The sequence below is a fragment of the Acuticoccus sp. MNP-M23 genome, from assembly GCF_031195445.1.
Lineage (GTDB): Bacteria > Pseudomonadota > Alphaproteobacteria > Rhizobiales > Amorphaceae > Acuticoccus.
The window spans coordinates 1,140,824-1,252,644 of the sequence record NZ_CP133480.1 but is presented as its reverse complement, the minus strand read 5'-3'; the positions used below and the strand labels follow the sequence as shown (position 1 = coordinate 1,252,644).

Below are 111,821 nucleotides of genomic sequence, written 5' to 3'. Positions count from 1 at the left end.
TTGTCACGCCGGATGAACTCGTGGCGCTGGCGCGATCCATCGAGACCGCCCCCGGCCTCATCTTCGAAGGGGTGATGACCTATCCGCCGCGGGGCAAGACTGCGGAGGTCAACGCCGCGCTGGGCGATGCGGTGGCGGCGCTGACCGCTGCCGGCCTGCCGCCGCGGCGCGTGTCCAACGGCGGCTCGCCTGATTATTACCACGCCGCTGACGTGACCAACGCGACCGAGCATCGCCCGGGCACCTACATCTACTCGGACCGGATGCAGGTGGCGCTTGGCCACGGCACGCTTGAAGATTGCGCACTCACAGTTCTTGCCACCGTGGTCAGCCATCCGGTGCCGGGCCGGATCGTGCTGGACACCGGCTCCAAGGCGCTGGCCGCCGATCTCGCGCCGGTCCCCGGCCACGGCCACCTGGTGGAATATCCCGACGCCATCGTCACCAGCCTCAGCGAAGAGCACGCGGTGGTGAACGTTTCGGCATGCAGCGCGGTGCCGGAGATCGGCCAGCGGGTGCGCGTGATCCCGAACCACGTCTGCGTGGTGTCGAACCTGTTCGACGCGGTGCACCTCGTCTCCGGCGACCATGTCGAAGCTGTCCCCGTCGCAGCGCGCGGCCGGCTCGGCTGAGCCGCGACTGACAGTGGCCGCAGCGGGCGCGTTGCGGTGCGCCGGCTGCGGTTTTGCCCTGAAAGGTCGGCGCGGCGGGCGCGCGCTGTCACGCGTTCCCGCCGCGCAACGGGCCGGAAAGGTCCGGCCCGTTGCAAGCGCGATCAGGCGCCGATCTTGCCGCCGTTCTTCTTCGTGATCGCCACCACGGACGGACGCACCGGAAGCGCGTCGTTGAAGTCCGGCCAGCGGGTCGAAAGATCCTCGTAGTAGGAGTTGCGGCCGAAGCCCTCCCAGTCTTCGCCGCCATCGCCGGGGTGCTGGACGGCGACGAAGAAGGTGGCAAGGTCCGGTGTCGGCCGCGGACCGCACATCTCGGCGCCGACCGGCACACGGTAGAACAGCTTCGACGTGCCGCGCGCCGCGCCATCGGTATCGACCGCCCAGAGGCCGTCGGTGCGTCCGGTCTTCTTCGGCGAGTTGCCGTCGGTCGACACCCAGAGCCGGCCGTCGCTGTCGACCGCGCAGTTGTCGGGCATCCCGAACCAGCCATTCTCGGTGGTCGCGGTGGAGAATGTGGCGCCCACTTCGGCAATGGACGGGTCGCCGCACTTGAGGAGAATTTCCCAGGTGCCTTTCGTTGCCGCGAAGTCGCCGCCTTCTTCCGAAATCTCGACGATATGGCCGAACGCGTTGTCGACGCGCGGGTTGGCGGCGTTCGGGTCCTGCCGCTTGGTGTTGTTGGTCAGCATCACGTAGACGCGGCCATTGTCTCCGTTCGGCTCGATGTCCTCGGGGCGGTCCATGGGCGTGGCGCCGAGAAGGTCGGCAGCGCGGCGCGTCTCGATCAGAACGTCGGCCTGGCTCGCAAAGCCGTTCTCGCTGTTGAGCGGACCTTCGCCGTGGGCGAGGGGCATCCAGGTCACCGCACCGTCTTCGTCAAAACGGGCAACGTAGAGCGTGCCGTCGTCGAGAAGGTCGAGGTTCGCTGCGCGGTCGTCCGGGTTGTAGCGGCCCGCGGTCACGAACTTGTAGACATAGTCGAAGCGCTCGTCGTCGCCGAGGTAGAAGACAACCTGTCCGCCGGGCGCGAGGATCGATTCGGCGCCTTCATGCTTGAAGCGGCCAAGGGCCGTGCGCTTCTTCGGCGTCGACGTCGGGTCATCGACATCGACTTCCACCACCCAGCCGAAGCGGTTGGGCTCGTTGGGTTCCTTCGAAACGTCGAAGCGGTCGTAAAAATTGCCCCATTCGTAGCTGCCCTGCGGCACGCCGTAGCGCTCATAATTGGCGGCCTCGGGATGGCCTTCCGGCAGTTCGCCGAGGAAGTAGCCGTGGAAATTCTCCTCGGCCATCACGTAGGTGCCCCAGGGCGTGACGCCGCCGGCGCAGTTGTTGAGGGTGCCGATGACGGCGCGGCCGGACGGATCGGCGTTGGTGGCAAGGCGGGCATGACCGGCAGCGGGGCCGCTGAGCGCCATCGGGGTGGCCGAGGTGATACGTCGGTTCTTGGCGCCGTCCAGCACCGGCGTCCAGCGCCCGTCCTTTTTCTCGATCTCGATGATTGTGCCGCCGTGCGCGGCCATCTCGATGTCGACGCGTGCCTGATCGGCCGGTGCGACGGTGAGCTTGTCATCCGCGCCCACGGTGACGATGCCGGGGAACATCAGGTGCTCATTGGTGTATTCGTGGTTCACGACCAGAATGCCGTGGTCGGACGAGCCATCCATCGGGATATAGCCGACGAAGTCGTTGTTGTAGCCGAACTGGCGCTCCTGCGCGGCCCGCGACTGGGCGTTCGGGTCGAACTCGGGCGCGTCGGCAAACACCTTGTCGCCCCAGCGCAGCAGAACGTCGGCGTTGTAGCCCTCGGCAACATGGTGATCGGCGTCGACGCCGGCCGTCACTTCTTCGAAGTTGAATGAGGAGGCTGCCGTTTCCGCGCTTGCCCGGTCGGCGGCAAGGAGTGCCATCGGGCTGACCGTGGCGGTGATTGCCGTCGCCGCGAGGGACCCGCGCAGGAAGCCGCGGCGGGAAAACCGAGCGGCGATGATCTCGCCCATGGTCCGGTTTGCGGTGGAGTTGTGCCCCGGTCCGTCGGCTTCCTCAAGGAGGCTGGTCTTGAATATCTGCGTCATCGGTTTCGCTCTCTGGCATCAGGGCAGCCGCCACCAATCGCCTGCGACACGCGTGGACGTGACCGAGCGGTTGCGGTGGCACACTGCCATTGGAACGATCCCAATCTAGGTGTGATTTTGTAACGTGGTGATGACATCCCGCCGCCCATTATTGCCCCGGCCGCTGACCACCGCCGCGCACGCCAACGCGGGCAGTGCGGTCGATGCCGCCTCTGCGCCAGAACGCTTTTCGAGGGATCTTGCGCCTCTGGACGCAGCGCCGCCCGGCGCGTTCATGCTAATCGGCAACGGTAGAAAAGGCGCCATAGGCCGGGGCCTGCACGCAGACACCGACGACATTCTAGAAATCAGCGCCGCTTGCCGGGTCGCGCTGGCAAGGGGCACGAAATGAGCGACACGCTGTCTGATAAACGGCCCATCGTTGCGGCGCACTGGGGCACGTACCGGGCCGAGATGAAGGATGGCCGCGCCGTCGCGCTCCACCCGTTCGAGGCGGACCCGGACCCGTCCGGCATCGGCGGCGCCATGCTGGAAACGCTCGCCGATCCCACGCGGATCGGTCAACCGATGGTGCGCCGCGGCTGGCTCGCCGGTGAGGCCGACCGCAGCCTGCGCGGCCGCGACGAATTTGTTGCCGTGCCGTGGGACGAAGCGCTGGACCTTGCCGGCGGCGCTCTTTCGGACGCGCGGGCTGCCCACGGCAACGAGGCGATCTATGCCGGCTCCTACGGCTGGGCGAGCGCGGGGCGGTTCCACCATGCGCAGAGCCAGCTGCGCCGGTTCATGGGTCTGTTCGGCGGCTACACAAGCCGGCGCAACAGCTACAGCTTTGCCGCCGCCGAGGTGGTCCTGCCGCACGTTATGGGCTCCATGCACAAGCTGTTGCAGGAGCACACCGGCTGGGACGAGGTCGGCAAGGCGGGCGCGCTGGTGGTGGCGTTCGGCGGCATCGCGCTGCGCAACGCGCAGGTGAACGGCGGCGGCGTCGCCCGCCACACGCAGCGCGGCGACATGGCGGCGGCGCTGGCTGCCGGTGCGCGGATCGTCAACATCAACCCCTCCGCGCTCGACCTTTCACCGGACGTGGCCGAGTGGATGCCGATCCGACCCTGCACCGATACCGCGCTCATGCTCGGCCTTGCCCACACCCTCCTCACCGAAAAACTGTGCGACCACGCCTTCCTCGCCAGCCACTGCGAGGGCTTCGAGCTTTTCGCCCCCTACCTCACCGGCACCGCCGACGGGACGCCGAAGGATGCCGCCTGGGCTGCCGCCATCACCGGCCTCGCACCGGACGCGATCACGGCGCTTGCCCGGCGGATGGCAGCGGGGCCGACGCTGGTCAACTTCAGCTGGTCGCTCACCCGGCAGGAAAACGGCGAGTCCGCGGTGTGGATGGCGGTCGTGCTCGCCGCGATGCTGGGCCGGATCGGCAAGCCCGGTGAGGGGCTGGCGCTGGGCCTCGGCGCGATCAACAGCGTCGGAGCCACGCGCGGGCCACTGCCGGTGGCCGCCTTCCCCGGCGTGCCGAACAAGGTGCAGCGCTTCATCCCCGTCGCCCGCATTGCCGACATGCTGCTCGCTCCCGGCGACACGGTGGATTATGACGGACAGACGCTGACCTATCCGGACATACGCCTCATCTACTGGGCCGGCGGCAACCCGTTCCACCACCATCAGGACCTCAACCGCCTGCGCACCGCATGGCAAAAGGCCGAAACCGTCATCGTGCATGAACCGCACTGGACGCCGCTTGCCCGCTTTGCCGACATCGTGTTCCCGGCAACCCTCTCGGCCGAGCGGGACGACGTCTCCGCCTCCTCGACGGACACGCACCTGTTCGCGACCCGTGCCGTCGCCCGGCCTTTTGGCGAGTCGCGCAGCGACCATGCGATTTTCGCCGGCCTCGCCGAGCGGCTGACGCCCCCCGGCGGCAACGGCACCCTCGCGGACGCATTCACCGAAGGTCGTGATGAGGCCGGCTGGATTGAGGAGATCTACGCGCGCACCGCCGCCGCCATGGCAAAGATCGGCCAGCCCCTGCCTGACTACGAGACATTTCGCACCAGAGGCTTCGTGGCAGCAGCGACCGCGCCGCAACCCTCGTTCGTCGAGCGGTTCAGCGCCGATCCTGCGGCCGCACCGTTGCCGACACCGTCCGGCCGGATCGAGATTTACAGCGCCGCAATCGCATCGTTCGGGCACCCCGGCCTGCCGGGGCATCCGGCGTGGCACGCACCTGCCGAATGGCTGGGCGCGGAAGGGGCAATGGGCCAGCTTCACCTCGTCACCCACCAGCCCGCACGGCGCCTGCACTCCCAGCTCGACCAGAGCGCCTACAGCCGCGCCGGCAAGATTGCGGGGCGGACGCCATGCGTCTTGCACCCTGCCGAGGCGGATCGGCACGGCATAAAAGCTGGCGATCTGGTGGAGGTTTTCAACGCGCGGGGCCGCACCATTGCCGCGGCTGCGCTGGACGAAAACGTGATTGAGGGCGTGCTGCTGATGGCAACCGGCGCCTGGTACGACCCGGACTGGGATGGCGATCCGGCGCTGTGCAAGCACGGCAATCCCAATGTTCTGACGGCCGACACCGGCACCACACCGCTGGCGCAGGGCCCGTCGGCGCTGAGCTGCCTCGTCCGCATTCGCAGATGGGAGGGGCCGGTGCCGCCGGTCACCGCCTTCGTGCCGCCGCGGATCGTGCCGCGGGCCTGGCCCTGATCATGCGATTTGAAGCCCGCTTCGGCGGATGTCTGGAGCCAGATCCATGGCCCGTCGGGCTCGCGGATGGAGCGACGCAAGGATGGGAATAGCGGTGCCACTGGATGCACAGAAAATGCGAAGGTGGAAGCCTTCTTCGCGGAACTCCATGATGAGTGCGAGAGTGCCGATGAGCCCTTTTGATCGCAGAGATGAGAGACCCCATGCCTGATCCGTTCGAAGCCCCCGCCGGCACGTGCGTCGGCCATGTCCACCTCAAGGTGTCCAATCTCGACCGGGCGATTGCCTTTTATCGCGACGTTCTGGGATTCCCGTTGAACCTCAGATGGCGAGACAAGGCGGCATTTCTGGGTGCTGGCGGCTACCACCACCACATCGGCCTGAATGTCTGGGACAGCGAAGGTGCCGCCCCGCCTCCGCCCGGCCGCACCGGGCTTTACCACACCGCCTTCCTCTACCCGGACCGCGCCTCCCTCGTTGCTGTCATCAAGCAGGTAAAGGCCGCCGGCATTCCCTTCGATGGGGCGGCGCACCACGGCGTCAGCACAGCCGTCTACCTGCGTGATCCTGACGATAACGGCGTGGAGCTTTACGTGGACATGCCGCGCTCCGAGTGGCCGGAAGACGAAGACGGCCACCTCCTGATGCGCAACGAGCGGTTCTCGATCGATGCCTACATCGCCGAGACCGAAGCGATGATCTGACCCGCCGGCGCTGACGATAATTGTGGCTGCGCGGGCCCGACGTTCATTGACGTATGCGATGGGTGCCGACTAACATGTTGCGCAGATCACAGCAGTGGACATACCGTGGCACGACATATTTTTGGACTTTCCGCCGCGATGGTGACGCCTTTTGCCGCCGACGGAACCGTGGATCTGCCGCGGCTCGTGAAGCATGCGCACTGGGCTCTCGCCAACGGCACCGACAGCGTCACCCTTTTCGGAACGACGGGTGAAGGCTTCTCGATCGGATTTCGCGAACGCGCCGCGATGCTGGGCGCGCTCGCCGGCAACGGCATCGATTTCGGACAGAAACTTTACGCCACCGTCGGCGCCAGCGTGGTGGCCGATGCGGTTGACCAGGCGAGGCTGGCACTCGGCATGGGCGCGCGCGGGCTGTTGTTCACGCCGCCCTACTACCTCAAGGCCCTCGACGAGGACGGCCTGTTCGCCTGGTTCTCCAATGCATTCGACGCCATTGGCGGGGACCTGCGCGGGGTCATCCTCTACCACATTCCGGGGCAGACCGCGGTGCCGCTCTCGGTGGCGCTGGTGGACCGGCTGCGCAAGGCGTTTCCGGGCGTCATCGCCGGCATCAAGGACTCCTCCGGCGATTGGGACACGGCAAACGCCTACCTCGATGCCCACGGCGATCTCGCGATCCTCGTTGGCGACGAGCGGCTGTTGCCGCGGGCAATGGCGCGCGGTGCACAAGGCTCCATCTGCGGTCTCGCCAACATCGAGCCGGCCCTCCTGCGCAGCGTCATCCACGACGGTGCGGACGATCCGCGGCTGAAGGCAGCGGTCGACCTCATCGTCAGCCACCCGGTGATGCCGGCGGTGAAGGCAATGGTTGCGCATCGCCATGGCGACAGTGGCTACGCCCGCACCCGCCCCCCGCTGGTGGACCTTGCGCCCGAACAGGCAAAAAGCCTCATCGCGCGGTTCGACGACATTGTCGCAAAGGAACCAGTCGGATGACGACGCGCCTGAAGCGGCCCGGACGCGACGTCGCGCCGGTGAAGCTCCGGGAACAGGCCTATGAAGGCTACACACGCAGCCTCCTCAGCCGGGAGATTGCGCCAGGGCAGTTCGTCACCCAGCGCGAGCTGGTGAACATCACCGGCTTTCCCCTCGGCGCCATCCGCGAACTGGTGCCACGGCTGGAAGCGGAAGGGCTGATCCGCACCGTGCCCCACCGCGGCATGCAAGTCCCGCAGGTGGACCTCAACCTGGTGCGCAACGCCTTCCAGTTCCGCCTCTTCATGGAAGAGGCGGCGGTCCGCCTTTACGCCACCGAGGCCGATCCGGCGGCGGTTGCAGTGCTGCGGGCCAGCCACGAACGCATTCTCGCCCGGCACGAAGCGGGCGAAGAAGAGGGGCTGATGGAAGACGCCGAATTCGTCGACCTCAGCCTCCACGAAGCGATCATCGACCACCTTGGCAACGCCATCGTCAGCAACGCGTACCGGGTCAACTGGATCAAGATCAAGCTGATCCGCCTGTCCGAGACACGGCTTTACGTGCCGATGATTCCGTCGGTGATCGGCGAGCATTTCCGCATCATCGAAGCGATCGAACGGCGCGACCCGGACGCCGCCGCGGAAGCGATGGCAGCGCACGTCGACACTGCCCGCCGCCGCGCCGTGAAGCTGTAGACGACCCCGGCGCGCCCCGCGGGCCGGCCAACAAGAAACAATAAAACGGAGGAAACCTCATGACAGTCAAAACCACACGCCGCACCTTCCTGGCCGGCACCGCCGTCCTCGGCGCCGCGACCCTTGCCGCTCCCGGCATTCTGCGCGCGCAGGAAACCGTGATCCGCTGGGGCGAAATGCTGGCCCCGTCGCACCCCCAAGTGCAGATGATCGACCGGATCGCCGCCGCCGCCAAAGAAGCGTCAGATGGCCGGATCGACGTGCAGAGCTTTCCAAATGGCCAGCTCGGCTCCGGCAAGGACATGATGGACATGGTGGTCTCCGGCGCCCTTGCCATGACCACAGATGGCGCGGCGGCCCTCGGCTCGCTCCTGCCGCCGCTTTCCGTTCTCGAAGCGCCTTATCTGTGGACAGACCCGGCGCAGCTGGCCAAGGTGCCGGGCTCGGACGTGTTCAAGACGCTGAACGACCAGATGGTCTCCCAGCGCGGCATGCGCATGCTCGCCGTCACCTACTACGGCAAGCGCCACGTGACGACCGGCAACAAGGCCGTTCACACGGCCGCCGACATGCAGGGTCTCAAACTGCGGGTGCCGCCGGTCGACACGTTCATTGCCATGGTGGAGGCATGGGGCGGGCAGGCAACGCCCATCAACTTCAACGAGCTTTATCTGGCGCTGAGCCAGGGTGCGGTGGACGGGCAGGAAAACCCGCTGCCGACCATTGCAAGCGCCAAGCTCAACGAGGTGCAGAAATACCTCATCCTCACCGGGCATATCATCACCCCGCGCATCGTGATCGCCAACGAGGCCTGGCTCTCCAGCCTCGACAAGGCGGATCGGGAGATCCTGATGGCCGCCATCGACGAAGCCGTGCCGTGGCAGAACCAGCAGATCCTAGACTCCGAAGCCGCGCTCCAGACCACACTTGCCGACGCCGGGATGACCGTCATCGAGCCGGACGTGGAAAGCTTCCGCAAGCCTGTGCTGGAACAGCTCCCGCCCAAGTTCGAAAGCGTCTGGGGCAAGGGCACCTGGGAAGCGCTCGCCGCCCTTTGATCGCGCGCCGCCGGCCACAGAGCCGGCGGCCTTCTCCCGTTTGGAGTGATGAAATGCTCGCCGGTCTTGCAAGGCTCAGCGACCGTCTTCTGGCGGTGGCGGCCGTGCTGCTCGTTCTCGCCATGCTTGGCGCCGTCTTTCTCGGCGTCGTGTTCCGGTTCCTCAACCAGCCGCTGTCGTGGACCGACGAGCTTGGCCAGTACCTGCTGGTCTGGACAGGGTTCGTCGGGCTGATCATCGCCGGCAACCGCGGCAGCCACATCCGCGTGACGGTGCTCCTCAACCGCCTCAGCGGGCGGGCCCGGCAGGCGGCCGGCATTGCGATCCATCTTGCAGTCGCCGCCTTCGGCGCGGTGCTTCTGTTGCGCAGCCAGGGCCTCATCACCCGCAACCTCGACGTGACGTGGGTGACGCTGCCGCTCTCCGTCGCGCTGGTCTACATCCCCATTCCCATTGCAGGGTTTGCGATCATCGTGCAGTCGCTCGTCGCTATTTTGCGAGACCTCGGTCTGGTGGCACCCGCAGCCGAGACCGCGCCATGACCACGCTGATGTTCGAAATCCTCGCCGCCTGGCTGGTGGCGATCCTGGTCGGCGTGCCGATCTACGCCGCGCTCGGCCTTGCCGCTGTCGCATTCGTGGCGCTTGCCGGCATGCCGCCCGACATCGTGCCGCAAAAGCTTGCCCAGTCGATCAACTCGTTCCCGCTGCTGGCCGCGCCGCTGTTCATCCTGATGGGCAACATCATGAACTCGTCCGGCATCACGGACCGGATCTTCGGTTTCGCGACGGCATGCGTCGGCTGGGTGCGCGGCGGCCTTTGCCACGCGAACATCCTCGCCAGCGTCATCTTCGCCGGCATGTCGGGCTCCGCCGTGGCGGACGCGGGCGGTGTCGGCGCGCTCGAAATCCGCGCGATGAAAAAAGCCGGGTACGACGCCGAAACCGCCGCCGCCATCACTGCGGCGTCGGCGACAATCGGGCCGATCATTCCGCCCTCCCTGCCGATGGTGATCTACGGCGTCAGCGCGGACGTTTCCATCGGCGGGCTGTTCCTCGCCGGCATCGTGCCCGGCCTTCTGATGGCTGGCGCGCTTGCGGCCATGGCAACCGTCGTGGCGCGCCGCAAAGGCATGCCGCGGCATGGTTTCCCCGGCGCGCGCGAATTGTGGACCGCCTACAAGCGGGCGCACTGGGCGCTGATGACGCCGGTGATCCTGTTTGGCGGGATGATGGGCGGGATCATGACGCCGACTGAGGCGGCGGCCGTTGCCACCGTCTATGCGCTGTTTCTGGGCCTCGTCATCTACCGCGAGTTCGACATTCGCCATCTTCCGCGCCTGATCGTGGACACGGTGGAGACCACGGGCATGGTGCTCGCCCTGGTGATGGCGGCGGCGGCGCTGGCGTGGTGCCTTTCCATCGCGCGTGTGCCGCAGACGCTTGCGCCCTTCATCGTGGACAATATCGGCAACCCGCTCCTCTTCCTCCTCGCGGTCAACGTCCTGTTGCTGCTGGTCGGCTGCTTCATGGAAGCGCTGGCGGCGATGCTGATCCTGATCCCGATCCTCACCCCGGTCGCGGCGCAGCTCGGCATCGACCCGATCCAGTTCGGCGTGATCTTCGTGCTCAACCTCATGGTCGGCACCATCACGCCGCCCGTCGGCGTGGTGCTCTTCATCACCTCGCGCATTGCGAACATCAGCTTCGAGGCAATGTCGCGGGCCATCGTGCCGTGGCTGCTGCCACTGATGGCCGTCCTTGTGGGGCTCTCGCTGTGGCCGAAACTCACCACCTGGCTTCCGCGCGACGTCTTCGGCTTCTGACTGCCGGGATGCTCCTCAACGCGCACGACTTTCGCGCGCGGGCGCGGCGGCGGCTGCCACGCGGCGTGTTCGAGTACATCGACCGCGGCACCGAGGACGAGCGCGCGCTCGGCAACCTCAGAAGCGCGCTCGATGCCATAACGCTGGAGCCGCGCGTTCTGAATGGCCCCGGCATCGTGCCGTTGGCGACGCAATTGTTCGGCCGCAAGGTTGCGGCACCTCTGGTCATTGCGCCGACCGCAATGGCCGGCCTCGTCTGCTATGACGGCGAGGCCAGGCTGGCGCGTGCCGCCGCGAGGGTCGGCGTGCCGTTCTGCGTTGCCACACAATCGATCACGCCGATCGAGACGATCCGCGAGGCGGCGCCGGACGCTGACCTGTGGTTCCAGCTCTACCTGTGGCGCGACCGCGGCCTCGCAAGCGCGCTTCTGGCGCGGGCTGCCGCCTGCGGGTGCCGCACGCTGGTGGTGACGGTGGACAATCAGGTGGCGCCCAACCGCGAATACAACGAACGCAACGGCTTCGGCGTGCCGGTCAGGCCGACGGTGCGCAACGCGCTCGACGTAGCGTGCCATCCGGGCTGGGCGCTCGGTGTGCTGGCGCGTTACATTCTGGCCGGCGGCATGCCGACCTATGCGCACTATCCGCCGGCGTTTCGCAGCGCGATCACGCGCCCGGCGCTGGCCGAAGCGGTTCGCATCGAACCGGCGCTCTCGTTTGCGGACATTGCGTGGATCCGCGAAAACTGGCCGGGCCGGGTGGTGCTGAAGGGCGTCCTCTCCGTCGCGGATGCCAGGCGGTGCATGGACGCCGGCGTGGAGGCCATCGTTGTCTCGGCCCATGGCGGCCGCAATCTCGATGTGGCGCCGACGCCGGCGTCCTGCCTTGCCGGCATCGCCGCGTCCGCCGAAGGGCGGATGAATGTGCTGGCCGACAGTGGCGTGCGCCGCGGCACGGATGTTCTGAAATATCTGGCGCTGGGAGCCGAAGCCGTGATGCTTGGACGGCTGCCGCTCTATGGGCTTGCGGCAGGCGGCGAGGCTGGCGCCGAAGCGGTGCTGCGGATGATCATGCGCGAAATGGAAATCGCGCTCGGCTATCTCGGCGCATCTGCGCTGCGGGACCTGACCATCGCGCCGGATTGACCGGCCACAGGGTCGCCCCGCTCGGTTCGATCCGAGCGAGGCGTTCTTGCGTTAGCTGTTGTTGGCGTTGTCGATGGCGGAAAGCAGCGAGTCGACCATCGCGTCGCCGACATTCTCGCGCACCATCTCCTGGATAGGCACGGTCTTTTCCTTGAACAGCGCGATCTCTTCGTCGGTGAGGTCGATCACTTCCATGTTCGCCTCGATGTCGGCGCGCTGGCCGGCCTGCATGTCGTCCTGCAGCTGCCACTGGAACGCGTCGGCGGTGACCAGCGCATCGTCGACAACCTTCTGCAGATCCTCAGGAAGGCTGTCGTACCATTCCTTGTTGATGAGGTTCACGTTGGCCAGGAGGATGTGGCTGGTGGTTGAGAGATATTTCTGCACCTCGTAGAATTTCTGCGACAGGATGTGGCCGAACGGGTTTTCCTGGCCGTCGACGACGCCCTGCTGCAGCGCGCCATAAAGTTCCGGGAACGCGATGGGCGTCGGCGCGGCGCCGATCGCCTTCCAGATCGCCACCGGATACGGGTTCTCGATCACGCGGATGCGCAGGTTGTTGGACGAAATGTCGTCCGGCGTGCGCACGGGCACCGACGAGGTGGTGAGCTGACGGAAGCCGCCATTGTAGAACCGGCCGAACTTCAGGCCCTTGTCGGCAAGCGCCTCTTCCAGGTCCGCCGTGAAGCTGGACTCGTTGAGGATGCCGCGCAGCACTGCCGTATCGGTCGGGAACACGTACGGGATCTCGAAGACGGCGAACTCGGGCACGAACTGCACGGCGCCGGAGGTGGAAATCGGCACGAACTGCACGTCACCCAGGAGCAGCGATTCCATCAGCTCGCGGTCACCGCCCAGCGCAGCGCCCGGCTGGTGCTGGACCTCGATGCGCCCGTCGCTGTTGGTCTCGATCTCGCTCTTGATCTTCTCGAATGCCTTGTAGAGCGGGTGCGCGGAGTCCGACAGCGTGTGGCCGAGGATCATGGTGTAGTCCGCGGCCATGGCGGGTAGTGCACCGCCCAGCGCGATGGCGCCGGCGAGAGAAGCTTTCAGCAAGAATTTCATTGTTTTCCTCCGTTGGATTTTTTGGCGCGCAGGCCCTGTCAGTTGCCCAGAGACGGCAGCCACAGGGTCAGCGCGGGGATGTAGGTGACGGCGAGCAGGCCGATGAGAAGCAGCGCCAGGGGCACGATGAGACCTTTGCAGATCTCCACCACGCTAAGCCCGGTGATGCCGCTCGCGACGTAGATGTTGACCCCCACCGGCGGCGTCACGAAGCCGATGGCAAGGTTGACCACCATGATCAGCCCGAAATGGACCGGGTCGACGCCATAGGGCGCCAGCACGGGCAGCAGGATCGGCGTCAGCACGATGATGGCCGACAGCGTTTCCATGAACATGCCCACGATGAGCAGGATCGCGTTGATGAGAAGGAGCAGCGTCAGCCGCTCGTCGATCGCGCCGCCCAGAAAGACGCCGATCTGCGCCGGCACCTGCAGCAGCGTGAGAACGCGGCCGAGCGCGGCGCCCGTTCCCGCAATGATGAGGATCGGCGCGATGACCAGCGCCGTCGACACCAGCGTCTCGAAGAAGCCCTTGATGGACATTTCGCGGAACACGACCATCGACACGAATGCGCCGTAGACGACCGCGATGGCGGCCGCTTCCGTCGGGGTGAAGACACCGGCGTAGATCCCGCCCAGCACCATCACCGGCGCGACCAGAGCCCAGAAACTCTGCCGGAACGCTGCGGCGACAGAGACCGCTCCGGCATCGGTGATGATGGTGGCGCGGTTCCGGCGGCCGTAAATGTAGGCGTAGAGCATTAGCAGCGAGCCGATCACCACCGCCGGGATGATGCCGCCGATGAACAGCGCGCTGACCGATGTGCTTGCCGCCATGCCGTAGATGATCATCGGGATCGACGGCGGCACGATGACGCCGAGCGTCCCCGCAGCGGTGACCAGCGAGGTGGAAAAGCGTTCGCCGTAGCCCTTTGTGACCAGAAGCGGGATCGCCATGGAGCCGATGGCTGCGACCGTGGCAGGCGACGAGCCGGAGATGGCGCCGAACATCATGCAGGCCGCCACGCTCGACATGGCAAGTCCGCCATGAAAGCGGCCGAGCAGCGCATCGGCGAAGGAGAACAGGCGCCGCGCGAGGCCGCCTTTGGTCATGATCTCGCCGGCCAGAATGAACAGCGGCACGGCCAGCAGCGGGAAGCTGTCCAGCGCGGTGACGATGGAGCGGATCACCTGGCTCGGCGAGGTCGGCGCACCGAGCCACCCCGGCAGCAAGGCGCCGAAGCCGAGCGAGAACGCCACCGGCACCGAAAGCAGCATCACGCACAAGAAGAGGATGAGAGCAGAAATGGCGTACACGGTTCAGATCGCCTCGCTCTTGTGGGTGGGCCCGGAGCGACCGCTGACGAGCAGCCAGATGGCCTGGACCGCGCGCAGGGCCGCGAGCGAGAAGCCCACGGGCGCGGCCGCGTAGATGGTCCACATCTGGATGTTGAGGCCGGGCGAGCGCTGGCCGATCTTGGCGATGCGCTGCGTCAGCGGGATCGAGTACCAGACGATGATGACGAAGAAGATCAGCGAGCCGGCAAGCGCCAGCAAGGTGAATGCCTTGATGCTCTTCGGGCCGAAGATTGTCGGCAGCAGGTCGACCGAGATGTTCCGCCCCTCGCGCACCGCAAGGCTGACGCCGATGAACGTGCACCAGATCAGGAGGTAACGCGCCAGCTCTTCGGACCACACCAGCGGCGCGCCGACCACATAGCGCGCGAACACCTGCATCGCCAGAATGACGACGAGCGCCAGAAGGATGGCTGCCAGAAGATAGCGCTCAAGATTGGCTTCGATGAACCGCAGCGCTTTCATGAGCGGCTCTCGCCGGTGGCCGGCATGTCGAAGACCTTGCCGGGGTTCATGATGTTGCCGGGGTCGAGCGCGCGCTTGATCGTCCGCATCAGCGCCAGTTCCGGCTCGGACCGGGAATAGGAGAGATAATTCTTCTTGGTGAGGCCGATGCCGTGCTCTGCGGAGACCGAGCCGCCATACTCCCGCACCAGGCCGTAGATGACATCGTAGACTTCGGTGTCCGGCTGCTTCGGCGCGCCGGGGACCCAGGCGATGATGTGCATGTTGCCGTCCGCGATATGGCCGTAGAACATTGCCTGGCAGCCGTCGATCCGCGCCGCGAGCCGGTCGCGGCAGGCCGCGGCATAGGCGTCCATGTCGCCGACCGAGAGCGAGATGTCGAACGACAGGTGCGGCCCCAGCACCTGGATGAATTCGGATGCGGCATCGCGCGAGCCCCAGAAGGCCGCAACGTCGGCGAGGGACTGCGACAGCGCTGCGTCCGTCACGGTGCCGGCCTCGAACTCCGCCTCGATCCAGGACTGAAAGCGCTGGCCGTCGATGTCCTCGTCCGATCCCTGCAACTCGACGAGGACGTGGAACGGGTGATCGCCTTCCAGAGGGTCGCGCACGTTGGGCACCCGCCGCGCGGCAACCTCCCAGTAGTCCGCCCACATCACCTCGAACGCCGAGAGAGACGGCCCCAGCCGCTTGCGCGCGCCTGCAAGGAGCGCAAGGACGCGGCCATAGTCCGCCACGCCGCACACGGCCGCCAGCGTGCTCACCGGCTGCGGGAAGAGCCGCAGCACGAGGCGGGTGACGACGCCGAGCGTGCCCTCCGCGCCAACAAAGATCTGGCGCAGGTCGTACCCGGTGTTGTTCTTCAGCATCTTGTTGAGATTGGTGAGCACCGTGCCGTCCGGCAGCACCACTTCCATGCCGAGCACCAGGTCGCGGGTCATGCCGTAGCGGATGACGCGGTTGCCGCCGGCGTTGGTGGAAACGTTGCCGCCGATGGCGCAGGAGCCGCGGGCGCCAAGGTCGAGCGGAAAGTACAGGCCGCGCTCGGCTGCCGCCTTCTGCACCACCTCAAGCGGCGTTCCGGCGCGCACGGTCATGGTCGACGCGGCTTCGTCGATGTTCTCGACCCCGACGAAGCGCTCCATCGAGAGTGCGACGCACCCGGCCACCGGACGCGCACCGCCGCTGACGCCGGTGAGCCCGCCCTGCGGCACCACCGGCATCCCGGCCTCGCTGCAGATCCGCAAAACATGTGCGACGTCTTCCGTCGAGGTCGGCCGGACGAGGATCGCGGGCGGCTGCGGCGAAAGTGAGCTCCAATCGGCGTTGTTGCGCGCCGGGATTGCGTCGCCGCGCATCACGGCAGTTGTTCCGATCGCCGCCTCAAGCGCCGCGCAAAAATTCTCCAGATCCACCCGACGCCTCCAAACCAAAGGTCAGCCGCCAGGTAGCCCGTCCAGTCAGATAGTGTCAACAGACTAACATGTTACACCTCAACCATGCGGTGCATCGCACATACAACCATTGGTCTGAAGTGCCGTGTTCGGGACCGCATCCGGGCAAATTCCGCGCTGCGCAACGGCCGGTGTTCTTCGGGGTTGGCTCTTTAAGAGCTTCGTGCCGCCAACGAATGCAATTTTGCGCAGAAGCGGCCGAATGCTGGTTGGCCGCCTCACAACGCTCAGGTTCGGTCCTTGCCTGGACTGGCGCACCTCAGCAAAACAGGGCATCGATGGCGGTGAAGACGGTTCAGGTCTTCTCCAGCTCAAATCTGAGCCAGAAAGCATTTGCCTGATCGTCGCTTGCGCAATTGAGCCGAAGTCGCTGACGCGAAAACCGTTGCGTATACATGCCGAGGAGAATGCCATGTCCGGACGGTTTCGCTGGGTTGTAGTTGCGCTTCTGTTCCTTATTACCATCATCAATTACATCGACCGTTCGGCAATCGCATTTGCGATCCACGAAATTGAAGCTGAATTTCAATTAAGCTCGGCTTCGGTCGGTCTGATTCTTGGTGCCTTCGGGATCGGTTATATTCTGACGACTTTGATCGGCGGCATCGTCGCCGATCGCTTTGGCGCCAAGATCACGCTCGGTGTTGTTGCGGTGGTGTGGTCGCTGTCCATGGGGTTCATGGGTTTGGCGACCGGGTTCGTCATGTTGTACGCGGCGCGAATTGCACTGGGCGCAGCCGAAGGGCCGAGCTTTCCGGCTTTGAACAAAGCTGTCCATGGCTGGCTCCCGGCGCAGGAGCGCGGGACCGCACTTGCCGGCGCGCTGGTGGCTGTTCCCCTCGCGCTTGCGGCCGGCGCGCCGATCGTGTCGAGCCTCATTGGATGGCTCGGCTGGCGCGGCATGTTCGTTGTCCTGGGCGTCCTCGTTCTGATCTGGCTCCCGCTCTGGCTCATCCTCTTCAAGGACGATCCCGCGGCCTCCTTGCATGTCTCGCCGAAGGAACGCGACCTGATCGCATCAGCCGGTGCGGAGGGCGCAACGACGGAAACAGCCGAGCGAAAAGGCTGGATGGTTCTCCTCACCACGCCCACGCTGCTTGCCAACTATTTCGCCTACTTCGTATTCGGGTATTTCCTGTTCTTTTTCATGACCTGGCTGCCGTCCTACCTGCGCAAATCCTACGGGCTGGATCTTTCGCAGGTCGGGCTCGTTGCCGTTTTGCCCTGGCTGACGGCGGCCGTCGCGCTCGTGATCGGCGGTCGCATTTCGGACAGGACGCTCGCGCGGACTGGAAACTACCGCCGGTCACGCACCTACCAGATTGCGCTCACACAGGCCGTCGCGGCATTGGCTGTCATTCCGGTCGCGCTGACCGGGGACGTCACCATTGCGGTGGCAGGCATTACCGTCGCGGTCGCGGCCGCACTCGCCCCCAACGCTGCGTTCTACGCCGTGGTGGTGGATGTGGTGCCACGCTACGCCGCGACGGCAATGGGGGTGATGACGGTATGGTTCGCGGCGGCCGGGTTCCTGGCGCCTGTCATTACGGGAGCGCTTCTCCAGTTCACCGGCGACTTTCGATACGCGTTTCTTCTGATGGCGGTTCTGGCGACCCTCTCGGTGCTCGGGCTGCTTGTCTTCCACCGGCCTGACGTTGACCGGAAACGTCTTGCGGGCCTGTGACAGCCTCGGGCCTGCCGCGCACATGCTGGCGAGGTTGCCGCTCAACGGCAATCCAGCCCAAACTTCTTTTGGGCCCGTCATCAGAGCACGGAAATGAAGCGCAATCACCCTCGGGTCACGCCCCGGCGGGGCCATCCGGCGAAAGCGCGAAACCGCCCATCATCTTGACGATGCCGCGATATGCACGATATTAACATCGCATCGCGAAAATCGCGCGGGGAGGGCTTCGATGGTTGACGTCAGATATGCCGATCTCACCGGCAGCGACCTGGAGCGCATCCCGTCCGATGTGGCGGCCAAGCTTGGCCTGCCCAGCGCCGATACCGTCCACGGCGGCACCCGCGTCGGCCTTGCCGTGTTCAAGGGGTCGGGGCGCGAATCCAGCGTCCTTGCCCGCGTCATCACCCGCCTGGCCGATCTTGTGCCGACCACCTTGCGCGAGCGGGACGAAACGCGGCTCGACCGTCTGGTCGATTTTTACGCCGAGGGCGAACCCCGCACCGGGCTCGACGAGGACGTGCTTGCGCAAAACGCCCGCCTGCGCACCGCGTTCCTGGAGGAGGTGCCGACCTTCACTGCGGCCGATATTCGCAAGATTGCCGGCAGCCGCAGCCGCAACCCCAGCGAGCCTGCATCCAGGTGGAAGCGAGAGGGAAAGGTGCTTGCCGTCCCGCTCCACGGCGCCGACCGCTACCCCGCCTTCCAGTTCGATGCTGACGGCCAGCCCCGCCGCCTCATCGCCGAGGTGCTCGCCTTGCTGCCGCAGGAGATGACACCCTGGCAGCGCGCCTTCTGGTTCGCCTCGGCCAACGGCTGGCTGGACGGCGCCTATCCTGCCAACATGCTTGACAATCCGCACCGCGTTCTCGCTGCGGCAAGAGCCCTCGGTGCCCCGGCCGCCGGCTGACCCCTGGTGCTGTCGCCGCCGCCGGTCCCGCTGCCGCGGCCCAATGCGTGCCGCCTTGCAAGCGGCCACCGGCTTCACCGCGTGCATCTGGCCGAGTTCACCGGAACCGCGTTCAACCCCTGCCGCGGCGCCCCCACCCGCTTTGCGCCGATCCTCGACAGGAACGGCGCCTGCGTCCCCTCGCTGTACGCAGGCTCGACCGTCGAGGCGGCCATCTTCGAGACGCTGTTTCACGATATCCCGCCAACCGACCGCCGCAAGACCTATCCGCGCAGCCTGCTTGCCAAGCGGTGCCATAGCGTCATCGTGCTTCGCCGGGACCTCACGCTCGCCGAACTCCGCGCGCCAGACCTCAGGCTGTGGCACGTGGCGCGGACCGACCTTGTCGCATCGTCACCGTCGCAATATGGCGAGACCGCGCGGTGGGCCGAAGCCCTGCACCACGCCCACCCCGATTTTGATGGCATGATCTGGACCTCCAACCAGTGCGATCCGGCCGACGCTGTCGTCTTGTTCGGAGACCGGATCGAAAAGGCCGATCTTGTCCTCGTCGGCACCCAGGCTGGCACCGAACGGGCGTTCGAATCCGAAGTGCAGCGGGCCGCAATGCGAGCCGGCATCACCCTGACGCTGTAACACTCCGGCAATCGTCTGCCGCCATATGCAATTGACACGGACCACAAGGCAGCGCCGGCTCACGCACTGGCCCGGCACTCTTTCATGCTGATGACGACGGTGTCGTTACCGTTCGCAATAAGGGTCTCCACTCTGGAGAACACGAGCCTGCGCAGGCCGTCGACCTTGTGCCATCGCTGGATGGAGGCGACCGGATCAACGGCGGCGAGGACACCGGCGCACCAACGCTGGTGCGCGTGCGTCCCGGCACCTGGCTGACGTTGCCGCAGAGGCGTCAGCGCTCCTCGGTGAGCCAGGTGAGGAGGTTCACCCACAGCGTCTTGTAGCCCTCCCAGTCGCAGAATTCCTTGGACAGCCAGTGTGGCCCGATGTCGGACGTCCACGCGGCGGAGCGGCCCTTGCCGTGCTCGCCGAGGACCAGAAGCGGATGTCCGCCTTCCGATTGCGGCAGCCGTGCAAGGACCGTCGCCCCGTCCTTCGGCTCCACCTCGTTGATGCCGAGGAGCGGCGGCCACGCGCCGGAAAGGCCTTCCAGCACGGGGTGCTCGGCGAGGAGGTCTGGTGTCACGCCCTCGGGAATCTCGATCCGGTCGTCCCACGGCAGGCAGGTGACGGGGAGGGCCTCCTCCACCGGGGTGCGGCGCCACCGGGCGCGCCCGTCGATCCCCTGGAAGGAGAGGTAGCCGCCAATCATCATCAGCCCGCCGCCATCGGCCGTCCAGTCGCGGATCAGCTTCAGCCGGTTGGGCATGGTCCGGCTTTCGAGGAACACCGCCGGCGGCAGGAGAATGGTGTTGGCCCCAATGTCCGAAATGATGATGGCGTCGAACTTCGCCAGACCTTCGCGGTCGAACGGCAGGTCGTTCGCGGCCTCGTGCGCGGGCATGTAGGTGAGGTCGAACGCCGTGCCCTTCAGCGCAGCCACCAGCGGCTCTGCGCCCAGATGGAAGGAGACGGAGCCAAACTGGTCGAAGCCCTTGTAGTGGGTGGAGGAGCTGACCCAGCTCTCGCCGACGAGGAGGACGGACTTTTGTGCCATGACGGGCCTTCAGTTGCGAAATGCGACGTAGTTGCGGCGAATACGCTCCACCGAGAGCCGTGCGGCAGTCGGCAGCGGCCAGTGGTAATAATGCGAGGCCGCCGCCTTCGCCACATCCCCCGCCGTGGAGCGCTTCAAGATCTGATCCATCGATATTATGGTGGCTTGTAACCCGGTTTAGTAAAGCGCTTTATTTGATCCGCAAAGCACGTTTGCGCAGCAAATGCCCCGGCGAACCAGGCCCCGCGCCCAGCCGCTCTGCGGAAGTGGCTGGCCGTTGTCCTGTGCAATATTCGGTCAGCGTCGAAATCGGATAACCTTTTCAAATTTATGGCCGTTGACAGAAATTTCCTGCTCGGATCAGACTGTGTGCAATCGCTTCTCTAATATGACCCATTCATGCAAGTATAGAGGGTTCGAACATGCTTCCTTCCAGACGTCTTGCCTATCACGCTGCCGCGGTTTCTCTGGCGATGGGGCTCGGCGCCGCATCCGCCCATGCTGAAACATTCGCTCTGGTGACGATCAATCAGCAGGCGTTGTTCTTCAACCAGATCAACGATGGCGCGCAGGCAGCGGCCGACGCTGCCGGTGCCGATCTCGTAATTTTTGACGCCAACAATGTTCCCTCCGCGCAGAACACGGCAATCGAAAACTACATCACCCAGAAGGTGGACGGCATCATCCTCGTCGCCATCGACGTGAACGGCGTGAAACCAGCCATCACCGAGGCGAAGGAGGCCGGCATTCCCGTCGTCGCGATCGACGCGCAGATCCCGGACGGCGACAACGTCTCCTTCATCGGCGTCGACAACACCGCAGCCGGCGAGGAGATCGGCAAGTTCTACGCTGACTATGTGGCCTCCGAGATGGACGGCGAGGCAACCGTCGGCGTTGTCGGCGCGCTCAACTCCTTCATCCAGAACCAGCGGCTCGACGGTTTCAAGGCTGCTGCAAAAGCCGGCGACGCCGAGGTGACGTTCCTCGACACCGTCGACGGCCGCAACATTCAGGACGTTGCGCTGGGCGCCGCGGAAAACCTGATGACCGCCAACCCCACCATGAAGACGCTCTACGCCACCGGCGAGCCCGCGCTGATCGGCGCCGTCTCCGCCGTGGAAAGCCAGGGCCGCCAGGACGACATCAAGGTGTTCGGCTGGGACCTGACCGAGCAGGCGGTGAAGGGGATCGACGAAGGCTGGGTGGTTGCCGTCGTCCAGCAGGACCCGGCTGCAGAGGGCAAGGCCGCCGTCGAGGCACTCATGACCCTTTCGGGGGGCGGTTCGGTGGAGCCGATCATCAACATCCCGGTCACCATCGTCACCAAGGACAATGTCGACGACTTCCGCGGCATGTTCCAGTAACCAGCAAGGCACAACCGGCGATGACGAGCCCCGACCGCGTGCGCATGAGCGGCATCGCCAAGCGCTACGGCCCGATCCTGTCGCTCGACGACGTGTCGCTCCGGGTCGCGCCCGGCGAGGTGCTCGGCCTCGTCGGCGACAACGGGGCCGGCAAGTCGACCCTCTCCAAGATCCTGTCCGGCGCAGAAGTGCCGGACAGGGGCACCGTCGAGATCGATGGGGCGCCCGTCCGGTTCGCCTCGCCGATGGATGCGCGGGCGGCGCAGGTGGAGATGGTCTACCAGGACCTCTCGCTGTGCGACACGATCGACGTTGCCGGCAACATCTTCCTCGGCCGCGAGCTGCAACGGCGCGTTGCCGCCTTTCCCTTCCTCGCCAAGCGCGCCATGCACGCCGAGGCCAAGGCGATGCTCGATGCGCTCGGCATCGTCATCCCCGATACGCGGCAGAAGGTGGAGAACCTGTCCGGCGGGCAGCGCCAGTCGGTCGCCATCGCGCGCGCCGTCTCGTTCGACCCCAAGGTCCTCATCATGGACGAGCCGACGGCAGCGCTTGCCGTTGCCGAGGTGGAGGCGGTGCTCGACCTCATCCGCACCGTGTCGGCGCGGGGCGTCAGCGTCATCCTCATCACCCACCGGCTGCAGGACCTCTTCCTGGTGTGCGACCGCATCCAGGTGATGTACGAGGGCCGCAACGTCGCAGAGCGGCGCATTGCAGACACCGACATCGAGGAGGTGGTCAACCTCATCGTCGGCCGGAAGTTCGATGCCCGCTCCGCCCGCCACGACAAGAGCCCCGCAGCATGAGCGACAACGACGCCCTTCACAGCGCAGGCAGCGCCCCGCGTGTGCGCAAGGTGCGGCTGGCGGACCGTCTGCGCGAAGCGGGCGGCACGGCCTCCATTGCGGTGTTCTTCGTCGCCATCGTCATCATCTTCAGCCTGTCGACGGATGTGTTCCTGTCGTCCGCCAACGCGCTCAACGTGCTTAGGCAGGCAGCGCCGCTCCTGATTGTCGCCGCTGCGATGACGTTCGTCATCACCACCGGCGGGATCGACCTTTCGGTCGGCTCCGTGCTCGCGCTCGTGTGCGCGCTGTCGGCCGCCATGCTGCAGGCGGACATCCCCTGGCCGGTCACGATTGTCGCGATGCTTGCGCTCGGCGCCCTCATCGGCGCGGCGCAGGGGTTTCTCATCGCCTACGAGGGTATTCCGGCGTTCATCGTCACGCTTGCGGGTCTCTCGATCTTCCGCGGCCTCGCGCTGCTGATTACAGGCGGCTACTCGATCCCCATTTCGCCGGATACGGCGTTCGTGTTTCTGGGGCGCGGCTGGGCGCTGGGCGTGCCGGTGCCCGCGTGGATCGCGCTTGGCTGCCTGATCGTCGCGTTTCTCATCTATGGCGGGACGCGGTTCGGGCGCTACGTCACCGGCATCGGCGCCAACGCGGAAGCGGTGCGGCGGGCCGGCGTCAATGTCGCGCGGATGCGGCTTTCGGTCTACGCCATCTCCGGCGCTGCGGCGGCGCTGGCCGGCATCATCCTCGCCGGCCGGCTCGGCTCCGGCTCGTCCAACGCGGGGCAGGGCTTCGAGCTTGAGGTGATTGCCGCCGTGGTGCTCGGCGGCACGTCTCTCTTCGGCGGACGCGGGTCGATCCTCGGCACGGTGCTGGGCGCGCTCACGGTGTCGGTGATCGCCAACGGGCTCATCCTCCTCCACATGTCCCCGTTCCTGACCCCGATCGTCACCGGGTGCATCATCCTCATCGCGATCTGGCTTAATTTCCGCCTGTTCCGCACCGCCGGGAGCAAGACATGACCGACATCGGCGTCCACTCCGGCACGGTGATGACCGTGACCGGCCCCGTCCCGGTGGACGCCCTCGGCGTCACCCTGATGCACGAGCACATCCTCCTCGACGGGGACCGCGCATGGCGCCCCACCCCCGGCCTCGACCCGGCGCTGACCGACAGCCCCGTCAGCCTCGAAATCTACGGCGAATTGCGGATGAACCCGTACATGAACCGCGACAACGTCTCGCTGCGCAGCGAGGACGACGCGGTCGCCGAACTTGGCCAGTTCCGCGATCTGGGCGGCCGCACCGTGGTGGACCCGACCAACATCGGCATCGGCCGCAACGGCCCGGCGCTTCGCCGCATTTCCGAAGCGACGGGCCTGAAGATCGTGATGGGCAGCGGTTTTTATCTGGAATTCAGCCACCCCGAATGGTTCGCGGCAATGGACGTGGAGGCGCTTGCCGATCTTATCGTTGCCGATTGCGGCGGCGGCCCCGAGGCGCCCGAGGTCACGGCAGGGCTGATCGGCGAAATCGGCGTGTCCAAGGATTTCACGCCGGCCGAGCGCAAGTCGCTGACGGCGGCGGCGCGGGCGTCTGCGCGCACCGGCGTGCCTTTGATGGTGCACCTGCCGGGCTGGGAGCGGCTGGCCCATCAGGTGCTGGACGTTGCCGAAGGGGAGGGGGTGGACCTGCGCCATCTGGTCCTGTGCCACATGAACCCCAGCCACAGCGACCTCGCTTACCAGACCAGCCTTGCCGATCGCGGCGCCTACCTCGAATACGACATGATCGGCATGGATTATTATTATGCCGACCAGGACGCCCAGTCCCCGTCAGACGAGGAGAATGCACGCGCCATCCGAACGCTGGTGGACGCCGGCCATGCGGACCGGGTGCTCCTGTCGCAGGATATCTTCCTCAAGATGATGCTGAGCCGTTATGGCGGCTTCGGCTACGGCTATATCCTGCGCCACTTCGTGCCGCGCCTGATGCGCCACGGCGTGGACAAGGCGGTGATCGACGCGATGCTGACGGACAATCCGCGCCGGGTGTTCGGCGGCTGAGCGGCATGGCGGTCCACGTCGTCGGCAACATCTGTATCGACTGGCGCTTTGCCCTGCCGCACCTGCCGCGTGCGGGTGAGACCGCCAACGCCGATGCCCTGTCGTTCGACCTTGGCGGCAAGGGCGCGCTCCAGGCGATTGCCACCGCCCGCACCGGCGCGTCCGTCCACCTCTGGGCCGCTGTGGGCGAAGACGCCGAAGCCGCCACCATTCGAAGCCTGCTGGAGGGCGCCGGGCTTTCCGCCGATCGCCTGACCGCCGTGGACGCTGCGACCGACCGCTCGGTCATCCTGGTGGAGGCGGGCGGGGAGAATGCCATTGTGTCCGCCGTGGCGGCGGCGCGCGCGTTCCGTCCCGCGATGGCCGCCTTGCTGATGGTGGCCGAGCCGGGCGACTTTCTTCTGATGCAAAACAACCTCGCGCCGGCGGTGACAGAGGCCGCAATGGCAGCTGCGCGCGCGCGAGGCCTCAAAACGGTGTGGAACCCGAGCCCGGTGAATGCGGGCGCTGCGCGGTTGAACGTGGACCTTGCCATCGTCAACCGCGGCGAAGGCGAGGCGCTGACGGGCGCAACCGACCCCGCCGCAATGCTGCCGGGCCTGTGCGAGCGCGGGGCAGGGGCTGCCATCGTCACCCTCGGGTCCGGCGGTGCGGCCGTGCTGGCGGCGGCGGACAGGGCGCCGGTAATGGTGCCGGTGGCGCCGGTTGCGGCGGTCGACACCAGCGGCGCGGGCGATGTGTTCTGCGGCGTGGTGGTCGGCGCGCTCCATGCCGGGCGTTCCCTCGAAGACGCAGCGCGGATCGCCACCGCCGCAGCGCGCCTGTGTGTGACCCGCCCCGGCACCGCCGCGTCGATCCCGACCGCGGCGGAGATTGCCGCGCTCACCGTCAAGTGACCGCCGCTACCACCCCCGCGTGCCCGGCGCGCCTTTGAAAGGCCCGGCGATGCGCGACGTGATCCAGCCGCCGTAAAAATCGCCTGTCTGCGGCAGGACGGCTTCCTCGCCCACCCACGCCTCGTCGACACGGGAGGCGTAGAACGCAATGTGGCCCGCAATTGCCCGGAAATTTGCCGTGGGGTCGGTGTAGAACCAGCCCGCGCGTTCGGAGTGGCGGCCGTTCACGTCGAGCCCGATATAGGACGCGACGCCCTTGAACTCGCAGAAGGATTGCCCCGGCTCGGCGATGACGAACGCTATCCGGATGTCATCGCGCGGGAGGTAGTAGACCGGCGGGTGGCTCGTCTCCAACACGCGGAAGGCGTGGGCGGTATCGGCAATGGTCTCACCGGCGAAGCGCACGACAACGCGCTCGGTGACAGGCTCCAGCCGCGGTGGCCGGGGGTAGTCCCATACCGATTCCTGTCCGGGGCCAGGCGTTGCGGGATCGGGGTGCCGGATCATCGCAAAACCTCCCACCGGCGCACGGCGCCCTGCAAGCGCGGCCTGATGCCCAGAAACCGGAGATAAACCCATTCGAGAGCGCGCAAGACTGCCGGGTTGCGGGCCGCAAGCCCCAGTGGCCGCAGGAGCGGAATTGCCCGCCACATGGCTGCAAATGCCGCGGCGCCTGACAGCAGCCGGCCGTCCTCCTCGGCGTGAAAGCGGGCCAGCAACGCCGCCCGGTCCACCGGACAGGCCGCGCCCTGATCCGACACGTCGACCATCGCAATCGCGCCGCGACGGTCGAGCCGCCGCATCAGAGCAATTTCCCGCCGGCAAAGCGGGCAACCGCCATCGAACCACACCGTCAGCTTCGTCATGCCACTCGAAATAGCGCACCGAGCGGGGCAGGCGCAGCGACACTTGCGCACGCCAACCGGCTGGGACAACCAGCGGTGCCGGTGCCGGCCAAGATGCGTCCGGCAGGTTGTGGCACGGTCTGTCGGATGTCGCGATGGCGCCGGGAGCCACAGGGCAGAAGAATCAGGCCGGGCTTGGCACCGCGCCGCTTGTGGCAGTGCAGGCCGTGCAACTGTCGCCGAGGATGAGTTCGGGCGAATAGACCACGCGGCGCGCCTCGATCGGGGCCTTGGCGTCGATCCGCTCCATCAGAAAACGCAGCGCCTGGTCGATCATCTCGCCCATTGGATGCTCCGTGCGGGTAAGGCGCGGGCGCAGCCCCGTGACGCCGGGGAGGCTGTCGGTCGACGCGATGGAGATGTCGCGCGGGCAGGTCATCGACAGGTCGTCGAGCGCGCGCATGGCACCGAGCGCCATCAACCCGTTGGCGGCGTAGATCGCGCTGGGGCGATCCTTCTGCCGCAGCATGTCGAGCGCGGCGGAATAGGCGACCTCTTCGCGAAACTCGCCGCTGCGGATGTGCGACGGGTCCGGCTTCAGCCCGCGCTCGGCCATGGCGTCGACCATGCCCTGAAGGCGGCCTGCTGCGGTGGAGAGGTAGAGCGGGCCGGTCATCGAGCCGATCCGGGTGTGGCCAAGGTCGAGGAGATAGTTGGTGACGCGGCGGGCGGCGGCGGCATTGTCGAGCGTTACAAGGTCGAACGGCTGGCCGTGGATGGCGCGGCCGAACAGGACAACCGGCGCGCCGCCAACATCCCGGTTGAGGTTCGCGTAGCGCTCCGGCGCGCCGATGGGGGAGAAGATCACGCCATCGCATGAGAGCGAGCGGATGCGGGCCAGCACGCGGCGCTCGTTGTCCGGCTTCTCATCCGAATTGAAGACGACGAGGTTGTAGCCCCACGCCGCGACCGCCGCCTCTGCGGCGCAGACGACGCGGGCAAAGAACGGGTTCTGCAGGTCCGCCACCACGAGCGCGATCAGCTGGCTGCGGCCACGTTTCAGATTACGGGCTGCGCTGGAGGGGGCGTAGTCGAGCTTGTCGATGGCCGCCAGCACACGCGCCCTGAGGGTCGGGCTCACATAGGCGGTATCATTCAGCACCGCCGAAACGGTCGCCACCGATACCTCCGCCGCCTTGGCGACGTCCTTGATGCTGGCCACCGGCCCCTCCAACGAAACGGTTCGCCAGCTATTTGTGCCGACGCTCCTTCATAAGCACACCATTACTGCGTCAGGACCATATATTTTAGCAACCGCGATCTTGCTTTAATCGCAGAAACGCGCAAATTGGCCGAAACGGTTTGCTGGCGTTCGCCAGCCGCTCGAATAATCAAGGGAGGGGACAACCCCATGAGAATCATCGCCGTTGCGGCCATTGCCGCGACCGTTGCCGCCACCGGCGCACACGCGCAGGATGGCGAAAAGCTCCTCGGCATCGTCTCCATCGCGGCGACCGAGGCCAACAACATGCGCTACATCTCCGGCGCCGAAGCCGCCGCCAAGGAGCTCGGCTGGACCGTGTCCGTGGTGGATGCGGCCGGCAGCGCAGACCAGGCCAACTCCGCGATCCAGAACTTCGTCGGCCGCGGCGCCGATGCGGTGATCGACATGGTGTTCCCTTATTCGTCCATCGGCGCCGGCCTTCGCGCGGCTGCGGATGCGGGCATCCCGGTCGTCACCTGGGGCGGCGGGCTTGGCAGCACGGTCGCCTCCACCAACGGCTCCGGTGCACCCATTGCAGCGCCGGTGATCGAAAAGATGCTGGCAGACCTCGGCGGGACCGGCAGCATTCTGGCGCTCACCTACCGCACCGGCGAAGTCTGCCGCGACCGCGAAACGCTGCTCGACGAACAGCTCGAAAACCACCCGGACATCACCGTCACCAAGAACGAGGTCCGCATTCCGGGCTACTTCGAGGACGGTGCGCAGTACGCGAACGCATGGCTCGCCTCCCACCCTCCGGGCGATGAGAAGCTCGCCATCTGGGGCTGCTGGGACGACCCCGCCATCGGCGCCATCGGATCGCTGCGCCAGCAGGGCCGGACCGACGTGATGGTCTACGGCGTCAACGGCAACGCGCAGGCGCTGGAGAACATCAAGCGCGGCCACATGACCGCAACCGCCTGGGAAGACAGCTACGCCGAGGGCAGCGACATGGTGAAACGCCTCGACGAGATCATCGCAGCGGGCGATTCCTGGGAGCCCAAGGCGGCCGAAGTTCCGGCGGTGCTGGTGACGCAGGACAATATCGACGCGTTCCTGAAAGAGCATCCGGACGCCTACGGGAACTGATCCGATGCAGCGAGACGCAGCGGCTGCGGCCGCCACGAATGAGGGAAGGGGCGCCGGGGAACGGCGCCTTTTCTTGGTCGCGGAGGGGGTCGCCAAGGCTTATGGCGGCGTCCAGGCCCTGAAGGGCGTTTCGCTCGGGGTGCGGGCGGGCGAGGTCCATGGCCTCGTCGGTGCCAACGGGGCCGGCAAGTCCACCCTCATCAAGATTCTGGCCGGTCTCACCGCGGCCGATGCCGGGCGGATCAGTGTGGATGGCAAGGCGGTTTCCATCGACACGCCGCACGACGCGAGCGCGCTGGGGATGAGCTTCATCCACCAGGAACTCGCCTTCATTCCCGAGATGAGCGTGATCGAGAACATCATGCTCGGCATCCCCAAGCCCTCGCGGCTGGGCGTGATCGACTGGCGCGCCATCGAGCGCGACGTCGCGCCGGTTGCCGAACGGGTAGGCCTCAAGGTGCCGCTCCGCGCCAAGGCACGCACGCTGTCCACGGCCGAGGCGTGGCTCGTCAACATCTGCCGCGCGCTGGTGAAGAAGTGCCGCCTTCTGGTGATGGACGAGCCGACGGCCTCCCTCTCCGCGCGCGAGGCGGAGCGCCTTCTGGAAATCGTCGAGGACCTGTCGCGCTCCGGCGTCGCGGTCCTCTACGTCTCCCACCGGCTCGACGAGATCCTGCGCCTTTGCCACACCGTCACCGCCTTTCGCGACGGCGAATCGGTCGCGGCACTCTCCGGCGACGACCTCACCCGCGAAGCGCTGATGGACGCCATTGTCGGCGGCAGCGCCCCGACGATGCCGGCCGAAGCGCGCGTCAACCATGAGCGCGCCACCGTGGCGCTGGACGTCCGCGGCCTTGCGCGCGCACCGATGGTGAAGGGTGTCGACCTCAGGCTCCACGATGGCGAGGTGCTGGGCATCGGCGGCCTGGTCGGCGCCGGCCGGAGCGAGCTGGCGCGCCTCATCTACGGCGTCGACCGGCCGCACGAAGGCGTCATGACCCTGCGCGGCGAGCCTTATGCGCCGGCAAGCCCCACCCAGGCTGTGCGTGCGGGCCTCGGGTTCGTGCCGGAGGAGCGGCGCTCCGAAGGGCTGATCCTCACCAAAAGCGTCGCGTTCAACATGCAGCTCGCCAACCTTGCGAATATCGTGAGGAGTCCCGTGCCGCTGATCGACTATGGCAAGCGGCGCTCGCAGACCGAGGAGATCGTCCGCAGCCTCGCGGTGAAGACGCCGGACATCGAAACCCACGTCGGACGCCTCTCGGGCGGCAACCAGCAGAAGGTGGTCATCGGCCGCTGGCTCCTGCGCCGCCCCGAGGTGCTGATCCTCGACGAACCCACCCGCGGCGTCGATGTCGGCGCCAGAGGCGAAATCCACCGCCTGATCCGCGCCATCGCCGCCGATGGCATGGCCGTCATCGTCATCTCTTCCGAACCGGACGAACTCCCCGACCTTTGCGACCGTGTGCTCGTGATGGTCGAGGGCCGCATCGTGCAGGAACTTTCCGGGGAAGAGATGACCCGCAACGCCATCATCAGCGCCAGCTACGCGTCAGCCACCTGAGGCCTTCATGACCGACCTATCCGTTTCCCGCCGCAGGCTGTCGCCCCGCCAGAAAGCGGGCCTCGCCTTTTTCGCCCGCTACGCGACCATCCTCGGGCTGATCGCGATGATCGCGGCATTCTCGATCCTGTCGCCCCGCGCATTCCCGACGCTCCTCAACTTCACCAACGTCCTCAACCAGGCGTCGCTCGCGATCATCATCGCCAGCGGGCTGACCATGGCGGTGATTGTCGGCGAGCTCGATCTGTCCATCGGCTTTGCGGCAAGCCTCCACGGCATTCTGGTCACCGGGCTCATTGTCGCGAGCGGGCTGCCGATCCCGGTCGCGATCGTCATCGTGCTGGCGGCGGGGGCATTCATCGGCCTCGTCAACGGGCTGGTCGTCACCAAGCTCAAGGTCAACTCCGTCATCGCGACGCTCGGCGTCGGCACCATCCTCACGGGCCTTGCGTTCGCCTACTCGTCCGGCGTGCCGATCGTGTCAGGCGTGCCGGAGGCCTTCCTCGAAATCTCGCTCGGGCGCTGGCTCTGGGGCATTCCCAACAACATCATCATCATGGCGGTGGTCGTCATCGTGCTTTGGGTTGTGGTGGAGCGGACCTCCATCGGGCAGGAGATCCAGGCGGTGGGCGGCAATCCGGCCGCAGCGCGCCTTGCCGGCATCTCGGTCGACCGCATCAAGATCCTGGGCTTCGTCATCTCCGGCATGTGCGCGGCGCTCACCGGCATCCTGCTGGCCTCCCGCCTCGGCTCCGGCACCGCCAGCGCTGCCGACGGCTACCTCCTCACTGCGTTTGCCGCCGTCTTCCTTGGCTCGGCCACCCTGCGCGACGGCGAGTTCCACATTTTGGGCACCGTCATCGGGGCGCTGGTGATCGCGTTCGGCTTCAACGGGCTCAACATCTTTGGTGCGCCGACGTTCTCGCAGTACATGCTGCAGGGCGGCATTCTGATTGTTGCCGTGGGGCTTTCGAGCCTCGGCCGCTCCATCGCCGAACGCTAGGGGACCCGCGATGACCGACACCGTGTGGGACGTCCACGTCCTCGAATATGCCCGCTCCAAGGACCAGCTTGTGGCCGGCATCGTCCACGGCGCCCACGACGGCGGCGTGGTCGACCTCCCCTTCGCCTTCGTGCTGGCCCGCAGCGGCGACCGTGTCGTCCTCATCGACACCGGCTTCCTGAAAGACGGCCCCGGCGGCGAATTCGCCGAAAAGTTCGGCATCCCGTTCTGGGTCTCGCCGGTGCGGATGCTGGCCGAACTGGGGGTCAAGCCGGACGACGTGACCGACATCGTCCTCTCCCACGCCCACTTCGATCACATGGGCGGGATCTCCGCGTTCCCCACCGCACAGCTCCACATCCAGAAGCGGGAATATCTCTCCTGGATGGAGATGCTTGCCCTGCCGCGCCAGTTCGGCGTCCTGACCGAGATCATCAACCCGGCCGACATGCGCAGCGCCTACGACGCCTCCATCGAGCACCGGCTCAACCTCGTCGACGGCGACCGGGATGATTTTTTTCCCGGCCTCTCCCTGCGCTTCGGTCCCGGCCACACGCTGGGCCAGCAATTCGTGGTTCTGAACACCCATCGCGGCGAGATCGTGGTCGCGGGCGACTGCGTCTATTCCAAGCGCAACCTGTGCGGTCACCATGACAGTGGCGTCTACGCCCCGCTCGCCAACGCGGCGGGCAGCACCTGGGACCAGCTGGTCACCATGGACCGGATCAACGACAAGATCGGCGGCGACCTCACCCGCCTCATCATCCTGCACGACAGCGACCGCTGGCCCCACCTCACGCCGGTGGCCGAAGTGGACGGCTTCTCGATCCTGAAGGTCTGAAGCCGTTTGCGCCTCCCTGTCGGGGCGGCGGGTGACGACGTCGCTGCCGGATCTGACCGGCCGCTGAAGATTCGTCTGGCGGCGACTGTCCTTTGGGTGGGTCGATGCATCGCTCGGCGTGGCGTGAGCGATTGGCGTTGCTAGCGCAAGGTCTGACCCCGTGACGGGCATGATCGATGTCGAAGCGCAGCCTCTAGCCGCACAGGCGGTGCGCAGCTCTCTTTCACTCCTGCGTCAGCTGGTCGCGCAAGAATCTTGTAAATGCAACGGATTTGCAATTTTTAGTCTTGATCAACGGTTTTTTCCATTAAAAATAGTATTTCTTGGGCGCATATCGACCTGTTTTGGGGATATGATAGTGGTTCTGCAGAATCTTTTACTCGAACATTGCCTTTGTATCCGTCCAGATCGTGGCTTTCTTCAGCGAAGAAGCATATAATCCGATAAATAAGCTATTTCGTGGATGGTGGAATGTGCAATTTTTACATCCGCCCTGGTTTTACCCTGGTGCCGAAGCAATCGGCGTTTGATCCGAGCAACGGCAAATTCTCGCTGGGCGATCTCGGCTTTGACATTGCGGACGGTCAGTCTTTCGACAGCGGGCTGATTGCGGTTGCCGGCATGCAGGGCACGGTCCCCACTTATACGACAATCTCCGCCAAGGAGCTGCGGCTGGGGGCCGGAAGCGCTCCTCGCCTTCCAGAACGCGGCGGCTCTGGTCGCAGCCTTTCCGCAGCATCAATGGAATGCCATAGAGCCGGGTCCCGATTTCTCACGTTCCACGCTTGAGCTGTTTGCGCTGAAATTCCTCGGGAAAGGCTGGACGGCTGGCACAAATCGCAAGACCAACTACGGCTGGGAGACCGAGCAGTGGACCGGGCCCATCAATCAAACGGTGAGGAAGGTCGTGAAACTCGGCCAAACCCCCGTCCAGCTTGCCGCATCGTTCGACTAATCCGTTGAGCAAAACAATCTGTTCGGCGCTGAGGACGCAATCACCTTCAAGGTGACGCCAACTGTTCCGAATTTCATCCTGAACGCAATCCGCAATCCGCAATCCTCGCGCCGAGCGCTAGGCTGGTATTGAAATGAATAAGATCGTTCTTTCGGTACTTATTACCATCACCGCTTGCGGGGCGAACGCACAGGAGCCGGCGTCACGCACGCTGACCACGAACGTGAACGTTTTCGACGGCGTCAACGACAGCCTCATCGAGAATGCCAGCGTCCTCATCGAAGGCAATCTCATCGCAGCTGTCGCGACCGAGCCGGTCGAGGCCGAGGGCGCCACAATGATCGACGGGGCCGGCCGCACGATGATCCCCGGCCTCATCGATGCGCACTGGCATACGCTTTATTGCTGCAACCCGCAGAGCGTCGTCGTGACGGGTGATATACTGGAAGTCGCGATCCGTGGCGCCAAGGGGGCCGAAGGGACGCTGATGCGCGGCTTCACGAGCGTGCGAGACGTCGGCGGCAACTCCTTCGCCATCAAGCGGATGATCGACGCCGGCGAAATTCCGGGGCCGCGGATCCTCCCATCGGGTCCGCCAGTGACCCAGACGGGCGGTCACTTCGACTACCGGCCCTATCAGGCGGTGCCGACCGATCCGGCGGAGCCCCTGTGGTACTGGTACGCCGTAGGGCTGATGGCGCAGGCCGATGGCGTGCCGGAGGTCATCAAGCGGTCGCGCGAGATCATGCGGATGGGCGCAGGCCAGCTCAAGATTTCAACCGGGGGCGGGGTGTCTTCGACCTACGACCCGCTTGACGTGCGTCAGTACACCTGCGCGGAGATCGAAGCCTTCGTCGAAGTGGCCGACACCTACAACACCTATGTCGCCTCACACATCTTCACCGACGATGCCGCGCGGATCGCGGTCGAGGCCGGCGTGAAATCCATCGAACACGGTTTTCTGATGAGCCGCGAGACGATGGAGCTGATGCGGGACAACGACGTCTGGCTGTCCCTTCAGCCGCTTCTGGACGACGAAGACGGCTTCACGTTCAGCGAGCCCGAGAGCCAGCGCAAATGGATCGAGGTCACGAACGGCACAGACCGGACGTACACGATGGCCAAGGAGGTCGGCGTCAAGGTCGCCTTCGGCACAGACATCCTGTTCGACCCGGCACTGGCGGAGCGGCAGGGCGCATTTCTCGCCAAGCTTCAGCGCTGGTACACGCCGTTCGAAGTGCTGGAGATGGCAACATCGATCAATGCTGAGCTTCTGGCGCTCGCTGGCCCTCGCAACCCCTACCAGGAGGGCAAACTCGGCGTGATCGCCGAAGGCGCCTATGCGGATCTGATTCTGGTCGATGGCAATCCGCTGGAAGACATCGATCTGGTGGCCGATCCGCACGGGACGTTCGATCTCATCATGAAAGACGGGGTGATCTTCAAGAACACAACGGGCGAATAGCAATGTCAGCTGTCGGCCTGAGGAGGCGCGCCGGTGCCAGCCGGATCAGACTTGCGATTGTGACGGTGGTGGCCCTCGGCCGGGAATGAAGGTCAAGTTTCGCTTCGAGGTGAAGGGAGACTGAGGGGACGGACAACGGCTTCACGCGCACCGGCCCTCGCCAAAAGTTGAAAACAGAAGGACAAGAAATGTCGCTCATCTGGGGGCTTTTCCATCGTTGCCCTTGCGGCCCCCCGGAGCGGCACAGGACGATCCGGGCGCTCTGATCAAGGGCGCCCGGATTTTCGACGGGGTCGGTCCCGATCTCATCGAGGGACAAGACGTTCTGATTGCGGACGGCATGATCGATGCCATCGCGCCGGTCGCAAGCGCCACCGCGCCAGCCTGCAGGAGGACCAGCTGGACGAGAACCGCGATGAGCGGCAAGACGGTACTGCGGTCGCGCAGGAGGAGGCGGAGCGAGCGCATCAGCGTTCCGTTAGCATGGCGAATTTGCTGCGGCCCATGTGAACGACGATCGCAAGGACTCGATTACCCTCTTTTCACCGGCCGGCGCTGCGGGCGGGCATTGTCGCCGAAACTGATCAGCCCGGTTGCTTGCATGCTGGCGAATGATGCACCGTTCTGGCGATCCGTTCGATGGAGCCGCCTTTATGAAAATTCTCGGCATTGCCTGCGTCCTATCCGCCGCCATGACCGCCTCACTCGCGGCGACGCACGCCATTGCGCAATCAGATGCGGCCGAGGCGGTCCCCGCAGGCGAAGTGGAGGCTGCCGCTGATGCCATGCGCGCCGCCACCGAAGCGTTTGCCGAAGCGCAGAGCGCTGCGCAGGAGGGCGTCGCGGTGGACGACGCCAGCGAGATGCGCGCCAGAATTACCCGCATCGAGAATGCGTTCGCACAGGTCATCGACACTGCGGAGGTGCTCAACGATCTCGATCCCGCCGAGCAGGAACGGGTTGCGCTCGAGACCGTCGATCTCGTCATCCCGGCTGACGTCGGCGCCGGATCCTATGCCTGTGTCGCCGATCGCGCCGTCGCCATCCGCCACGAGGATGATGGCACACCGGTGAGCGGTGCCGTCCCGCCGCCGGAGACGCGATTTGCTCTCACCATCGCGCCTGCCGATGCGGACGATAATTTCATGAACTGCATGGCCATCACCGGGGCGGACGGCGACGAGATCCAGGATTTCTGCCGTGACACCAGTGCGCGAATTTTCCAGACCAGTTTCGAGGGCAGGGATACGCCGTGGTTCGGCTCGCTCTTCAGCTGGGCGAACCGCATCGAAACCGGCGGAAACGTCAGTTTCATGAACGGCCCCTCGTCGCTCATTTTCTCTTCGGTCAGCGGGGCCTTCCGCTACACGCTCTCCTACTCCGAACCGGTGGACGTTCCGGGCGGCTTCACGTTCGACTACGTTGTGGAGCAGGGTCGGTGCCTCGCCGCAGACTGAAGCGGCGCAGCATGAAAAAGACCGCCAAGTTCGAAAAGTTCGATTTCATCTGCCAGAACGCGTCGGCCCAGGCATAGCTTGAGCGGGCCGCCCTTGATGCGGTGTCATTCTGCCCCGTGCGAGACGGTGGGCGTCAATTCCGCGCCCGGCTTGCGGCCGCTTTGGAAGGGCGCATGATGAATGTCAGGGGTCGGCGCCGCTTCAGGACCGTGTTGGCTCTTCTTGTCGTGCTTGTGCCGCTCGCAACTGCGGCATTGATCTACCTCGCCATTCTCTCGGAGCCGGATCTGCGCTTGCGACTGCCGTTTCCGCCCTTCGGCACCCCGAACGGGGTGATGGCGACAGCGCCGGGCTCGCCCTTCGCCGCGGGGGACGAGATTGTTGCGGTGCGCAAGGACGGGCGTACCCTGATCGACGGGATGGCCATCGTGCGGTTGCGCATCGATTCCGGCAACTACCAGCGGGCGCGTCGCATCGAAACGCGTGAGGCGTAGCGGGAGCTTCGCGCCGCGCTAAGCGCTCCGGAACCCGTGGCGTTCGAGCTCGGTGATGGACGCATGATCGAGTTCGACGCCGGGCGAACGCGCGAACCCGACACGATCTCGGCTCTGTTCTGGCTCGTGATTGCCGACACGCTGGTGATCGCGCTCGTTTGCGCGGTTTGCACATGGACGGCGCGTTCGTTGCTTCTGGGATGCATGTTCGCGCTGCTGGGGATCGCCACCGCGCTCGGCGGACAGGTCCATATCTACATGCGCGAAGCGCAACTTGTTGCACTCGCGCTCGACCCCATGCACGCCAGCCACGCCATCACCTCGCTCGGCGTCGGATCGGTGGCGGCGCTTCTCGTCATCGCGCTGCGCCATCCCGCGCCCCTCGTCTCGGAGCGGACCGCTACTCTGATGCTGGGCGGCACGGGGGTTTTCCTGGCCCTTGGGTGGACGGCCGGGCCGCTCACCGAGCCGCTCGCCAACAATTCGGCCGTCATGGCGGGCGCCGGGCTTGTCGTGGCGGCGGTGGGCGTTCAGATCGCCCGCGCGCGATCAGCCTCTACCGCTCAAGCGTCGCTGACCTGAATCGCGCTCGGCTTCTCGGCCACGGCCGCCGTCCTGGCGGTGGCGTTCGTCTTCCTGCCACGCCTCTTCGGGTTCGAGATCCTGTTCAGTTCGTCGTTCACCTACATCCTGATCCCGTCCATCATCGTCGGTCAGGCGCTTTCGCTGAACGCCGCGCGCCATCTGGCCCTCTCGCAACCCTCGGGACCTTGAGCAGGCTCTCGGCGGTGTGTCCCGCATGCTGGCCGGCAACACGGCCGAGGACTACACCGAGGAGCTTGCAGAAATCCTCGCGACGACCTTCGATGCGATGGGCGTGGTGCCAGTCAATCCCGACGGCGGGCTGCCTCCCGTGCTTGAACGAAGCACCGCAATCGCGATTGCCGAAGAGGACCGGTTCTCGCTGCGAGTGCCCCCTGTGCTCGAAGGCGAGGCGCCGTTTCTGGTGATCGGCAAGGGGCGCGGAAGACATCTTTTCACGTCCGCCGACCGGGTGATCGTGCAGCAGCTGCACGCCATGCCGCTGTGGCAGCAGACGCTGGACGAGGCCCTGCCGGGACGGGCGTCCATCGTCATCGAAACACGGGACGGCGAGGATTTCGATGTCGACCGGACAGCGGTCGCGGCGATGTCGCATGTTCTTTCGGAATACGCGTCCAACGTCACCAGGCACGGCGACCCCGGGCAGGCGCGCATCAGTGTCGAGCCATCCGCTTCGGGGGCGACGTTCCGGTTTCTCAACCCCCTTGCAGGACCGGAGCGGGAGGGTTTTCCGCTTCACTCGTCGGGTCGTGGTCTTCGAGGTTTGCGGGACCGGGTCGAGGAGTTGGGCGGCCGTCTCGATACGGTCGCGGAGGGCGATGCATTCCGCATGGAGGTGCTTTTGCCTGCGAAAACCGCCTAGGGCCCGCGAGACCGGCCGCCTCGCTCAACCGGAGGCGCGGGCGGCCAGCATCCCGAGTTCGGCGCGGGTCGAGATTTCCAGCTTGTGGTAGATGCTGCGCGTGTGGGTGGCGACGGTGTGGTGCGAGATGCCGAAGCGCTGTGCGAGCGCGTTGCGGCTGGCCCCTGCGGTAAGTCCGTCGAAGATTTCGCGCTCCCGCCTGGACAGGCTTTCCAGGGGCGAGAATGGCCGGGTGGCACTGCGTGCTTCGGCCATGTAGGCCAGCATGGCCGTGGCGATGTCAGGCGAGAGCGGCGGAATGCCGGCCTTCAGCCGGTGAAGCTCGTCCGCCAGCTGCTCGGGAAGGTTCTGCTTGAGCAGGTAGCCGTCGATGCCGCGACGCAGGATCTCGCGCACCTTCCGCTGCGAACCCTCGATGCTCAGAATGACGATGCGCCCGTCCGGGTGGTGCTGCCGGATCTCGTCGATAAGCTACGGGCCTTCACCGTCCGGCAGCCCGACATCCAGAAGAACGAGCGGACGGTGGAGTTGCCTCAGTGTCCGGCGGGCGTCCTCCAGCGATCCCGACACCTCCACGCGCCCATCGGGAAAAACCGTGCATGCCGTATCGCGGATGAACTGCGCGACCACCGGTTCGTCCTCGACGATGAGCACGTCCGCGATCGGCGGGTTGTCCGTTGCCTCTCCCTCCATCGAGTGTTCGGCTCCTCCATCGTGCGGCCGGCTCGGCGTATCGGCTTCGAGTTTCCTTGCGGAACAGCATTAGCGGATGCGCAACAGGCAAAGTCCAGCTCCCCCAACCGGGTGATGGCGGTCTGTATCGTCTGCCGAATACCTCTGAGCCGAACACTCGATCGGACCAGACGACATGACCTTACGCGACACGTCTCCACGCCTTGCCATCGCGCTGTGCGCCATTGTGGCGGCGAGTTGCGCCGAGGCGGGCGAGGCCGGGAATGCGGGCGTGATCGAGCGCGGTGCGCTCGCATCGGTGAACGACGTGGCAACGGGCACGCTGGTGATGCAGCTCTTCGCGCCTTCGGACGATGCGGCCGGAACGGGCCTGATGACGATTATCGAAGGAGCGTGCGCGGCCGGGCCGGCTCCACTTTGCCCCCTTACGGGCGAGACGGCCGAAGCGATTTTCGCCGCGGGCGCGGATGGTGCACGCACGGTCGCAGCCACAATCGGCGGGACCGTGTTGCGTCTCGCGCTTGCGCCCAGGGCGGACGAGCCGATCCTCGAAGGCACGCTTTCTGTCGGCGACGCGATGCATCCCGTCACCACCATGTTCGGCCGCTTCGAGATCAGCGCCGGGAGCTTTCGCAGTCAATAGCGCGCCAACAGAGCTTGGGAGGAAGCGGATGATCGACAGGATGATGAGGGCTCTGGCGCGGACTGCGGTTTTTGCCCGCCGAGGCGGCATCGCCCTTGCGCTGACCGTCTGCCTGCCTGCCTTGGCGTTCGCCGAAGGCCATTTCAGCGGCAAGACCATGGTCAGCACGGCAGGGGGCGGTCCCCCGGCGCTGTTGCTCGATCTGTTCGATGATGGTTCGCGCATTTCCGGCTCGGGCATGGCGATGGCGGACTTGCTGATCGACGACGGCAACGGCTTTTTCGTGAGCGGCACGCTGATTGTGGGCGGCGCCAACCTCGATGTGCAGGTGGCCGTGTCCGGGGCCGCACCTGACCGCGCTCCGGACGATGAGATCGCGGCGATGGAATGCGACCGAATGTATCGCGTTCTGGAACGGGTCGAGGACGCGCTGTTGACGCGCGTTGCGGCGAACGACGTGCTGAACGTGCGCGTGGAGCCCTTCGCAGATGCGCGCAAGATCGGCGAGCTGCCGCACGATGCCACCGACATCGTGATACTGCGCGGCTGCCGCCCCTCCATCAAGGCCCTGGCCTGGACCGAGATGAACCGGCGCCAGCGGATGAGAACACTTGGCCGCGGCTGGTGCCATGTTGGCTGGCAAGGCGTCGAGGGTTGGGTTTCGGGCACCTATCTGCGTCCGCACATGCAGTAGCGCAGCAATCCCCCATCCGTGCGATGGCGCATTGGCTTGGGGCTTGGTCAAACGTCCGTCTGTAATCGTTTGACCAGAGGTATTCATGACGAAGCGCTTTCCATCGCGCGCGGTCCGCGCCATCGCTGGCGCTTTCGCGCTTCTGGTTCCGCTCGCTGTCAGCGCCATGCTGGCGCAGGCGCGAGAGCCGGTGGAAAGCATCGCAGGCTTCATCAGTGTCGCCGATCCCGCGCAGGGGCGGTTCGATCTCCTCGACTTCGATACGGGTTCGACCCTTGATCTGACCTCGGGCGAGCTGACGCTGATCCAGGCCGCAGAGGGGGGCCCCGATACCGTGCATGCCACGCTTTGCGATGCGATGGCCGGCGCGATGGAAGGCGTCCTCAAGACCACGCTGGAGAACCGCGCCGAGGCCTCCGGCCGCCTCTATGCCACAGTGCAGGCGGGCGGAAACACCTACACGCTTACCCGCTTCGAGACAGGCGACGGGCCGATCCTAGACTGACGTTGCCCCAGAAGTGTCCCCGCTCATAGCTGGACTCTGTTCGTGTTGTGGTCCCATCGGGACCGGGTTGCAAACTCGTTCGGGGTGAGGCCGCCCAGGCTGGTGTGCGGCCTGTCGTGGTTGTAGTCGGTGCGCCATTCCTCAATGATGCGGCGAGCGCCCGGAAGGCTGCGGAAGAGATGCTCGTTGAGGCACTCATCGCGGAAGCGACCGTTCAGGCTCTCTACGAAGCCGTTCTGCATCGGCTTGCCGGGCGCGATGTAGTGCCAATTGACGCGGCGGTCCTCCTGCCATTCGAGGATGGCATGGGAGGTCAGCTCGGTGCCGTTGTCGCTGACGATCGTGAGCGGCTTGCCGCGACTGACGATCAGGCGGTCGAGTTCCCGTGCCACGCGAGCCCCCGACAGTGATGTGTCGACAACGAGCGTCAGGCACTGGCGGGTGAAGTCGTCGAGCACCACCAGCACACGGAAGCGGCGCCCGTCGCTGAGCTGGTCGGAGACAAAGTCGAGGCTCCAGCGCTGGTTTGGTCCTCGCGGCAAGGTCATTGGCGCCCGCGTTCCGATGGCACGTTTTCGGCCGCCGCGCCGTCGTACACTCAGCCTCTCCTCGCGGTATAGGCGGAACAGCTTCTTGTGGTTCACCTCGATACCCTCGCGCCGCAAAAGGATATGCAGCCGCCGATAGCCGAACCGGCGCCGTTCGTTCGCCAGCGTTTTCAGGCGTTGGCGCACCGTCGCATCGTCCGGCCGCTGCGACCGGTAGCGGTAAGTCCTTGGATGCATCCCGATCAGGGCACAGGCGCGCCGCTGGGAATACCCCTTCTTTTCAATCGCCCAACTCACGAAGCCTCTCCGTGCGCTGGGCGTCAGAAGTTTTTTCCCAGAGCGTCCCGCAGCGTCGCCACATCGAGCATCTGTTCGGCGAGAAGCTTCTTCAGGCGGCCGTTCTCATCTTCCAGCGCCTTCAGCCGCCTGGCTTCAGACACTTCCATTCCGCCGTAGCGCTTGCGCCACGTGTAGAACGTCGCGTCGCTGATCCCGTGCTTGCGGCACAGCTCCGACACACCGATCCCCGCGGCATGCTCCTTCAGGACCGCGATGATCTGCTCTTCGCTGAAGCGGCTCTTCTTCATCTCCGTCTCCTTCTGACGGAGTCCAGTTCAGACCGAGGACATTCCAAGGGGCAACGTCAGTTGTTAAAATCAATCTATCTGCCGATAGACGCCCCAGCATGACTGACGGTCTCATATGCCCGGAGGTAGACCTCCTTGTATTTGACCATTTTTGAGGGATAGCCGTTGCGCACCGATGAGTGGTCGCTTCGGATGCTGCAACGACGGTCGTCCGATCCACCTGCATTTTGCGATATTCAATAAGAAACGGCATCACCTCCGCCTCGTTTCTTTGCCATGTATAGCGCCTGATCTGCGCAGTGCACCAGAGTTTCTGTATTATTGGCATCTCTGGGAATAAGACTAACTCCCGCGCTGGCGCCGATTGTTATGGATTTTTCATTTATTTCAAATGGCAATGACATTGCTTCGACCAGAGATTGCGCGAATGTGAGAGGGTCTGAAGTTGTGCTGTCCATTGATCGAATGATCGTAAATTCATCCCCCCCCATGCGGTAAAGGTCCATTCCCGGCTCAAGGAGCGTCGACAGGCGAGCAACAGCCATCCGTAAAATCTCGTCACCTGTATGATGGCCGTACGTATCATTGACGGGTTTAAACTGATCCAGATCAATTGATATTATGCAGACAGGACATGTCTTGCTCGCGCGGCGCGCAGCAGTTTGAATGTCCTGATTGAAGGATAAGCGGTTCTTGGCTCCGGTAAGAGCATCATGATGGGCAAAGTAGCTTACTCTTGCCTCAGCTCGTTTGCGCTTCGTAATATTTATCAATATCAATATTATCTCATTTTGAACATACCCCCGATATGCCTCGGCTCCGATGGAGGCGAACTTGACAATCGCATATTTCAATTCGTTATTTATGCTCCAGTTTATTTCTATTTCTTTGCTATTGACCGAAAGGGCTTCGGTAAATTCACTGAATGTTCTATATTTTTTTCCATTTGCCGAAATGTCTAACAACTTTGAGTAAATTAGATCTATGTCCGAGAGTTGAAAAATTGTTAAAAACGCTCTATTGTAAAATGTTATTGAGTTTGATTGACTTATTTGGCATATTCCTACTGGCGCGTTATTTGCAAGTATCTCGAAACGTCTGGCTTCGCGGTCAGCCTCATCCCGCAAGCTGTAGTAATCCGTTACATCAATTGCAATTCCAATGTTTGCGCCGCTCTTCGTTCTTGTTTTCGTTACCCGCCGCCAATGATCATTTGGGTACTTCCGATCTGAGGGTTGGCCATCCGCTGCCCTGTGAAGAGACAGGCGCTTTTGAAGTTCTCTCTCGAGATCCTCTTCATTTTCAAAATTCAGCTGCAATGATGTGTGAACAAGGTCGACATAGGCCGCTCCCGGTTTGAATATCTCCGGGGGCACATCAAGTACCTCCCGGTAACGCTCATTGCCCATCACAAGACGATCCCGTGAATCGTAAACGGCTATCGCTGCATTTGTTGTATCCAGCGCTTCCTGAACCAGGCTCAGCCGCGAGCGCATTGCCAAGACGACGACGGTGGCCGCAACGATCGCAATGAACGAAACGCCGAGCAGCGCGACCGAGGCCAAGCCGGGTAATGCCGGGGCGGGGGTCGCATTGACCAATACGATGATGACCACAGCAGCGAGCAAGCCGATCAAGACCAGCGCAACTCGCTCGAGCCACCTGCCATAAAAGCTGTTCATCGCAGTCTTCTTTCCGATTGGCGCGGTTGACTAAGTCGCAACTGTGAAATGCCCACCTTTCGAATTGATCCTGCTGTTGCAATCTGCGAGGCAGCAGGCGGGATCCTGCCAGTCTATGGGATGCACTCTACCTTGCAAATGATCCTATTTGCAGCTCGGAAAATATATCAAAAAGCACTTGTTTCTGAGAGTTTGCGGGGCGGCCTCGGTATTCAGCTGGTGAGCAAAGATTTTGGTGAGTTCAGAATTTTGAGACTATATTCTGTGGTATAAATCTTAAATATCTCGCGCCTGATTAAGTAGCGAAGGAGTTGTAATGCTTGTCCGCTATGCTCTTGGCCCGACTAGATTTAGAAGCCTGCGCTTGCGCTCGATGCGCTCGATGCGCTGAAGGCCGGAGGCTGCGCGTGTGGTGTCGCTTCCACCGACGAGGATCACGACGACCTGATGCACGAGGCAGTCGAATGAAATGACGCGTTGAGCCTCCCAGTCGGCAGCCACTGTCGACAGAAGGTCGTCGCGCGGTGTCTCGAGGCGATCCCCCAACGCGCCCCCAACATACGCGACGAGCTCCGATCCGGCGGCCGCGCTCCACTGGTCGCTGAGCAAGCTTCGCCGTAGAGCTGGCGCGAATGGATCGGCCAAGCGCGACCCTGCCCGGCGCGATGTTCAGGGTTCACGCGCAGCCGCCGCCGTTCCCGAAGTGTGATCCCGGCGGCATTCGTGCCGCGATGTCGCCTCGGCGCGAATGATTAATGCGGGCGGGCGGTCACGCCGTCGTCCTGAGACGGGTCATCGACCAGGAAGGAGGGCAGGGTGAGCGTGAAGCGGGCGCCGCCGCCGGGGGCATCGCCGATCTCCAGCGTTCCCTCATGGGCTTCGGCAAGGCTTTTGGCAATCGCCAGGCCGAGACCCGAGCCGCCGGTGGACCTGTTGCGCGAGGTCTCGAGGCGCACGAACGGCTCCACCAGCATGGCCCGGTCGCGTGGATCGATCCCCGGCCCCTCGTCATCGACCGTCACCGCAAGGCAGCCGGACGCTGGCGCGGTGACCGCCACGTGGGCGGCGTGGCCATACTTGATGGCGTTGTCGATCAGGTTGGCGACGATCCGCCGAATGGCGAGGCGGTCACCCAGAACGGTGAGGTCGGCCGCAGCCGGCGCCACCGTGCACGTCGCGGTAGCGCCGTGGTGCGCGCGATCCGTCACTTCTTCCTCCACGATCTCGGCGAGCACCATGAGCTCCTCGGCAAGCTCGCCCATGCCGGCGCGCGTCGCAACGAGAGCGTCGTCGAGCATCCTCACGATGTCGATCACGTCGCGCACGGCCCGCTCTCGGGTCTCGCTCTCCGGCAATAATTCGAGCCTCAGCCGCAGCTTGGTGGCAAAGGTGCGCACGTCGTGGGAGATGCCGGCCACCATGACCATCCGCGCTGCCAAAAGCGTCGCCAGACGCTCCTGAAGGCGGTTGAACGCGGCCACGAGGGAGCGGATTTCCGGCGCGGACGAGCGCGATTGCGGCAGCGGCGGCGAGCGGCCGGACAGGTCCAGCCGGTCGGCCGCCTCGGCAAGGCGGCGCAGCGGCGCCATCTCGCGGTGCATCACAATGAGCGCCACCACCGCGATGAAGGTGCCGATCAGCCCCGCACCGATCCCGACCGGAAGCTGCGCCCCGTTGAGGAATTCGGACGAGCGCGTGGTGAGGACGAGAATGGTGCCGCCGGACAGGGGGATGCGGTAGATGTGGCCATCGTGCGTTTTCGTCAGGCGCGGGAGGAGGCCGCTGTGCGGCGGGATCGTCTCGCGGTTTGCGGCGCGGCCGTCCGGCAGAGTCAGCGCCTCGATCGGCCCGGCGGCGGGTCTCGCAACCTCCCGCAACTCGACTTTGAGCGAATCCGTTGTCAGCGCGGCGGCAAGCCTCTCGCGCGGTTCCGTCTCGAACAGGGCGACAATCGCCGCGAGGCGCGCCGGCGCCAGCTGTGAGGGATCCTCGGCCGGGAGGTTCGCCTTGTAGTAGACGGCGAGGGCGGCCATCCACACGCCGATCGTCGCCGCAAAGACGATGAGCGCGACACGGCTTGCGACGCTGAAGGTCGGTGTCAGCATAGGGCGGTCCTTTGCGATCCGCACATGTGTGCGGCGCGGGCCGGCTGAGGCGCGGTCGGGCTCAAGGGACGACACGCACCTGGGCGGTGAACAGGTAGCCGCCGTTGCGCACGGTTCCGACGAGCGCCGAGCCGGGGCTTGCGGCATCGAGCTTGCGGCGCAGGCGGGAGACCAGCATGTCCACCGTGCGGTCGAACGGGTCGGCGCCACGGCCCCGGATCTTGTCGAGGATAACGTCGCGGGTCAGCACTCGCCGCGGCGCGAGCACGAAGCAGGCGAGAAGGTCGAACTCGCCGGTCGTGAGGGCGATTTCCTCGCCGTCCCCGCTCTCGTCAGAGGTGGCGAGGCTGCGCGCGTCGATGTCTATGACGAACCGGTCGAACTGGTAGCGCCTTGTCGGCGGGGCGATGCTGTGCTCGTTCGCGCGCCTCAGCCGCGCCTTCACCCGGGCCAGCAGCTCGCGCGGGCCGAACGGCTTCACCACGTAGTCGTCGGCGCCCATCTCCAGGCCGAGAACCCGGTCGATCTCGTCGCTCTTTGCCGTCAGCATCAGGATCGGCACAGGGTGGCGCGCCCGGATGCGCCGGCAGATCGACAGGCCGTCCTCCCCCGGCAGCATCACGTCCAGGATCAGAAGATCGGGCCGCACGCGGGCCATCAAGGCGTCGAGCGCGGCCCCGTCCGGCGCCCATTCGACCGTGTAGCCGTCCGCCCGCAAGAGCCCGGCAACAAGCTCGGCGATCTCCTCGTCGTCCTCGACAACGATAACAGTTGCTGGTCTGTCTGACATTAGCCTTAGATATCATGTGGTTTATCTGATGGGAATTATTCGGTGGCGAACGATACAAACTGTTACACAGCACTACATATTACGACAAAACGATGCCTCATGGGGATTTTAGTGCAACAATAACTCACTATTCTTTATCCTGTCAGCGGCGAGATGGTTCGTCCGAGACTAAAATTCAGGAGTTGCGTAAAATGATCAAGCTTCTCACCGGAACGGCACTCGCAGTCATGGTGATGGCTGGCGCTGCGACCGACGCCGATGCCTTCGAGCGCAAGCGCGTCACCACCGGGACGTACGGCAACCAGTCCACCTTCAATTCCAGTGCCGGCTGCGCAGGCGGCACCTGCTCGCGCAGTGCGACGCGCACCGGCCCTGCCGGCAATGCTGTCGTGCACGGTGGCTCGGTCAACTGCGCCAATGGCGTCTGTAACACGTCACGCTCCACGAAGGGCACGCGCGGTCGCAGCGTCAGCAGCTCCGGCTCGATCACGCGCTGATCCGGGCCCCTCACATCCTTTAAACCACATGGCCGCGCGGCGACGCCCGCGCGGCTGGGAAAATGCCTGTCTGACAGCCCCCCACGGGGCGTGTCGCGACGAAAGGGAGGGCTCATGGCCTTGTCATTCCACCCGCCGGCGGCCGCGTTTCTGCTGGCGATGCTCGCCACTCACCCGGCGTCCGCAGAAACGGCACTGCCGGACATCACCCGCTTCGAAGCGATGCAGCTGAAGAACGCCTGCTCGGCCGACATCGCGCGCTTCTGCGCCAAGGTGAAGCCCGGCGAAGGCCGGATTGCCCGATGCATGCTGCCCCACAAGGCCGAGATTTCCGGGCCCTGCCGGGCCAAGGTGAAGGAGGTGATGGAGAAATGAGCATCACCGTCCGCGAGCCCGGGTGCAGGGCCGCGCCCGTCGCGGACGCATCGTCCCGCATGGCGGCGCACGCGCCCAACGCGCTGGGGCTGATCCCGCCGCGGCCGCCCGCACGGCCGCGGCGGCGGAGCGCGGCGCTCGCGGCGATCGTCGCTATCGCGCTCACCGCGGGGGGCCTCGCGATGCGATTTGCGTTGCCCCATTCCGTGGAGCAGGTGCCTGTCCTGCCACAGACCTTCAGCGCGGAAGTTCTCGCCCCGGCGACCTTGGAGGCAGAGCGCCGTGCCAACATCGCCATGGAGCGGACAGGCCGCATCGCGGCGCTGGGCGCTGCGGAGGGTGACGTCGTGGCAAAGGGCGACGTGATCGCACGGCTTGAAGCAGAAGACCTCGCCGCCGAGCTTGAAGCAGCCGAGGCCACCGAGCAGGCCGCCCAGCTCGGCGTGACGATGGCCGAGGCGGAGAAGGCGCGTGCCGACGCCACCTTGTCGCGTGTCACCGGCGAGGAGGCCCGCAAGCGCACGCTCGTCACGCGCGGTGTCGTTTCCACGGCCGGCCACGAGGTGGCGCGCGCGGCCCTCGACGAGGCCGCGGCGGACCAGACCCGCGCCGAAGCCGCGCTCGCCCGTGCGCGCTCCGATGCCGATGCCGCCGCCGCGCGCACAAGAGTCCGGCGCGCCCAACTGTCCGACACCGTGATCCGCGCCCCGATCGGCGGCGTCCTGGTGGAGCAGCCGGCGAATGTCGGCGACACGCTCAGCCAGGGGGCCCCGATCGCCACCATCGTCGATCCGAAAACGCTCGTGTTCACCGCGATGCTGGATGAGAGCGCCGTGCAGCATGTCGACGTGGGGCAGACGGCCCGGATCGCCCCCGCCGGTTCCGGCGCGCCCATCGCAGCGCGCGTCGTGCGCATCGGCCGGACGGTGGAGGAGGGGACGCGCGAGTTCGCCGTCGACCTTGCGCCCGAACGGGTGCCGGCGCGATGGGCAATGGGTGAGCGCGCCCGCGCCACGGTGTCGACCGGAACGCGAAGCGGCGTGCTTGCCGCCCCCTCCGGCGCACTCGCGCCGCGGGACGGGGTGCAAGGCGTCTGGATCGCCAACCAGGGGCGGCTCAGCTGGCGGCCGGTGACGCTCGGTGACGTGACCGCCGGCGCGGTCGAGATCCGCGAAGGGATTGCGCCCGGCGAAGTGGTCGCCCTCACCGACCGCGCCTTCGAGCGCATGCGCGTGGTGCCTGCCGACGGCCCGGTTGCCGGGAGGGACGGGTGAACCTTGCCCTCAAGGACATTCTTCATGCCCCGGCCCGGTTCGCGCTGACGGTGGCGTGCGTCGCCTTCCTGATCACCGCGGCAAGCGGCATGGTCGGCCTTTATCGCGGCATCGTCGCCGACGCGCTTCTCATCGTAGAGCGAGTCGGGGCGGACCTCTGGATCGTGCAGAAGGACAAGGCCGGTCCGTTCTCGGAGCGCTCGGTGATCCCCGCCAGCCTCGAAAGGCGGGTTGCCGGTCTCGCGGGCGTTTCGAACGCGCGCCGTTTCGTGCAGCTCAGCCAGCAGTTCGCGCATGAGGGTCACCCGCTGCGCGCCGCAATTGTCGGCGTTGACGTTTCGGCCGACGACGGGGACTGGATTGCGCTCTCCCGCGGCCGGATGATCCGCCGGGGCCGCTTCGAGGCGGTCGCCGACCGCTCCGTCGGCCTGTCACTCGGCGACCGGGTCACCATCGCCGGGGAGGATTACGCGATTGTGGGCCTTGCCGAGGGGATGGTGGACCTTGCCGGCGACGGGATGATGTTTCTTGCCATCAACGATGTGCTGGCGATCGCGGGGCACCGGACGGCGGCAGAGATCCGCGCAAGCGGGCACCATGCAGGCAGCGCGGCTTCGAAAGGTGGCGACCCTGAGGTGGCCGCAATCCTCGCCACGCTGGAACCTGGCGCAGACGCCGCCGCGGTGATTGCGGCCATGGAGGCGTGGGGCGACGTTTCGGTGCTGACGCGCGACGACCAGCGCCGTCTGCTCCTCGATCAGCGCCTCTGGCGGCTCAGGGTCCAGATCCTCGCCTTCACCCTGGTGCTTCTGGCGGTCACGACAATTGTCGTCTCGCTCATCGTCTACACGATGACGATGGAGAAGCTTCACACCATCGCCATGCTGAAGCTGATGGGGGCAAGACGGCGCGTCATCGCGGCGATGATCCTGCAGCAGGCCGCGCTGATCGGCGTGATGGGTTTCGCTGCCGGCCTGGCGCTCGCGGCGGCGGTGTTTCCCCACTTCCCGCGCCGTGTGCTGATCGAGCCGATGGATGCGGCCGTCCTCTTCGCGGCGGTCGCGGTCCTCGCGATCACGGCCGGGCTTGTGGGCATTCGCCGGGCAACGCGCGTGCGCGCGCAGGATGTCCTGGCGTGAGGGCGGCCTTGGACGGCATGGCATCGGCGGCCGCGCAGGACCGGGAGGCGCCGGTTCTTTCGGTGCGCGGCGTCGCCAAGGTCTTCGGCAGCGGCGACACGCGGGTCGCAGCCCTCGCTGGCGTCTCGCTTGAGGCGCACGCCGGGGAGCTCGTCGGCGTGGTGGGCGAATCGGGCTCCGGCAAGAGCACGATGCTTCTCATCGCCGGCCTTCTGGAGCCGCCGAGCGAGGGCGAGATCTGGCTCTCGGGCACCAGGGTCTCCACGCCGCAAGCCGATCTCGACGCGCTGCGCGACCTCCGCCGCACCGCGATCGGCTTCGTGTTCCAGAAGGCCAACCTCATCCCGTTCCTGACAGCCGGCGAAAACGTCGCCCTGGCGCTCACCATCGACGACGTGCCGCTCGCCTCCGCTCTCCCCCACGCCGAGACGATGCTGACGCAGCTTGGCCTCGGCCATCGCCTCGGCGCGCGGCCGACCAAGCTGTCGGGCGGCGAGCAGAGCCGTGTCGCGATTGCCCGTGCGCTTGCCACCGACCCTGCGCTGATCCTAGCCGACGAGCCCACCGCCGCGCTGGATTCGGTTCGTGGCCGTCAGGTAATGGAGCTCCTGCGCACAATTGCCGACCATCGCCGCGCAGCGGTCGTAGTCGTGACGCACGACCAGCGTTCGCTGGACCTCTTCGACCGGACTTACGTCTTCAGCGATGGCAAGGTTGTGGAGTGTCACCGGCCCCGCGGCTGAATCCGGCGTTCATGCAAGGCCGGGAAATTCCCTCTGTTACAAACGCTGACAAACCAACATGCGCCATCAATACCATTCGCCACCCAGCGAAATTATCTGTTCTTCTACGAGATTTGTCTCGGAATTCACTTTGTAAAGAAGGGTAGATTCGATGAGTGATCATGGCGGCAATGATGCAACGATGACGATGCTGGAAACGATCTTCGGTACGGGTGCGGCAGAAGAGCTGATCGGAACCTCCCAACCAGACAAGATCTTTGCCTTCGGCGGCGACGACACCGTCTTCGGCGCCGCTGACGACGACCGGATTTTCGGCGGCGGCGGCCAAGACAGCCTGGCGGGCGGCGAAGGTGACGACCGGCTCGTCGGGGGCGGCGGCAACGACAGCGTGGCGGGCGGTGAAGGCGACGACCGCATTGACGGCGGTCGCGGCCACGACAGTCTGGTCGGCGGTGAAGGTGACGACCTCGTGCGGGGCGGCGGCGGCAACGACACCATCTACGGCAACTACGGCGACGACACGCTTCTTGGCGGGGGCGGGGACGACGTCATCTACGGCGAGGAGCTTTATGAAACGCCGAGCTTCGGGCGCGATCTCATCCGCGGGGGCCGGGGCGACGACACCATTTATGGCGGTTCGTTCGAGGATACGATCTATGGCGGCGCGGGTGACGACGTGATCACGGCGGGCAACTTCAACGGCGGCGACTCGCTGGCGAGCCGGTTGAACGGCGGCGGCGGCAACGATCAGATCACCGGCAGTGGCTACGGCGATGTGATCAAGGGCGGCGGCGGCACTGACGTGATCACCTCGGGGGACGGCGAGGACCAGATCATCTTCAAGGTCGGCGGCGGTGCCGACACGATCACCGACTTCAACGCGCTGGACGACACACTCAAGGTGCGCGGCGCCGGCCTCGGTGCGCAGGAGCTCGTGGATCTCGCCGAACAGATCGGCACCGACACCGTGCTCGACTTCGGCGGCGGCGACACGGTCACGCTGGAAAACTTCAACGCCAACCTTCTTTCGGTCGACAATTTCTTCTGACCTTTGCCGTGGCGCCCTGACATGTCGTCGGTCTGAAGCGGACCCCGCCATGTGAGCGCCGCGGCTTCTCCCGCCCCACCGCTGGCTGCTGGCCACCGAGCCCCATGTCCCCTCCCGGAGCACCGAGCGGAGTTATCGAAGCAGCTTAGCGGCAAATTAACGTGCTCTACGCCTCGAGGCGGAAATGATTGCACCCGTCCGGGCCGACCACGAATAATGCGGGTCGCGCCGGCGCACCCGGGCGTACACTGACAGCATCGCCAGGAGGCCCCCGTTCGGACCCAAAATCGCAGGCCGGGTGAGCGGACGCACGAACCGCACATTTTCACGCGCGAGGCGCGATTGCAGCGCGGCTCGGAATGATGGGGCGAGGGGCGCCGCGGGGGAGATGGAGGCGATTGCCGCCACGGTCTCCAGGCAGTGTACGATCCACATCTCGTCAAGTTCTGTTTCGCTTGCGCTGCGCCACTGCGCATGAGCGGAGCCGGCCCAGATCCGTTTTTTGTAAAGCGCGCGGGGGACACGAACGATCGCGCCTTGCGCTGCCATCCGGGCGACCCAGAGTGTGTCCGCGCCGAAGTCGGCGAGCGCCCATGTCGGCACCAGATGGCGCGGTGCTGCCTTACGGCGGAACACGCCGCGCCACGCGATTGCGGGGAAGTGGTGGCGCAGGATGCCCTCCAGCCGCGCGCGCCGGTTGCCAGTTTCGCCGGGTTCGCTCACGATCCGGTCGGCGTTGAGAAAAGACATGTCGCAGAAGGCGAGAACGGCGGCGGAATTGTTGTCCAGCGCCGTCATCAAGGTGTGAAGATAGCCTGGCAGCAGAATGTCGTCATGCGGCAGGATCATCGCCCGCGGCTCCGTTGCGAGACGCAGCGCCGCGTTGGTGTTGCGGACCCAGCCGAAACGGTGCGGCTGGACCACGAGGCGCAGGCGCTCCCCCGCAAGACAATCGCGCGCAATTTCTTCCGTCCGGTCCGGCGGCGCCCCTTCGCTCGGCCCGTCGACAGAGACGACGAATTCGCGCTCGAAATCACCCTCTTGTGCAACGGCCGCACGCAGGGTCTCTTCCAAAAAGGCTTCGGCCCGAAACGCCGGAATACAGATCGAGATGGCAGGCGTTGGGTTCACTCCGGCTCGTTGCTCAGCCTTGCGGTGCACTGGCGGCGGGCCTCACGCCATCACCATTGCGGCAGTCCGCGAGGCAAACAGGGGCGCCATCGTCAGCTTGCCGGTATCGACGCTGAAATAGCCGGGCTCCAGCATCTGCGGGCCGATTTCGAAGCGGTGGTGCAGTTCGGTTTCGCGCTGGTCAACATCGCCCGCGCCCCACGAGGTGATGACGCCCGGTGTCAGGGTGGGTGCTTCGGCACCAGCCAGCACGGCAGTGAGCCCCGGCACGATCGCACCGAGGCGCGTCGCAGCATCTTCGAACAGGCACTCCTCTTCACGCGCGCCCAGCGGTTGGCGCCAGTCATCCGGTGGGGCAATCGCATCGGTCCGGGCGATACAGCCGGAGGGATACCAGGACAGGTAAAGCCGGCCGCCGCCATAATTGACGACGTCACCAAACGCACCGAGCACCAGTGTGGCGCTTTCCACGGCGGGCCGATCGGCCGGCACGCGCACCACCATGCCGACCTTGCGCCGGTGCAGGACCGGCCGCCGGGTCACATGGCCAAGCGTGGCATCCAGCTTCAGGCGTTGATCCCAGGCAGCGTTGACCACCCGGTCGAAGCGGCCGAGCGGACCGTTTGCCGTCATCGGGATCGTGCCGCCCCCCGCCGTCCGCGCAAAACCGGTCACGGTGCAGCCGAACACGGTTTCGATGCGCTCGTCGGCGGCTACGGCGGCACCGATCGCGGCCCGCAGGAAAGCCGGGTCGACGGCGCGCTCCGTGGTTGCGAAGGCCGCCAGCGCCGGCCCGTCTGCGCCACAGGCTGGATCATCAGCAAGGCGCCGGACCGGCTCAAAGCGGGCAGCGCCCCCCAGATAAGACACGCCGGGAGCCGCGAGGCGCTCGGCGATCATCGCGTCGACCTTGCCGTAGAATGCCGCGAGTTCCTGCGGGCTGGACAGCGAGCCGGGCAGAACGCGGTAGACGAACGGGGCGGAGAGGTGCCGCGCGAACGCCTCGGTCCCGACATGACGGCCGACGATGGCGGCGAAGGCGAAGGCCCCATCCAGCATCAGCCTGGCCGTGCGATCGGGCGCGTCGCGGGCGAACACATAACCAAGGTGGATCTTGCCCTCGCCCGCCGCGGAAGCGCCGGCGAAAACCCCCGGACCACGGTCGGCGAGGACGACACGGGCACCCCGCGCCGCAAGTTCCAACGCTGTAAGGCACCCGAGGAGACCCGCCCCGACGATGAAGACCGACCGCCGGTCCCGTTTCCTGCCGCGATCCCCCGCCGCCGGAGCGATGCGCCGGGGCCGGCGATCAACCGGCAACGCGCCACCAGCAATCTCTGCCGGAGGCCTCGACGACGGAGTGTGACGGAGTGAACGGGACAAGTACGCAAATCCGATGATGCACCAGGGTAGTGCACCAGACCTTACAAATAAACCTGCGTAAGACAGGCGCGCGCCAGCGATTGTGTCTGCTTTGCGCTTGACGCCGACGTCCGCGTTTTCTCGCAGAAGCAAGGGTTTTAGAGGTTGGTGCAGACGTCAACTTCGAGAGCATGGTATACAATTCGGCGTCGCAGCTAGATCAGTTCGCGCTCAGTCTGGGTCATAGCCGGCTGCTCGGAAGGAGGCTGGGGCCTAGTCTGGCGTGACGAGGTCGAGGATTTCGCCGATGCGGTCCCACAGGTTGGCAACGGTTCGCTCCGCCGCCTTTCGAAGGAGCGCCTTGATCCTGGCGAAGGTCATCTCGATCGGGTTGAAGTCGGGGCTACAGGGCGGCAGGAACACGAGCCTCGCCCCGGCGCTCTCGACCAGGGCGCGAACCCGGCAGCCCATGTGACTGAGGTGCGCCCCGGAAATTGGACGGTGGCGTAAGCTATTGAAGGGACCTGCTGGTCTTCGATGAGAGGAGATCAGCGAAGACGACACGCAAGCAGCACAATGCGGCGTTCAAGGCGAAGGTGGCGCTCGAGGCCTTGAAGGGTGAAGAGACGGTGGCGGAGCTGGCCGCCCGTTTTGGTGTCCACCCGACGATGATCCATCAATGGAAGAAGCAGCTGCTGGAGGGCGCATCGGATGTGTTCGAACGCGGCCGCAAGGGGCGAGAACCTGCGGCGAGCGATTAGACGGTCCGTGACCTTCCCGCCAAGATCGGCGAGCTGGCGGTGGCCAACGATTTTTTATCGCGAAAGCTCAAACCCCGGGGCGGGATGTGAGGCGGACGATGGTGGAGAAGGACCATCCCGCACTGTCGGTCACGCAGCAGTGCCGGCTCCTGCCGATCCGGCCGTCGACGTTTCACCAATCTCCTGGCGGTGAGACGGCCGAGAACCTGGCGCTGATGCGCCGGATCGACGAGCGGTTTCTGAGAGTCGCCGTTCTATGGAGTGCGGCAGATGACGTGGCACCTGCGGGGCGAGGGTGAGATGGTGAACCCCAAACGGATCCCGCGGCTGATGCGGCTCATGGGTCGGATGCCGATCTACCAGCGGCCGAACACGAGCGCCTCTGCGAAGGCGCACAAGGTCTGGCCGTATCTGCTCCGCGGCGGAACGATCGACCGGCCGGGCGAGGTCTGGTGCGCCGATGTCACCTACATCCCGATGGCGCGCGGCTTCCCCTACCTCGTGGCGATCATGGACTGGGCCAGCCGCAAGGTGCTGGCCTGGCGCCTCAGCAATACGTTGGAGGCGGACCCCTGCGTGGAAGCGCTGGAAGAGGCCCTTGCCCGTTTTGGACCGCCCTCGATCATGAATACGGACCAGGGCAACCAATTTACGTCGTGGGCCTAGACGAGTTGCCATCAGACGGCCGAGGTGAAGATCCCGATGGACGGCGAGGGCCGGTTCCTCGACAACATCTTCATCGAGCGCCTGTGGCGCTCTCTGAAGTACGAATCCGTCTATCTTCACGCCTTGTCCGGCGGCCGCGAAGCCCGCGCTGGCATCGGGCAGTGGATAACGTTTTACAATCAGCGGCGCCCGCATTCGGCCCTTGGCGGACGGACGCCAAGCGCCGCATTCCACGCAACCATCATCAACAAGGGCCGAACCAACCAGCAGATCCCGGCTGTAGCTTAAAATACCGCCCAAACCGTCCAACCGATGGGAAGCACCTCAGACCACCCCCATCGCTGTGTTTCAAAGGGCGCTCTGAGCGCTTTAAAGGTTTGATCTGCAAGTCGGAAGTGGCAAGGCCGCTTTCATCTGTTGGTATCGTGTCGCGCTCTGATGAGCGCGATGGATGAGATATGAGCATATCTACCTACAGACACGCTGGATACCAACAGCATAAAACGGACAACGCCGGACCGGGAACAGGACGAAAGTCAGCGTTTGCTAGGCGTTTTGGCTTGATCTGGACCCTGTCAGACAAGCCAATGGTGCCGGTTGAGGGACTCGAACCCCCGACCTTCGGTTTACAAAACCGCTGCTCTACCAGCTGAGCTAAACCGGCCCTCAGGGACACCCATAATCCGGTCTGCGGCGGGTGAAAAGGGGGCGGTTGCCATCCGGCGGAGGGCAGGCGCAACCCGGGTGGCCGATGGGTAACACCCCGGCGGCTTTGTGCGGGCTGTTGCGGCGGCGGGTGGGTGGCGGCGTTGATGGCGAGGCGGGCAGGCGCTACCCTTGCGAAATTGCTCCGGAGGGACTTATGCGCATTCTCGCTGTCGCACTTCTTGCGGCACTCGCCACGTCGGTCTGGTCCGTGCCGCAGCCGATGGCGGCCGATCTGGCTGGTCCCGCTTCGGCCTACGCCTGCGAATACAGGGCGCCCGGCCACTACGGCGCCTACGACCCATGGTCCCGCAGGGAAGAGCGCACCCCGCGCAAGGGCGTGTGGTATTACACCCAGAACCCGGCGCCTACGGTCAACTTCCTCATCCCGATGCACGGGCGCCTCTGCCTTCGTCCCACACCGTGGACCCCCGCATGGTACGAATATTGTTCGCGTCGCTGGCCGAGCTTCAACCGCAACACCGGCACGATCGAAACGCCGGACGGCCGCCGGATGTGCATGTAGTCATCCCCGTGGCGCCGACAGGGCGCCGCGCTGAGGTGTGAAGCCAGACGGGCGCCCATCCGGGGCGCCTTTTTTGTGGCGACAATCCCGTGAGCCGGTCAGCTCTGCAGCGCCTCGAGGTCGCGGAACAGCTCCAGAGCTTCCGGGTTGGCCAGCGCCTCGCGGTTCTTGATCTCGCGGCCGTGCACAATGTCGCGCACCGCAAGCTCCACGATCTTGCCGGACTTGGTGCGCGGAATATCGGCCACCGCCACCACCTTGGCAGGAACGTGGCGCGGGGTGGCCCCGGTGCGCACCTGCGTGCGGATCGTCTTCACAAGATCGTCGGTCAACGTCGCGCCGTCGGCCAGGCGCACGAAGAGGACCACCCGCACGTCGCCGTCAAAATCCTGGCCGATGGCAAGCGCTTCGATCACCTCGGGGATCTGCTCCACCTGCGCGTAGATTTCCGCCGTGCCGATGCGCACGCCGCCGGGGTTGAGCGTCGCGTCGGACCGGCCGTGGATGATGATCCCGCCATGGGATGTCCACTCGGCAAAGTCGCCGTGGCACCAGATGTTTTCAAACCGGTCGAAATAGGCTGCGCGGTATTTTTTGCCCGCGGGATCGTTCCAGAACATGATCGGCATGGACGGGAACGGCTTGCGGCAGACGAGTTCCCCCTTGCCGCTGGCAAGGTGGGTGCCGTCATCGGCGGCAACGTCGGTCGCCATGCCGAGGCCGGGGCCCTGAATTTCGCCGGCATAGACCGGAAGGGTCGGCACGCCCAGCACGAAGCACGACACGATATCGGTGCCGCCGGAAATCGACGCCAGATGCACGTCGGTCCGGATTGCTTCGTAGACCCAGCGGAAGCTTTCTGCCGCCAGCGGGGAGCCGGTGGAGGCGATCGTGCGCAGCGCCGATAGGTCGTGGCTTTCCTTCGGCTCAACGCCTTCTTTCTTCAGCGCATCCAGATATTTCGCGCTGGTGCCAAAAAAGCTGATGGCCTCGTCCTGCGCGTAATCCCACAGAACGGTGGGGGCGGGCGCAAAGGGGGACCCGTCGTAAAGGATCAGCGTTGCTTCCGACGCCAGCGCGGTGATCAGCCAGTTCCACATCATCCAGCCGCAGGTGGTGAAGTAGAACACGCGGTCGCCGGCCTTGATGTCCGCGTGGTAGCGGTGCTCCTTCATGTGCTGGATGAGAGTGCCGCCAGCGCCGTGCACGATGCACTTCGGCACGCCGGTGGTGCCGGACGAGAACAGAATGAAAAGCGGTGCGTTGAAGGCCACGCGGGTGAAGGCGGGCTCGGTTTCCGCCCGCGCCTCGATCTTTGGATAGAGCACCGCGCCTGCCACTTCGGTGGCCAGCTCCTGTGCGCGCAGATCATCGAGATAAGGCACGATGACCACGGCGGCGGGGGCGAGCACCTGCGCCACCGCGCCGACCTTCGCCGAAATGTCGATGGGCTTGCCGTTGTACCAGTAGCCATCGACCGAAACGAACACGGTGGGCTCAATCTGGCCGAACCGGTCCAGCACGCCGCGCTCGCCGAAATCAGGCGAGCAGGACGAGAACACCGCGCCCAGCGAAGCGGCCGCCATGCAGACCACAATGGTCTCCGGCATGTTGGGCATCATCGCCGCAACGCGGTCGCCGGCGCCGACGCCGGCTTCGGCGAGAAAGGCCTGCATCCTTGCCACGGCGGCACGAAGCGCGCCGCGCGTCATCCGGCGCTCGGTCTTGTCCTCCCCGCGGAAGACGATGGCTTCGGCGTCGGCGTCACCGGCGAGGCAGTTTTCGGCGTAGTTGATCCGCCCCTCGGGAAAAAAGGCAGCGTCCGGCATCCGGGCCGCGTTTTCCAGCACCGTACCGCCCTTGTCGCCGATGATGCCGAGGTCGTCCCACACAATGTCCCAGAATGCGCTCTGTGCCTCGATCGAATAGGCGTGGAGGTCGCGGAAGCTCGTGAGCGGGCGGCCCGCGCGGTCGGAGCAGCGGGCGGCGAGCGCCATCATTGCAGTGGCTTCGGGGTGGGCAGGCTTCCACAGCGCAGTGTCGCTCATCACTTGCTCCTCAGGCATCGATATCCGCCGTCCCGGCGGAACTTCTTACGCCAACTGTAGGAATGGCGCTGGTCCGTGCCTATATCATGGCCTGTGGAGGATGGAATGAGTGAGATGAATACCCGCGCATCGAGCGCCGAACGCGTTTTGGGCGGCACGCCCATGGGCGTGGTCGTGCGCCTTCTGGTGATGTCTTTTGTTGTCGGTGTGATCCTGACGGCGCTGGATCTCAGCCCGGTGGATCTTATCCGCTGGGCCGAAGAGCAGCTGCGCTTCCTGTCGTCGATGAGTTTCGACACGCTGGAAGAGGTGGGTGCGATCCTGGCGCTGGGCGCCGTGGTTGTGGTGCCGGTGTGGCTGATCCTGCGCGTGCTGCGCATGTTCGGCCGCTGAGGGGCGAGACCTCGCCCATGGGTCCCGCGGTTGTCGCGGCGCCCGCACCCTGTTAGAGCCCGCGCCGGACATCGACGCGGGGTCACCCTTTGCCAGACGTTGTAGACGCGCCCCCGTTCCTGACTGCGCCGGCCCTGTCGTCGGCCGGCATCAGGCATGGGTTCTTCACCCGGCAGGGCGGGGTGTCGTCCGGCATCTACGCCAGCCTCAACGCCGGTCGCGGCTCAGCGGACCGGCCGGACGATGTGGCTGAGAACCGCGCACGGATTGCCGGTGCCATGGGCGTACCGGCCACGGCCCTGGTGTCCATGAACCAGATCCATTCGGCCGACGTGTTGACGCTGGACGCACCGCCGGACGGGCGCCCGAAAGTGGACGGGCTGGTGACAACGCGTCCCGGCATTGCCCTTGGCGTTCTCCATGCTGACTGCGCGCCGGTTCTGTTTGCCGATGCCGGAAATCGCGTGATCGGCGGGGCCCACGCCGGATGGCGGGGCGCAACCGGCGGCATTCTGGAAGCGACGGTGGACGAAATGGTGGCGCAAGGCGCAAGGCGCAGCGCAATCGTGGCTGTCGTCGGCCCCACCATCGGCGCACCTTCCTACGAAGTCGGCCCGGATTTTCCCGCGCCCGTCATTGACGCCAACCCGGAGGCGGCGCGCTGCTTCGCGCCAAGTGCCCGGCCGGGGCATCACATGTTCGACCTTCCGGGTTATATCGTCATGCGGCTTTCGGCAGCCGGGGTCGGCACGGTGGAGAATCTCGGCCTCGACACGTACGCTGACCCGGACCGTTTCTTCTCCTACCGGCGGACGACCCACCGGGGCGAGGCGGACTACGGCCGGATGCTGGCGGCAATCGCACTGGAGGCCTGACCCCATGGCACTGCATTTTGCGCGGGACGAATACGAGGCGCGGATGGCACGCGTGCAGGCCGACATGGCCGAACGCAAGCTCGATGCGCTGCTCCTGTTCAGCCAGGAGAGCATGTACTGGCTCACCGGCTACGACACGTTCGGGTTCGTGTTCTTCCAGTGCCTGGTGGTGAAGCGGGACGGACGCATGTCGCTGATCACGCGTTCGGCGGATCTGCGGCAGGCCCGACATACCTCCATCATCGAGGAAATTCTGGTCTGGACGGACCGGGCCGGGGTCGACCCCACCCGCGCGCTGAAAGACCATCTGTTCGAGCTGGATCTCCTCGGCGCCCATATTGGCGTGGAGCTGGACACCCACGGTCTGACGGCGCGCAATGGCCAGCGGCTCGACGATCAGCTCCGCCGTTTCGGCACCCTGCACGATGCGTCGGACCTTGTGCCGGCGCTGCGGGCCATCAAGAGCCCTGCGGAAATTGCAATTGTGCGCGAGGCGGCGCGCCTTGGCGATGCGGCCTGGCGCGCCGGTGTCGACATGGCAGCGCCAGGCGTGGATGAAGGCGCCATTCTGGCCGCCATGCAGGGCTCCGTTCTTGCCGGCGGCGGCGACTATCCCGGCAACGAGTTCGTCATCGGCTCGGGCGAGGACGCGCTCCTGTGCCGCTACAAGTCCGGCCGCCGGGCGCTTTCGGCCGACGACCAGATGACCATCGAGATTGCCGGCGTCTGGCGCCATTATCATGCGGCAATGATGGACACGGTGGTGATCGGCACCCCGCGCCCGCGCCAGCATGAGCTGTTCGATGCGGCGGAGGCGGCGCTCGCGCGGGTGGTGGCAGCGATGCGTCCGGGCAACACCTTCGGCGAAGTGTTCGAAGCACACGCGCAGGAGCTGAACGATCGTGATATGCAGGCACACAAGTTGAATGCGTGCGGTTACTCCCTTGGCGCGACGTTCACCCCGTCATGGATGGACCCGCCCATGTTCTACAGCGGCAACGAAGCGGCAGTCGAACCCAACATGGTGCTGTTTGCGCACATGATTCTGATGGACTCCGAAAGCCGGACCGCAATGACGCTGGGCCGCACCTACCTCACGACGGACGCGGATGCAGAGCCGCTGTCGGCCATCGCGCCGGCGTTCGTGGCCCGATGATCCGCGCCGCGCTCCTTCTCGTCGTGGCGGTCACGCTGGCCGCCTGCCAGCAGCCGAGCCTCACCGGAATTGCCGCCGGCGTCGGCCGCGAGATGGCGCCGCCGCGTGCGCCTCTGGCCGATCCGGCAGACGCCACGTTCGCCTTCCTGCCGTTTCCCGGCATTCCGGGCAACGTGAGCGATGCGCTGCTCCGCCGGATCTGGCTTCGCGCGGGGCAGGAGGGCCTCACGGTCATCAAGCGGCCGGGCGGGCCGGCGCTGTTCACGGTGGAGGGCTCGCTGACCGCGACCTCCAACGAAACCAATTCGCTGATCTTTTATGTGTTCGACGTGAAAGACATCAGCGGCCGCCGCCTTCACCGGATCGTCGGCGAGCAGCGTTCCGAAGAGTCCGGGGGAGATCCCTGGGACAACGTCAACCGGGACGACCTGGACCTCATTGCAATTCGCCTGTCGGCGCTCATCAATGCCTGGCTCAATGCCGGCGCCTGAGGCCCGTTCGGGCCTGCTCTGCGGTGGAGCGATGGCAGCCATGGCCACGAAACGCCTTGTGGTGGCAGCGCCCGCCATGACACGAGGATCGTTCTCAACACGATGAAACGCGCCAGGAGCCCTCTGAACTGATGTCCGTCTCGGAAATGAAGCTCGTCGCAGGCAACTCCAACCGCGCCTTGGCCGATGCGATTGCCAACTATCTCGACATGCCGCTGACCCAGTGCGTCGTGCGCCGCTTCGCCGACCAGGAGGTGTTCGTCGAGATCCGCGAGAATGTCCGCGGCGCGGACGCGTTCGTGATCCAGTCGACGTCGTATCCGGCGAACGACAATCTGATGGAGCTGCTCATCATCATCGATGCGCTCCTGCGCGCATCGGCCCGGCGCATCACCGCCGTGATCCCCTATTTCGGTTACGCCCGGCAGGACCGCAAGACAGGCGGCCGCACGCCCATCTCCGCCAAGCTCGTCGCCAACATGATTGCACGGGCCGGCGCCGACCGCGTCCTGACGCTGGACCTTCACGCCGGCCAGATCCAGGGCTTCTTCGATATCCCGACCGACAACCTCTACGTCGCCCCGGTGATGACGCGCGACATCAAGGAGCGCTACCAGCTCGACAACACCATGGTCGTCTCGCCGGACGTTGGCGGTGTGGTGCGTGCGCGCGACCTTGCCAAGCGCATCGGCGCGCCGCTCGCCATAGTCGACAAGCGGCGCGAGCGGGCGGGCGAATCCGAAGTGATGAACATCATCGGCAACGTGGAAGGGCGGGACTGCCTGCTGTTCGACGACATCGTCGATTCAGGTGGCACCCTGTGCAACGCGGCCGACGCGCTGCTGGACGCCGGTGCCAACAAGGTGTCGGCCTACATCACCCACGGCGTCCTTTCGGGCGGCGCGGTGGCGCGGATCGAAGCCTCACGGCTGGATGAGCTGGTGATTTCCGATTCCATCGAGGCGACCGAAGCGGTGCGCAATGCCAAGCGGATCCGCTCGGTCTCCATCGCCAACCTTATTGGCGAAGGCATCAGCCGCACTGCGCTGGAACAGTCGGTCTCCACGCTGTTCGATTAGGGCCGCGAACCCCCGTCCGGGGCGCATCGGCTGCCCCGGTTGCTGCCCCCGCTCAGCGGGGGTGGTGGCTGCTGTAGGCGCGTGAGGCGGCCACAGCATCAATATAGGGCTCCTGATGGTCGACGCTCCAGTAGCGCAGCTCGGTCAGGGGAATTGCCTGTCCGGTGATGGCGCAGCGCACGAAGCTCCCCGGCTGCACGACCTGAAAGTCGCCGTCGAGATATCGCAGTTTTGCCTCACCGCCGGGACGTCCTGGCATTTCGTGTCGGTTCATCGTGCTCCTGCCGGTGCCGGGTGAAGCCGCTTGAGCACGGTGAAATGCTCTTCCGCCTGCACCTTCATCACCTGGCGCGTCTGCCGCGCCGTTTGTTCCACCTGGTCGCGCGTCATGATCTTCAGCGGCAGGCCGGTCGATTGTGCGAGGACCTGCTGCCGCGCGGCGCGCTCCAGATAATATAGGTCATCGAACGCTTCTGCCACAGACCCGCCGCACACCGTGACGCCATGGTGCTTCAGAAAGAACACATCGGCGTGCATATGAGCCTTGGCGCTGGCGGCGATGGCTTCGCCCTCTGCCTCGTCCAGCGCCAACCCGCCGAACTCCTCCACATAATTGATGCGTCCGGCGAACCGGCATGCAGTCTGATGCGCCATTTCCAGCTTGCCGCCTTCCACCATGGTCAGCGCGGTGACATGGGGCATGTGGGTGTGCAGGACGGCGGCGTGGCGCGGGTTGGCCCGGTGCGCGGCCACATGAATGAAGCGCGCGGTGGCCTCCACTTCTCCGTCGCCCTCCAGCACGGTCCCGTCACCGTCGATCAGGACGAGATCGTCCGCCCGCATCTCGGACCAGTGGATGCCGTAGGGGTTGATGAGGTAGCGCTCCTCGTCGCCCGGCAGCGCCAGCGAAAAATGGTTGCAGATGCCTTCGTTGAGATCCATCGCAGCGGCGACGCGCAAGGCAGTGGCGAGATCTTCGCGGGCGGTGTCGGTCATCGGTCCTCCTCGCAGGCGCCCTGGGCCCGGCGCACACGCTGTTATCGTTCGCGCCGTTTGTGCCGCCTCGGGCGCGCAATCACAAGGCGGGGGCAGGGCGCAGTGACCATCGCGCGCCTAGAAGCCGTGCCTGTCGCCCTGCCTCGCACCGTGCGGCGCGGGCGCGGCAACGGCAATTTTGCCGTAAACAAAAGAAATAAGAGCGCACAAAATAATCTTCTTATTTTACACTATTGCAAATTTCCTGATTTTTCTCGCAGTTTGATGCCTTGAAAAATAAGGCAACAAAATGCGTATCATCATGGCTGCTGCTTGCTGTGTCATCCCGCTCTTGGCGGGGTGCGGCTCCATCGTTCGTGGAACCACTGAGGCAGTCTCAATCTATTCGACGCCCGAGGGCGCGAAAATTAAAACAGATAACGGTCATGAGTGCGATACGTCATGTACGTTCAAGGTCGCCCGGCGGGAAACCTTCACGGTGACTGTTTCCAAGCCAGGGTATCGAACGGAGGAAGTCTACGTCGATACTGTGGTGAGTGCAGGGGGGGCGGCGGCAATGTCGGGGAATGTTCTTCTCGGCGGCGTCGTCGGTGCCGGCGTGGACGTTGCAACGGGCGCGGGGCTGGATCACAGCCCCAACCCGGTCCGCGTCGATCTGCAGCCCCTCGGCTCCGCGCCAAAACGGGCCAGGGGTAAAAACAGTGCGGCCAAGGGTACACCGACGTCCTGAGGAATGACGACAGGGCGCTGTCGCTCGCGCAGCGCACCCTCCCGCGGCGCCGTCAGGTCTCGGTGCCGCCGATGGTCATCGCGTTGATGCGGATGGTGGGCTGGCCGACGCCAACGGGCACCCACTGGCCGGCCTTGCCGCATGTGCCGATGCCGTCGTCCAGCGCCATGTCGTTGCCGACGGCAGCGACGCGGGTCAGCGCATCCGGCCCGTTGCCGATCAGCATCGCGCCCTTCACGGGTTCGGCAATCTTGCCATCGCGCAGGCGATAGCCCTCGGTGCACGAAAACACGAACTTTCCGGATGTGATGTCCACCTGCCCGCCGCCGAAGGAGACCATGTAGAACCCATCCTTGACGCCTTCGCGGATCTCGCCGGGGTCGGTGTCGCCGGCGCGCATGACGGTATTGGTCATCCGCGGCATGATTGTGTGGGCGTAGGACTGGCGGCGGCCGTTGCCGGTGGGCACCATCCCCATCAGCCGCGCATTCTGCCGGTCCTGCATGTAGCCGACCAGCCGTCCGTCTTCGATCAGCACCGTCTCGTTGCTGGGGGTGCCTTCGTCATCGATGGAGAGGGAGCCGCGGCGATCCGCAATGGTGCCGTCGTCGACGACGGTCACGCCGGGCGCGGCAACGCGCTCGCCCATCAGGCCCGCAAACGCGCTGGTCTTGCGGCGGTTGAAATCGCCCTCCAGGCCGTGCCCGATGGCCTCGTGCAACAGGATGCCCGGCCAGCCGGGGCCGAGGACGACGTCGAACGTGCCGGCGGGGGCGGGAACAGCCTCAAGGTTGACCAGCGCGCGGCGGAGCGCCTCGTCGACGGCGCCGCGCCACGAGTTCTCGGCGATGAAGCGCGCGTAGGGTTCGCGCCCGCCCATGCCGTAGTTGCCGGTTTCCTGCCGCCCCTCATGGGCGACCATCACGGTGACGGAAAAGCGCACCAGCGGCCGCACGTCGGCCAGCCGCTGCCCGTCCGCGCGCAGGATGTTCACGATCTGGCGTTCGGCGGCGAGGCTGGCGGACACCTGCGCCACGCGGGGGTCTTTGGCGCGGGCATAGGCGTCGATTTCGGCCAGCAGCGCGGCCTTGTCGCCGAAACCCGGCTCGGACACGGGGTCGATGTCTCGGTAAAGGGCGCGGTTGGTGCCGGGCGGGGCGACGTCCACCTCGCCGGCGCGGCCGCGGCCTGCCATGGCCACCGTCTGCGCCGCGCGGGCGAGCGCCCCATCGGAAATATCGGAGGAATGGGCGACTGCAACGGTCTCGCCGGCGACGGCGCGCAGGCCAAAGCCTTCGGAGACATCGAACGCGGCCGATTTCATCTTCCCGTCGTCGAACACCAGGCTTTCGGTGGTCCGGTGCTCGACGAACAGTTCGCCATCGTCGGAGCCCTGCAGGGCTTCGGCAACGCGGCGCGTGGCGGCACCGGCGTCGAGCCCGTAGCGGGCGAGAAGGTCATCGGCCATCAGTGGCTCCTTCGCGTGGACATCAAAAGGGCGGGCGGCCCGTTATCGCTGACGGGGGCCGCGCGGGACGTTGGGGGCCCGCGGCGAATCGGGGCCGCGAGGGGCGGGCGCGCGGGGCGCATTGCCGCTTGGCTCGTCGAGCGCGCCGCTGGAGGGCAATTGGCGCTGACGGCGGCCACCTGCAAGGCGGTCGCGTGATTGGGTGGGGGGCGGGGCGGCCCCGCCCTCCAGCGCGGCCATGCCGTCGTCCTCGTCGTAGGGCGTGTCGAACGTCTCTTCGTGGGCGACGGTTTCTTCCGGTGCGTGGCGCATCCTGCGGCGGCGGCGGCTGCCGCGGGTTGCGACGAGAATGAGCACGAGCACGATGGCCAGAAGCAGGACCGCGCCAGCCGCGACATAGGGCAGCAACGGGTCTTCGAGCAGGCGGTCGAGTTCGGTGCGGTCGTCGCCGGGGTCCACGAACTGGCGCGTGGTGTCGGCCGTGTCCACCTGTGTCGTCTGCACCGTGGTTTCCACCGGCTGCGGCGGGGCTGCCGGCGGCTCCTCGGAGGCGGGGGCGGCGGGCGGCGGGTTGTCCAGCGCGGCAAAGCCATCCGTGAAGCCGTTCAGCGAGATGGGGATTCCGATGCCTTCTTCCGGCGTCTGGAAGATCACGAAGGTGGCCGTCTTGCCGGCGCCGAACCGCTCCAGCAGCCCGTCGTCCAGCTCAACCTCGGCAATGCAGCCTTCGGGCAGGCAGCGGACGAACCCGGCAAGACCGACCTCGTTCTCGTCGATGGAGAGGCCGAGGCCTGACGGCAACAGGACGCCGAGCGGCGCAAGCACCCGCAGGATCCGGGCCTGTCGATCGGCAGTGCGCAGGAAAATGACGGTGAGGCCGACATTGGCGCGGTCCTGCGCCTCGACATTCTGGACGAGAGCGCATTGCTCCGAGGGCGAGCCCACGGGCTGCTCGCAGCGAATCTGCCAATCGCCGTGGCGGTCCACAATCCGCCCCTGCGCGGACGCGGGCGAGGCTGCGCCAAGCGACGTCAGGAACAGCGTTCCTGCAAGGGTGAGTGCGGCGAACGCCGCGGAAAATGTCCTCGCAACCATGTGCGGCACCATTGTCATACTCCCGACCGGACTGCGCGTCCCACTATCACAGCTTGGCACAAGCTGTAGAACCGAATTGGAAGAAGGTGCATGAGGGTGTTGGAAGCGGCGCGAATTGGGGCTATTGGCGGGGTGCGGCGACCGTGCGACACGGGAGCTGCGTCAGATTGCTTGGCGACCGTGCGGGTTCGCCCGTGGACGTTCTGTGGCGCTTTGGCTACCTTCAGAACAGTTCGATGTTGGTACAAGGGTCCGGCTTCGATCAAAGCTTGGGGATGATTGTGATTTCGATGACGATGCGCACCGTAACGTGCCTGGGGCTGGCTTGCGCGCTGCTGGCGATGTTTGCCGTGGCGCCTGCCCTCGCGCAGGAGCTTGGACAGCCGACGCCCTGGGGTGTCAGCATGCAACCCGCCGCGAGCGTGATCATGGGCCAGATTGTCTGGTTCGAACGCTACACGCTGGTCATCATCACGGTGATCACGCTTTTCGTGCTGGCGCTGATTGGTATCGTCATCTTCCGCTACCGCGCGAAGAAGAACCCGGTGGCCAGCCGCTTCACCCACAACACCATGATCGAAGTGGTGTGGACCATCGTTCCGGTCCTGATCCTGGTGGCGATCGCGTTCCCGTCCTTCCGCCTCCTTTATAATCAGACGACAATCCCCGAGCCGGACATGACGGTGAAGATCATCGGCGCCCAGTGGTACTGGAATTACGAGTACCAGGACGAGGATCTGGCGGACATCGGCACCATCGTCTCCTACCTGCTGGACGACGACGCCCGTGCGGAGCGCATGGAGCAGTACGGCATGACCGAGACCGAAGTGCCCCGCCTTCTGACCGTCGATTACCCGCTGGTGGTGCCCGAGGGCGTCAACGTCCAGATCCTCACGACGGCAACGGATGTGAACCACGCCGTCGCCTTCCCGGTCCTCGGCGTGAAGACCGACTCGGTTGTCGGCCGCATCAACGAGAGCTGGTTCAATGCGCTGACGACCGGCGTCTTCCGCGGCCAGTGCTCGCAGCTGTGCGGCCGTCTCCACGCCTACATGCCGCTTGAAGTGCACGTGCTGACGCAGGCCCGTTTCGACGAGTGGAAGGCGCTGGCCAAGGAAAGCCTCGACACGGCGAACGAGCAGCTTCTGACGTGGCAGGCCGAGGATGCCCGCGGCGGTACGCCCGTGGCGATGAACTGAGTCGCAACGAATTTAGCCGCACCCGCGGCGAAAGACTGAATACGGCGGCCGTGACTGGCCGCAACAGACGTAACGGAGAGGGTTGAATGGGTTACGCGGCAGCAGATCATGCCCACGACCACCCCACGGGGTGGAAACGGTGGCTGTTCTCGACGAACCACAAAGATATCGGGACGATGTATCTCATCTTCGCGATCTTTGCGGGTTTTGTCGGGGGTGGGCTATCCTTCGCGATGCGGTTGGAGCTTCAGGAGCCTGGTCTCCAGATCTTCGCCAACCCCTATGTCTACAACGTGTTCACGACCAGCCACGGCCTGATCATGATCTTCTTCATGGTGATGCCGGCGATGATCGGCGGGTTCGGCAACTGGTTCGTGCCGCTGATGATCGGCGCGCCGGACATGGCCTTCCCGCGGATGAACAACATCTCGTTCTGGCTCCTGCCCGCGTCGTTCCTGCTGCTGGTCGGCTCGCTGTTCGTGCCGGGCGCACCGGGCGCCAACGGCTTCGGCGGCGGCTGGGACATCATGCCCCCGCTGTCCACCAAGGGCTCGCCCGGACCTGCGATGGACTTCGCGATCCTCTCGCTCCACATCGCCGGTGCCTCGTCGATCCTGGGTGCGATCAACTTCATCACCACCATTCTCAACATGCGCGCACCGGGGATGACCATCCACAAGATGCCGCTGTTTGCCTGGTCGGTTCTGGTGACTGCGTTCCTTCTCCTGCTGTCGCTGCCGGTTCTGGCAGGCGCCATCACCATGCTCCTGACTGACCGCAATTTCGGGACAACCTTCTTTGCGCCTGACGGTGGCGGCGACCCGATCCTGTTTGCCCACCTGTTCTGGTTCTTCGGCCACCCGGAAGTGTACATCCTGATCCTGCCGGGCTTCGGCATCATCAGCCACATCATCTCCACCTTCTCGAAGAAGCCCGTCTTCGGCTATCTCGGCATGGCCTACGCCATGGTCGGCATCGGTGTGGTCGGCTTCGTCGTGTGGGCGCACCACATGTACACGATCGGCCTTTCGGCGGACACGCAGGCCTACTTCACCTTCGCCACGCTGGTGATTGCGGTGCCAACGGGGATCAAGATTTTCTCGTGGATCGCGACGATGTGGGGCGGTTCCATCGAGTTCAAGACGCCGATGGTCTGGGCGGTCGGGTTCATCGCCCTCTTCACCCTCGGTGGTGTGACGGGCATCCAGCTCGCCAATGCCGGCCTCGACCGTGCCTTCCACGACACCTACTATGTGGTCGCGCACTTCCACTACGTGCTGTCGATGGGTGCCGTGTTCGCCATCTTCGCGGGCTGGTACTACTGGTTCCCGAAGATGTTCGGCATGATGTACTCCGACGCGCTGGGCAAACTGCACTTCTGGGTGATGTTCATCGGTGTGAACCTCATCTTCTTCCCGCAGCACTTCCTGGGTCTTCAGGGCATGCCGCGCCGCTATGCGGACTATCCGGACCAGTTCGCGGGCTGGAACATGGTCTCGTCCATCGGCGCCTACGTGACGTTCGTCGGCATGCTGGTCTTCATCTGGGTGATGCTCGACGCGCTGGTGAAGAACCGGAAAGCCGCCGACAACCCCTGGGGCGCCGGTGCAACCACGCTGGAGTGGCAGCTGTCCTCGCCGCCGCCGTACCACCAGTTCGAAACCCTGCCGCAGGTCCGCTAGGATCTGCCGACGCCGGCGCGCCGACCGTAATTTCACGGTCTGCGCGCCCGGTAATCGCACTGCCTCCTGCCCCGGGCATTCCGGCGGTGCGTTCTGATTTCAAGGCGCTGGCGTTCGCAGCACATATCGCCATCGCCGCGCACCGACGCCGAACGGTTCGCCGAAGTAGCGCCATTACGAAGGGCGCAGTCCAGGCCCCGCCAGAAAACTCGGCCGTTCGGGGCGTTGAACCGCGTTGGCGAGACGGTTGAAACGGGGCGCGCCATGGTGCGGTGCAGCCCACGACAAAGAGTGAAACATGACCGACATTGCCGCTGTCTACGAAGGCGCTGATCCCATTCCGGGCGACTTCTACGACCTGTTGAAACCGCGGGTGATGTCGCTCGTGGTGTTCACGGCGCTGGCGGGCGCGCTGCTGGCGCCGGGCACGCTTCACCCTCTGCTCATCCTTCTGTCCATCACGGCCATCGCGGTCGGGGCGGGCGCGTCCGGCGCGCTCAACATGGTGTTCGATGCCGATATCGACGCCGTCATGTCCCGCACCAGGACGCGCCCCTTGCCATCCGGCCGCGTCTCGCGGGATGCGGCACTGGGCTTCGGCATCCTCCTGTCCGCCGGGTCGGTCATGGTGCTGGCGTTCGCGTCCAACTACGTGGCCGCCGGGCTCCTTGCCTTCACCATCTTCTTCTACGTGGTCATCTACACTCTGGTGCTGAAGCGCCGCACACCGCAGAACATCGTCATCGGCGGCGCGGCTGGTGCGCTGCCGCCGGTGGTGGGATGGGCGGCCGTCACGGGTGACGTGACGCTGGTGCCGCTGGTGATGTTCGGCATCATCTTCCTCTGGACGCCGGCGCACTTCTGGGCGCTCGCGATCCTCAAGCGTGACGACTACGCTCTGGCCGGCGTTCCCATGCTGCCCTGTGTCGCCAGCGCCACCTCCACCCGCCGGCAGATCCTCCTTTATGCGGTGTTGACCGCGGTGGCCGGCCCGTCCCTCACGCTGATCGGCGCGGCAAGCTGGGCCTATGCCGTGGTCGCGTCGGCGCTGGGCGTGTGGTTCGTGGTCCGCGCGGTCGCACTTCTCAACGCAACCGAAGACACCGAGCGGCGGAACGCGGGTCGTCTCTTCGGCGTCTCCATCGTCTATCTCTTCGCTCTCTTCGGCGCATTGATGGCGGATCACGTCATCGCAATGGTGCTGGCATGAACCCGAAGCCCGATATTGCACCCCCGGTTGCCGTGTCCGCCGAGGATGTCCCGGCCGAAAAGGAGCGCCTGCGCCGCCGCAGGAGCCGCTCCATCGCCCTCGCGGTCATTCTCGCCAGCCTCGTCATTCTCTTCTACGTGATCACGATCCTCAAATTGTCCGCCGCCACCCCATTGGTGACATGATGGCCGAAAGCCGGAAAACCTCCCGTCGGCACGGCGCCGTCGCGCTGTCGTGCGTTCTTTTTGTCAGTCTGATGGTTGGCGCGGCCTACGCCGCCGTGCCGCTATATGCGATCTTCTGCCAGGTGACCGGCTTCGGCGGCACACCTTCCGTCGGTACGGTGGAGGCGCTGCCGGGCCTGAAACCCGGTAATCGTGAGCTGACAATCCGTTTCGATGCCAATGTCGATCCCAGCCTGCCGTGGAAATTCAAGCCGGTGCAGCGCACCATGAAGGTGCGCGTCGGCGAAGTGGCGCAAGCCATGTACGAAATCGAGAATATCTCCGGCAAGGACACCGTCGGTCGGGCGGTCTACAACATCACGCCCTATCAGGGCGGCGGCTATTTCACGAAAGTGCAGTGCTTTTGCTTCGATCTGCAGCCGCTCAAGGCGCATGAAAAGCTGGAAGTGCCGGTGGTGTTCTACGTGGACCCGGCCTACGCGGAAGACCCGGATGCGGACGGGGTCAACACACTGACCTTGTCCTACACCTTCTTCTCGCAAACGCCGGTGGACGGGGAGCCGCCGGCGGGGTGATTTTACGGCGCGGCACCGTAAAGGGCTGTCGACGCTGATGAGTTTGCGTGGCAAAAGCGCATTGAATTCGGCGGAGCGGGTGTTTTTCCCGCACCGGTCAAGGCTTGCGCAAGGGCGGCTCTTTCGCCGCCTTGCTGCTGTGCGGTAAGTTGTCACCCGGCGCGGTGTGACAGTGGCGCCGCAAGCTGCGCGATGAGGGTAACGGCCGCGTCACCGCGGTATAAAGGATCAGGCCGTCCGCGGCTGGTTGAGGGGAACGACAATGGCAAGCGGTTCTAAGCCGAATCACGACTACCACATCCTGGAACCGAGCCCGTGGCCCCTGGTGGGTTCTGTCGGCGCGCTCGTGATGGCCGTTGGCGCCGTCGCGCTGATGCGCTGGAACAAGGGCGATGTGTTGATGGTCGCCGGCACGGACATTGGCGGCTGGGGCATCTTTGCCGTTGGCCTCGCCATCGTGCTGGGCACAATGGCAGGCTGGTGGGCCGACACGGTGAAGGAATCGCTCCACGGCGACCACACCCCCATCGTCAAGCTGCACCTGCGCTACGGCATGATCCTGTTCATCGCCTCCGAGGTGATGTTCTTCGTTGCGTGGTTCTGGGCCTATTTCGACGTCGCCCTCTTCCCCGACGAGCTGCGTTTCCCGCTCCGTGTCGAGGAAACCGGCGGCATGTGGCCGCCGGTCTCCATCGAGACCTTCGATCCCTGGCACCTGCCGCTGTTCAACACCATGATCCTGCTCCTGTCCGGCACCACGGTCACGTGGGCGCACCATGCGCTGCTGGAGAACGACAAAGAGGGGCTGCGTCTCGGCCTTCTGTGCACGGTTGCGCTTGGTGCGCTGTTCTCGCTCGTGCAGATCTTCGAGTACACGCACGCCGCGTTCGCATTCGATGGCAACATCTATGGCGCGACCTTCTTCATGGCGACGGGCTTCCACGGCTTCCACGTGTTCGTCGGAACCATCTTCCTCGCCATCTGCCTCTGGCGGGCGTCGAAGAATCATTTCACGCCGCAGCGTCATTTCGGCTTCGAAGCGGCGGCCTGGTATTGGCACTTTGTGGACGTGGTGTGGCTCTTCCTCTTCCTGGCTATCTATGTGTGGGGCGCAGGCACCATCGCCCATTAACGAAGCGCGGGTGGCCACTCGCGTGAGTGGCCGCTCGCCATCGGATCGGATGGTTTGAGCAACGTGACCAGAACGACCGGCGCACGCGTCGTCCTCGCGTTGCTGACAGCGGCCGCCTTTGCGGTGCTCATCAGCCTCGGCGTGTGGCAACTCCAGCGCCTTGCCTGGAAAGAGGCGCTGATTGCAGCGGCCACCGAGCGCCCGACCCTTCCGGCGATAGCCGCTCCCGGCCCGGACATTTGGTCGGACTTCTCCCTCGACGACTGGAATTATCGCCGCATCCGGCTGACGGGCACGTTCGGCCCAGGCGAAGCCTATGCGTGGACCAATTTGTCCGAACCGCGTGGCGGCGACTATGCGGGCGCCGGCTATTTTGTGGTGGCGCCGTTCACCACCACGGATGGCTGGTCCGTGCTCGTCAACCGCGGCTTCGTACCTGACGGGCAGCAGGCGCCTGGCACGCGGCCGGGGTCCGGCCCCGTCGCGGGCGTGGTGACAGTGGAGGGGCTGATCCGCCGGAACGACCCGCCCAACTTCGTGACGCCGGCGCCAGACCTTGAAACCATGGTCTGGTTCTCGCGCGACATTCCCGGCATGATGGCGGCCTTCGACCGCGATCCGGCCCGCACAGCGCCCTATTCGGTGGATCTGGTGGCAGCGGAAACGCCAGCCGGCGGCCTCCCCCAGGCGGGCGAGAGCCACATCAGCTTTGCCAACAGCCACCTGCAATATGCGTTGACCTGGTTCGGCCTGGCCGCAGCGCTGGTTGGCGTCGTGATCGCCGCGCTCTGGCGCCGCCGCCGCAAGTCGCCCGAGGCTTAAAAGTTGATTGCGGCGTCCAGCGGAGAAAGCGGCGTGAGGCCTGCAAGGGCCGCTCTGGCGTTGCGGCTGTCCTCGTTCATCTGCGCAATCAGTGGCGCCATCCCGTCGAACGTCAATTCCGGCCGCAGGAACGATACGAGCGTCACGGGCAGCTCTTCTCCGTAAAGGTCGCCGGCATAATCGAACACGTGGGTTTCGAGGAGCGGTGCGCCGTTGTCGAAGGTCGGCCGGCGGCCGAAGCTCGCCACCCCATTGCGCCAGAGGCCGTCAATCCGGATGCGCACGGCATAGATGCCGTGGCGGAGCGCGGTTTCCGGCGGGAGGCACTGGTTGGCGGTGGGGTAGCCCATCTCGCGGCCGCGCTTCTGGCCGTGGATGATCGGGCTTGTCACCGTGTAGCGGTAGCCGAGGAGGGTGGCCGCGAGACCCGGCTCGCCCTCGCTGAGGAGGGTCCGGATGCGCGAGGACGAGACCACCTCGCCACCGGCGTCGCCGTAGGCATCCACCACCGTCACGCCGAAGCGGGGGTCGGCGGCCAGCCGCGCCGCGTCGCCGCTCCGTTTTGCGCCGAACTTGAAATCGTGCCCCACGGTCACGTGCCGGGCGCCCAGCTGGCCTACCAGCACGTCGTCGATGAAGGCGTCGGCGGTGAGGGCTGCAAGGGGGGCATCGAACCGTGCAACCACCAGAGCGCTCAAGCCAACGGCCTTGACGAGGCGTGCCTTTTCGGCCGGTGGGGTCAGGCGGAACACGGGCGCGCCGGAGAAATAGGCGCGCGGGTGGGGCTCGAATGTCAACGCGGTGACGGGGCCGGGGCCATCCAGCGCAGCCGCCAGCACGGCCTGATGGCCGCGGTGCACCCCGTCGAAGTTGCCGATGGCGACGGTGCCCCCGGCCAGCGCTGCCGGAACAGCACCGAGATCCACGGCAAAGCCGTCCATCGTGCCGCTACCAGCCAAGCTTGGCGATGAAGTGGCTGGCGGACAGCCCCTCCTTGCCCAGCCGCTCGCGCACCTTGGCGGGGTCCGGCACGCCGTTTTCGCCCAGTTCGTGAACGTGGATGCCGTTGGTGATGAACAGAACGTCGAGCCCCTGCCGGTTGGCGCCGGTGATGTCGGTCGGCAGGCCGTCGCCGATGGCGAGCACGCGCTTGGCATCCGGCGCAATCTCGGCAATGCGGCCAAGGGCCATTTTGTAGATGGGCGCATGGGGCTTGCCGAACTGGCGGGCCATGCCGCCCATGTCCTCGTAGATCTTCGCAAGGGCGCCGCCGCAATAGACGATGTCGCCGCCACGCTCGACCACAATGTCCGGATTGGCGCAGATGAAGGGGACGGAGAGAGCCGACAGCGCCGCAATCTCGTCCGAATAGTCCGCGGGGACTTCATCGTCGGAGCGCATGTCGGTGCCTACGATGGCGTCGGCCTCGTCGGCGGAGTTGACCAGCTCGATGGCGGTGCCGTCATAGAGCGTCAGGTCGCGTGACGGGCCGAGGTGGTAGACGCGGCGGAAGCCTTCGTCGATCAAATGCTGGCGAACCACGTCACCGGAGGACACCACGGTGTCGAACGCATCGCGCAAGGCGCCGAGGCGCATCAGCTGGTCGATGACCGGGCCGGAAGGGCGCGGCGCATTGGTGAGCAGCACCACCGGCTTGCCGGTCTGGCGGAAGCGGGCCAGCGCGTCGGAAGCCGCATCATGGGCGGCCACGCCGTTGTGAAGAACGCCCCACACGTCGCAGAGGATGGCGTCGTAGTCATCGGCGATGGCGCTGAGGCCGGAGATCGGAGCGTCGGTCATGCTGGCTTTCGGGTGGTACGCTGTGGACGGAGGGCGGACGCGGACGGCAAGCCTTGCGCCTGCCGCCCCACGCCTAGACGATAGGGCGGTCAAGGGAAAGCGGCACCACCTCATGCGCCAGAAGGCTGCCATACTGGAGCGCACGGCCCTGCAGCCGGGCGTCCACCGTCTCGACGATGCGCTGATCGACAAGATCGCCGCGGGCGAGGTGGTCGAGCGGCCGGCCAGCGTCGTGAAGGAGCTGGTCGAGAACGCGCTCGATGCCGGCGCCAGTGCCATCGACATTGCGGTCGAGGCAGGGGGCGCGGCGTTGATCCGCGTGGCCGACGATGGGCACGGGATCGGCGTGGACGATCTGCCGCTGGCCGTCTCCCGCCACTGCACGTCCAAGCTCACAACAGCGGCGGACCTTGCGGCGATCCTGACCATGGGGTTCCGCGGCGAAGCGCTGCCGTCCATCGGTGCCGTGGCGCGCCTTTGCGTGTCGTCGCGGGCGTCCGGCGCGGCCGATGGCGCGGAGATCCGCGTTGAGGGCGGCCGGGTGCAGGCGGTGGAGCCGCGGGGGCGCGCGCCCGGGACCACCGTGGAGGTGCGCGACCTCTTCTTTGCCACGCCGGCACGGCTGAAATTCATGAAGAGCGAGCGCAGCGAGGTGATTGCGGTCAGCGACATCGTGAAGCGGCTTGCACTGTCGGCGCCCGCCGTCGCCTTCTCGCTCACCACCGGCGGCCGGCCGATGCGCTATCCCGCAGGCACGCCCGCGGACCGCGCGCGCGACGTGCTGGGGCCGGACTTTGCCGCGGAGGCGATCCACCTCAACGCCGAGCGGGAGGGGGTGCGGGTGTCCGGTCTTCTCGGTCTTCCCACCAACGGGCGCTCCAATTCGCTGCACCAGTATGCGTTCGTGAACGGGCGTGTGGTGCGCGACAAGCTGATCGGCCAGGCGCTGCGGGCGGGCTATCAGGACGTGATGTCGCGGGATCGGCACCCGATGGCCGTCCTGTCGATCGACATCGGCCCGGAGGACGTGGACGTCAACGTCCACCCCCAGAAGGCGGACGTTCGCTTCCGCGAGCCGAACCTCGTGCGCGGGCTGATCGTGTCGGCCATCCGCAAGCAGCTGGCCGAGATGGCGCCGCGCACCACCCGCGCAATCTCGTCGGCCGCCCTGTCCGCGGTTCGGGTGCCGGAGCGTCCGCCAGAGCGCATGCCGGGGTTCGCCGAACCCGGAGCCGCCTTCGCCACAGCGCGGGACAACGGCCGGCCGGCGCCCCTGCGGGCCGAGCCGCGCCACGCACCGCGTTTCTTCAGCCCGCCGCCTGCCGCCCGCACGGCCCCCATGGCGCCCATGCCGGAGGCCACCGACGGCCCGGACGCGGACGAGGCCGCGCATTTCCTCGGCGCTGCGGTGGCGCAGGTGCACAAGAACTACATTCTGGCCCAGACCGCCGAAGGTTTGGTGGTGGTCGACCAGCACGCCGCCCACGAGCGGATCGTCTACGAGGCTTTGAAAAGCGCCGCGGCCGCCGGCGCTTCCAAGGCGCAGGGGCTCCTCATTCCCGAGGTGGTGGAGCTGACGCCCGAAGAGGTCTCCCATCTCGCCGATCATGCCGAAACCTTCGGCGCGCTGGGGCTGACGCTGGAGCCGTTCGGCCGCGGCGCGGTGGTGGTGCGCGAAACGCCGGCGCCGCTGGGAAATTTCGACATTGCGGGGCTGGTGCGCGAACTGGCCGACGAGGTGGCCGAATGGGGCGCCGCCGAAGGCCTGGAAACCCGCCTCAACAAGATCGCCGCGACCATGGCGTGCCACGGGTCGGTCCGTTCCGGCCGGCGCCTCGACCATGCCGAGATGAACGCGCTCCTGCGCCAGATCGAAACCACGCCGTCGGCCGCGCAGTGCAACCACGGCCGGCCAACGTTCGTATCGCTGACCCTGCACGACATCGAAAAGCTGTTTGAGCGGCGATGAACAAGCACACCATCCGCGTTTATTTCGAGGATACCGATTTTTCGGGCCGCGTGTATCACGGTGCTTTCGTGCGCTTTCTGGAGCGGGGGCGCACGGAATTTCTGCGGGAGACCGGCATCGACCACGCCGCGCTGGCAGCCGGCACGCCGCCGCTCTTCTTCACCCTGCGCGCAATGACGCTGTCCTTTGCCGGGCCGGCGTTGATCGACGATCTCCTCACCGTCGAGACCCGGCCAACCGGGACAAGGCGCGCCGTGTTCACCATGGCGCAGCAGATTTTCCGGGGGGATCGCGCGATCGTGACCGCAAGCGTGGAATTGTGCCTGATCGACGCGGCGGGCCGGCCGGCGCGCCCCCCGGCCGCGGTCGCCGCAAGTCTGCAGGCTGCTTGATCTTGGGCCGCGAGGGGCGTAATGCGCGGCTGGTCCGTGGTCATGCCCGCGGGGCCGCGTCTATGCGCTCATGGTGCCGTTGTGGCAGAACATGAAGTTAACGCCGTGCTGACAAGTGCACGAAATTCGGGTTAGACGCTCCTGAGCGCCCGCAAGGGCAATCCACGCCATCTGCCGGCCGTCTTGGAGTCTGTTTTGAGCGCACGTCATCCTTTCCTCGCGAATGATTATCAGGCGGTCTCCTGTGCTTGAGACGATCACATCCATCCTGTCCGCCATCCCTGACGTTTTCCATATGGGGCTCCTGTCCCAGGTGGGCGGCGGAGTGGAGGCGGGCGCCGAGCTGGCTGCACCGGGCGAATTCTCGCTGATCGGCCTGTTTCTTGAGGCCCAGCTGATCGTGAAGATCGTCATGCTCGGTCTGATCGCGGCCTCGGTGTGGTGCTGGGCGATCATCATCTACAAGCTGGTCGCGTTCCGCCGCCTGCGTGCGCGCATCCATCGGTTCGAGGACGATTTCTGGTCCGGCCAGTCGCTGGAGGAGCTCTACCAGGCCCAGTCGAGCGAACGACCGGACGGGATCGCATCGATCTTCGTTGCGGCCATGAAGGAGTGGAAGCGCAGCCATGAGGGCGACAAGCCCGCGCTGTCCTCCCTCGCCAACCGCATCGACCGCGTGATGACCATGACGCTGTCGCGTGAGGGCGAAGAGATGGAGCGCGGCCTGATGGTGCTGGCTTCGGTCGGCTCCGCGGCGCCGTTCATCGGCCTGTTCGGCACGGTGTGGGGCATCATGAGCTCGTTCCAGGCCATTGCGGCGTCCGAATCCACCAACCTTGCGGTGGTCGCGCCCGGTATCGCTGAGGCTCTGTTTGCCACCGCGCTCGGCCTTCTGGCCGCCATTCCGGCCACCATCTTCTACAACAAGCTGGCCACCGACGTGAGCCGGCTCACCCAGCACATGGAAGGGTTCGCCGACGAGTTTCTGGCGATCCTCTCCCGCGAGATCGACGAGCGCATCTGATATGGGCATGGCCTCGTTCAGCGGCGGACCGGGCGGCGGGCGGCGGGGAAGCCGCCGACGCTCGCGTTTTCAGCCCATGTCGGAAATCAACGTCACGCCATTTGTTGACGTGATGCTGGTTCTGCTCATCATCTTCATGGTGTCGGCGCCGCTGCTCACCGTGGGCGTGCCGCTTGATCTGCCGGAGACCAAGGCCAGTCCGCTGGATGGCGCGGTGGACCCGCTGACCGTATCGATCGACGCGGAGGGTGCTGTGTTTCTGCAGGAAGAGCCCATCGAGATCGAGCAGCTGATTGCGCGGCTGGAAGCCATTGCCGGCGCCGGTTACGAGGAGCGTATTCTGGTGCGCGGCGATACCACGGCCAACTACGGGGCGATCATGCGCGTGATGGGCCGGCTCAGCCAGGCCGGGTTCACGCGGATCGGCCTCGTGACGACCGAGGAGCAATGATATGCGCACGGCCCTGATCGTATCGGCCGTGCTGCATCTTTCGCTTCTGCTGGCGATGATCCTGAATCTCGGCCAGCCGGACGCTTTTGCGACGCAGCCCGTGGCCGCACTGCCCATCGAGCTTGTGACCATTGCCGACGAGACCGACGTGACGCTCGGCGAGACCACCGCTGAGGCCGTGGTGGAGGACGCCGCGCCCGAAACGGTGGAGGCCGAAGAGCCGCCGTTGCCCGAGGAAACGCCCGGCGCCACCGACACGCCGGCCGACGAGATCGCGACCGACGCTGCCGCCCGCGAGAATGCGGCCGAATCCAGCGCGCCGCAGCCCGAAGCCGAGCCCGAGCCGGTGGCTGAGGCCGAGACCGAGGAGCCCGCCGTCACGCCCGAGCCGCCGGCCGAGGCCGCGCCGGAGCCGGAAGCGGCCGCCGAGACCGAAGTGGCCAGCATCGCCCCGGTGGAATCGGAGGCGACGCCGGAGCCTGAGGCGGCCGAGCCTGCGCCGGTCGTCCCGGTAAACGTGGTGCCCAACCGCAAGCCGACCCCGCCGCCGCGGCGCCAGCAGGCGCGCACGCAGCCTCCGGTGGAAGACGCCTTCAACGCGGACCGGCTGTCTCAGCTCATCAACCGCACCGATCCGTCCGGCGGCGGTGCAGGATCGGCCCAGGCCTCGCTCGGCGCCAGCGAAGGGCGCAACGCTGCAACCTTGACGTTGTCCGAAAAGGATGCGCTGAGAAGCCAGATGCAGCGTTGCTGGAATCCGCCCATCGGGCTGGCCGACGGTCAGTCTGTCGTGGTGACGGTCCAGGTTGCGCTTGGCATCGACGGCAGTGTTCTTGCCGTCTTCGAAACAGGCCGGTCCGGCACCGGCCCGCTCTACGATGTGGCATCGGACGCGGCGCAGCGCGCCGTCATCCAGTGCCAGCCTTACCGGCTTCCGGCGGAAAAGCACTCCGCCTGGAAGGACGTCCAAGTCAACTTCGACCCTCGGGATTTGTATTGATGATGCGTTTTCTCGCCGCGCTCCTGGTTCTTGTCACGCTCGCACTGCCGCGTCCGGCGTCTGCGCTGGTCTCGATCGATGTGACGGAGGGGCAGGCGCGGGCGCTGCCCATCGCCATTCCCTATTTTGCGGCACCGCCCAACGAGGTGGCGCTGGGCCAGCAGATCGCCAGCGTGGTGGAGGCTGACCTCACCAGCTCCGGCCTCTTCCGCGCGGTCGACCGGGCGGCATTCATCTCTCCCACAATGGGCACGGCGGACGTGCCGCGCTTTGGCGACTGGCGCGCCATTGGCGCCGAGGCCCTGGTGACGGGGCAGGTGGTTCCGGAGGCCGACGGGCGCCTCCGGGTGGAGTTTCGCCTGTGGGACCCGCTGCAGGAGCAGCAGATTGTCGGCCAGCAATTCTTCACCACGCCGGACAACTGGCGCCGCGTGGCGCACATTGTGGCCGATGCGATCTATGAGCGGATGACTGGCGAGAAGGGTTATTTCGACACGCGGATCGTGTTCGTCGGCGAAAGCGGCCCCAAGACGGCACGGGTCAAGCGCCTCGCGATCATGGATCAGGACGGCGCCAACCTCAAATATCTGACCGACGGGTCCAGCCTGGTGCTGACGCCGCGGTTCAGCCCCGCCGGGCAGACCGTCACCTACATGAGCTACGAGGGCGCGCAGCCGCAGGTCTTCCTGTTGAACGTGGAGACCGGTCAGCGGCAGATCCTCGGCAATTTCGACAACATGAGCTTTGCGCCGCGCTTTTCGCCGGACGGCCGGCGGGTGGTCCTTTCGCTTCAGGAGGGGGGCAACTCCAACCTGTTCGAGATGGACCTTGGCACGCGGCAACTGCGGCGGCTGACGGAGACGCCCGCCATCGACACCGCGCCGTCCTATTCGCCGGACGGTTCGCAGATCGTGTTCGAGAGCGACCGCGGCGGCTCACAGCAACTCTACGTGATGAGCGCGGGCGGCGGTGGTGCCACGCGGATCTCGTTCGGCGACGGCCGGTACTCGACGCCGGTGTGGTCGCCCCGCGGCGACCTCATTGCCTTCACCAAGCAGGGTGGCGGGCGCTTTTCCATCGGCGTGATGGCCCCGGACGGCAGCGGCGAGCGCCTCCTCACCACCGGCTACCACAATGAAGGACCCACCTGGGCGCCCAACGGCCGCGTGCTGGCATTCTTCCGCGAAAGCGGCGGCCCGTCCGGCGGGGCGAGCGTCTACACGGTTGACATCACGGGGCGCAACGAGCGGCGGCTGGACACGGGCACGCTTGCCTCCGATCCCGCCTGGTCGCCCACACGGCAGTGATGCGCTGCCAGGCGTTGCATTTTGTGGAAACCCGGCGTTTACCAGTTTCGCACTGAAGATCTTAACCGCGTTCGTGGCACGTGCCGGTATTCCCATCGGAGTGAGTTGATGGCTGTCCTATCCAAACGTTTTCTGACCCAGGCCTTCACGGTCCTGGCGCTGTCTCTCACACTCGGTATTGCCGGTTGTGCGAAGAAGCCCCCGGTCAACACCGCCGGCGCCGCAACGCCGGGGTCGCAGGCAGACTTTGCGCAGAATGTGGGCGACCGCGTGCTGTTCCTCGTCGATTCCTCGCAGATCGAGCCGTCTGCAGCGCAGATCCTGACAGCGCAGGCCGCCTGGCTCAACAAGTACCCCCGCTACCAGATCACCGTGGAAGGCCATGCCGACGAGCGTGGCACGCGTGAATACAACATTGCGCTGTCGGCGCGGCGTGCAGAGGCGGCGAAGAATTTCCTGGCCAGTCGCGGCGTTGCCGCAAGCCGGCTGCGCACGCTCTCCTTCGGCAAGGAGCGGCCTGTCGCCGTTTGCGATGCCGAGTCCTGCTGGTCGCAGAATCGGCGTGCGGTGACCGTCCTCAACGGCGGCTAGCAGAAACTCGTCCGTTAAGGGCGTTCAAAACGCGCGCCAGAGCCGCTATAAGGCGCGCGTCAACGCTCAAAACGAGAGAGTTCGCCAATGCGTACGCTCCTCACGGTGCTTTTTGTTTCTGTTTCCGGCGCGGCGCTTGCGCTGCCACCGGTGGCAACACCCGCCACGGTGGGTTCCGGTGTTGTGGAGGTGCAGAACCGCTTTCTGCCGGGCTTCCTCGGCGGTGGCGACAAGAATGCCGCCCCCGACAACACCCAGCTTCGCCTCGACCAGCTTGAGACGCAGGTGCGTTCCCTGACCGGCCAGGTGGAGCAGCTCACCTTCACCATCCGCCGGCTGGAAAGTGCGTTGCAGAACCAGCCGGCGCCTGCACAGCGCGCACCCGGCCAGCAGGGTTCGCTGTCCGGCACCGGCGCACCGCCGGCCCCTCTTGGCAGCTCTGCACCCGCACCCGCCCCGGCGCAAAATACCCAGAGTGCCGGTGCGGCAGCGGGCGGACCGATCGACCTTTCGGCGCTCAACCGCTCTGCCGCCGAATTTTCAACGACCCCCGCGCCCGCAGCAAGCACGCCAGAACCGGCCGCGTCCGCACAGCCAGGCGCGCTCGCGAATGCGCGCCAGCTCCAGCAGTCGGGCCGCTTTGCGATGGCGGCCGACGAGGCGCGCGCCGTTCTCGCCGCAAACCCCAACGGGCCGGTGGCCGGCGAGGCGCGCTATCTCCTCGGTGAAGCGTTGATGGCGCAGGGGGATTTTCGCACGGCGGCCAACCTCTTCCTCGAAAATTACACCTCCGATCCCAACAGCGAACATGCGCCGTCCAGCCTCCTCAAGCTCGGCACGGCGCTCAATGGCCTTGGCGAGAAGGAGGCGGCGTGTTCTTCGCTGGAAGAGTTGATCGGCGCCTATCCCAACGCCGACGCAGGTTTGCGGGCCGAGGCTGAGCGCGAACGGCAGGCCGCCAACTGCGCGTGAGCCAGCCGGCGGCCAGCCCCTTCTGGCCGGCCGGGTTCGACGTTGCGCTTCTTGCGGCCGTCAGCGGGCCGCTTGGCCTTGCCGTCTCCGGTGGCAGCGACTCCGCGGCGCTTGCGGCTCTGGCGCACGAGGCGGGTTTTCATGACGCCGTGGTGCTGACGGTTGACCACGGTCTCCGGCCCGGCTCTGCCGAGGACGCCGGAACGGTGGTCGCGCTTGCCGGTCGGCTGGGCCTGTCCTGCCACTGTCTTCGCGCCGGACCGCACGACGGCAGCTCGGTGCAAGCCTGGGCGCGCAACGTGCGCTATGGCTTGTTACGAGATGCGGCGCAAAGGCTGGGCCTTGCCGCCATTGTCACTGCGCACACGCTGGACGATCAGGCCGAAACGCTGCTCCTGCGCCTCGGGCGTGGCAGCGGGCTGCGTGGCCTCGGCGCCATCCGTGCCGACACGGTGCAGAACGGATTGCGGATCCTGCGGCCGCTTCTGGCTGCCCGGCGGGCTGACCTGCGCGCTGCCCTTGTTGCCCGCAACATCAGCTGGCGGGACGATCCCTCCAACGTGGACACGCGCTTTGCCCGCGTTGCCGTGCGCAAGCTCGCGCCCGCGCTGGAGGCTGCCGGCCTCACGGCGGCCCGGCTTGCCGATGCGGCAGCGCACCTTGCGCGCGCCAGCACCGCCATTGACGACGCGGTTGCCAGCCTTGCCGCCGCCGCCCTCAGGGTCGACCGCGCGGGCGCCGTCATCATTGCCCGCGCCCCCTTTGCGGTCGCGGCCGAAGAGGTTCGCCTCCGCCTTCTGTCGGACGCGGTTCAGATGGCCGGCGGCAATGCCCATGGCCCAAGGTTCGATGCGCTCAGCATTGCCGCCGACATGGCGCTGCGCGGCGCGGGGCGTACCACGCTGGGCCGAACGGTTCTGGACGCGGGGCCGGCCGACATTGTTCTCTGGCGTGAGGCGCGCGGCATCCGCCCGGTCGATCTCGCGCCCGGCGGCATCGTGGTTTTCGACGGGCGGTACGAAATTTCGCTGGCGGCGGGTATTGCGGCTGTCAAAGTCGCACCGCTTGGCGCGGCGGCTGCGCTCTGCCCGGCGCTCGGCCACGCACGGGCCAGAGCCACCGCGCCGGCCATCTTCCGGGACGGCCGCTTTCTTGCCGCGCCGACGCTTGGTGTGGTGCGTCACGGGTTTGAACGTGCGATGATTTCTCTGCGGCGCATGCGGTGAAGAGTCCTCCTTTCGCGCGAGGCTGTTGGCAGCACCTCGTTGCCATCCTATGTTGGTTTCCATGATGGCGGCGTATGTACCGCCTCCCGCGTCCGAACCGGGCGCAACCGAAGGTCAGCTATGAACAACCATTTTCGTAATTTGGCGCTGTGGGTGGTGATCGGGCTGCTGCTGTTCGCCCTGTTCCAGCTGTTCCAGAGCCCGGGGCAGCGCACGAATTCGTCCGAGATATCGTTTTCCCAGTTCATGGAAGAGACCCGCAACGGCAACGTCCGTGCGGTCACGATCCAGAATCAGGAAGTCACTGGCCAGTACGCCTCCGGCGGCCAGTTCCAGACCTACGTTCCGAAGGACACGGACTATATCCCCGCGCTCGAGGCCCAGAACGTCAACATCAAGGCCGAGCCGCCCAATGACGGCATCAGCCTCTGGGGCATTCTCGCCACCTGGTTCCCGATGCTGCTGATCCTCGGCATCTGGCTGTTCCTGATGCGGCAGATGCAGGGTGGCGGCGCCGGCAAGGCGATGGGCTTCGGCAAGTCGAAGGCCAAGCTTCTGAACGAAGCCCATGGCCGCATCCTGTTCGAGGACGTGGCAGGCGTCGACGAAGCCAAGGAAGACCTCCAGGAAATCGTCGACTTCCTGAAGGACCCCTCGCGCTTCCAGAAGCTCGGTGGCAAGATCCCCCGCGGCGTCCTCCTCGTCGGCCCTCCGGGCACCGGCAAGACGCTGCTCGCCCGCGCCATCGCCGGCGAAGCCAACGTCCCGTTCTTCTCCATCTCGGGCTCCGACTTTGTGGAGATGTTTGTCGGCGTCGGCGCCAGCCGTGTGCGTGACATGTTCGAGCAGGCGAAAAAGAACGCGCCCTGCATCATCTTCATCGACGAGATCGACGCGGTGGGCCGCCACCGCGGTGCCGGCCTCGGCGGCGGCAACGACGAGCGCGAGCAGACGCTGAACCAGCTTCTGGTCGAGATGGACGGTTTTGAGGCCAATGAAGGCATCATCCTCATCGCCGCCACCAACCGTCCTGACGTGCTGGACCCCGCGCTCCTGCGCCCCGGCCGTTTCGACCGCCAGATTGTCGTCCCGAACCCCGACCTCGTCGGCCGCGAGAAGATCCTCAAGGTCCACGTCCGCAAGGTGCCGCTGGCGCCTGACGTGAACCTGAAGACCCTTGCCCGCGGCACGCCCGGCTTTGCCGGTGCGGACCTTGCCAACCTCGTCAACGAGGCGGCGCTTCTGGCGGCGCGGCGCAACAAGCGCCTCGTCACCCACCAGGAGTTCGAGGACGCCAAGGACAAGGTGATGATGGGTGCCGAGCGCCGCACCCTCGTCATGACCGAGGACGAGAAGAAGCTGACGGCCTACCACGAGGCAGGCCACGCGCTGGTGGCGATCCACATGCCGGCGTCGGACCCGATCCACAAGGCAACCATCATCCCGCGCGGCCGTGCGCTGGGCATGGTGATGCGCCTGCCGGAGCGGGACCAGATCTCGCTGACCCGTGCCAAGTGCAAGGCCGACCTTGCGGTCGCCATGGGTGGCCGCGTGGCGGAAGAGATGATCTTCGGTCACGAGAAGGTGACGTCCGGCGCCTCGGCCGACATCAAGATGGCGACCAAGCTTTCCCGCGCCATGGCGACCCAGTTCGGCATGTCGGACGAGCTGGGCCCGCTTCTCTACAGCGAGAACGAAGACGAGGTCTTCCTCGGCCACTCCGTCGCCCGCAGCCAGTCCGTCTCCGAAAAGACGCAGGAGATGGTGGACCGCGAGGTGAAGCGCTTCGTCAACGATGGTTACGAGACCGCCACCGCGGTTTTGAAGACCAACATCGACGAGCTGCACACCATCGCCAACGGCCTGCTCGAATACGAGACGCTGTCCGGCGACGAGATCCGCGATCTCCTGAAGGGCAAGCCGCCCGTGCGGGACAATGCGGACGACGATTCGTCGACCCCGCGCTCCACCGCCGTGCCCACCACCGGCGGCAACCGGCCCCGTCCCAGCGGTGAAGGCGGCCTGGAGCCGGCCCCGTCCTGATCAGCGCCACCCGCGCTCTATGAGAACCAGACGACCGCCCGCAGCCCCGCTGCCGGCGGTCGTTTCATTTGTGTGGTCAGGTTGCGAAAGCGCCGAGGTTGACGGCGCACTCGGGCGGCGCAACTTTCGGCCCGATGGAGCGGTTCATTTCCGGGTTCCTGAGCCGGCAGCGCAAAGGGCAACCCCGCTCCAGTGAACCCTGGAGCGATGCTGAAGACGCAGCATTCTCCACCTTCCAGACCGTCGATCAGTTGGGCATTGGCCTTGCGAACGGCGACGCCAGTGCACAAAGCGCGGTGAACGCGATCCTGCACACGCGAGGGGCTGAAGTTTTACCTCCACGATGTCGCCACCCTCAGCGATCTGGCGGACCGGATCTTCTTCATCGGCAGTCTTGAGGCATTCGACGTTGATATCGGGCGGCTCAAAACGCGGCTCGGAATTGCGTCTTCGATTTATCCGCCGACCGACGACATCGGGGCGCATCGCAATCCGGCCGAAGCCGACCGCGACCTCTCGCAGACCGCAAGACAGGCCATTCAGGCCTGGCTCGCGCAGGACTACGAGATCTACCGCTGGTGCCCCCGGCGGCGTGAGGAGATGCAGGCGGGCTGATTCCAGCCGATGCGTGCGGGCCGCAGAACTGCTGGCGCGGCTGCTGTCGCGTCGGGTCTGTGCTACATTTCGCCCATGGACAAGATGACTGAGAAGGCGGGACTTCTGCCGCCGGATTATTTGCCGGACCTCCTCGCGTCCGGTCTTCACGTCGTCTTCTGCGGTACGGCGCTCGGGCGCGTTTCGGCCGAGCGCCGGGCCTATTACGCCCACCCCGGCAATTTCTTCTGGCGTGCGCTGGCGGACACCGGCCTCACGCCGGTCCGCCTTTCGCCGGAGGATTGGCCGACGCTGATCGACCACGGCATCGGCCTGACGGACGTTTCGAAATCGCACTACGGCAATGACGCCGAGCTTCCAGCCGGCGCATTCGACGCGGCGGCACTTTGCGACAGGATCGCGATGCACCAGCCCGCGATTCTTGCCTTTACGTCGAAAGCCGCGGCGGCTGCGGCGCTGGGCAGGCCAACCGGCAAGGTGGCGCTTGGCTTTCAGGAGGAAGCAATCGGCAAGACGCGCCTTTTCGTGCTGCCCTCGCCGTCCGGTCAGGCGCGCCGCTACTGGAACGCGGCGATGTGGCAGGCGCTGGCCGATGAAGTCCGCTCCCTGCGGCAGATGGTTGACTTGAATCCGCCAGACCAGCTTAGTCCCGTGAAGCTGGATTGAGGGTTGATGATGGCGCGAAAGTATTTTGGCACCGATGGCATTCGTGGTCGTGCCAACGGCAGGGCGATGACGCCTGAGGTTGCCATGCGCGTCGGCATGGCGACCGGGCTCGTGCTCGCCGCCGATCACGAAGGGCGCCAGCGCATCGTGATCGGCAAGGACACCCGCCTGTCGGGCTACATGCTGGAAACGGCGATGGTGGCCGGCTTCACGGCCGTGGGGGCCGATGTCTTCCTGCTCGGTCCGATGCCGACGCCGGCGGTTGCCATGCTCACCCGCTCGCTTCGGGCCGATATCGGCGTGATGATTTCGGCCTCCCACAACGCCTACGACGACAACGGCATCAAGATCTTCGGCGCAGACGGCTTCAAGCTGTCCGACGATGTGGAAGCCCGCATCGAGCGGCTGATGGACAGCGATCTCACCCGCCGCCTTGCCACCGGCGCCGACATCGGCCGTGCCAAGCGCGTGGAGGGCGACCGCTTCCGCTATGTGGAGTTTGCAAAGCGCACCTTCCCCCGCACCCTCAGCCTCGATGGATTGCGCGTGGTGGTCGATTGCGCCAACGGAGCGGCTTACCGCGTGGCGCCCGACGTTTTGTGGGAGCTCGGCGCTGAGGTGATGACCCTGGGCGTGGAGCCCGATGGCCTCAACATCAACCGCGACTGTGGGTCCACGTCGTTGGAGGCGATCCGCGCCAAGGTGCTGGAAGTGCGCGCCGACATCGGCATTGCGCTCGATGGCGATGCCGACCGCGTCATCATCATCGACGAGAAGGGCAAGGTGGTGGACGGCGACCAGCTCCTTTCCGTCATCGCCGCCTCGTGGCTGCGCTCGGAGCGGCTCAAGCACGCAACCGTGGTCGCAACGGTGATGAGCAACCTCGGCATGGAGCGCTATCTGGAATCGATCGGCGTCAACCTGATCCGCACCAAGGTGGGCGACCGCTATGTGGCCGAGGAAATGCGTGCCGGCGGCTACAATATCGGCGGCGAACAATCAGGCCACATCATCCTGACCGACTACACCACCACTGGCGACGGCCTGCTTGCCGCGCTTGAGGTCCTGTCCGTGGTCGCCCAGTCGGGCAAGCGAGTTTCGGAAATCTGTCACCGCTTCGAGCCGGTGCCGCAGATCCTGAAGAATGTGCGCTTCAACGGGGGCAAGCCTCTGGAAGCACCGGCGGTGACCGCGGCCATCAGCAGTGCCGAAGAGAAGCTCGGCAGCGCAGGCCGCCTGCTGATCCGCCCCTCCGGCACCGAACCGCTGATCCGCATCATGGCCGAGGGCGACGACGCTGCGCTCGTCAGCGCGCTGGTCGACGAGCTTTGCGAGGTGGTCAGCGCGAACGGCTGACCACCGGCACCGGAAGCGGCCTGCGCCGCCGGGCGCTTCGGCCCGTTTCAGGCGGTGTGGTGCACCGGCGGCACGCCATAGACCGGCGTGTCGAGCCCTTCCTGCCGCGCCTTGAGCTGAAGCGCCAGAAACAGCGAGTAGTGGCGCGACTGGTGCAGGTTGCCGCCGTGGAACCACAAATTTTCCTGCGCCGTCGGTTTCCACATGTTGCGCGGCTCGCCCTCCCAGGGGCCCGGGTCCTTGTAGGTGCCGGAGCCAAGGCCCCATACCTTGCCCACCTTGTCGGCCATCTCCGGTGAAACGAGGTCGGCGACGAACCCGTTCATGGACCCGTAGCCGGTGGCGTAGACGATGAGGTCCGCCGCAAGGTACGTTCCGTCGGTCAGCATCACGCCGTCTTCGGTGATCTCCTCCACATCGCCTGGCTTCACCTTGATCTCACCCGACGCGATCAGCTCCGAGGCGCCAATGTCGATGTAGTAGCCGGAGCCGCGACGGACATAGAGCATCTGGATGCCGCTCTCGTCATCGCCCCAGTGGAGCTGGAAGCCGGAGGCGGCAAGGCGATCGTAGAAGTCCTTGTCGTGGGCGCGGATCCTGTCGTGCAGCTCCTTCTGGTGCTCGTGCATGATTGCGTAGGGCCATGAGGCGAAGATCATGTCGGCCTTGTGCGTGGTAATGCCTTTTTCGAGCGCTTCTTCGGAGTAGAGCGGCCCGAGGCCAAGCTCCATCAGCGTGTCGGAGCGGACCACATGGGTCGGCGAACGCTGGATCATGGTGACGTCGGCGTCGTGCTCCCACAGGGAGGCCGCAATGTCATGGGCCGAGTTGTTGGCGCCGACAATGACAACGCGCTTGCCGGCATATCTGTCCGGTCCGGGGTGGCCGCTGGAATGGTGTTGCTCCCCCTTGAAGCGCTCCATCCCGCGAAATTCAGGCTTGTTGGGCTTGGCGGACATGCCGGTCGCAAACACCAGATGCGACGGCTTGAGGACCATTTCGGTGCCGTCGCGGTTGACGACGACGGTCCATGTCTTCGAGGCTTCATCGTAGCTGGCGGACTGGCAGGTGGAGCTGGTCCAGTAGTTCAGCTCCATGATCTTCGTGTACATTTCGAGGAAATCGCCCATCTTGTCCTTGGGAGCGAAGACGGGCCAGTTCTTCGGGAAGTCCATGTAGGGCAGATGGTCGTACCAGACCGGGTCGTGCAGGGCGAGAGACTTGTAGCGGTTGCGCCAGCTGTCGCCCGCCTTGGCGTTCTTCTCCAGAATGATGGCAGAGACGCCCAGTTGCCTGAGGCGGGCGCCGAGCGCGATGCCGCCCTGGCCGCCGCCGATGATGACCACATAGGGCTGCTCCTGCGAGCCCAGCGATTCGGCTTCGGCCTGGCGCTCTTCCAGCCACGACGGGCGCTGCTTGCCCTGTCCGTGCTTGGCGCCAAGGGGGCGGCGCGCGCCTACGGTTTCTTCAAAGCCCTTCAGCGCGGCCATGGCGGTGAGGAGGGTGTAGATCTTGCCGTTCTTCAGGCGGATGTAACCTTCGCCGGCGGCAACGGGCGTGTCGAAGGTGAAGAACGCCTTGGTGATGTCGCCATCGGTTTCCACGGCGTATCGCGGATCGAGTGCAAAGCCGGACGGGGCGGTCGCCGCAAGCTGGCTTTCCAGCATGTGGCGGATTTCAGCCGCGCCCTCAACCGTCTTGAGGTTCCAGGTGAAGGTGAGAAGGTCGCGCCAGTAGCATTCATCCGAAAACAGGGAGACGGCGCGGTCGATGTCACCGGCGCCGAGCGCGTCGCCCAGTGCATCCAGCACGGCGGTGACGGCGGATTCCGGGTTTTTTGTCAGCATTCGAGGTTCCTCCCGTTCGGCTCGTTTCGGCCGTTTGGAAGAGAGTTTGCTACCCCGCCGGGCGCATGGGAACCCGCCCGGTCTGAATTAGACGCGTTTCTCCCTCACCCCCAGCGGAGCGCCGGGGTGTGAACCGGTGCGTCCCACAATGCCGTCATTTCGTCGTCCAGCGCGGTGAGCGTCACCGAGGCGCCCTTCATGTCCAGCGACGTGCAATAGTTGCCCACAAGCGTCCGCGCGATGGTGATGTCACGGTCGTCGCACTGCCGGGCGACAGCATCCATCACCAGATAAAGCTGCATCAACGGCGTGCCGCCCAATCCGTTGACGACGGCAAGAACCCGGTTCGCTGCGGGCAGCGATGCGGCGATCGCGTCCATCATCCCGGCAACAATGTCGTCCGCGCTCTTCAGCGTGCCGCGGCGGCCGGGTTCGCCCTGGATGCCGACGCCGAACGCCATCTCGTCGTCGCCAAGGTCGAACATGGCGCGGCCGGCAGCGGGCACGGTGCCGGAGGTGAGCGCGACGCCGATGGTCGCCGAGGCGGCGTTGACCCGTTCGCCCAGCGCCTTGAGGTCTGCCAGCGCGCGGCCCTCCTCGGCCGCTGCGCCGACGATTTTCTCCACCACCACGGTGCCGGCAAAGCCGCGGCGTCCCTGGCTGTGGGGGTCGGTTTCTCCTGCCACGTCGTCAGTGGTGAGGACGGTGGCGGATGGTCCGCCGATCATTTCGGCGGCCCTCTCGAAATTCTTCACGTCGCCGGGATGATTCGTCACGATGAAAAGGATGCCCGCGCCGCCGTCCGCCGCTTCGGCCGCGGCAAGGATCTGGTCCGGCGTCGGGCTGGTGAAGATTTCGCCGGGGCAGGCGGCGTCGAGCATTCCTGTGCCCACGTAGCCGGCGTGCAGGGGCGCGTGGCCGGAGCCGCCGCCGGACACCAGCGCCACCTTGCCGCTCTTCTTTTGCCGGCGGGTGACGAAGCGCGGGGCAAAATGCACGGAGACCAGATCGCCGTGGGCGCGGCCGAATCCGGACAGGCTCTGGTCGAGCGCGGTGTCGGCGCTGTTGATGAATGATTTCATGGCGCTTCCTCGGTGTGGTCGGACATCAAGGGCAAAGGCCTTGGCTTGGGGGTGCGTGCGGGCACGCGGCGGGGGCGAGACTTTCCGGCGGGGCGGTGCGCCCTGTCAACGGGCCGCGGTGCGGTCAGCTGCCAGTCGCTGCGCTGATTTGCCCGGCTGGGGCGCCTGTGCCAGTAGGGGCGGGCCGGCCCGCCCCAGGACGTGGTGGGCGGACTTCTTTCGGAGCGTTCCATCTATGCGCGTTGTGATGATCGGCACCGGATATGTCGGCCTGGTGTCGGGTGCCTGCTTTGCCGATTTCGGCCACGAGGTGGTCTGCGTCGATACCAATTCCGACAAGATCGAAGGCCTGCGCAATGGCGTGATGCCGATCTACGAGCCGGGGCTCGACATTCTGGTGAGCGCCAATGTCCGCGCTGGCCGCTTGTCCTTCACCACAACCCCTGCCGACGCCATTGCGGCGGCGGATGTCGTGTTTCTGGCCGTCGGCACACCATCGCGCCGCGGTGATGGTCATGCTGACCTGTCCTACGTGTACGCGGCGGCGGAGGAAATCGGCCGCCAGATCCGCGGCTATACGGTGATCGTGACCAAATCCACCGTCCCCGTCGGCACGGGCGACGAGGTGGAAGCCATCGTGCGCCAGGTTGCCCCGGAGGCCGCGTTCGATGTGGCGTCCAACCCCGAATTTCTGCGGGAAGGTGCCGCCATCGGCGACTTCAAGCGGCCGGACCGCGTGATTGTGGGCGCCGAGACAGAGCGCGCGGCGGAGGTGATGCGCGAACTCTACCGCCCGCTCTACCTCAACGAGACGCCGCTTCTGGTCACCGGCCGCCGCACCGCGGAGCTGATCAAGTATGCCGCCAACGGGTTCCTGGCATTGAAGATCGGCTTCATCAACGAACTCGCCGATCTTTGCGAGGAGACCGGGGCCAACGTCCAGCAGGTCGCCAAGGGGATCGGCCTCGACAAGCGGATCGGCTCGAAATTCCTGCATGCAGGCCCAGGCTATGGCGGCTCCTGTTTTCCCAAGGACACGCTGGCCCTGTCGCGCACGGCGCGCGATGCCGGCGCCCCGCTCACCATTGTGGATGCGGTGATTGCCGCAAACGATACGCGCAAGGCGGCGATGGCCGACCGGGTGATCGCGGCAGCCGGCGGCACCGTCGACGGCAAGACCGTTGCGGTGCTCGGGCTCGCCTTCAAGCCCAACACCGACGACATGCGCGAGGCGCCGAGCCTTTCAATCGTGCCGGCGTTGCAGGCAGCCGGCGCCATCGTCCGTGCGTTCGATCCCGAAGGGATGGACGAGGCCGCGCCGCTCCTGCCGGGCCTGGTGTTCGCCAGCGGCCCGTATGAGTGCCTGGAGGGCGCGGACATTGCGGTGATCATCACCGAATGGGATCAGTTCCGTGCGCTGGATCTCAGGCGCGTCGCTGCACTGCTCACCGACAAGGTTCTCGTCGACCTGCGCAACATTTATGGCGCGGACGATGCAGCGCGCGCCGGACTGACCTACCGGTCCATCGGGCGCCCGTGAAGCGGCTGTCTGAACGCTGGCTGCGCTGGGCGTTCACTTCATCGGTGTGTAAGGTTTCCGCGCTAGGACGCCGCTGATTGAAACGCACAAAAGGATGCTGACCATGCGCGCATTTTACACGATCGTATTTTTCGTTTTCCTGGCGGCGGTGGTCATATTCGCCGTGCAGAACCTCACGACCGTGGGCGTCAGCTTCCTCGGCTTTTCCATTCAGGCGCCCATGGCGCTCATTATTGCGGCCGTCTATGTGGTGGGCATGTTGACGGGCAGCAGCCTGTTTGCGGCCCTTCGCAACTATTTGCGTCCCAAGGCGCACTGAAAGCGCCGCATCTGCCGGCCGGCACTCCGGGCGCTGGCTGGCTCCCGGCGTGTGGCGGGACGCAATGAAGCGCCCGTTATTTCGAAATTTTGCAATTATCGAACATGACTGAGACGTAATCTGGGCGATAAGGGAATCGTCCGATACTCTGGTTGCGCGGTCGACGCGTCCGGGGTTCTCTCATCGCTGCGTTTCTGCATTGCACTTGTGGCCGCAACGCAAGCTGAAAACCCGATGAGGCCGGGATGGCGGCCCAAATATTATGATTTCGGATGGATACTGCCTCATGAAATTCACGCTCGCTCTCTTGCTGGTCCCCGCTATCGGGATCGCGTCGGCGCAAGCCGATCCGGGAATAACCACCGCTGACGTAAATTTTCGCGCCGGGCCCAGCACATCGGACAAGTCCTTCGGCGTGCTGCCGAATGGCACGGACGTGGACATCGGCACCTGCGACGCGAACGGGTGGTGCGCCATCACCGTCGGCGGCGAAGCGGGTTATGCCAGCCAGAATTATCTCCAGTCACAGGCGCCCCTGACCACCGTTGCTGCGCCTTCCGGCTCTGGCGACGGCTCCGGGGGGAGCTCCGCTTCGGGCAGTGCGCCGGCCTATACGGCCGATGAGCTGGACACGCTGGTTGCGCCGGTCGCACTTTATCCGGATGCCGTGCTGGCGCAGGTCCTCGTCGCCGTCACCGTGCCGCTCGATGTCGTGAAGGCCCAGCGCTGGGTTGCCGCCAACAAGGATATGGCAGCGGACAAGCGCGCAGCTGCCACGAAGGCCGAAGGCTGGAACGAGAGCGTGGCGACCCTTGCAGCAGGCTTCCCCTCGGTGATCGACCAGCTGGGCAACAACCTCGACAACACGCAGGAACTCGGCAACGCCGTGATCGTGCAGAGCGACGACGTGATGGCCGCGATCCAGCGCCAGCGCGAAAAAGCCAAGGACCTCGGCAATCTGGCAAGCAACCAAGCGCAGACGGTGACGGTCAACAACAACAACGAGATCACCATCGCGCCCGCCAAGCCGGACACCATTTACGTGCCCACTTACAACCCGGCCACGGTCTACACCACAGCGGCCCCTGCGCCGGTTTATGTGGAGACAGGCAACACGGGCTACGACGCCGGCGCCGTACTGGCGACGGGGGCAATCTCGTTCGCGGCGGGATTTGCCGTCAGCAGCGTGTTCGATAACAACTGGAACCGCAATTATTGGTACGGGCCGCCCCGGATCAACTGGAACAACGGCAACTTTTACCCGCGCCCCGGCTACCGCCCGAACGTGCGCAACACCAACGTTCGCAACACCAATGTACGCGTTGGCAACGTCAACGTCGGCAACACCGTGAATGTGGGCAACCGGGTCGGCAACAACGTGGCGAACGGTGCCTGGCGGCCGACGCCGCAGCAGCGCGCCAGTGCCCGGCACAACATCAACACGCGCAATGGCGTTCGCGATGTCCCGCGGCGTGACCGTGGCGCGGGTCCGGTCCAGCGCCAGCGGCCCAACGCAGCCAGCATGGAGCGCAGTCTGGAGCGCCAGCGCACGGGTGCGCCGCGCCGCACGACACAGGCGAGGCGCGCGCCGGCAGCGCGGGCGCACCACGCAAACGTTTCGCGTCCGGCGCGGGCAAAGGCGCCGCGGCGCGCGACCCCGCAGCGGCGTTCCGCCTTCCATCAGGAACGCCACCGGCGGCCGGCTGCCTCGGCGCGGGCGCGCGGCAACCGCAGCATGCACCGCGGCGGTCGGGAATTTCGTGGCAATCGAGGCGGCCGGCGCGCTGGCGGCTTTGGGCATCGTGGCGGGGGGCGTCGTTGATCATGTCAGGCAAGAACATCATGGCACACTTCACCACCGGGCTTCTGGTTGCGGCCTCCACGCTGGCCGCGTCTTCCGCGCTCGCCGAACCGTCCGCCTACAATTCGCCCGATGCGGCGGTGGAGGCGATCATCGCAGCGCTGGATGCGCGCGATGCGGATGCGCTTGTCGCCGTGTTCGGCCCGGAGGCCCGCGACGTTGCGCTGAGCGGAGACGTGGCGCGCGACCGCGAAACCTGGGGCACGTTCATGCGCGCCTACCAGGAGAGCAACCGCCTCATTTTCAGCGACGACGGCGCTGGCGCGACGCTGCTGGTTGGCGCGAACGAGTGGGCCTTCCCGGCGCCGCTGGAAAAGGGCGACGACGGGCAGTGGCGCTTTGATCCGGAGGCCGCCCGCGAGGACGTGCTGGAACGGCGGATCGGCAACAACGAGCTGGACGTGATGGAGCTGTTGCAGGGCTACACCCGCGCGCAGGCCATCTACCGTGAGGCTGACCGGGACGGCGATGGCGTGCGCGAGTTCGCGGCCGCAATCCTGAGTGCGCCGGGCGAACGCAACGGCCTCTACTGGCCCACCGAGGATGGTGAGCCCGAAAGCCCGATCAGCGACTTTGTCGCCCGCGCCGCCGCCAGCGGCTACAGCGCGGACGGGACGGACGAAACCCCGGAGCCCTATCTCGGCTACTATTTCACAATTCTGGAAGGGCAGGGGCCGGACGCGCCCGGCGGCGCCTACGATTATACCATCAACGGCAACATGGTGGCCGGCCACGCAATGCTCGCCTTTCCGGCAGCTTACGGCGAGCTGGGCATCATGAGCTTCATGATCGGCGAAAACGGCCAGATCTTCGAGGCCGACCTCGGCGAAGAAACGCTGGATCGCGCAACCGCAATCACGCAGTTTCTTCCAGACGCAGAGTGGACCCCCGTCGACTGAGCGGCGCAATTCACGCCGATCCTTGGCAAGGCGGCGCACGAGCGGCCTGAACGCGCCGCTCGGCGCCCGCTGGCCAAAGACCTCGCGCCTCAGCTTCGCCTTGCCTCTTTCCATCAATGCGAAAGAAGCAGATCGCATGGCCTGTGCCTGAGGCCGATCTCCCGGAAGTCCGGTTCCGCCTGATTGGCGACCGCGCCGCAGGCAATGCGGCAAGCGCGGCGCTTTCCGGCACCTCCTGCATTCCTGCTACACGCTTTCTTGAAGTGCAGAGCGCGCCGCGTTTGCGCACGGCCGGCGGTCGTGCCGCCACCGGCCCGAACGATCAATCCGCCCCGTTTTCGGGACTCCGAGCGAAAAATGCGGCCCGCACCGCCGGCCTGTCGACTGCGACTGATGCATATTCGGTAGCGGTCCGCTGCGAATTGAGCAGATGACCGCAGCACTAGAGCCATGCTGTACTTGGTTCATCGCCCGACAGGGCACTGAAATCGTGGACCCGGCCCGATAGCGTCGGCGGACCCTGCGAAAATCCATGGAGGCAGTCGATGACGGCGGTCGCTGATGCGTCACCTCACAGGGCCGACAAGCCTTCGCCGCGCCGTTATTTCGGATGGCTCGGGTCGGCGGCCATCCTTGCCTGCGGTCCGCTCATCCTCATCGCGTTCTGGTGGGTCGCCTACGCGGGCAACCTCGTCGATGCCAACCTGTTGCCCTCTCCGTTCGCCACGCTGCGCGACACCTGGACCAACATTGTTTCCGGCAACATGCTGTACGATGTGTGGTTCACCTTCATCCGGGTGTTCTACGCGTTTCTCTTCGCAGCCATCGCGGGCGTGCCGGTGGGCATCGTTCTGGGCGTGAACCAGAAGGTCTACCGTTCGGTCGAGTTCATCATCGACTTCTTCCGATCCACGCCGGCGACGGCAATGTTCCCGCTGTTCCTGCTGCTGTTCGGCCTCGGCGACTTCTCGAAAATCGCAGTTGCCGGCTTCGCAGCCTGGCTGATCGTCATCTTCAACGTTTCCTACGGCGTGATGAATGCGCGGCGCACACGCATCCTCGCAGCGCGCTCCATGGGGGCGTCGCGGCTCAGGATCTTCTTCGACGTCGTCTTCTTCGAAACGCTGCCGCAGATCTTCGTGGGTCTGCGCAACGGGATCTCCATCGCGCTCGTCGTGATCATTGTCGCGGAGATGTTCATCGGTGCCACCGACGGGCTCGGCCACCGGATCATCGACGCGCAGATCTCCTACGAACTGACTGACATGTACGGCTCGATCCTCGTCGCCGGGGCTCTCGGCTACGGGCTGAACGCCTTCTTCCTCGTTGCCGAAAAATACCTCGTCCACTGGTCGGGCAAATGACGGGCACGGCGCCGCCAGAGCGCCGGCCTGTGGGAGACCGTCCAATCCCTCTCCTTCATAAAGATGGACCGATGTCATGATGAAAAATCTTGGACTGGCCGGCGCGATGATCGCGATCGCCGGCACCGGAGCCGCACACGCCGCCTGCGACGATTACGAGACCGTCGTCTCGGCCTGGCTGCCGATCATGCAGACCACGGCATACTACGTCGCCCACGAGGAAGGCCTGTTCGAGAAGAACTGCATCAAGGTCGAATCGAACAAGATGCAGTCGCCCAACCACATCATCGATGCGCTGGTGTCCGGCCGCGCCGACTTCGGCCCTCCGGGCGCAGCCGCCGGGATCGCGATGCTGGCCGAAGCGAAATTCCCCGGCACGTTCAAGGTGTTCGGCCTGCAGGGCGGCGGCATCGAGGTCGATCTCATCAACGATGCGCTGATCGTGAAGTCCGGCAGTGACATCAAGTCGTTCGCGGACCTCAGCGGCAAGACCCTCGGCCACGTGCCCGGCATTCAGTGGCGCACCATCTCGCGCCACCTCGTGCGTGCAGCCGGCCTCGATCCGGACTCGGATGTCCAGCTGATCGACCTTGCCGTGCCGCAGCAGGTGCCGGCCGTCATGGGCGGCAGCGTGGACGCGACGTTGTCGCTTGAGCCGGTGGGCTCGATTGCCGCGGCCACGGACGGTGTGGACCGGGCAATGGTGAACCCCGTCGCCGCCGTCATCGCCGATCCGTTCTATTCCGGCGCTGCGGTGCTGACGACCAAGTTCATCGAGGAGCGGCCGGAGGTTGCCCGCAAGATCGTCGAGATCATCGACGAGGCAACGCTGCTCGCGAATGCTGACTTCGAGAAGTACAAGGCGATCATCCCGAAATACACCGCAATCCGTGAAGAACAGCTCGACCTTCTGGCCAAGCCCTACCTGCGGCCGTGGTCTGAGCTGAACGAGACGGATCTCGATTCCTATCAGGCGTTCGTCGACGTTTTCCACACCGAGGGTGTCCTGAAAGAGCCGATGGACGTGCGCACGAAAATCCTCAAGCCGACCGACTTCGGCGAGAGCTGATCGGCCGTGAACGAGACGAGCGCGCAAACGATGGATCTCGCCCAGAGCGCCCCGCCCGCCAGCGATCGGCAGAGCGCCCCTGCCGGGAAAGAGCGGGCCGCGCCGGCGACCCGCAAGGGCCAGCTCACCGTCAAGGGGTTGCGAAAATCGTTCGACCGGACCGTAGTCTACGACAATTTCGACCTCACCTTGCCGCTCGGCTCGTTCATCAGCGTCTTCGGTCCCAATGGCTGCGGCAAGAGCACGCTGATCAACATGATCTCCGGGCTCATGCCGCGGGACGGCGGCGAGGTGCTGTACGACGGCCGGCGCATTCGCGACACGCGGATTTCCTACGTCTTCCAGAACTATCGCGAGGCGCTGTTCCCCTGGCTGCGGGCGGTGGACAACATCCACTACCCGCTGAAGCTGATGGGCATGTCGAAGGCTGACCGCAACCGCCGCGTGGAGGAACTGGTCGCCGATTTCGGCATCACCATCGACCTCAACACCTATCCCTACATGCTGTCCGGCGGCCAGCAGCAGGCGGTCTCGATCCTGCGCGCCCTTGCCCCCGCGCCGGAGGTTCTGTTTCTGGACGAGCCCTTCAGCGCGCTCGATTACGAGATGACGCTCCTGATGCGCGAGAAGCTTCAGGCGATCTACCGGAAAACGGACACGACGATCATGCTTGTGTCGCACGATCTTGAAGAGGCCGTGCAGATGGCAGACCTCGTCCTTCTCCTGACGCGGCGGCCGACGCGGATCGCCGAAATCGTCCGGAACCCGTTGCCGCGGCCGCGTGATCTGGCGATGCTGACGCAGCCGGAATTCGTGGCGCTTCGCAGCAGGTGCCTGGAGATTTTCCAGCGCGAAGCACGGGTGGACACACAATGAGCGAAGACGCGAAGGAGACCGGATTGCGCGGCTATCACGACATTGGAGGCGATCCCGCCGGCGATATTCCCAAGGTCGAGCTGCCGTGGCTGCACTGGGAGAAGCAGACCGAGGCGATCCGCGACCTTCTGGGCGACGGAACGCGCCGGATCGTCTCGCTCGACGAGATGCGCCGCGGCTTCGAGAGTTTTGGCGCGGACAAGTACAAGGCGCTCTCGTTCTATCGCCGCCGCCTGGATGCGATGATCGACATTCTGGTGGAGAAGGAGATCATCTCCCGCGAGGAGCTGGACGCTGCGGTTTCGGAGCGCCGCGAAGTTTGGACCCGTGCCGCCGCCGAGGATACCGTCACCGGCGGGTCGCAATGACGAGGGAGCCGCGCCATCGCTTCGCCGTCGGCGACCAGGTGACTGTTCTCGACCTTGGCAAGGCCGGCCATGTGCGCATTCCGCATTATGTGCGGGGGCGGTCCGGGACGGTGGTCCAATATTGCGGGCGATACCTCAACCCCGAAGATCTGGCGGTCGGCGTCACGTCCGGCCCCGGCGTCGACCTTTACCGCGTCGCCTTCGACCAGAACGCGCTTTGGCCCGGCGACGGCCACCCCGCCGCCGACCAGCTGATCACCGAAATCTACGACCACTGGCTGACCGCGACCTCAGGGGCCGCAGGGGTAAACCAGTCCGGGCAGGAGATGATTAAGGCATGACCGCACTTCATGGCGACCACGGGCACGACCACGACCACGACGCCCACGAGGCGCTTGTGGTGGAGGACGACGCCGGCAACCTGGAAGGGCAAATCATGGTCGATGCCTTGCAGGACGTTCTGATTGCACGCGGCCTCATCACCGCGCCCGAAGTCACGAAGGCCATCGAGAAGCTGGAATCGCCCGGCATCCACCAGGGCGCGGCCATTGTGGCAAGGGCCTGGACGGACGCGGACTACAAGGCGCGCCTTCTTGGCAACGGCAAGAGCGCGATCGGGGAACTCGGCATTGCCGTTGGTGAAGCGCAGATCGTCGTCGTCGAGAACACGGCGAAGGTCCACAACCTCATCACCTGCACGTTGTGCTCGTGCTATCCGCGCTCGATCCTCGGCCAGCCCCCGTCCTGGTACATCTCCAAGGCGTATCGCGCGCGCTCGGTCCGCGAGCCGCGCAAGGTTCTTGCAGAGTTCGGCACGGCCCTTGGTGATGACGTCGACGTCATCGTTCACGACAGCAACGCCGACATGCGCTATCTGGTCCTCCCCGAGCCGCCGATTGACGCTGATACCGCCTCGCCCGGTGAACTGGAGGCCCTCGTCACCCGCGATAGGCTGATTGGCGTCATCCGGTAAGGGGACCGCATCCGCCGGAATTCCCGTTGAGAAAGGCCGGCACTGCGCAGGTCCCGCCGCGGCAAGCGCGCCCGTTGCCATGGATCGGGCGGGCAGCTCTGCCATGGCGTGAAGCAGGCTTTGGGGGAGAGCAAAAGATGGTGCGGGCGGTCGGACTCGAACCGACATATCCGTGAGGACGGCGGATTTTGAGTCCGCTGCGTCTACCAATTCCGCCACGCCCGCGGCTCTTTGCCGATATTGACGGCCACCCGGCCCTGCGCCGCGCTGCCGCGTCATCTCCGGCCGCTTTTCCTACCCCCTCAACCGGCCCAACTGCAACCACCGTTCGCGGCCGCGGCGAAAGTCTGTTCGCGTTGCTTCCCGGCGCGGCTACGACGGCCCGATGCGCAAGGGCCTGCAAGAGTCACAAATGTGATTTTGGCGCTTTCACACAACAAGAGGTTGTTATATGATTTCCACATAAGATTGCAGGCCAGGGCAAGGGGCGTCAACGATGTGGTTCGGCCTCTTCATCTGCACTCTGTCGGCGCTCTGGGCTGCACCCGTGCTGGCGGGCGCGTGGACGCTGGACCGCGGCAAGACGTCGACGTTCGTTGCGTCCACCTTCACCTATGGCGACCACGGGTTTGACGATGACGGCAACCTCGTCAAGGTGCCGGAGTACCAGAAGTTCGTGCTGTCCGGTGCGCTCGAGTATGGCGTTCGCCCGTGGTTGACCGCGGTGCTGCGAGCCGAACTGCGCGAGGAACGGATGCTGGATGCGGTCTACACCACCCGTCTGCCAAGCCCGCTGTTCGACCCGACGGAGGTGACCGACGTCACCTTTTACGACCGCGCGTCGAGGAGCTATGCCGCGGGCGGCGTGGGGGCGCGGGTGCGGCTGCTGCAAGCCTCGCCATGGGTTGTGTCGGGCGAGATGCTGCTTGGTTCGGGCGGTCTCGACAGTGCGGGCCTCGGCGCCCCGTCGGACGGGCCGTATCTTGAAACGCGGGCGCTGGTGGGCGCCAGCCGCACGATCCTCGGTCGGAATGCCTATGCCGACATTGCCGTTGGCTACCGCCACCGCTTCCGCGACGACGACGCCGACGAAGTCCTGCTCGACGTCACGCTCGGCACACAGGTTCTGCCGCGCTGGATGGTTCTGGCGCAGACCTTCACCACGGTCGAGACCGATGGCGAGACCCATTATACCAAAGCCTCCGGCAGCCTCGTCTATTCTTTCAACGATCGCTTGCGCATTCAGGCCGGGGTGGTGGGCACGGTCCATGGCCGCAACGCCATCCGCGAACTTGGCGGCACCCTCAGCTTCTGGTGGGAGTTCTGACGGCGCGGCGCCTTCCGGTTTCCGGCGGCTGGTTCGGCTTGTAGGGTGGGAAGGTCCGCCACGCCCTTCGTTCCAAGCAAGGCCACATCCGCGTCATGTCCGATCTCGTTGCCATTCCTGCCGGGCGCTTTTCGATGGGATCGGACAATTTCTACCCGGAGGAACGCCCGGCGCGCCCGGTCAGCGTCGACGCGTTCCAGATCGCGCGGGCGCCGGTGACGAACGCGCAGTTTCAGGCATTCGTGGCGGCGACGGGGCACCGGACCACCGCCGAAACGGGCATTGATCCGGCGCAGGACCCCGGCTTTCCAGCGGAGTATTACGAGCCGGCCTCGCTGGTCTTCCGCCCCACCAAAGGGCCTGTGCCGCTGAACGACCCGCGCCATTGGTGGCAGCTCGTTCCCGGCGCGAGATGGGACGCGCCGGAAGGGCCGGGGAGCACGCTGGACGGGCGGATGGACCATCCGGTCGCCCATGTTTCACTGGCCGATGCGGAGGCTTATTGCCGCTTTGCCGGCCTGCGCCTCCCCACCGAGGCGGAATGGGAGTGGGCAGCGCGCGGCGGCAGCGCGACCACCTATCCGTGGGGCGAGGCGCTCGACCCCGGCGGCGGCACACCGGCCAACATCTGGATCGGCGATTTTCCCTACCGCAACCTGCGCCATGGTGACGGGCCATTCTCCACGCCGGCCGGCCGGTTTCAGCCCAACGGATTCGGCCTTTTCGACATGATCGGCAATGTGTGGGAGTGGACGGCCTCCCTTTACGACCGGAGCGCGACCGTCGCGCCGTGCTGCATTCCGGCGGCCGAAGGGCGGACGCCGTCGGCCGCCAAGGTGCTGGCGGCCAAGGGCGGCTCGTTTCTCTGCGCGCAGAATTATTGTCAGCGCTACCGCCCGCCGGCCCGCACGCCGCAGGAGTTTACCGCAACGGCGGCGAACCTCGGCTTCCGCTGCGCCGCCGACGCCTGAAAGCGCGCCAGTCAGCAATAGCGCTCGATGCCGATATTCTGCGCGTCGGAATAGCGGTCGCCATGGGCAAAGCCGATGGGCAGGAGGCGCGCGATCTCGGTGCGGTCGGCATCGGTGAACGCAATCTCGCGCGCTTTGGCAAACTCGCGCAGGTGGGTTGCGGTGCGTGTGCCGGGGATGGGGAGAACGTGGTCGCCCTGGTCCAGCGTCCACGCCAGCGCTGCGGCGGCCGGCGACCAGCCGCGTTCCCGGCAGAACGCCTTGTAGGGCTCGATCCACGCCACGTTGGCCGCAAAGTTGGGCGGCACGAAACGCGGGTTGTTGCGGCGGAAATCGCCATCGCCGAATGTGGCGGGGTCTGGCGTCTTGTCGCCGAACATGCCGCGGGCAAGGGGTGAAAACGCGACGAAGGTGATGCCGAGCTCGGCGCAGGTCTGCAGGAGCCCCAGTTCCGGCTGGCGGGTCCACAGCGAATATTCGTTCTGCACGGCGGCGACGGGATGAACGGCATGTGCGCGGCGCACCGTGGACGGGGCAACTTCAGACAGGCCGTAGGCGCCGATCTTGCCCTCGTCGATGAAGCGCTTCAGCGTTCCGACCACATCTTCGATGGGGATCGCCTGCTCGCGGCGGTGGACGTAATAAAGGTCCACATGGTCCACGCCCAGGCGCTTCAGCGAGCCTTCCAGTGAGCCGCGCAAGGCCTCGGGTCCATTGCCGAAATGGCGCTCGGGCTTCATGTAGATGCCGCCCTTGGTGGCAAGAGAGACCTTCGCGCCGCTTTGCGCCAGAAACTTGCCGACAACCTCTTCGGAGCGGCCGGCGCCATACCGCTCGGCGGTGTCGAAATGGTCGACCCCCGCGTCCACAGCAGCGGCGAGGCATTCAAGGCTTTCCGCCTCGGTGGTGGGGCCGTAGAAGCCGCCGAAGCTCATGCAGCCAAGTCCGACGGCGCCGACCGTCTGCCCGTGGATCGTCCGGTGCGTGTTTGGCGCGGCATCTGGCATGGGGCATTTCCTTCGTTGCTCTGAACTGCCGGCAGGGTAGGGGGTTTTGCGCCGGGTGACACCCGTCAGCGCGGACCGACCACGGCCACGGCCTTCATCATGACCGCCTGATGGGGGTGCGGCAGCCCCTTGACGGCGGTCACCGTGCACACCGGCGGCACGGGAAGGCCGTGCCGCTCCAGCGCCGCGTACACGGCGTCGGCTTTGTCCGGTTGGGTGAGGTAGACATCGAGCTTCACGATGCTGGAGAGGCCCGCGCCCACCGACAGAAGGATATCGGCGATGTTGCCGAGCGTGACGACGGCCTGGACGGCGGTGTCGATCAGCACCCGGCCCGTCTCATTCACGCTGGCGCCGACAAATGTGTCGTCCCGCCGGCGCGAGCTTGTGCCCGACACGAAGGCGAGGTTGCCGACCCGCTTGACGTGGGGGAAGCTTCCGCGCGGCCGCGCCTTGTGCGCCAGCGTCTTGTTCTCGATGACGAGCTGGCTGGACAGGGCCTGCGCGGCGCTTTTCAGGCGGGCGATGATGTCGGCCCGGTCGCCGTTTCTAAGGCGGGCCGAGGGCGCGCTCACCACCAGCGCGCCGAGCGGGGCAAGGTTGGCGCCGGTGACGGGCGCGGCGAGGCAGTCGAGCCCGGTTTCCATCTCGCCGCAATCCTCCGCCAGACCGGCCAGGGCGATGCGCTGGGCCTCGCGCCGTACCTCACGCATGTCGGTCCGCGTTTCGGGCGTGAGCGCGGGAAGCGCGATCTTCTCGAGCGCCTCCTCGCGGGCGAGCGGGTTGAGGCAGGCCATCAGCAACTTGCCAGTGGCGGAGGCATGGAGCGGGCGGTCGAGGTCGCTGCGGATGCGAAAGGCGAGGGGGCGGTTTGCTTCCTGCCACACCAGCGGCCGCGCTTCCGGTCCGTGGAACAGCGAGAGACACACCGTTTCACGCAGGTTCTGGCACAGATGGTCGACAGTCCCGCGCGCGCGTTCCGCCACGATGTCGGTGCGCATGGCCTGCTGGCCAAGCTCGGAAATCAGCATGCCGACGTGGTAGCGCGGGCCGGGGGTCCGGTCGAGCGCGCCGACCTCTTCCAGCGTCAGGAGGAAGCGGTGGGTGGTGGAAAGGGTCTGTCCCGTTGCCTCGGCCACCTCCTGCGGCGACAGCGGGCGTGTCTCCGACAGGAACAGCTTGAGAATGTCGAAGGCCTTGATGACCGAGTTGTTCTTGGGAGTCGCCATTTTAGCGGCGTCCGTTTCGCTTAAGGGTTTTCAGGCTTGGCAGGCGGCGGGGTCGGCGCCTCCGGGTCCTCGCCTGACAGACCTTCCTTGAGGAATGCAGAAACGCCGCTGGCGTCTGCCTTGCCAAGGCCGACCTCTTTCAGGAGCTGGTCGACCACGGGCGCTTGCGTGCGGTAGCGCAGCGCACTGTTGACCACCTGATCGGGCAGGTTCTGCGGGCCAACGGGGTTGCCGTCGGCACCGATCATGCCGCCGCCGGAAAGGGCGAGCTGGCCGCCGACAAGGCCGTTGACCTCGACGATGCGGATATCGTCGATGTTCTCCATCGGCTTGGCGCTTTCGCGGATGATGTCCTTCAGGTGGTCGATGACGGAGAGGCGCACCTTCAGCGCCATCAGCTCGTCGGACATTGTGTTTTCCGCCTCGGTGAGGGCGCGGACGGCTTCGGCGTCCACCGCGCGCTGGTGGGCGTCGGTGTCGATCCGGGCCTTGTCGGCGACCGCCTCGGCCTCGGCCATGGCGGTGATCCGCGCGGCCCTGGCGCGGGTTTCCACCTCGTTGGCTTTCGCGGTGTCGGTCGCCTCGCGCACGCGGGCTTCGGCGGCGACCAGAAGCGCCGCAACGTCGCTCTCGGCGGCGGAGTTCGCCTTGATGAGCGCGATGACCTTTTCGCGCTCTTCCCGCTCGCGGGCACGCAGGAGGGTGAGCGCCTCTTCGGCTTCCACCAGCGAGCGGCGGGCGCGCTCCACGTCCGCCAGCGCCTCGATCTGTGCCTTGGCGCTTTCCGACAGCGCGACGTCCTTCAGGTGTTCGCTCTCGATCAGCTGGCGCTGCTGCTCGATGGCGAGCGTGTCGATGGCGAGGCGCGAGTCCATGTCGGCGCGGGAGACGGCCTCCTTGCGGCTGGTGCGGGCGACCGCGACGAGGCGGTCGGCCTCCTCCTTGTCAACGTCGAGCAGGCGGGCGAGCTCGACGCGGATCCGCTCCAGCTCGTTGCCGGTGGTGAGGGTGACCGCATCGGCTTCGCGCTGGCGGCGGGCCTGCTCCTGCGAAACCTCGGAGAGGCTGGCGGCCTCCTCCATGGCAACGGCATGCTCCTTGGCAATCCGCGCAAGGCGGATCGCCCTGTCGACGCCGGTGGTGACGCCGTCCACCGCCTCGCGGTTTTTCTCGCGCTGAGCCGCAATGGCCGCCTCCGCCCCCATGCGGGCCATTTCGTTCTCCTCGTCCGCCTTCACGTTGGCGACGCGGATCTGCGCGTCGGCGGCAGCACGAGCCTCTTCGGCCTCGCGGCGGTTCTCGGCTTCCGCCTTGGCAACCTCGGCCTTTCGCGCGGCCTCTTCCACCGCGACATCCTTGTTGCTGGCGGCGCGCTGGACGCGGACGGCAGCATCTGTCTCGATGGTGACGTTTTCCACCTCACGGCGGATGCGCATTTTCTCCTGCGCCACCGCAAGCTCGGTGGCGAGGCGGATGACCTCGCGCTGCTCGTCGGCTTTCAGGGTGGCGATCCGCACCTCCAGCTCGGCGGCAACGCGGGCTTCCTCGGACTCGCGGGTGCGCTCGGCGGTGGCGCGCGCCACCTCGGAGTCCTTGGCGGCCAGGTGCATCGCCGTCTGCTTCTCGCGCTCGATCCGCCTGAGCTCGACAATCTGTTCGGACTCGGTGCGCGCATCCTCGATGGCCTGGCGGGTCTGCGCGTTCTCGCGCTCCACGGCCTTCTGCACCGTGAGGCGTTCCACCTCGCGCTGCTGGTCGGCTCTTGCTGTGGCAAGGTCGATGGAGAGCTGGGCGGCGACGCGGGCCTCTTCGGAGAAGCGGCGGCGGGACGCCTCCTCGGACGAAATGGTGGCGCCCTGCTCGGCGCGGCGCACGGCAATCTCTTCCTGCTGGGCGAGGCGGGCGTATTCTTCCTGCTTGTCCAGCTCCAGCCGGCGGGTCTCTGACTCCAGGTTCTTGGTCTGGATGTTGACGCGGCTGTCCTGCTCGATGGCGTTGCGCTTCAGCTTGCGGGACTCGATGTCGGCCGTCAGGCGCGTCAGGCCCTCGGCGTCGAACGCGTTGTTGGGGTCGAAGAATTCGCGGCTGGTCTGGTCGAGCTGGGTGAGCGACGCGGACTCCAGCTCAAGGCCGGTCTGCTCCACTTCGGCGGCAACGTGCGCCTTCACGCGGCGGATGAAGTCGCCCCGCTGCTCGTGCAGCTCCTCCATGGTCATCTCGGCGGCAACGCTGCGCAGCGCGTCGACGAAGCGGCCTTCCAGAAGCTCGCGCATCGCTTCGGGCCGGCCGGTCTTGGAGCCGAGCGCCTGTGCGGCCAGCGCGATGGCCTCGGGGCTGCTGGCGACGCGGACGTAGAACATGGCGGTCACGTCGATCCGCATCCGGTCGCGGGTGATGATGGAGGTTTCGTCCTCCCGCGTGATCTCCAGCCGGTTGGTGGACATGGAGACCGGGGTGAGGTCGTGCAGCACGGGGATGACGAAGGCGCCGCCGTTCTGCACCACCGTCTGCCCGCCGAGGCCGGTGCGGACGAACGCCACCTCCTTGGTGGCGCGGCGGTAGAGCCACCAGAACAACACCCACAAGATGACGATGACGATCACGACGATGACAAGCGTCATGATCACGGCGGGGAGAACATCCATGGACCGGCTCCGCATTCGCGAGTGATGGCCGGGGCTTTAACGATTGGCCATCCGTTCAGGCACAGTAGGCACCCACTTGCGACGCGTCCATCTCAATATTCGGTTTACAGTCTCGCTCTTTGAGTTACAGTCTCGAAGTTGACCGCACTGAGGACGTTCCGTGGCACTCGATTTCACCGGCCTTCCTGCACCCAAGTTCCGCTATGCCCCCGCGGTGGAAGCGGCCGGCATGGTGCGGACAGCCGGCATGGTCGGTCTCGACCCTGCGTCCGGCAAACTTGCCGAAGGTGGCGCAGCCGCCGAGTTCAGTCAGATCCTTGCAAATCTTGGCACGTTCCTCGCGGCGAATGGCTTTTCCCGGCGCGACGTTTTCGCCGCCAACATTTTCGTCACCGATTTTGCTGCGTTCGGCGCCATCAACACAATCTGGGACGCCTTTTTCGACGATGACGCCGCGCTGCCCGCGCGCACATCTGTCGGCGTCAGCGCGCTGCCCATCGGCGCCGCGGTCGAAGCCGATTTCACGCTGGCGCGGCGCGCCGCACCTTCCGGAGCCTGAACGAATGACCGACATCGCCGCACCCGAGACGCGGGACGCCAACGGACGGGTGGTCAAGCACCTCGCCACGCCGCGCGGCGCCTACCCGCATTTTCGCCGGGCGGGGCCGCTGGTGTTCGTGTCGGGCACCAGCTCGCGCCGCAAGGACAACACCATCGCCGGCGCCAGCGTTGACGAGATGGGCACGACCACGCTCGACATTCGCGAGCAGACCGCAGCGTGCATCGAGAATGTGCGCGCCGTCCTACAGGAAGCGGGCGGCGACCTTGAAAACCTCGTCGAGCTGTCGACCTTCCTCGTCAACATGAACGACTTCGGCGGCTACAACGAAGTCTACGGCCAGTATTTCTCCGAGAGCGGGCCGGCGCGCACCACAGTTGCCGTGCACCAGCTCCCGCATCCGCAGCTACTGATCGAAATCCGGGCCACGGCCTACATCGCCCAGTCGCCCACCAGCGCCGAATAGGAGAGCACCATGCCCAAGGGTGAAATCGTCGCCGGCTTCATCGCACCGCATCCGCCGCATCTTGTCTACGGCGAGAACCCGCCGCAGAATGAGCCGCGGTCGCAAGGCGGCTGGGAGCAGCTACGCTGGGGCTACGAGAAGGTCCGCGAAGCCATCGACGAGTTGAAGCCCGACGTGCTCCTCGTCCACTCGCCGCACTGGAACACCCAGCTCGGCCACCACTTCCTCGGCGTGCCGCACCTCACCGGCAAGTCGGTCGACCCGATCTTTCCCAACCTCTTCCGCTATACCTACGACCTGAAGGTCGACACCGAGCTGGCGCAGCTCGCCTGCAAATACGCCCGCGAAGAGGGCCTCGTCTCCAAGATGATGACGAACCCGAAATTCCGGGTGGACTACGGCACCATCACCTCGCTGCACCTGGCGCGTCCGCAGTGGGACCTCCCGGTGGTGGGCCTCTCGGCCAACAACTCGCCCTACTACCTCACCACGGAGGAGGGCTTTGCCGAGATGGACCTTCTGGGCAAGGCGACCCGCCGCGCCATCGAGGATTCCGGCCGCCGCGCGATCGTCCTCTGCTCGGCGACCATGAGCCACCGCCATTTCCAGGAAGAGCCCGCAACGCCGGAAGACATGAGCTGCGAGCATCCATACTCGATGGAAATGTACCAGTGGGACATGAAGCTCATCCACCTGATGCGCACCGGGCAGATGGCCGAAGTCCACCGCCTGCTGCCCGAATTCGTCGACATCGCGTTCGCCGAGTTCAAGGCAGGGTCGTTCACCTGGATGTGCTCGGCCATGGGCTACCCGGAGCTTCCGGGCGAGCTTCTGGCGTTCGGCAACGTGATCGGCACCGGCAACGCCATCTTCAAGTGGGACCTCACCAAGCACGGCCTCGCCACCCCCGCGAGCCAGTGGCAGGGCGGCGCGCGGTCCGCGCATGACGCTCCCGCCGCAGCGCCCTCGTGGCAGGCCCCGTCCTCGCCCGCCACCTCTGATGCGTTCTTCCGCGGCGATGGTCCCGCCGTCGGGGCGCGAGCGCTTTAGGAGCCATCGTGAGCGTCGTTTCCGCCTTTATCGTTCCGGGTTCCCCGCTGCCGTACCTGAAGCCCGAGAACCCGCCCTGGAGCGTCATCGCGCAGGCCTGCCGCGCGGCAGGGCGCAACCTCGCCGCCTCCCGGCCGGACACCATTCTCGTCTACTCCACCCAGTGGATGGCGGTGCTGGACGAGCTGTGGCAGCTCCGCCGCTCGTTCAACGACGTGCACGTGGACGAGAACTGGTACGAATATGGCGACCTGCCCTACGAGCTGACCTGCGACGTCGAGCTCGCCGCAGCGTGCGTGGAGGGCTCGAAAGGCATCGGCATCACCTCCAAAGGCGTCGACTATGACAAGTTCCCGATCGACACCGGTACCATCGTCGCCAACGGGTTCCTCAACCCCGGCAGCCGCATTCCGCTGACCATCGGCGCCAACAACCTCTACCACTCGTTCGAGGACACCATGCGCCTTGGCGAGATGGCCGCAAAAACCGCGGACAGGATGGGCCGCCGCGTTGCGGTGGTGGGCGTCGGCGGCCTCTCGGGCTCGATCTTCCGCCATGAGATCGACATTGCGACCGACGGCATCGCCACCGCCAACGATGACGAGTGGAACCGCAAGATGCTGGCGCGGCTGGAGCGCGGCGGCGGCAACGACCTCGTCGAATTCTCCAAGGACTACGCGAAAAATGCCAAGGCGGACATGGGGTTCAAGCACTTCGCCTGGATCCTCGGCGCCCTTGGCGGCCGCATCAACGGCGGACGCATCCATGCCTATGGCGCCACCTACGGGTCCGGCGCCGCGGTGGTGGAGTTTCGCCCCTAAGCCTCAAATCCGGGACGCCACGCCCACAACAGGGAGACGGTACCAATGAGATTGACTGTAACGGGAGTGGCGGCTGCGGCCGCCATGCTGGCCGCAAGCGCGGTGCCTGCCGCCGCGCAGGACGAATGCGTGATCAAGGTCGGCCGCGTCGTTCCGATCACCGGCCCGCTGCTCGACATGGGTCGCGAAACCCCATGGCTCGACGAGAACAAGGTCGACCCGATCAACGAGGCCGGCGGCCTCCAGGTCGGCGACCAGAAGTGCAAGATCGAATACACGATCTACGATTCCAAGGGCACCGCGGCCGGCGCCGGCGAAGCCGCCCAGCGTGCGATCCTGGACGACAAGGTCGACGTGGTGATGGCGCAGGGCACGCCCGACACCACCAACCCCCCGTCCGACCTTTGCGAGCGTTACGAGGTCCCCTGCATCACCTCCGACACGCCCATCGAGGCCTGGCTCTACGGCCCCGACGGCAA

Annotated in this window: 110 protein-coding genes, 2 tRNA genes and 3 pseudogenes (2 of these 115 running past the window's edge); 82 read left to right on the top strand and 33 right to left on the bottom strand. The window is 65.8% G+C overall.

What is annotated here, in order from left to right; translation table 11 throughout:
• A protein-coding gene (locus tag RDV64_RS05965; protein ID WP_309198356.1) for a D-TA family PLP-dependent enzyme crosses the window boundary here: on the top strand, positions 1 to 632 show its 3' portion. The gene continues 424 nt to the left of window position 1, outside the view; the window shows 632 of its 1,056 coding nt (coding positions 425–1,056); the start codon falls outside the window, past its left edge; its stop codon occupies positions 630 to 632.
• Positions 633 to 775: 143 nt separating this feature from the next.
• On the opposite strand, the gene RDV64_RS05960 is transcribed toward RDV64_RS05965, so the two are convergent.
• Positions 776 to 2,749, bottom strand: coding sequence for a PhoX family phosphatase (locus RDV64_RS05960; protein ID WP_309198355.1), 1,974 nt, complete (start codon positions 2,747 to 2,749; stop codon positions 776 to 778).
• Between the two features lie 387 nt (positions 2,750 to 3,136).
• Here RDV64_RS05960 and RDV64_RS05955 point away from each other — a divergent pair, with 387 nt between their 5' ends.
• The 8 genes from RDV64_RS05955 (at position 3,137) to RDV64_RS05920 (ending at position 11,881) form a co-directional block, all read left to right on the top strand.
• Entirely contained in the window at positions 3,137 to 5,473 is a 2,337-nt protein-coding gene (locus RDV64_RS05955) for a molybdopterin-dependent oxidoreductase (protein WP_309198354.1), read from the top strand.
• A gap of 203 nt (positions 5,474 to 5,676) precedes the next feature.
• Positions 5,677 to 6,177 (top strand): VOC family protein, encoded by a 501-nt coding sequence (locus RDV64_RS05950; protein WP_309198353.1) that lies wholly within the window; start codon positions 5,677 to 5,679, stop codon positions 6,175 to 6,177.
• A 105-nt stretch (positions 6,178 to 6,282) separates the two neighbouring features.
• Positions 6,283 to 7,176 carry a dihydrodipicolinate synthase family protein gene (locus tag RDV64_RS05945; RefSeq protein ID WP_309198352.1) on the top strand — a complete coding sequence of 298 codons (894 nt, stop codon included), beginning with the start codon at positions 6,283 to 6,285 and terminating at the stop codon, positions 7,174 to 7,176.
• Positions 7,173 to 7,853, top strand: a complete 681-nt coding sequence (locus tag RDV64_RS05940) for a GntR family transcriptional regulator (protein ID WP_309198351.1) — start codon at positions 7,173 to 7,175, stop codon at positions 7,851 to 7,853. The genes RDV64_RS05945 and RDV64_RS05940 overlap by 4 nt, the downstream gene beginning before the upstream one ends.
• A 59-nt stretch (positions 7,854 to 7,912) precedes the next feature.
• Positions 7,913 to 8,911 (top strand): sialic acid TRAP transporter substrate-binding protein SiaP, encoded by a 999-nt coding sequence (locus RDV64_RS05935; protein ID WP_309198350.1) that lies wholly within the window; start codon positions 7,913 to 7,915, stop codon positions 8,909 to 8,911.
• A gap of 53 nt (positions 8,912 to 8,964) precedes the next feature.
• Positions 8,965 to 9,453 (top strand): TRAP transporter small permease, encoded by a 489-nt coding sequence (locus RDV64_RS05930; RefSeq protein WP_309198349.1) that lies wholly within the window; start codon positions 8,965 to 8,967, stop codon positions 9,451 to 9,453.
• On the top strand, positions 9,450 to 10,736 hold the full coding sequence (locus RDV64_RS05925; protein ID WP_309198348.1) for a TRAP transporter large permease: 1,287 nt from the start codon (positions 9,450 to 9,452) through the stop codon (positions 10,734 to 10,736). Before RDV64_RS05930 ends, RDV64_RS05925 begins: the two co-directional genes overlap by 4 nt.
• A gap of 8 nt (positions 10,737 to 10,744) precedes the next feature.
• Positions 10,745 to 11,881, top strand: a complete 1,137-nt coding sequence (locus RDV64_RS05920) for an alpha-hydroxy acid oxidase (protein WP_309198347.1) — start codon at positions 10,745 to 10,747, stop codon at positions 11,879 to 11,881.
• A 51-nt stretch (positions 11,882 to 11,932) separates the two neighbouring features.
• On the opposite strand, the gene RDV64_RS05915 is transcribed toward RDV64_RS05920, so the two are convergent.
• Genes RDV64_RS05915 through RDV64_RS05900 form a run of 4 tightly spaced genes read right to left on the bottom strand, consistent with a single transcriptional unit; the run spans position 11,933 to position 16,124 of the window.
• Positions 11,933 to 12,946, bottom strand: a complete 1,014-nt coding sequence (locus RDV64_RS05915; protein WP_309198346.1) for a TRAP transporter substrate-binding protein — start codon at positions 12,944 to 12,946, stop codon at positions 11,933 to 11,935.
• Positions 12,947 to 12,984: 38 nt separating this feature from the next.
• Entirely contained in the window at positions 12,985 to 14,262 is a 1,278-nt protein-coding gene (locus RDV64_RS05910) for a TRAP transporter large permease (protein WP_309198345.1), read from the bottom strand.
• A 3-nt stretch (positions 14,263 to 14,265) separates the two neighbouring features.
• Positions 14,266 to 14,766, bottom strand: a complete 501-nt coding sequence (locus RDV64_RS05905; protein WP_309198344.1) for a TRAP transporter small permease — start codon at positions 14,764 to 14,766, stop codon at positions 14,266 to 14,268.
• Complete coding sequence (locus tag RDV64_RS05900) at positions 14,763 to 16,124, bottom strand: FAD-binding oxidoreductase (RefSeq protein ID WP_309199441.1); 1,362 nt, start codon at positions 16,122 to 16,124, stop codon at positions 14,763 to 14,765. The genes RDV64_RS05905 and RDV64_RS05900 overlap by 4 nt, the downstream gene beginning before the upstream one ends.
• 298 nt (positions 16,125 to 16,422) lie before the next feature.
• On the opposite strand from RDV64_RS05900, the gene RDV64_RS05895 reads away from it, so the two are divergent.
• The 3 genes from RDV64_RS05895 to RDV64_RS05885 all read left to right on the top strand — a co-directional run bounded on the left by RDV64_RS05895 (position 16,423) and on the right by RDV64_RS05885 (position 19,447).
• Positions 16,423 to 17,904: an MFS transporter gene (locus tag RDV64_RS05895; protein ID WP_309198343.1), complete on the top strand. Its 1,482-nt coding sequence runs from the start codon at positions 16,423 to 16,425 to the stop codon at positions 17,902 to 17,904.
• Between the two features lie 229 nt (positions 17,905 to 18,133).
• Positions 18,134 to 18,811 (top strand): hypothetical protein, encoded by a 678-nt coding sequence (locus RDV64_RS05890; RefSeq protein ID WP_309198342.1) that lies wholly within the window; start codon positions 18,134 to 18,136, stop codon positions 18,809 to 18,811.
• A gap of 6 nt (positions 18,812 to 18,817) precedes the next feature.
• A complete protein-coding gene (locus tag RDV64_RS05885) occupies positions 18,818 to 19,447 on the top strand; it encodes an RES family NAD+ phosphorylase (RefSeq protein ID WP_309198341.1) in 630 nt (209 codons plus the stop codon).
• Between the two features lie 274 nt (positions 19,448 to 19,721).
• Here the strand turns inward: RDV64_RS05885 and RDV64_RS05880 are convergent, their stop codons facing one another.
• A complete protein-coding gene (locus RDV64_RS05880) occupies positions 19,722 to 20,486 on the bottom strand; it encodes a glutamine amidotransferase (RefSeq protein WP_309198340.1) in 765 nt (254 codons plus the stop codon).
• Between the two features lie 9 nt (positions 20,487 to 20,495).
• On the bottom strand, positions 20,496 to 20,636 hold the full coding sequence (locus RDV64_RS05875; protein WP_309198339.1) for a hypothetical protein: 141 nt from the start codon (positions 20,634 to 20,636) through the stop codon (positions 20,496 to 20,498).
• Positions 20,637 to 20,908: 272 nt separating this feature from the next.
• Between RDV64_RS05875 and RDV64_RS05870 the strand changes: the two genes are divergently transcribed.
• The 5 genes from RDV64_RS05870 to RDV64_RS05850 are packed head-to-tail and all read left to right on the top strand — an operon-like array spanning position 20,909 to position 25,605.
• Positions 20,909 to 21,850, top strand: a complete 942-nt coding sequence (locus tag RDV64_RS05870) for a substrate-binding domain-containing protein (protein WP_309198338.1) — start codon at positions 20,909 to 20,911, stop codon at positions 21,848 to 21,850.
• A 20-nt stretch (positions 21,851 to 21,870) separates the two neighbouring features.
• Complete coding sequence (locus RDV64_RS05865; RefSeq protein WP_309198337.1) at positions 21,871 to 22,656, top strand: ATP-binding cassette domain-containing protein; 786 nt, start codon at positions 21,871 to 21,873, stop codon at positions 22,654 to 22,656.
• Positions 22,653 to 23,666 carry an ABC transporter permease gene (locus RDV64_RS05860; protein WP_309198336.1) on the top strand — a complete coding sequence of 338 codons (1,014 nt, stop codon included), beginning with the start codon at positions 22,653 to 22,655 and terminating at the stop codon, positions 23,664 to 23,666. Before RDV64_RS05865 ends, RDV64_RS05860 begins: the two co-directional genes overlap by 4 nt.
• Positions 23,663 to 24,709 carry a phosphotriesterase-related protein gene (locus tag RDV64_RS05855; RefSeq protein WP_309198335.1) on the top strand — a complete coding sequence of 349 codons (1,047 nt, stop codon included), beginning with the start codon at positions 23,663 to 23,665 and terminating at the stop codon, positions 24,707 to 24,709. The genes RDV64_RS05860 and RDV64_RS05855 overlap by 4 nt, the downstream gene beginning before the upstream one ends.
• Before the next feature lie 5 nt (positions 24,710 to 24,714).
• Complete coding sequence (locus tag RDV64_RS05850; RefSeq protein WP_309198334.1) at positions 24,715 to 25,605, top strand: PfkB family carbohydrate kinase; 891 nt, start codon at positions 24,715 to 24,717, stop codon at positions 25,603 to 25,605.
• Between the two features lie 6 nt (positions 25,606 to 25,611).
• Here RDV64_RS05850 and RDV64_RS05845 read toward each other — a convergent pair whose 3' ends face one another.
• From RDV64_RS05845 to RDV64_RS05835, 3 genes are all read right to left on the bottom strand, one after another.
• On the bottom strand, positions 25,612 to 26,112 hold the full coding sequence (locus tag RDV64_RS05845) for a DUF427 domain-containing protein (protein ID WP_309198333.1): 501 nt from the start codon (positions 26,110 to 26,112) through the stop codon (positions 25,612 to 25,614).
• Positions 26,109 to 26,471, bottom strand: coding sequence for a DUF393 domain-containing protein (locus RDV64_RS05840; RefSeq protein WP_309198332.1), 363 nt, complete (start codon positions 26,469 to 26,471; stop codon positions 26,109 to 26,111). Before RDV64_RS05840 ends, RDV64_RS05845 begins: the two co-directional genes overlap by 4 nt.
• Before the next feature lie 163 nt (positions 26,472 to 26,634).
• Entirely contained in the window at positions 26,635 to 27,672 is a 1,038-nt protein-coding gene (locus RDV64_RS05835; RefSeq protein ID WP_309198331.1) for a LacI family DNA-binding transcriptional regulator, read from the bottom strand.
• Positions 27,673 to 27,861: 189 nt separating this feature from the next.
• Between RDV64_RS05835 and RDV64_RS05830 the strand changes: the two genes are divergently transcribed.
• From RDV64_RS05830 to RDV64_RS05780, 11 genes are all read left to right on the top strand, one after another.
• The gene (locus RDV64_RS05830) at positions 27,862 to 28,803 is read left to right on the top strand and encodes a sugar ABC transporter substrate-binding protein (protein WP_309198330.1); all 942 of its coding nucleotides are present in this window, start codon (positions 27,862 to 27,864) and stop codon (positions 28,801 to 28,803) included.
• A 73-nt stretch (positions 28,804 to 28,876) separates the two neighbouring features.
• On the top strand, positions 28,877 to 30,367 hold the full coding sequence (locus tag RDV64_RS05825; RefSeq protein WP_309198329.1) for a sugar ABC transporter ATP-binding protein: 1,491 nt from the start codon (positions 28,877 to 28,879) through the stop codon (positions 30,365 to 30,367).
• Between the two features lie 7 nt (positions 30,368 to 30,374).
• Positions 30,375 to 31,370 (top strand): ABC transporter permease, encoded by a 996-nt coding sequence (locus RDV64_RS05820; RefSeq protein WP_309198328.1) that lies wholly within the window; start codon positions 30,375 to 30,377, stop codon positions 31,368 to 31,370.
• A 10-nt stretch (positions 31,371 to 31,380) separates the two neighbouring features.
• Complete coding sequence (locus RDV64_RS05815) at positions 31,381 to 32,211, top strand: N-acyl homoserine lactonase family protein (protein ID WP_309198327.1); 831 nt, start codon at positions 31,381 to 31,383, stop codon at positions 32,209 to 32,211.
• A 471-nt stretch (positions 32,212 to 32,682) separates the two neighbouring features.
• The gene (locus RDV64_RS05810) at positions 32,683 to 33,000 is read left to right on the top strand and encodes a hypothetical protein (protein ID WP_309198326.1); all 318 of its coding nucleotides are present in this window, start codon (positions 32,683 to 32,685) and stop codon (positions 32,998 to 33,000) included.
• Positions 33,001 to 33,299: 299 nt separating this feature from the next.
• Complete coding sequence (locus tag RDV64_RS05805; protein ID WP_309198325.1) at positions 33,300 to 34,631, top strand: amidohydrolase family protein; 1,332 nt, start codon at positions 33,300 to 33,302, stop codon at positions 34,629 to 34,631.
• A gap of 653 nt (positions 34,632 to 35,284) precedes the next feature.
• Entirely contained in the window at positions 35,285 to 36,088 is an 804-nt protein-coding gene (locus RDV64_RS05800) for a hypothetical protein (protein WP_309198324.1), read from the top strand.
• A gap of 212 nt (positions 36,089 to 36,300) precedes the next feature.
• On the top strand, positions 36,301 to 36,582 hold the full coding sequence (locus RDV64_RS05795) for a hypothetical protein (protein WP_309198323.1): 282 nt from the start codon (positions 36,301 to 36,303) through the stop codon (positions 36,580 to 36,582).
• A gap of 63 nt (positions 36,583 to 36,645) precedes the next feature.
• Positions 36,646 to 37,164, top strand: a complete 519-nt coding sequence (locus tag RDV64_RS05790) for a hypothetical protein (protein ID WP_309198322.1) — start codon at positions 36,646 to 36,648, stop codon at positions 37,162 to 37,164.
• Positions 37,165 to 37,203: 39 nt separating this feature from the next.
• Positions 37,204 to 37,356, top strand: coding sequence for a hypothetical protein (locus tag RDV64_RS05785; protein WP_309198321.1), 153 nt, complete (start codon positions 37,204 to 37,206; stop codon positions 37,354 to 37,356).
• Between the two features lie 25 nt (positions 37,357 to 37,381).
• Positions 37,382 to 38,047 (top strand): hypothetical protein, encoded by a 666-nt coding sequence (locus RDV64_RS05780; protein WP_309198320.1) that lies wholly within the window; start codon positions 37,382 to 37,384, stop codon positions 38,045 to 38,047.
• Between the two features lie 24 nt (positions 38,048 to 38,071).
• Here RDV64_RS05780 and RDV64_RS05775 read toward each other — a convergent pair whose 3' ends face one another.
• The gene (locus tag RDV64_RS05775; protein WP_309198318.1) at positions 38,072 to 38,443 is read right to left on the bottom strand and encodes a LuxR C-terminal-related transcriptional regulator; all 372 of its coding nucleotides are present in this window, start codon (positions 38,441 to 38,443) and stop codon (positions 38,072 to 38,074) included.
• A 75-nt stretch (positions 38,444 to 38,518) separates the two neighbouring features.
• A complete protein-coding gene (locus tag RDV64_RS05770) occupies positions 38,519 to 38,740 on the bottom strand; it encodes a hypothetical protein (protein ID WP_309198317.1) in 222 nt (73 codons plus the stop codon).
• Positions 38,741 to 38,915: 175 nt separating this feature from the next.
• On the opposite strand from RDV64_RS05770, the gene RDV64_RS05765 reads away from it, so the two are divergent.
• The 3 genes from RDV64_RS05765 to RDV64_RS05755 all read left to right on the top strand — a co-directional run bounded on the left by RDV64_RS05765 (position 38,916) and on the right by RDV64_RS05755 (position 40,582).
• Complete coding sequence (locus tag RDV64_RS05765; protein WP_309198316.1) at positions 38,916 to 39,383, top strand: hypothetical protein; 468 nt, start codon at positions 38,916 to 38,918, stop codon at positions 39,381 to 39,383.
• Positions 39,384 to 39,411: 28 nt separating this feature from the next.
• On the top strand, positions 39,412 to 40,077 hold the full coding sequence (locus RDV64_RS05760; RefSeq protein ID WP_309198315.1) for an SH3 domain-containing protein: 666 nt from the start codon (positions 39,412 to 39,414) through the stop codon (positions 40,075 to 40,077).
• A gap of 85 nt (positions 40,078 to 40,162) precedes the next feature.
• The gene (locus RDV64_RS05755) at positions 40,163 to 40,582 is read left to right on the top strand and encodes a hypothetical protein (protein ID WP_309198314.1); all 420 of its coding nucleotides are present in this window, start codon (positions 40,163 to 40,165) and stop codon (positions 40,580 to 40,582) included.
• Positions 40,583 to 40,605: 23 nt separating this feature from the next.
• Here the strand turns inward: RDV64_RS05755 and RDV64_RS05750 are convergent.
• From RDV64_RS05750 to RDV64_RS05735, 4 genes are all read right to left on the bottom strand, one after another.
• Positions 40,606 to 41,717 (bottom strand): IS3 family transposase gene (locus RDV64_RS05750; protein WP_309195819.1). Its coding sequence is split into 2 segments (ribosomal slippage): positions 40,606 to 41,468 and positions 41,468 to 41,717, totalling 1,113 coding nucleotides; the frame shifts between segments, so codons are not numbered across the junction.
• 236 nt (positions 41,718 to 41,953) lie between these two features.
• Complete coding sequence (locus tag RDV64_RS05745) at positions 41,954 to 43,399, bottom strand: diguanylate cyclase domain-containing protein (protein WP_309198313.1); 1,446 nt, start codon at positions 43,397 to 43,399, stop codon at positions 41,954 to 41,956.
• A gap of 752 nt (positions 43,400 to 44,151) precedes the next feature.
• Positions 44,152 to 45,504 carry a HAMP domain-containing sensor histidine kinase gene (locus RDV64_RS05740; RefSeq protein WP_309198312.1) on the bottom strand — a complete coding sequence of 451 codons (1,353 nt, stop codon included), beginning with the start codon at positions 45,502 to 45,504 and terminating at the stop codon, positions 44,152 to 44,154.
• A gap of 61 nt (positions 45,505 to 45,565) precedes the next feature.
• Positions 45,566 to 46,294, bottom strand: a complete 729-nt coding sequence (locus RDV64_RS05735) for a response regulator transcription factor (RefSeq protein ID WP_309198311.1) — start codon at positions 46,292 to 46,294, stop codon at positions 45,566 to 45,568.
• A 191-nt stretch (positions 46,295 to 46,485) separates the two neighbouring features.
• On the opposite strand from RDV64_RS05735, the gene RDV64_RS05730 reads away from it, so the two are divergent.
• The 6 genes from RDV64_RS05730 (at position 46,486) to RDV64_RS05705 (ending at position 51,370) form a co-directional block, all read left to right on the top strand.
• Positions 46,486 to 46,791 carry a hypothetical protein gene (locus RDV64_RS05730; protein ID WP_309198310.1) on the top strand — a complete coding sequence of 102 codons (306 nt, stop codon included), beginning with the start codon at positions 46,486 to 46,488 and terminating at the stop codon, positions 46,789 to 46,791.
• A 114-nt stretch (positions 46,792 to 46,905) separates the two neighbouring features.
• Positions 46,906 to 47,166, top strand: a complete 261-nt coding sequence (locus RDV64_RS05725; RefSeq protein WP_309198309.1) for a cysteine rich repeat-containing protein — start codon at positions 46,906 to 46,908, stop codon at positions 47,164 to 47,166.
• Entirely contained in the window at positions 47,163 to 48,440 is a 1,278-nt protein-coding gene (locus tag RDV64_RS05720; RefSeq protein ID WP_309198308.1) for an efflux RND transporter periplasmic adaptor subunit, read from the top strand. The genes RDV64_RS05725 and RDV64_RS05720 overlap by 4 nt, the downstream gene beginning before the upstream one ends.
• Complete coding sequence (locus tag RDV64_RS05715) at positions 48,437 to 49,579, top strand: ABC transporter permease (RefSeq protein WP_309198307.1); 1,143 nt, start codon at positions 48,437 to 48,439, stop codon at positions 49,577 to 49,579. The genes RDV64_RS05720 and RDV64_RS05715 overlap by 4 nt, the downstream gene beginning before the upstream one ends.
• Positions 49,576 to 50,322, top strand: a complete 747-nt coding sequence (locus RDV64_RS05710) for an ABC transporter ATP-binding protein (protein ID WP_309198306.1) — start codon at positions 49,576 to 49,578, stop codon at positions 50,320 to 50,322. Before RDV64_RS05715 ends, RDV64_RS05710 begins: the two co-directional genes overlap by 4 nt.
• Before the next feature lie 151 nt (positions 50,323 to 50,473).
• The gene (locus RDV64_RS05705; protein ID WP_309198305.1) at positions 50,474 to 51,370 is read left to right on the top strand and encodes a calcium-binding protein; all 897 of its coding nucleotides are present in this window, start codon (positions 50,474 to 50,476) and stop codon (positions 51,368 to 51,370) included.
• 156 nt (positions 51,371 to 51,526) lie between these two features.
• Here RDV64_RS05705 and RDV64_RS05700 read toward each other — a convergent pair whose 3' ends face one another.
• The 3 genes and pseudogenes from RDV64_RS05700 to RDV64_RS05690 form a co-directional block, all read right to left on the bottom strand.
• On the bottom strand, positions 51,527 to 52,501 hold the full coding sequence (locus RDV64_RS05700; protein WP_309198304.1) for a glycosyltransferase family 2 protein: 975 nt from the start codon (positions 52,499 to 52,501) through the stop codon (positions 51,527 to 51,529).
• 42 nt (positions 52,502 to 52,543) lie between these two features.
• On the bottom strand, positions 52,544 to 53,821 hold the full coding sequence (locus tag RDV64_RS05695) for an FAD-dependent oxidoreductase (protein ID WP_309198303.1): 1,278 nt from the start codon (positions 53,819 to 53,821) through the stop codon (positions 52,544 to 52,546).
• 315 nt (positions 53,822 to 54,136) lie between these two features.
• Positions 54,137 to 54,340, bottom strand: a pseudogene (locus RDV64_RS05690) (transposase); the annotation flags it as partial.
• 50 nt (positions 54,341 to 54,390) lie between these two features.
• Between RDV64_RS05690 and RDV64_RS05685 the strand changes: the two are divergent.
• A pseudogene (locus RDV64_RS05685) lies at positions 54,391 to 55,578 on the top strand (IS3 family transposase).
• A 300-nt stretch (positions 55,579 to 55,878) separates the two neighbouring features.
• Here the strand turns inward: RDV64_RS05685 and RDV64_RS05680 are convergent.
• Positions 55,879 to 55,954, bottom strand: a tRNA-Thr gene (locus RDV64_RS05680).
• Between the two features lie 198 nt (positions 55,955 to 56,152).
• On the opposite strand from RDV64_RS05680, the gene RDV64_RS05675 reads away from it, so the two are divergent.
• The gene (locus RDV64_RS05675; RefSeq protein WP_309198302.1) at positions 56,153 to 56,521 is read left to right on the top strand and encodes a hypothetical protein; all 369 of its coding nucleotides are present in this window, start codon (positions 56,153 to 56,155) and stop codon (positions 56,519 to 56,521) included.
• A 98-nt stretch (positions 56,522 to 56,619) separates the two neighbouring features.
• Here RDV64_RS05675 and RDV64_RS05670 read toward each other — a convergent pair whose 3' ends face one another.
• Positions 56,620 to 58,569 carry an acetoacetate--CoA ligase gene (locus tag RDV64_RS05670; RefSeq protein ID WP_309198301.1) on the bottom strand — a complete coding sequence of 650 codons (1,950 nt, stop codon included), beginning with the start codon at positions 58,567 to 58,569 and terminating at the stop codon, positions 56,620 to 56,622.
• 105 nt (positions 58,570 to 58,674) lie between these two features.
• On the opposite strand from RDV64_RS05670, the gene RDV64_RS05665 reads away from it, so the two are divergent.
• From RDV64_RS05665 to RDV64_RS05645, 5 genes are all read left to right on the top strand, one after another.
• Entirely contained in the window at positions 58,675 to 58,962 is a 288-nt protein-coding gene (locus RDV64_RS05665) for a DUF6460 domain-containing protein (RefSeq protein WP_309198300.1), read from the top strand.
• An 89-nt stretch (positions 58,963 to 59,051) separates the two neighbouring features.
• Positions 59,052 to 59,837, top strand: a complete 786-nt coding sequence (gene pgeF / locus RDV64_RS05660; protein ID WP_309198299.1) for a peptidoglycan editing factor PgeF — start codon at positions 59,052 to 59,054, stop codon at positions 59,835 to 59,837.
• A gap of 4 nt (positions 59,838 to 59,841) precedes the next feature.
• Positions 59,842 to 60,993, top strand: coding sequence for a Xaa-Pro peptidase family protein (locus RDV64_RS05655; RefSeq protein WP_309198298.1), 1,152 nt, complete (start codon positions 59,842 to 59,844; stop codon positions 60,991 to 60,993).
• Positions 60,990 to 61,484: a hypothetical protein gene (locus tag RDV64_RS05650; RefSeq protein ID WP_309198297.1), complete on the top strand. Its 495-nt coding sequence runs from the start codon at positions 60,990 to 60,992 to the stop codon at positions 61,482 to 61,484. The genes RDV64_RS05655 and RDV64_RS05650 overlap by 4 nt, the downstream gene beginning before the upstream one ends.
• A 146-nt stretch (positions 61,485 to 61,630) precedes the next feature.
• Positions 61,631 to 62,563: a ribose-phosphate pyrophosphokinase gene (locus RDV64_RS05645; protein WP_309199440.1), complete on the top strand. Its 933-nt coding sequence runs from the start codon at positions 61,631 to 61,633 to the stop codon at positions 62,561 to 62,563.
• 52 nt (positions 62,564 to 62,615) lie between these two features.
• On the opposite strand, the gene RDV64_RS05640 is transcribed toward RDV64_RS05645, so the two are convergent.
• Both RDV64_RS05640 and RDV64_RS05635 read right to left on the bottom strand, forming a co-directional pair.
• Positions 62,616 to 62,837: a DUF2093 domain-containing protein gene (locus RDV64_RS05640; RefSeq protein ID WP_309198296.1), complete on the bottom strand. Its 222-nt coding sequence runs from the start codon at positions 62,835 to 62,837 to the stop codon at positions 62,616 to 62,618.
• Entirely contained in the window at positions 62,834 to 63,559 is a 726-nt protein-coding gene (locus RDV64_RS05635) for an aldolase (protein ID WP_309198295.1), read from the bottom strand. Before RDV64_RS05635 ends, RDV64_RS05640 begins: the two co-directional genes overlap by 4 nt.
• A gap of 102 nt (positions 63,560 to 63,661) precedes the next feature.
• Here RDV64_RS05635 and RDV64_RS05630 point away from each other — a divergent pair, with 102 nt between their 5' ends.
• Together RDV64_RS05630 and RDV64_RS05625 are read left to right on the top strand one after the other, a co-directional pair.
• Complete coding sequence (locus RDV64_RS05630) at positions 63,662 to 63,832, top strand: hypothetical protein (protein ID WP_309198294.1); 171 nt, start codon at positions 63,662 to 63,664, stop codon at positions 63,830 to 63,832.
• Between the two features lie 16 nt (positions 63,833 to 63,848).
• Positions 63,849 to 64,289, top strand: coding sequence for a PEGA domain-containing protein (locus RDV64_RS05625; protein ID WP_309198293.1), 441 nt, complete (start codon positions 63,849 to 63,851; stop codon positions 64,287 to 64,289).
• Positions 64,290 to 64,341: 52 nt separating this feature from the next.
• Here RDV64_RS05625 and RDV64_RS05620 read toward each other — a convergent pair whose 3' ends face one another.
• Positions 64,342 to 65,757 carry a metallopeptidase TldD-related protein gene (locus RDV64_RS05620; RefSeq protein WP_309198292.1) on the bottom strand — a complete coding sequence of 472 codons (1,416 nt, stop codon included), beginning with the start codon at positions 65,755 to 65,757 and terminating at the stop codon, positions 64,342 to 64,344.
• Positions 65,758 to 66,333: 576 nt separating this feature from the next.
• Positions 66,334 to 66,870 (bottom strand): annotated as a pseudogene (locus RDV64_RS05615) (invasion associated locus B family protein); the annotation flags it as partial.
• A 257-nt stretch (positions 66,871 to 67,127) separates the two neighbouring features.
• Here RDV64_RS05615 and coxB point away from each other — a divergent pair.
• From coxB to RDV64_RS05580, 7 genes are all read left to right on the top strand, one after another.
• On the top strand, positions 67,128 to 68,051 hold the full coding sequence (gene coxB / locus RDV64_RS05610; RefSeq protein ID WP_309198291.1) for a cytochrome c oxidase subunit II: 924 nt from the start codon (positions 67,128 to 67,130) through the stop codon (positions 68,049 to 68,051).
• 86 nt (positions 68,052 to 68,137) lie between these two features.
• Positions 68,138 to 69,733: a cytochrome c oxidase subunit I gene (gene ctaD / locus RDV64_RS05605; RefSeq protein ID WP_309198290.1), complete on the top strand. Its 1,596-nt coding sequence runs from the start codon at positions 68,138 to 68,140 to the stop codon at positions 69,731 to 69,733.
• A 298-nt stretch (positions 69,734 to 70,031) separates the two neighbouring features.
• Entirely contained in the window at positions 70,032 to 70,943 is a 912-nt protein-coding gene (locus tag RDV64_RS05600) for a heme o synthase (protein WP_309198289.1), read from the top strand.
• On the top strand, positions 70,940 to 71,128 hold the full coding sequence (locus RDV64_RS05595; protein ID WP_309198288.1) for a hypothetical protein: 189 nt from the start codon (positions 70,940 to 70,942) through the stop codon (positions 71,126 to 71,128). Before RDV64_RS05600 ends, RDV64_RS05595 begins: the two co-directional genes overlap by 4 nt.
• Positions 71,125 to 71,703 carry a cytochrome c oxidase assembly protein gene (locus tag RDV64_RS05590; protein WP_375143791.1) on the top strand — a complete coding sequence of 193 codons (579 nt, stop codon included), beginning with the start codon at positions 71,125 to 71,127 and terminating at the stop codon, positions 71,701 to 71,703. The genes RDV64_RS05595 and RDV64_RS05590 overlap by 4 nt, the downstream gene beginning before the upstream one ends.
• Before the next feature lie 262 nt (positions 71,704 to 71,965).
• Positions 71,966 to 72,835, top strand: a complete 870-nt coding sequence (locus RDV64_RS05585) for a cytochrome c oxidase subunit 3 (protein ID WP_309198287.1) — start codon at positions 71,966 to 71,968, stop codon at positions 72,833 to 72,835.
• A gap of 63 nt (positions 72,836 to 72,898) precedes the next feature.
• Positions 72,899 to 73,657, top strand: coding sequence for an SURF1 family protein (locus RDV64_RS05580; RefSeq protein WP_309198286.1), 759 nt, complete (start codon positions 72,899 to 72,901; stop codon positions 73,655 to 73,657).
• Here the strand turns inward: RDV64_RS05580 and RDV64_RS05575 are convergent.
• Positions 73,654 to 74,598: a bifunctional riboflavin kinase/FAD synthetase gene (locus RDV64_RS05575; protein WP_309198285.1), complete on the bottom strand. Its 945-nt coding sequence runs from the start codon at positions 74,596 to 74,598 to the stop codon at positions 73,654 to 73,656. The genes RDV64_RS05580 and RDV64_RS05575 overlap by 4 nt on opposite strands.
• 7 nt (positions 74,599 to 74,605) lie before the next feature.
• Positions 74,606 to 75,457, bottom strand: coding sequence for a TIGR01459 family HAD-type hydrolase (locus RDV64_RS05570; protein ID WP_309198284.1), 852 nt, complete (start codon positions 75,455 to 75,457; stop codon positions 74,606 to 74,608).
• 112 nt (positions 75,458 to 75,569) lie between these two features.
• Between RDV64_RS05570 and mutL the strand changes: the two genes are divergently transcribed.
• The 12 genes from mutL (at position 75,570) to glmM (ending at position 89,069) form a co-directional block, all read left to right on the top strand.
• Complete coding sequence (gene mutL, locus RDV64_RS05565) at positions 75,570 to 77,426, top strand: DNA mismatch repair endonuclease MutL (protein ID WP_309199438.1); 1,857 nt, start codon at positions 75,570 to 75,572, stop codon at positions 77,424 to 77,426.
• Positions 77,423 to 77,818: a YbgC/FadM family acyl-CoA thioesterase gene (locus RDV64_RS05560; protein WP_309198283.1), complete on the top strand. Its 396-nt coding sequence runs from the start codon at positions 77,423 to 77,425 to the stop codon at positions 77,816 to 77,818. The genes mutL and RDV64_RS05560 overlap by 4 nt, the downstream gene beginning before the upstream one ends.
• 295 nt (positions 77,819 to 78,113) lie before the next feature.
• On the top strand, positions 78,114 to 78,842 hold the full coding sequence (tolQ, locus tag RDV64_RS05555) for a protein TolQ (RefSeq protein ID WP_309199437.1): 729 nt from the start codon (positions 78,114 to 78,116) through the stop codon (positions 78,840 to 78,842).
• A gap of 1 nt (position 78,843) precedes the next feature.
• The gene (gene tolR, locus RDV64_RS05550) at positions 78,844 to 79,293 is read left to right on the top strand and encodes a protein TolR (RefSeq protein WP_309198282.1); all 450 of its coding nucleotides are present in this window, start codon (positions 78,844 to 78,846) and stop codon (positions 79,291 to 79,293) included.
• Between the two features lies 1 nt (position 79,294).
• Positions 79,295 to 80,293, top strand: coding sequence for a cell envelope integrity protein TolA (locus tag RDV64_RS05545; protein ID WP_309198281.1), 999 nt, complete (start codon positions 79,295 to 79,297; stop codon positions 80,291 to 80,293).
• On the top strand, positions 80,293 to 81,600 hold the full coding sequence (tolB, locus tag RDV64_RS05540; protein ID WP_309198280.1) for a Tol-Pal system beta propeller repeat protein TolB: 1,308 nt from the start codon (positions 80,293 to 80,295) through the stop codon (positions 81,598 to 81,600). The genes RDV64_RS05545 and tolB overlap by 1 nt, the downstream gene beginning before the upstream one ends.
• Before the next feature lie 108 nt (positions 81,601 to 81,708).
• Positions 81,709 to 82,191 (top strand): peptidoglycan-associated lipoprotein Pal, encoded by a 483-nt coding sequence (gene pal, locus RDV64_RS05535; RefSeq protein ID WP_309198279.1) that lies wholly within the window; start codon positions 81,709 to 81,711, stop codon positions 82,189 to 82,191.
• Positions 82,192 to 82,278: 87 nt separating this feature from the next.
• The gene (locus RDV64_RS05530; RefSeq protein ID WP_309198278.1) at positions 82,279 to 83,163 is read left to right on the top strand and encodes a tetratricopeptide repeat protein; all 885 of its coding nucleotides are present in this window, start codon (positions 82,279 to 82,281) and stop codon (positions 83,161 to 83,163) included.
• Complete coding sequence (gene tilS, locus RDV64_RS05525; protein WP_309198277.1) at positions 83,160 to 84,389, top strand: tRNA lysidine(34) synthetase TilS; 1,230 nt, start codon at positions 83,160 to 83,162, stop codon at positions 84,387 to 84,389. The genes RDV64_RS05530 and tilS overlap by 4 nt, the downstream gene beginning before the upstream one ends.
• A gap of 120 nt (positions 84,390 to 84,509) precedes the next feature.
• Entirely contained in the window at positions 84,510 to 86,432 is a 1,923-nt protein-coding gene (gene ftsH, locus RDV64_RS05520) for an ATP-dependent zinc metalloprotease FtsH (RefSeq protein ID WP_309198276.1), read from the top strand.
• Positions 86,433 to 87,122: 690 nt separating this feature from the next.
• The gene (locus RDV64_RS05515) at positions 87,123 to 87,713 is read left to right on the top strand and encodes a mismatch-specific DNA-glycosylase (protein ID WP_309198275.1); all 591 of its coding nucleotides are present in this window, start codon (positions 87,123 to 87,125) and stop codon (positions 87,711 to 87,713) included.
• Positions 87,714 to 87,722: 9 nt separating this feature from the next.
• Entirely contained in the window at positions 87,723 to 89,069 is a 1,347-nt protein-coding gene (glmM, locus tag RDV64_RS05510) for a phosphoglucosamine mutase (protein ID WP_309199436.1), read from the top strand.
• Positions 89,070 to 89,116: 47 nt separating this feature from the next.
• Here the strand turns inward: glmM and RDV64_RS05505 are convergent, their stop codons facing one another.
• Positions 89,117 to 90,916, bottom strand: a complete 1,800-nt coding sequence (locus tag RDV64_RS05505) for an NAD(P)/FAD-dependent oxidoreductase (protein ID WP_309198274.1) — start codon at positions 90,914 to 90,916, stop codon at positions 89,117 to 89,119.
• Positions 90,917 to 91,020: 104 nt separating this feature from the next.
• Positions 91,021 to 91,998, bottom strand: coding sequence for a dihydroxyacetone kinase subunit DhaK (locus RDV64_RS05500; protein ID WP_309198273.1), 978 nt, complete (start codon positions 91,996 to 91,998; stop codon positions 91,021 to 91,023).
• Positions 91,999 to 92,233: 235 nt separating this feature from the next.
• Here RDV64_RS05500 and RDV64_RS05495 point away from each other — a divergent pair, with 235 nt between their 5' ends.
• From RDV64_RS05495 to RDV64_RS05450, 10 genes are all read left to right on the top strand, one after another.
• Positions 92,234 to 93,538, top strand: a complete 1,305-nt coding sequence (locus RDV64_RS05495) for a UDP-glucose/GDP-mannose dehydrogenase family protein (protein WP_309198272.1) — start codon at positions 92,234 to 92,236, stop codon at positions 93,536 to 93,538.
• Positions 93,539 to 93,632: 94 nt separating this feature from the next.
• Positions 93,633 to 93,857 (top strand): hypothetical protein, encoded by a 225-nt coding sequence (locus RDV64_RS05490; protein ID WP_309198271.1) that lies wholly within the window; start codon positions 93,633 to 93,635, stop codon positions 93,855 to 93,857.
• Positions 93,858 to 94,143: 286 nt separating this feature from the next.
• Positions 94,144 to 95,679, top strand: coding sequence for a DUF3300 domain-containing protein (locus RDV64_RS05485; protein WP_309198270.1), 1,536 nt, complete (start codon positions 94,144 to 94,146; stop codon positions 95,677 to 95,679).
• Between the two features lie 20 nt (positions 95,680 to 95,699).
• Positions 95,700 to 96,617: a DUF2950 family protein gene (locus RDV64_RS05480; protein WP_309198269.1), complete on the top strand. Its 918-nt coding sequence runs from the start codon at positions 95,700 to 95,702 to the stop codon at positions 96,615 to 96,617.
• 545 nt (positions 96,618 to 97,162) lie between these two features.
• Entirely contained in the window at positions 97,163 to 97,981 is an 819-nt protein-coding gene (locus RDV64_RS05475) for an ABC transporter permease (protein WP_309198268.1), read from the top strand.
• A gap of 76 nt (positions 97,982 to 98,057) precedes the next feature.
• Entirely contained in the window at positions 98,058 to 99,050 is a 993-nt protein-coding gene (locus RDV64_RS05470; protein WP_309198267.1) for an ABC transporter substrate-binding protein, read from the top strand.
• Between the two features lie 6 nt (positions 99,051 to 99,056).
• Positions 99,057 to 99,926 carry an ABC transporter ATP-binding protein gene (locus tag RDV64_RS05465; RefSeq protein WP_309198266.1) on the top strand — a complete coding sequence of 290 codons (870 nt, stop codon included), beginning with the start codon at positions 99,057 to 99,059 and terminating at the stop codon, positions 99,924 to 99,926.
• Positions 99,923 to 100,294 carry an SH3-like domain-containing protein gene (locus tag RDV64_RS05460; protein WP_309198265.1) on the top strand — a complete coding sequence of 124 codons (372 nt, stop codon included), beginning with the start codon at positions 99,923 to 99,925 and terminating at the stop codon, positions 100,292 to 100,294. Before RDV64_RS05465 ends, RDV64_RS05460 begins: the two co-directional genes overlap by 4 nt.
• On the top strand, positions 100,291 to 100,635 hold the full coding sequence (locus tag RDV64_RS05455; RefSeq protein WP_309198264.1) for an SH3-like domain-containing protein: 345 nt from the start codon (positions 100,291 to 100,293) through the stop codon (positions 100,633 to 100,635). The genes RDV64_RS05460 and RDV64_RS05455 overlap by 4 nt, the downstream gene beginning before the upstream one ends.
• Positions 100,632 to 101,267, top strand: a complete 636-nt coding sequence (locus RDV64_RS05450) for a nitrile hydratase subunit alpha (protein WP_309198263.1) — start codon at positions 100,632 to 100,634, stop codon at positions 101,265 to 101,267. The genes RDV64_RS05455 and RDV64_RS05450 overlap by 4 nt, the downstream gene beginning before the upstream one ends.
• A 138-nt stretch (positions 101,268 to 101,405) precedes the next feature.
• Here the strand turns inward: RDV64_RS05450 and RDV64_RS05445 are convergent.
• A tRNA-Leu gene (locus RDV64_RS05445) sits at positions 101,406 to 101,492 on the bottom strand.
• A 271-nt stretch (positions 101,493 to 101,763) separates the two neighbouring features.
• Here RDV64_RS05445 and RDV64_RS05440 point away from each other — a divergent pair.
• Positions 101,764 to 102,594, top strand: coding sequence for a hypothetical protein (locus RDV64_RS05440; protein WP_309198262.1), 831 nt, complete (start codon positions 101,764 to 101,766; stop codon positions 102,592 to 102,594).
• 95 nt (positions 102,595 to 102,689) lie between these two features.
• A complete protein-coding gene (locus tag RDV64_RS05435; protein WP_309198261.1) occupies positions 102,690 to 103,565 on the top strand; it encodes a formylglycine-generating enzyme family protein in 876 nt (291 codons plus the stop codon).
• An 11-nt stretch (positions 103,566 to 103,576) separates the two neighbouring features.
• On the opposite strand, the gene RDV64_RS05430 is transcribed toward RDV64_RS05435, so the two are convergent.
• The 3 genes from RDV64_RS05430 to RDV64_RS05420 form a co-directional block, all read right to left on the bottom strand.
• Complete coding sequence (locus RDV64_RS05430; RefSeq protein ID WP_309198260.1) at positions 103,577 to 104,572, bottom strand: aldo/keto reductase; 996 nt, start codon at positions 104,570 to 104,572, stop codon at positions 103,577 to 103,579.
• Between the two features lie 65 nt (positions 104,573 to 104,637).
• Positions 104,638 to 105,801: an IclR family transcriptional regulator C-terminal domain-containing protein gene (locus RDV64_RS05425; protein WP_309198259.1), complete on the bottom strand. Its 1,164-nt coding sequence runs from the start codon at positions 105,799 to 105,801 to the stop codon at positions 104,638 to 104,640.
• Positions 105,802 to 105,821: 20 nt separating this feature from the next.
• A complete protein-coding gene (locus tag RDV64_RS05420) occupies positions 105,822 to 108,446 on the bottom strand; it encodes a flotillin domain-containing protein (protein WP_309198258.1) in 2,625 nt (874 codons plus the stop codon).
• A gap of 160 nt (positions 108,447 to 108,606) precedes the next feature.
• Here RDV64_RS05420 and RDV64_RS05415 point away from each other — a divergent pair, with 160 nt between their 5' ends.
• The 5 genes in view from RDV64_RS05415 to RDV64_RS05395 are tightly spaced (at most 45 nt apart) and all read left to right on the top strand, a layout consistent with a single transcriptional unit that may run on beyond the window.
• Entirely contained in the window at positions 108,607 to 109,005 is a 399-nt protein-coding gene (locus tag RDV64_RS05415) for a RidA family protein (protein WP_309198257.1), read from the top strand.
• Between the two features lie 4 nt (positions 109,006 to 109,009).
• A complete protein-coding gene (locus RDV64_RS05410; RefSeq protein WP_309198256.1) occupies positions 109,010 to 109,471 on the top strand; it encodes a RidA family protein in 462 nt (153 codons plus the stop codon).
• Between the two features lie 9 nt (positions 109,472 to 109,480).
• Positions 109,481 to 110,521 carry a tRNA U-34 5-methylaminomethyl-2-thiouridine biosynthesis protein gene (locus tag RDV64_RS05405; protein WP_309198255.1) on the top strand — a complete coding sequence of 347 codons (1,041 nt, stop codon included), beginning with the start codon at positions 109,481 to 109,483 and terminating at the stop codon, positions 110,519 to 110,521.
• 8 nt (positions 110,522 to 110,529) lie between these two features.
• A complete protein-coding gene (locus RDV64_RS05400) occupies positions 110,530 to 111,342 on the top strand; it encodes a tRNA U-34 5-methylaminomethyl-2-thiouridine biosynthesis protein (protein WP_309198254.1) in 813 nt (270 codons plus the stop codon).
• Positions 111,343 to 111,387: 45 nt separating this feature from the next.
• A protein-coding gene (locus tag RDV64_RS05395) for an ABC transporter substrate-binding protein (RefSeq protein WP_309198253.1) crosses the window boundary here: on the top strand, positions 111,388 to 111,821 show its beginning. It continues 817 nt past the right edge of the window; 434 of the gene's 1,251 nt are visible here — the first part of the coding sequence; it begins with the start codon at positions 111,388 to 111,390; its stop codon lies beyond the right edge, outside the window.

What these genes read in the sequence shown, in the direction of transcription:
- tolR (WP_309198282.1), top strand. Translation starts at nt 78,844, where the DNA reads ATGGGCATGGCCTCGTTCAGCGGCGGACCGGGCGGCGGGCGGCGGGGA.
- RDV64_RS05405 (WP_309198255.1), top strand. Translation starts at nt 109,481, where the DNA reads ATGCCCAAGGGTGAAATCGTCGCCGGCTTCATCGCACCGCATCCGCCG.
- ftsH (WP_309198276.1), top strand. Translation starts at nt 84,510, where the DNA reads ATGAACAACCATTTTCGTAATTTGGCGCTGTGGGTGGTGATCGGGCTG.
- RDV64_RS05830 (WP_309198330.1), top strand. Translation starts at nt 27,862, where the DNA reads ATGAGAATCATCGCCGTTGCGGCCATTGCCGCGACCGTTGCCGCCACC.
- RDV64_RS05725 (WP_309198309.1), top strand. Translation starts at nt 46,906, where the DNA reads ATGGCCTTGTCATTCCACCCGCCGGCGGCCGCGTTTCTGCTGGCGATG.
- RDV64_RS05480 (WP_309198269.1), top strand. Translation starts at nt 95,700, where the DNA reads ATGGCACACTTCACCACCGGGCTTCTGGTTGCGGCCTCCACGCTGGCC.
- RDV64_RS05740 (WP_309198312.1), bottom strand. Translation starts at nt 45,504, where the DNA reads ATGCTGACACCGACCTTCAGCGTCGCAAGCCGTGTCGCGCTCATCGTC.
- RDV64_RS05515 (WP_309198275.1), top strand. Translation starts at nt 87,123, where the DNA reads ATGGACAAGATGACTGAGAAGGCGGGACTTCTGCCGCCGGATTATTTG.
- RDV64_RS05430 (WP_309198260.1), bottom strand. Translation starts at nt 104,572, where the DNA reads ATGCCAGATGCCGCGCCAAACACGCACCGGACGATCCACGGGCAGACG.
- RDV64_RS05920 (WP_309198347.1), top strand. Translation starts at nt 10,745, where the DNA reads ATGCTCCTCAACGCGCACGACTTTCGCGCGCGGGCGCGGCGGCGGCTG.
- RDV64_RS05470 (WP_309198267.1), top strand. Translation starts at nt 98,058, where the DNA reads ATGATGAAAAATCTTGGACTGGCCGGCGCGATGATCGCGATCGCCGGC.
- RDV64_RS05850 (WP_309198334.1), top strand. Translation starts at nt 24,715, where the DNA reads ATGGCGGTCCACGTCGTCGGCAACATCTGTATCGACTGGCGCTTTGCC.
- RDV64_RS05590 (WP_375143791.1), top strand. Translation starts at nt 71,125, where the DNA reads ATGATGGCCGAAAGCCGGAAAACCTCCCGTCGGCACGGCGCCGTCGCG.
- RDV64_RS05820 (WP_309198328.1), top strand. Translation starts at nt 30,375, where the DNA reads ATGACCGACCTATCCGTTTCCCGCCGCAGGCTGTCGCCCCGCCAGAAA.
- RDV64_RS05840 (WP_309198332.1), bottom strand. Translation starts at nt 26,471, where the DNA reads ATGACGAAGCTGACGGTGTGGTTCGATGGCGGTTGCCCGCTTTGCCGG.
- RDV64_RS05625 (WP_309198293.1), top strand. Translation starts at nt 63,849, where the DNA reads ATGCGTATCATCATGGCTGCTGCTTGCTGTGTCATCCCGCTCTTGGCG.
- RDV64_RS05600 (WP_309198289.1), top strand. Translation starts at nt 70,032, where the DNA reads ATGACCGACATTGCCGCTGTCTACGAAGGCGCTGATCCCATTCCGGGC.
- RDV64_RS05440 (WP_309198262.1), top strand. Translation starts at nt 101,764, where the DNA reads ATGTGGTTCGGCCTCTTCATCTGCACTCTGTCGGCGCTCTGGGCTGCA.
- RDV64_RS05765 (WP_309198316.1), top strand. Translation starts at nt 38,916, where the DNA reads ATGACCTTACGCGACACGTCTCCACGCCTTGCCATCGCGCTGTGCGCC.
- RDV64_RS05435 (WP_309198261.1), top strand. Translation starts at nt 102,690, where the DNA reads ATGTCCGATCTCGTTGCCATTCCTGCCGGGCGCTTTTCGATGGGATCG.
- RDV64_RS05940 (WP_309198351.1), top strand. Translation starts at nt 7,173, where the DNA reads ATGACGACGCGCCTGAAGCGGCCCGGACGCGACGTCGCGCCGGTGAAG.
- RDV64_RS05490 (WP_309198271.1), top strand. Translation starts at nt 93,633, where the DNA reads ATGCTGACCATGCGCGCATTTTACACGATCGTATTTTTCGTTTTCCTG.
- RDV64_RS05560 (WP_309198283.1), top strand. Translation starts at nt 77,423, where the DNA reads ATGAACAAGCACACCATCCGCGTTTATTTCGAGGATACCGATTTTTCG.
- tolB (WP_309198280.1), top strand. Translation starts at nt 80,293, where the DNA reads ATGATGCGTTTTCTCGCCGCGCTCCTGGTTCTTGTCACGCTCGCACTG.
- RDV64_RS05895 (WP_309198343.1), top strand. Translation starts at nt 16,423, where the DNA reads ATGCTGGTTGGCCGCCTCACAACGCTCAGGTTCGGTCCTTGCCTGGAC.
- RDV64_RS05855 (WP_309198335.1), top strand. Translation starts at nt 23,663, where the DNA reads ATGACCGACATCGGCGTCCACTCCGGCACGGTGATGACCGTGACCGGC.
- RDV64_RS05410 (WP_309198256.1), top strand. Translation starts at nt 109,010, where the DNA reads ATGACCGACATCGCCGCACCCGAGACGCGGGACGCCAACGGACGGGTG.
- RDV64_RS05620 (WP_309198292.1), bottom strand. Translation starts at nt 65,757, where the DNA reads ATGGCCGATGACCTTCTCGCCCGCTACGGGCTCGACGCCGGTGCCGCC.
- mutL (WP_309199438.1), top strand. Translation starts at nt 75,570, where the DNA reads ATGCGCCAGAAGGCTGCCATACTGGAGCGCACGGCCCTGCAGCCGGGC.
- RDV64_RS05585 (WP_309198287.1), top strand. Translation starts at nt 71,966, where the DNA reads ATGGCAAGCGGTTCTAAGCCGAATCACGACTACCACATCCTGGAACCG.
- RDV64_RS05545 (WP_309198281.1), top strand. Translation starts at nt 79,295, where the DNA reads ATGCGCACGGCCCTGATCGTATCGGCCGTGCTGCATCTTTCGCTTCTG.
- RDV64_RS05575 (WP_309198285.1), bottom strand. Translation starts at nt 74,598, where the DNA reads ATGGACGGCTTTGCCGTGGATCTCGGTGCTGTTCCGGCAGCGCTGGCC.
- RDV64_RS05705 (WP_309198305.1), top strand. Translation starts at nt 50,474, where the DNA reads ATGAGTGATCATGGCGGCAATGATGCAACGATGACGATGCTGGAAACG.
- RDV64_RS05495 (WP_309198272.1), top strand. Translation starts at nt 92,234, where the DNA reads ATGCGCGTTGTGATGATCGGCACCGGATATGTCGGCCTGGTGTCGGGT.
- RDV64_RS05880 (WP_309198340.1), bottom strand. Translation starts at nt 20,486, where the DNA reads ATGGCACAAAAGTCCGTCCTCCTCGTCGGCGAGAGCTGGGTCAGCTCC.
- RDV64_RS05925 (WP_309198348.1), top strand. Translation starts at nt 9,450, where the DNA reads ATGACCACGCTGATGTTCGAAATCCTCGCCGCCTGGCTGGTGGCGATC.
- RDV64_RS05805 (WP_309198325.1), top strand. Translation starts at nt 33,300, where the DNA reads ATGAATAAGATCGTTCTTTCGGTACTTATTACCATCACCGCTTGCGGG.
- RDV64_RS05930 (WP_309198349.1), top strand. Translation starts at nt 8,965, where the DNA reads ATGCTCGCCGGTCTTGCAAGGCTCAGCGACCGTCTTCTGGCGGTGGCG.
- RDV64_RS05815 (WP_309198327.1), top strand. Translation starts at nt 31,381, where the DNA reads ATGACCGACACCGTGTGGGACGTCCACGTCCTCGAATATGCCCGCTCC.
- RDV64_RS05675 (WP_309198302.1), top strand. Translation starts at nt 56,153, where the DNA reads ATGCGCATTCTCGCTGTCGCACTTCTTGCGGCACTCGCCACGTCGGTC.
- RDV64_RS05730 (WP_309198310.1), top strand. Translation starts at nt 46,486, where the DNA reads ATGATCAAGCTTCTCACCGGAACGGCACTCGCAGTCATGGTGATGGCT.
- RDV64_RS05635 (WP_309198295.1), bottom strand. Translation starts at nt 63,559, where the DNA reads ATGACCGACACCGCCCGCGAAGATCTCGCCACTGCCTTGCGCGTCGCC.
- RDV64_RS05875 (WP_309198339.1), bottom strand. Translation starts at nt 20,636, where the DNA reads ATGGATCAGATCTTGAAGCGCTCCACGGCGGGGGATGTGGCGAAGGCG.
- RDV64_RS05770 (WP_309198317.1), bottom strand. Translation starts at nt 38,740, where the DNA reads ATGGAGGGAGAGGCAACGGACAACCCGCCGATCGCGGACGTGCTCATC.
- RDV64_RS05865 (WP_309198337.1), top strand. Translation starts at nt 21,871, where the DNA reads ATGACGAGCCCCGACCGCGTGCGCATGAGCGGCATCGCCAAGCGCTAC.
- RDV64_RS05955 (WP_309198354.1), top strand. Translation starts at nt 3,137, where the DNA reads ATGAGCGACACGCTGTCTGATAAACGGCCCATCGTTGCGGCGCACTGG.
- RDV64_RS05655 (WP_309198298.1), top strand. Translation starts at nt 59,842, where the DNA reads ATGGCACTGCATTTTGCGCGGGACGAATACGAGGCGCGGATGGCACGC.
- pal (WP_309198279.1), top strand. Translation starts at nt 81,709, where the DNA reads ATGGCTGTCCTATCCAAACGTTTTCTGACCCAGGCCTTCACGGTCCTG.
- RDV64_RS05670 (WP_309198301.1), bottom strand. Translation starts at nt 58,569, where the DNA reads ATGAGCGACACTGCGCTGTGGAAGCCTGCCCACCCCGAAGCCACTGCA.
- RDV64_RS05900 (WP_309199441.1), bottom strand. Translation starts at nt 16,124, where the DNA reads ATGCGCGGCGACGCAATCCCGGCGCGCAACAACGCCGATTGGAGCTCA.
- RDV64_RS05935 (WP_309198350.1), top strand. Translation starts at nt 7,913, where the DNA reads ATGACAGTCAAAACCACACGCCGCACCTTCCTGGCCGGCACCGCCGTC.
- RDV64_RS05960 (WP_309198355.1), bottom strand. Translation starts at nt 2,749, where the DNA reads ATGACGCAGATATTCAAGACCAGCCTCCTTGAGGAAGCCGACGGACCG.
- glmM (WP_309199436.1), top strand. Translation starts at nt 87,723, where the DNA reads ATGGCGCGAAAGTATTTTGGCACCGATGGCATTCGTGGTCGTGCCAAC.
- RDV64_RS05420 (WP_309198258.1), bottom strand. Translation starts at nt 108,446, where the DNA reads ATGGATGTTCTCCCCGCCGTGATCATGACGCTTGTCATCGTCGTGATC.
- RDV64_RS05500 (WP_309198273.1), bottom strand. Translation starts at nt 91,998, where the DNA reads ATGAAATCATTCATCAACAGCGCCGACACCGCGCTCGACCAGAGCCTG.
- RDV64_RS05485 (WP_309198270.1), top strand. Translation starts at nt 94,144, where the DNA reads ATGAAATTCACGCTCGCTCTCTTGCTGGTCCCCGCTATCGGGATCGCG.
- RDV64_RS05800 (WP_309198324.1), top strand. Translation starts at nt 35,285, where the DNA reads ATGAAAATTCTCGGCATTGCCTGCGTCCTATCCGCCGCCATGACCGCC.
- RDV64_RS05745 (WP_309198313.1), bottom strand. Translation starts at nt 43,399, where the DNA reads ATGAACAGCTTTTATGGCAGGTGGCTCGAGCGAGTTGCGCTGGTCTTG.
- RDV64_RS05640 (WP_309198296.1), bottom strand. Translation starts at nt 62,837, where the DNA reads ATGAACCGACACGAAATGCCAGGACGTCCCGGCGGTGAGGCAAAACTG.
- RDV64_RS05595 (WP_309198288.1), top strand. Translation starts at nt 70,940, where the DNA reads ATGAACCCGAAGCCCGATATTGCACCCCCGGTTGCCGTGTCCGCCGAG.
- RDV64_RS05755 (WP_309198314.1), top strand. Translation starts at nt 40,163, where the DNA reads ATGACGAAGCGCTTTCCATCGCGCGCGGTCCGCGCCATCGCTGGCGCT.
- RDV64_RS05810 (WP_309198326.1), top strand. Translation starts at nt 32,683, where the DNA reads ATGTGCAATTTTTACATCCGCCCTGGTTTTACCCTGGTGCCGAAGCAA.
- RDV64_RS05735 (WP_309198311.1), bottom strand. Translation starts at nt 46,294, where the DNA reads ATGTCAGACAGACCAGCAACTGTTATCGTTGTCGAGGACGACGAGGAG.
- RDV64_RS05425 (WP_309198259.1), bottom strand. Translation starts at nt 105,801, where the DNA reads ATGGCGACTCCCAAGAACAACTCGGTCATCAAGGCCTTCGACATTCTC.
- RDV64_RS05760 (WP_309198315.1), top strand. Translation starts at nt 39,412, where the DNA reads ATGATCGACAGGATGATGAGGGCTCTGGCGCGGACTGCGGTTTTTGCC.
- RDV64_RS05860 (WP_309198336.1), top strand. Translation starts at nt 22,653, where the DNA reads ATGAGCGACAACGACGCCCTTCACAGCGCAGGCAGCGCCCCGCGTGTG.
- RDV64_RS05475 (WP_309198268.1), top strand. Translation starts at nt 97,163, where the DNA reads ATGACGGCGGTCGCTGATGCGTCACCTCACAGGGCCGACAAGCCTTCG.
- RDV64_RS05665 (WP_309198300.1), top strand. Translation starts at nt 58,675, where the DNA reads ATGAGTGAGATGAATACCCGCGCATCGAGCGCCGAACGCGTTTTGGGC.
- RDV64_RS05570 (WP_309198284.1), bottom strand. Translation starts at nt 75,457, where the DNA reads ATGACCGACGCTCCGATCTCCGGCCTCAGCGCCATCGCCGATGACTAC.
- RDV64_RS05790 (WP_309198322.1), top strand. Translation starts at nt 36,646, where the DNA reads ATGATCGAGTTCGACGCCGGGCGAACGCGCGAACCCGACACGATCTCG.
- tolQ (WP_309199437.1), top strand. Translation starts at nt 78,114, where the DNA reads ATGGGGCTCCTGTCCCAGGTGGGCGGCGGAGTGGAGGCGGGCGCCGAG.
- RDV64_RS05950 (WP_309198353.1), top strand. Translation starts at nt 5,677, where the DNA reads ATGCCTGATCCGTTCGAAGCCCCCGCCGGCACGTGCGTCGGCCATGTC.
- RDV64_RS05890 (WP_309198342.1), top strand. Translation starts at nt 18,134, where the DNA reads ATGGTTGACGTCAGATATGCCGATCTCACCGGCAGCGACCTGGAGCGC.
- RDV64_RS05720 (WP_309198308.1), top strand. Translation starts at nt 47,163, where the DNA reads ATGAGCATCACCGTCCGCGAGCCCGGGTGCAGGGCCGCGCCCGTCGCG.
- RDV64_RS05915 (WP_309198346.1), bottom strand. Translation starts at nt 12,946, where the DNA reads ATGAAATTCTTGCTGAAAGCTTCTCTCGCCGGCGCCATCGCGCTGGGC.
- RDV64_RS05845 (WP_309198333.1), bottom strand. Translation starts at nt 26,112, where the DNA reads ATGATCCGGCACCCCGATCCCGCAACGCCTGGCCCCGGACAGGAATCG.
- ctaD (WP_309198290.1), top strand. Translation starts at nt 68,138, where the DNA reads ATGGGTTACGCGGCAGCAGATCATGCCCACGACCACCCCACGGGGTGG.
- RDV64_RS05905 (WP_309198344.1), bottom strand. Translation starts at nt 14,766, where the DNA reads ATGAAAGCGCTGCGGTTCATCGAAGCCAATCTTGAGCGCTATCTTCTG.
- RDV64_RS05450 (WP_309198263.1), top strand. Translation starts at nt 100,632, where the DNA reads ATGACCGCACTTCATGGCGACCACGGGCACGACCACGACCACGACGCC.
- RDV64_RS05780 (WP_309198320.1), top strand. Translation starts at nt 37,382, where the DNA reads ATGCTGGCCGGCAACACGGCCGAGGACTACACCGAGGAGCTTGCAGAA.
- RDV64_RS05645 (WP_309199440.1), top strand. Translation starts at nt 61,631, where the DNA reads ATGAAGCTCGTCGCAGGCAACTCCAACCGCGCCTTGGCCGATGCGATT.
- RDV64_RS05870 (WP_309198338.1), top strand. Translation starts at nt 20,909, where the DNA reads ATGCTTCCTTCCAGACGTCTTGCCTATCACGCTGCCGCGGTTTCTCTG.
- RDV64_RS05530 (WP_309198278.1), top strand. Translation starts at nt 82,279, where the DNA reads ATGCGTACGCTCCTCACGGTGCTTTTTGTTTCTGTTTCCGGCGCGGCG.
- RDV64_RS05650 (WP_309198297.1), top strand. Translation starts at nt 60,990, where the DNA reads ATGATCCGCGCCGCGCTCCTTCTCGTCGTGGCGGTCACGCTGGCCGCC.
- RDV64_RS05455 (WP_309198264.1), top strand. Translation starts at nt 100,291, where the DNA reads ATGACGAGGGAGCCGCGCCATCGCTTCGCCGTCGGCGACCAGGTGACT.
- coxB (WP_309198291.1), top strand. Translation starts at nt 67,128, where the DNA reads ATGATTGTGATTTCGATGACGATGCGCACCGTAACGTGCCTGGGGCTG.
- RDV64_RS05460 (WP_309198265.1), top strand. Translation starts at nt 99,923, where the DNA reads ATGAGCGAAGACGCGAAGGAGACCGGATTGCGCGGCTATCACGACATT.
- RDV64_RS05505 (WP_309198274.1), bottom strand. Translation starts at nt 90,916, where the DNA reads ATGCTGACAAAAAACCCGGAATCCGCCGTCACCGCCGTGCTGGATGCA.